The organism is Trujillonella endophytica, assembly GCF_900110555.1.
In the GTDB taxonomy this organism is placed as follows: Bacteria; Actinomycetota; Actinomycetes; order Mycobacteriales; family Geodermatophilaceae; genus Trujillonella; species Trujillonella endophytica.
On the sequence record NZ_FOEE01000004.1, the window covers coordinates 113457 to 203848 of the forward strand.

A 90392-nucleotide genomic window follows, 5' to 3' on the forward strand; every position below is an offset into this window, starting at 1 on the left:
CGCCGAACTCCGCGACGGCGTCGATGGAGAACCCCGCGAACGCGGCGCGGAAGGCGGGCCGCTTGCGCAGGATCGTCAGCCACGACAGGCCCGACTGGAAGGCCTCGAGGCAGAGCCGCTCGAAGAGGGCGTCGTCGCCGCGCAGCGGCACCCCCCACTCCTCGTCGTGGTAGGTGACGTACTCGGGTGCACTGTCGCCCCAGCCGCATCGAATGGTGTCCACGGGCAGCAAGCTAGCCCCTCCGGCCGACCGTGGCGGCGGCACTGTCCACAGCCGCCTTCTCCATCCACAGGCTCCTTGAGCTGCGGTTTCTGTTGGAGCGGACGACTATTCTTCGCACATGTGTTCGAGATTCGAGGGTGACGCCGTGCCCACCGAGGCCGCTGGATCGTCGTGCCCCGACCTGTTCGGACTGGGGTTGGACGAGTTGGCCGGGCGGGTGCGGGACGGGCTGGCGGCGGTGAACCGGGCGGCGGCGGAGTTGACCCGGCTGGTGCGGATGGCCGACGCGCGACAGCTGCCGGAGCGCGACGGCCTGCGGTCGATGACGTCCTGGCTGGTGGGGCATGCCGGGATGGCTCCGGCGGCGGCGGCGCGGGTGGTGGCGCACGGCCGGGCGCTGGCGCACCTGCCGGCGATGGACGCCGCCTACGCCGCCGGGGCGGTGACCGGTGAGCACGTGACCGAGGCGGCGAAGGCGGTCACGCCCCGGCGGCTGGGGCAGGCCGCCGACGCCGGGATCGACGTCGGCCGGATCGATGCCGCCCTGGCCACCGTCGCCACCTGCCAGCCGTTCGCGAAGCTGGGCGAGGCCGTGGAGCGGTACCTGGCGCAGCTGGATCCCGACGGGCCCGAACCCGATCCCGCCGTCGAGCGGGAGTTCACGATGACCACCCACGCCGACGGGTCGGTGTCGGGCCGCTTCCACCTCGACGCCGTGGGCGGAGCGAAGGTCAAGGCCGCGATCGAGCCGATCGCCGCCACCTCGCGCACCGCCGGCGACGACCGCACCCGCCGCCAGCGCTACGGCGACGCGCTGGTCCAGCTGTCGGATCTGGCCCTGGCCGGCGGCGAGCTGCCGGTGCTGCGGACCCGCAAGCCGCAGATCGGCGCGATCGTCGGCCTGGACGCCCTGGTCGACCCGGACGTGGGCCGCGCTGCCGGGCAGCTGGACGTCGGCGCGCTGCTCTCCGCCGCCCGGGCCCGCTGGCTGGCCTGTGACTCCGACGTGGCCCGCATCGTCCTGGGCCCCGACGGGGTGCTGCGCGATCTGGGCCGCGAACACCGGGTGGTCGACCGGCACCTGCGCCGCGCGGTCGACCTGCGCGACAACGGCTGCGTGTTCACCGGCTGCACCGCCCCGCCCTGGTGGTGCGAGGCCCACCACCTGCTGCACTGGGCCTTCGGCGGCAAGACCGAACTGGAGAACCTCGCCTCCCTCTGCGAACGCCACCACGCCAAGGTCCACCACGGCTACCGCATCGAACGCCTTCCCGACGGCACCTGGCGCACCCGGCGCCCCGACGGCACGCAGATCCACATCCCCCACCGCTTGCCGCCAGAGGACCCCCTCATCGGCCACGACGACACGTCCAGCGCGGCCCTGATCGACCCCGGCTCGCTCCTGCTCGCCGGAGTCTGACCGGCCTGCCCGTGCTGGCAGGACCGGCCCGCCGCCACACCGCGCCACCTCAGCCGCCCACCACCCCCCGGTGAGCGGCCACAGGCGCGCGCCCGCTGCACCAGCGCCCGAGCCCACGGGGTCAGGGGACCGGCGTCTCCACGGTCGGCTGCGCGGCGGTGCGGGGCTGGTTGCGGCGGGTCGCCAGCGCACAGCCCGCGATGACCAGCGGCAGCCCGATCGCCAGGCCGAGGGTGAACGGCTCGTCGAGCAGCAGCACCCCGAGCAGCACCGCGACCGCGGGGTTGAGGAACGTGATCACCAGCGCGCGCTGCGGACCGACCTCGCGGATGAGCGCGAAGAACAGCGACAACGCCAGCGCCGTGCACACCACCCCGAGCACGCCCACCGACAGCAGCGCCGACGCGGGGGCGTCGGCGACCTCGTCCAGCCGGGTCAGCGCGAACGGCGCGTACACGACGGCGGTCACCAGCAGCGCGATCGAGCTGGCCGCCACCCCTGGGACGTCGGCGAGCTTGCGGGTGACGATGAGCGGCGCCGTCCCGTACCCGACGACGACGAGCGCGACCGCGAGCAGCGGCACCCACTGCGCCCCGCCGACGTCCAACCCGAGCAGCAGCGCGATGCCCACGACGCCGAGCCCCATGCCGGCCAGCCGGACCGGGGTGAGCCGCTCCTCCCCCAGCAGCCGCCCGGCGATCGCGGCCACGAAGGGCACCGCCGCCACCAGCAGCCCGGTGAGCGAGCTCGACAGCGACTGCTCGGCGTACCCGAGCAGGAGCCACGGCCCCGTCATCTCCAGCACAGTGAACGCCAGCAGGGGCCGCCAGTGCCGCAGCGCCGGCCGCAGGTGGCCGCGCGCGATCGTCCACGGCAGCAGCAGCGCGGCCCCGATCACGCACCGGCCGAACACCACGACGACCGGCGACAGGTCCTCCACCGCCACCTTGATCAGCAGGTACGGCACGCCCCAGATGACCGACATGGCGAGGAACAGCACCCATCCCCGCCGGCTCACCGAGCACCCCCGCTGACGTTCCGCACCCGGCCATCATGACGACCCCCTGGCCGTCGCCCGCCCCGGCCCGGCAGGCTCGCCCCCATGAGCACGGCGGCCGACGGCGAGCGGCGACTCGCGGCCCTCGCCGAGGCCCTCTCCGGGGAGCCCGGCGTCGAACCGCCCGGTGCCGGCCCGCGCCGCTTCGGCTCCGCCGCGCTGAAGGTCGACGGCTCCATCGCCGCCATGGCCGTGGGCGGCTCCCTCGTGCTGAAGCTACCGAGGGCCCGGGTCGAGGCACTGCTCGCCGACGGCACCGGGACGCCGTTCCGCAGCGGCCGCGGGTCGCCGATGCGCGAGTGGGTCACCCTCGGCCCGGATGACACCACCGATGTCGAGCTCGCCCGCGAGGCACTCGCGTTCGTGCGGAAGGCCTGACCGCCACCGTGTCCGGCTACGGCTCCTTCCTCGCCTTCGCCGCGGTGCTCGTGCTCGTCCCGGGTCCCGACACCGCTGTCGTCGTCCGCAGCACGCTGACCGGCGGGCGGCGCCGCGGCACGTGGAGCGCGCTCGGCATCACCGCCTCCAACGCGGTCCAGGGCACGGCGGCCGCAGCCGGGCTCGCCGCCGTCGTCGTCCGCGCCGAGCCGCTGTTCCAGGCGATCCGCTGGGCGGGGATCGCCTACCTGACCTACCTGGGCGTGCAGTCGCTGCGCTCGGCCCTGCGCGGGCGGTACCCGGCCTCGGACGAGGGGGCGTCGGTCGCCGGCGTCGCCGTGCGCGGCTTCCGCCAGGGGTTCCTCAGCAACATCACCAACCCGAAGGTGCTGGCCTTCTACCTCGCGGTGCTCCCCCAGTTCCTCGGGGAGGCGGCCGCCGTCCCCGTGCTCCTGGCGTTCGCCCTCACCCATGCGGTCATCGGGCTGGCCTGGTCGCTGGTCCTGGTCACGGGCCTGCACCGGTCACGGGCGGTGCTCGACCGCCGATCGGTGCGGAGGTCGATGGACGCGCTCACCGGCTGCGCCCTCCTCGGCTTCGGCGCCCGGCTGGCCGTCTCCCGCGGCTGAGGCGGGCGCCCGGCTGGCCGTTCCCCGCGGCTGAGACGGGCGACCGGCCGTCTCCCGCGGCCGAGGCGGGCGGACGGCAGTCCTCAGACCCGGCCGGCGAGGTAGTCGCGGCGCCGCTCGGCCGGGAATCGCTCGATCGCGTACCGGAGCATCGTGCGCGGCATGCGGGCGTACCGCGGCCCGAGGAACGCCTCGGCCCGCGCCGGGTCCCGGTTGCCGACCTCCCGCAGCATCCAGCCGACGGCCTTGTGCACCAGATCTGCCGGGTCGGTGAGCAGCCGGTCGGCGATCCGCAGGGTCGCCTCGGGATGCCCCGCCCGCACCCCGGCGAACGTCGCCATCACCGCGATCCGCCGGTCCCAGACCGAGTCCGATCCGGCCAGCTCGTCCAGCAGCGGCCCGTCCAGCTCACCGCGGTCCAGCAGCCACGGCCCGAGGAGGTAGGGCGCCGAGGCGTCCACGAGGTCCCAGTTGTCCACGCGGTCGCGGCGGGCGAGGTACAGCTCGACGATCCGGGCGCGCTCGCCGTCGTCGGCCTTCTCGAAGCGGCGGACGAGCACGAACAGCGCCGTCAGCCGCTCCTCGTGCCACGGGCTGCCGAACAGGTCGTCGACGTCGGCGAGGGACGTCCCCGCGGCGTGCCGGCGGGCGATCGCGCGCTGCGGGGGGACGGCGATCCCGAGGAACCGGTCGCCCTCCCCGTAGCCGCCCGGCCGCACCTGGAAGTACCGGGCCATGCCCGCGGCGCGCGCGTCGTCGGCGAGCTCCGCCAGCTCGGCCCGGATCGCGGCTGCCGACACCGGCTCAGACGGGGTAGGTCCGCGCGAACTCGGCGAACCGGCGCAGGGAGCGCCGCACCCCGAGGACGACGAACGGCTTGACCAGCGGCCAGCCCGCCACGCCGAGCAGGCCGAAGGGCAGCCACAGCTGCTCGGTCCAGACGAAGGCCGACCCCCCGCCCTCGCGCGGCTCCACCTCGAAGATGCCGGGCCCGCGCACGATCCGGCCGGTGTGCTGGACGACGACCCGGCTCGGCGGCTCCCACTCGGTGATCACCATCGTGTCGAGCACGCCCACGTGGCGGCGCCGGCCGGGCAGCTTCACCCCGGTGCGCGCGGCCAACCGCCCCTTCACCCCCTGCGCCGGACCGCCGACGGTCTCGACGTCGGTGGCGAGCATCCATTCGCCCTGCCGCGTCCAGTCCGTCAGCGCGGCCCAGACCCGCTCCGGAGGGGCGTCGATGTCGATCCGCTCGGTCAGCTCACGCACGGGGAGGCGCTCCGTTCCCGCTCGGGGCGGTGTCGGCGGATGGGGCGGTGTCGGCGGATGGGGCGGCGGACGGGTCCGCCGGTGCGGGTGCCGCCGGGTCCGGGGAGGCCGGCGCGGGATCGGCCGCCCCCAGCCGGGCGCGCAGCGCGGCGAGCTCCCGGTCGCGCTCGTCGAGCGTGGTGGCCAGCTGGTCCAGCAGCCAGTCGACCTCGGTCATCCGGTAGCCGCGGGCGGTCACCGAGATCCGCAGGACCCGCACGTCGTCGCCGGTGACCGCGCGGTCGGCGGGCAGCTCGACCGGTGAGCGGTCCAGCTCCGCCGGCGGCTGCGTCTCCCCCCGGCCGAGGAGGACCGAGGCGCCGAGGAAGAGCAGCCCGCCCACCAGCAGCACGGTGACGACGAAGACGACGACGGAGAGCACGTCAGTCGTCGACCGGTCCGCTGTCGCGGGGCGCCCGCATGCCCCCGCCGTTGTCCCCCGGCTCGCGCCCCTGATCGGCGGCCCGGATGACGGCGACGACCTCGTCGACGTCGTCGGTCAGGGTGAACAGGTCCAGGTCGGCCGCGTTGATCGTGCCGGCGGGGACCATGGTCGACCGGATCCAGTCGATCAGCCCCGACCAGTAGGCCGTGCCGAACAGCACCACGGGGAAGCGCGTGACCTTGCGGGTCTGCACCAGGGTCAGCGCCTCGAACAGCTCGTCGAGCGTGCCGAAGCCGCCGGGAAGGATGACGAACGCCTGCGCGTACTTCACGAACATCGTCTTGCGGATGAAGAAGTAGCGGAAGGCGATGCCGACGTCGACCCACTCGTTGAGCTCCTGCTCGAACGGCAGCTCGATGCCGAGGCCGACCGAGAGGCCGTCCGCCTCGCACGCCCCACGGTTGGCCGCCTCCATCGCACCGGGACCACCGCCGGTGATCACCGCGTACCCGGCCCGCGCGAGCGCCGCGCCGACCTCCACGCCGGCGGCGTAGAACGGGTCGTCGGGCTTGGTCCGGGCGCTGCCGAAGACGCTGACCGCCTTGGGCAGCTCCGCGAGCAGGCCGAAGCCCTCGACGAACTCGCTCTGGATCCGCAGCACGCGCCAGGGGTCGGTGTGCACCCAGTCGGTGGGGCCGCGGCGGTCCAGCAGCCGCTGGTCGGTCGTCGTCCCGACGGTCCGGGGGTCCGGCTCGCCACCGCGCAGCATCACCGGCCCGCGGTGACGGGTCGGCCGCGGCCTGCGACCCTCGGCCGGCTCGGGCGTGGTGGTCATGGGGGGGAGGTCCTCCGGGGGATCGGGAGTCAGGCGGGCGGGGCGGAGAGGTAGGCGACCAGCGCGTCCTCGGCGGGCTGCAGCCGCTCCACCAGGACCGACTCCTCCCGGGTGTGCGCCAGCTGGGGATCGCCCGGGCCGTAGTTGACGGCGGGGATGCCGAAGGCGGCGAACCGGGCGACGTCGGTCCAGCCGAGCTTCGCGCGCGGGGGGCGGCCGACGGCAGCGACGAACGCCGCCGCCGCGGGCTCGGCGAGCCCCGGCAGCGCACCGGCGGCGTTGTCCACCACGGTGAGCGTCACGCCCGCGGCGAGCGCGTCGGCGAACACCTCGCGGACGTGGGCCTCGGCGGCGTCGGCGTCCCGGTCCGGCGCGTACCGGAAGTTCACCGTCACGCGGCACTCGTCGGGCACGACGTTGCCGGCGACCCCGCCCTCGATCCGCACGGCGTTCAGGCCCTCGCGGAACAGGCAGCCGTCGATCTCGACCTGGCGCGCGTCGTAGGCCGCGAGCGTGCCGAGGATCGGCGCCGCACCGTGGACGGCGTTCACCCCGAGCCAGCTGCGCGCACTGTGCGCCCGCCGGCCGGGCACCTCGAGCACCGCGCGCAGCGTCCCCTGGCACCCGCCCTCGATCTCGCCGTCGGTGGGCTCCAGCAGGATCGCGAGGTCGCCGTACAGCCAGCCGCGCCGCTCGCGGGCGACCCGGCCGAGGCCGTTGCGCACCGCCTCGACCTCTTCGTTGTCGTAGAGCACGAAGGTGAGGTCGTGCGCGGGCTCGGCACCGGGGACGCCGAACCGGGCGGCCAGCCGCAGGATCACGGCGTCGCCGGACTTCATGTCGCTGGTCCCGCAGCCGTGCAGCCGGTCGCCGTCGAGCCGGCTGGGCACGTTGTCCGCGATCGGGACCGTGTCCAGGTGCCCGGCCAGCACGACCCGGCTCGGGCGGCCGAGGTTGGTCCGGGCGAGCACCGAGTCCCCGACCCGCTCCACCTCCAGCCCGCCCAGCGCGCGCAGCGCCGCCTCGACCGCGTCGGCCAGCGCGCCCTCGTCGCCCGACACCGAGGGGGCGTCGACGAGTGCACGGGTGAGCGTGAGGACGTCGGCGTGGAGATCGAGGGGAGGGACGGCGCTCACGGTCGCCGAGCCTAGATGACGGGCCCCTCCGCTCCCCGCCGCTCGCACGGTCACGGCAGGCCCCTGCGCAGCGGCCGGGAACGGGCCGCTGGGTACCGTCCTGCACCGTGACTGACGCCGCACCCCGCTCCGCCGTCGCCGCCGGGCTGGCCACCGTGACCCGCTCCGGCACCGTCCTCGACGTCTGGTACCCCGAGCCCACCCTCGGTGCCCCCGCCGGCGCCGCGAACGGCACCGCCCAGCTCGGCGCCCTCGAGCTGTCCGGGGAGCTCGGCCCCGACTACGGCGGGCTGGTGCGCACCGACGACGCGCGCGGCGTGGAGGTCGTCGCCGTCCGCACGGTGATCACCGACCTGGCCGCGCCGCCGGTCGACACCTACGACGTCTGGCTGCGCCTGCACCTGCTCAGCCACCGGCTGATCCGCCCGCACGGCGCGGACCTGACCGGGATCTTCGGCCTGCTCACCAACGTGGCGTGGACCAGCGCCGGGCCCGTCGAGGCGGCCGGGTTCAACGCCCACCGGCTGCGCGCCGCGGTGGGGAACGTGACGGTGTTCGGCGTCGACAAGTTCCCGAAGATGACCGACTACGTCATCCCCTCCGGCGTCCGCATCGCCGACGCCGACCGGGTCCGGCTGGGCGCGCACCTGGCCGAGGGGACGACGGTCATGCACGAGGGCTTCGTCAACTTCAACGCCGGCACGCTGGGCCCCTCGATGGTGGAGGGCCGGATCAGCGCGGGCGTCGTCGTCGGCGCCGACAGCGACATCGGCGGCGGCGCGTCGATCATGGGGACGCTCTCCGGCGGCGGCAAGGAGGTCGTCTCCATCGGCAGCGGCTGCCTGCTGGGCGCCAACGCCGGAGTGGGCATCTCTCTCGGCGACGGGTGCGTCGTGGAGGCCGGCTGCTACGTGACGGCGGGGTCCCGGGTGACGCTGCCTGACGGCTCCACCGTCAAGGCCCGCGAGCTCTCCGGCCGCAGCGGCCTGCTCTTCCGGCGCAACAGCGTGAGCGGCGCCCTCGAGGCCCTGCCGCGCGCCGGCGAGTGGGGCGCGCTCAACGCCGACCTGCACGCGAACTAGGGCCCGGCGCCGCTTCCAGGGTTCGGCCAGGGAGCCGACCTACCCTCGGAGGCGATGTCCAGCCCCCGGCACCGCCGCCCCCGGTCGGGTGCGCGCCGCACGACCGGGCGACGGTCGGGCGGTCCGCGCCCGCGACCGCGGCCGTCGGGGGCGACGCGCGCCCGGAGGCGCCGCGGCCGCCGCCGGGTTCCCCCGGCCCTGCTGGGCTGGGGAGCCGCCCTCGTCGCCCTCGCGGTGGTCGTGGTGCTCGGGGTCCGGATGGCCGGGGACCGGACGCCGGCGTCGGCGACCGGCCGGTGCTCCGTCGCGGGCAGCGAGCTCGAGCTCGACGGGGAGCAAGCGGCGTCGGCGGCCACCATCGCGGCGGTGGCCCGCTCGCGCGGCCTGCCCGAGCGGGCCGTCGTCATCGCGCTGGCGACCGCCCAGCAGGAGTCGACGCTGCGCAACCTCGACCACGGCGACCGGGACTCCCTCGGCCTCTTCCAGCAGCGCCCCTCGCAGGGCTGGGGATCGCCCGAGCAGGTCCGGGATCCGGTGTACGCCGCGGGGAAGTTCTACGACCGGCTGGTCGAGGTGCCCGGCTGGGAAACCGGGCGCCTCACCGAGGTCTCGCAGTCCGTCCAGCGCTCGGGCTTCCCCGAGGCGTACCAGAAGCACGAGCCGATGGCGCAGACGCTCACGTCGGCGCTGCTGACCGGCGGGCTGAGCTGCTCCTGGGAGCCGCAGGAGGTCGGCGGCCGGCTGAGCGAGCGCACCTCGGCGGCCGCCGGGCGGGCCGAGCGGGAGCTCGGGGTCTCCGCGAGCGAGGAGTTCGGGGCCGTGTCCCTCGACCCGGCCGCCGGCTGGCTCGGGGCCACATGGGCGGTGGCCCACGCCGAGGGGCTGCAGGTCGAGTCGGTCGCCTACGCCGGCCGGACGTGGACGCCCGAGGGCGGCTGGGCCGACTCCGGGGCCGGCGCCGGGGCCGTCCGCCTCGAACTGCGCGCCTGAGCCCCCGGTCTCAGGCCACGCGCAGCCGCAGGGCGTAGAGCTCCGGGTGGTCGGCGAACGCCGGCTCCCCGGGCAGGCGCCGGTCGGGGATGCCGACGCTCCAGGTCTGGGCCAGGGCGAGCAGCGACACGACGGCGAGGACGGCGAGCAGGACGACGAACAGGGTCATCGGAGGACCTCCGGGTGCGGGGGCGCGGTGCCCCGGGACGGGAGCGCCGTCCCGATGTCCGCGGCGGCGCGACACGACGGTGCGCCCGGCCGCTTGCGCGGGGGTGGCGGTGCACTGGCACCGCACTGGAGGCCTGCGGACGGCGTCTGCCCGACGGGTCCCGGGTCGAGCCGGGCGGTCGCCGCCGGAGCCGCCCCACGGCGCGGCTCCACGGGCGGAGGACCGGCCCCACGTCGGCCCGGGAGGGGCCGGCGACCGCGGCCTCAGCCGGCGAGGCGCTCCACCGCGGCGTCGATCCGCTCGTCGCTCGCCGTCAGCGCCATGCGGACGTGCCGGGCGCCGGCCGGGCCGTAGAAGGAGCCCGGCGCGGCGACGATGCCCAGCCCGGCGAGCCAGTCGATCGTCGTCCAGCAGTCCTCGTCGCGGGTGACCCACAGGTAGAGCCCGGCCTCGGAGGCGTCGATGCGCGCCCCCGTGCCCCGGACCGCAGCGGCCAGCCGCTCGCGGCGGGCGCGGTAGCGCTCCCGCTGCCGGTCGACGTGCGCGTCGTCGGCCAGCGCGGCCGCCATGGCCGCCTGCACCGGCCCGGGCACGAGCAGGCCCAGGTGCCGGCGCACGTCCCAGATCCGCCGGACCAGCGCGGGGTCGCCGCAGAGCAGCCCCGCCCGGTAGCCCGCGGCCGTCGACTGCTTGGACAGCGAGTGCACGGCGAGCAGACCGGTGTGGTCGCCGCCGGCGATCTCCGGGTGCAGCAGCGAGCGGGGCTCGGCCTCCCAGCCGAACACCGCGTAGCACTCGTCGGCGACGACGGGCACACCGTGCTCGCGCCCCCACGCGGCCCAGCGGCGCAGCTCGTCGTCGGACAGCACCCGCCCGTGGGGGTTGCCCGGGGAGTTGATCCAGACGAGCACGACGTCGCCCGGCTCGGCGGGCGGCACGTCGCTGCGCAGTACGGACAGCCCCGCCACCACCGCGCCGACCTCGTAGGTCGGGTAGGCGACCTCGGGGATCACGACCGTGCCGGTGCGCAAGCCCAGCAGCGTCGGCAGCAGCGCGACGAGCTCCTTGGAGCCCACCGTCGGGATGACCGGCGGGTCGGCGGCGAGCGGGTCGACCACCCGGACGCCGAGCCGGCGCTCCAGCCACCCGGCGGCCGCCGTCCGCAGCTCCGCGGTGCCCAGCGCCGTCGGGTACCCCGGCGAGTCGCCGGCGGCGGCCAGCGCTGTCGAGAGCACCTCGGGGGTGGAGTCGACCGGGGTTCCGATGGAGAGGTCGACGACGCCCCCGGGGTGCTGTGCCGCGCGCGCCCGCGCCCCCGTCAGGGAGTCCCACGGGAAGTCCGGCAGCCCGCCGACGGGCCGCCCCGCGACCGGCGGGGTCAGTGCCCTTCGCCCTGGGGCGGCAGCGCGGCGACCAGCGGGTGGTCGTGACCGACCTTGCCGGTCTTCGCCGCACCACCGGGGCTGCCCAGGTCGGAGAAGAACTCCACGTTGGCGTTGTAGAAGTCCTTCCACTTGTCCGGGACGTCGTCCTCGTAGTAGATGGCCTCCACCGGGCAGACCGGCTCGCACGCACCGCAGTCGACGCACTCGTCGGGGTGGATGTAGAGCATCCGGTCGCCCTCGTAGATGCAGTCCACCGGACACTCGTCGATGCAGGCCTTGTCGAGCACGTCGACGCATGCCTGGGTGATCACGTAGGTCACGGTGTTGCCTCCCGAACGCGCAGCTCGACCGGGCGTCAGCCACGGTCACTCCTCGCCGCACAGTATGACGCCCCGCGGAACCGTGGGCGCGCGCGGCCGGGCGCGTCACCCGGTGGAGTCGCCGTCGGGGCCCGCATCGCAGGATCACGGGCATGGGACAGAGCCGCGCACCCCTCGACGTCGCCGGGCTGGAGCACCTCGCCGCCCGGGGCTGGCGCGGCTGGGACTGCGCCCCGCTCGGCGACTGGCTGCTGCGCGCCGGCGGCGGGTTCACCGGCCGCGCGAACTCGGCCCTGGTCGTCGGCGACCCGGGGTGCCCGCTGCCCCAGGCCGTCGAGGCGGTGGGCGGCTGGTACCGCGAGCGGGGCCTGCGCCCGGCGGTGCAGTTGCCCGGGGTCCGGTCCCGCGCGGCCGGCGCCGCCTTCGCCGCGGCCGGCTGGGAGCGCGACGAGGACGTGCTCGTGCTGACCATGCCGCTGTCCGCGCCGCCGGACGACGGCCGGGTCCCCGTCGAGCTCTCCCCCACCCCGGACGACGCCTGGCTGGCCGGCTACCGCCACCGCGGGGCGCCGCTTCCGCCGGCCGCCCGCCGGGTCCTGACCGACGCCGAGGAGGTCGTCTTCGCCTCCGTGCGCCCGGAGCCCGCCCCGGCGCCGCCGGCGGCCGTCGCCCGCGGCGTGGTGACCGACGGCTGGCTCGGCGTGGGCGCGGTGACCGTCGACGAGGCGCACCGCCGGCGGGGCCTGGCCACGGCCGTGACGACCGCGCTCTACCGCTGGGGCGCCGAGCGCGGCGCGCGCTGGGCGTACCTGCAGGTGGCGGCGTCCAACGCGGCCGCCCGGCAGCTGTACCGCCGGGACGGCTTCATCGAGCACCACCGCTACCACTACCGGCGCGCGCCGCTCCCCTGAGCGGGCGCACCGTCCGGCGGCGCCGGCGCGCCGGCCGGTGCGACCGGCCGCGGCATCGCCAGGACCCGGCCGACGGCGACGGAGGCGCCGAGCACGCCGAACAGCAGGAACGCCAGCCCCTCCCAGCCGCCGGTCAGCACCAGGTCGCCCTCGGGGCGCCGCTGACCGGCCGGCAGGACCACCACCAGCCACACCAGCGCCGGCAGGACGGCCGCCACCCGCGAGCCGGTGAGCCGGTGGGTGATCCAGACCAGCAGCAGGTTGGCGGCCAGCGCGGCCGGGATGGAGACCGGCACCGGCACGCCGCCGATCCGCAGCGGCAACCAGAGGAGCTCCACGAGGGCGGCCCAGACGGCCACCACCGTGGCGGCGAGCCCGCCGGCGACCGCCCTCACCCGCCGAGCCCGGCGAACAGGTCGTCCTCCCAGCCGTGCGGTCCCGGGCCCGCCGGACCGCGCTCCCCCCGCACCAGCCGGTAGTGCTCGACCCCGAGCACCTCCTGGCCGAAGTTGTTGGAGAGCGCGAAGAAGGGCCCGTCGACGGTGATCTGCGTGGCGTGCGCCCGCATCGCGGCGTGCTTGGCGCCGGCGGCGTCCCGGCCGTCGACGGCGGCGGTGACGACCTCGTCGGGCACGGCGAACGGGATCTCCTCGACGTCGCCCAGCTGCTCGAACGGCGAGGCCTCCCCCAGCGACGCCATGGCCTCGGCCCCCTCGCGCAGCACCGAGCGCGGCACGCAGCACCAGTAGACCTTCGCGACCGACCACGGCTCGCCCAGCTCCGGCCGGTAGCCGGGGTCCGCGGCGGCGTCGACCGCGGCCATCGCCACCCGGTGGGCCTGGATGTGGTCGGGATGGCCGTAGCCACCGTTGTCGTCGTAGGTGACCAGCACCTGCGGCCGGGTCTCCCGGACGACGGCGACGGCGTGACCCACGGCCTCGTCCAGGTCGGCGTTCCAGAAGGCGCGGGGCTTGGCGTTGGCCTCGGTGCCGATCATCCCGGAGTCGCGGTAGCGCCCGGCGCCGCCGAGGAACCGCCAGTCGGTGACCCCGAGGGCGGCCATCGCCGCGGCGAGCTCGCCGATGCGGAACCCGCCGAGCTGGTCGGCCTGGTCGGCGGCGAGCTGGGCCAGCCCCGGGACGAGGACCTCCCCCTCCTCGCCCAGCGTGCAGGTGAGCAGCGTGACCCGGGCGCCCTCGGCGACGTAGCGGGCCATCGTGGCCCCGTTGTTGATCGTCTCGTCGTCGGGGTGGGCGTGCACCAGCAGGAGGCGGCGGTCGATCACGGCGAGATCCTGCCGGATCGTGCCGCGACCGCGCGCCGTCCCCCCGTTCCGGGCCGGCACACCGTCACTCCGGGACGACGGTGCGCGCCTCGGCGAAGTGGCACGCGGACGGGTGGCCCTGCCCCCGGTCGACGAGCGCCGGCGGCTCCTCGGCGCAGATGTCCCGAGCCTTCCAGCAGCGGGTGCGGAAGCGGCACCCCGACGGCGGATCGGCGGGGCTGGGGACGTCGCCCTGCAGCAGGATGCGGTCCTTCTGGCCCCGCAGCTGCGGCTCGTGCAGCGGCACCGAGGACAGCAGCGCCTGCGTGTAAGGGTGCGACGGCGTCGTGTAGACCTGCTGCTCGGTGCCCTCCTCCACGATCGAGCCGAGGTACATGACCGCGACCCGGTCGGAGATGTGCCGCACGACCGACAGGTCGTGGGCGATGAAGAGGTAGGAGAGCCCGAACTCGTCCTGGAGGTCCTCCAGGAGGTTCACCACCTGCGCCTGGACCGAGACGTCGAGGGCCGACACGGGCTCGTCGCACACGATGATCTCCGGCTGCAGCGCCAGGGCGCGGGCGATGCCGATGCGCTGGCGCTGGCCGCCGGAGAACTGGTGCGGGTAGCGGTTGACGTAGTCGGGGTTGAGCCCGACCCGGTCGAGCAGTTCCTGGGTGCGCTGCAGCCGGCCCTTCTTGGGCGCGATGTCGGCGTGCACGGACCAGCCCTCGGCCACGATGTCCCCGACGGTCATCCGCGGGTTCAGCGAGGCGTAGGGGTCCTGGAAGATGATCTGCACCTCGCGCCGGTAGGCCTTGAGCGCCCGCCCGGACAGGCCGGTGACGTCCTCGCCCTTGTAGACGATCGACCCGGCGGTCGGCTTCTCCAGGTGGACGAGCAGCTTGGACACCGTGGACTTGCCGCAGCCGGACTCGCCCACGAGCCCGACGGTCTCCCCGCGGTGCAGCGTCAGGTCGACCCCGTCGACGGCCCGGACGTGACCGACGGTCCGCTTGAGGACGACGCCCTGGGTGAGCGGGAAGTGCTTCTTCAGCCCGCGGACCTCGAGCAGGGGCTCGCCGAGGGGGCCGCGCGGACCCGCCGGCGTGGCGGCGACGGACACCGCGGTCGCACCCGCCGGCTTCGCGAGGTCGAGCCGTGCCGTCCGGTCGGACTCCGTGCGGTCGTCAGGCACCGAGGACCTCCTCGCTGTAGTGGCAGGCCGCCTCGCGACCGGGGACGACCAGCCGCAGCGGCGGCTCGTCGGTCGCGCACTCCCGGCCGGGGGCCGCGGCCGCGCCCAGCCGCCGGCGCGCGCACCGCGGGTGGAAGGCGCACCCGCTGGGGATGGCGGCCAGGTTCGGGGGCTGCCCGACGATCGGCTGCAGCCGCCCGCCCTTGGCCTCGACCTGCGGCACCGAGTTCATCAGCCCCTCGGTGTAGGGGTGCGCGGCGTCGGTGAAGACGTCGTCCACGGTGCCGCGCTCCACGATGCGGCCGGCGTACATGACGGCGACGTCGTCGGCGACCTCGTTGACCACGCCCAGGTCGTGGGTGATGAGGATCAGCCCCATCCCCGTCTCCCGCTGCAGGTCCTTGAGCAGGTCCATGACCTGGGCCTGGACGGTGACGTCGAGCGCGGTGGTCGGCTCGTCGGCGATGAGGATCCGCGGGTCCAGGGCGATGGCCATCGCGATCATCACGCGCTGGCGCATGCCCCCGGAGAACTGGTGCGGATAGTCGTCGACCCGCTTGGCCGCCGCCGGGATGCGGACCCGCTCCATGAGCTCGATCGCCCGCCGCTTGGCCTCCTTGCGGGAGGCGCCCTGGTGCACGCGGAACATCTCGCCGATCTGCCATCCCACGCTGTACACGGGGTTCAGCGAGGACAGCGCGTCCTGGAAGATCATCGAGATGCCGGGGCCCCGGATCTTGCGCTGCTCCTCGGCCGACATCGCCAGCATGTCGCGGCCCTCGAAGCGGATGCCGCCGGTGACGACCGCGGGCGGGGTGTCGAGGATCCCCATGATCGCCTGCGCGGAGACGGACTTGCCCGACCCGGACTCGCCGAGGATCGCCAGGGTCTGGCCCTCGCCGAGGGTGTAGCTCACACCGTTGACGGCGTGCACCACCCCGGAACGCTGGCGGAACTCGACGTGCAGGTCGTCGACCTCGAGGAGGGTGGCACCGGGCACGGCCGCCCGGGCCGCCGGCGGAGAGGTCTCGGGGGCGGTCATGCGCGCTGCCTCGGGTCGAGGGCGTCGCGCAGCGCGTCGCCCATCAGGATGAACGCCATCACCGTCAGGGTCAGGATCAGGCTGGGGAACAGGACCAGGTGCGGCGCCGTCCGCAGCAGCGACTGCCCGGCCTCGATCTGCAGCCCCCACGAGTGGGTCGGGCGCTGCAGGCCGACGCCCAGGTAGGTCAGCGTCGCCTCGGCGGCGATGAGCACGCCGATGGTGATCGTCGCGTAGACGAGGACCGGCGCGACGGCGTTGGGCAGGATGTGCCGGACCAGGATCCGGCGGTGGGACGCCCCCATGGCCCGCGCCGCGGCCACGTAGTCGGCGCTCTTGACCGCGATGACCTGGGAGCGGACCAGCCGCATCGCCGTCATCCAGCCGAACAGCGCCAGCGCCAGCGCGACGGCCGCGGGCCCCGGCTTGTTGATGATCGGGATGTTCGTCGTCGGCCCCACGCGCAGCAGCACCAGCGCGCCGAGCACGAGCGGCAGCGCGTAGAAGATGTCGGTGACCCGGGAGAGCAGGCTGTCGGTGGCCCCGCCGAAGTAGCCGGCGATGGCTCCCATGACCACGCCCAGCACCAGGACGAAGAGGACGGCGAGCACGCCGATGATCAGCGAGTTGCGGGCCCCGTAGACGACGGTCGCCATGTAGTCGCAGCCCTGCTGGTCGAAGCCGAACCAGTGCTGCGCCGACGGCTTGTCCAGGGAGTTGCCGAGCGCGCAGTCGTCCGGGTCCGCGCCGCGGGCGAACAGCCCCGGGAGGAGCGCGAGGAGGATGAACAGCACGGCGAGCACCGAGCCGATCCAGAAGAGCACGTTGCGCTTCAGCGAGTCCCACGCGTCGGACCACAGGCTGTTCTGACGCCCGCTGGCGACGTCGACCGACGGGCTCGCCAGGCCGGTGGTGGTCCCCGCCTCGACCTCGTCCTTGCGCAGTTCGGCCTGCTGCCGGTCAGTCATAGCGGATCCTCGGGTCGAGGACGGCGTAGAGGACGTCCACGATCAGGTTGAAGAAGATGAAGAAGAAGACCATCAGCGTGACGATGCCGACGACGACCGCGCCCTCCTGGTTGTTGATCGCGTCGAAGACGGCGCGGCCGATGCCGGGGAGGTTGAACACCGACTCGGTGACGATCGCCCCGCCCATGAGCGCGCCGATGTCCGCGCCGATGAAGGTGACGACCGGGATCAGGCTGTTGCGCAGCGTGTGCCGGATGATCACCCGGCTGCGCGGGAGGCCCTTCGCCTTCGCCGTCCGCACGTAGTCGGCGCGCATGTTCTCGGCCACGCTCGTGCGGGTCAGCCGGGCGACGTAGGCCAGCGACCCCGCCGCGAGCACCAGGCCGGGCAGCAGGAAGCTGCCCCACCCTTCGCTGGTCCCCGAGATCGGGAACCAGCCGAGTTGGAGCCCGAAGACGAACTGGGCCACGAAGGCCAGCACCAGGATCGGGATCGAGACGATGAGCGTCGTCGAGACCAGCACCACGTTGTCCAGGAACCCGTTGCGGCGGATGCCGGCGAGCACACCGGCGACGATCCCGATGATCGCCTCGAACAGGATGGCGACGACGGCGAGCCGGACGGTGACCGGCAGTCGCTGCTCGATGGTGTCGATGACCGGCCGCTGGCTGAAGTCGATGCCGAGGTCGCCCTGCACCAGGTTGCCGACGTACTTGCCGTACTGCACGAGCAGCGGGTCGTTGAGGTTGAACTCGTCGCGGATCTGCGCCTCGACGGCGGGCGGGAGCGAGCGGTCGCCGCCGAGGGCGGCCACGGGGTCGCCCGGGAGGGCGAAGACCATCGCGAAGATCAGGAACGAGGCGCCGATGAGCACCGGGATGGTCAGCAGGAGTCGGCGCGCGATGTAGCGGCCCATGGTCCCCCTCGGGTGATGCGCCGCCGGGAGTGCCGGTGGCGCCACGGTTCATCGTGCCGCTTCCGCGGCGCACGCGCCGCCGGGGGCGGCCGTCCTGGTCGGACGAGCGCCCCCGGCGGTCGGTGTGGGTTGTCCTGTCCTGCGGGTCAGCCGGCGATCGTGACCGCGGCGGCGTCGATGCGACCGAAGGCGTCGATGATCACGTTGTCGACGCGCTCGGAGTGCGCACCCTGGTTCACCCGGTAGAACAGCGGGGCCGACGGCATGTCCCGGACCAGGATGTCCTCGGCCTGCTGGTACAGCTCGATGGCCTCGTCGTCGGTCGCCGCCGCGTTGCCCTCCTCGAGCAGCGCGTCGAACTCCGGGTTGCTGTAGAAGGTGTAGTTCGAGCCGCCGATGGCCGCGGTCGAGTACAGCGGGCCGAGGAAGTTCTCCGGCGTCGGGTAGTCCATGATCCACGCGTCCCGGAACGGGCCGGTCATGCCCTGCTCGCGCCGCAGCGGCAGGATCTGCGCCTGCGGGAGGTCGCCGCGGAGCACGTACTCGATGTCCAGGTTGTCGCGGAGCTGGTTGCCCACGGCCTGCATCCAGGCGTCGTGGCCGGCGCCGGCGTTGAACCACAGGTCGACGGGCTGGCTGCGGTCGAACCCGGCCTCGTCGAGCAGGCGGTTGGCCTCCTCGACGTTCAGCTCGCAGACGTCGCAGGCGTCCTCGCGGAACCCGTTGACCACGGGGCTGATGAAGGACGTCGCCGGGGTGCGGGTGCCCAGGAAGATCGCGTCGGAGATGGCCTGCCGGTCGATCGCCATGGAGAAGGCCTGGCGGACCCGCGGGTCGGCGTAGCGCTCGTCGTACGTCGGGAAGCTCAGCGACGTGATGTCGCCGTACGTCGTCTCGATGAACCGGTCACCGAACTCGGCCTCGGCGGACGCGAGGGCGTCCGGCGGGAGGGTGTCGATGATGTCGACCGAACCGCCCTGCAGGTCGGTGTAGGCCGTGTCGACCTCGGTGTAGACGCGGTACTCGACCGACCCGGCGTTCGCGGGCTCGTCACCGGCGTAGTCGTCGAACCGGGTCAGCGTGATGCCGCCGCCGGCGCCGGGGACGAAGGGCTCCTCGGCCTGGAACGGACCGTTGCCGATCGGCTGCTCGCCGAAGGCCGCCGGGTCGTCGAAGAACGCGGGGGGCAGCGGGAAGAAGGCGGTGTACCCGGTCGTGGTGGGCCACTGCGCGTACGGCGCGGAGAGCTCGACCTCGAAGGTCAGGTCGTCGACCACGCGCAGGCCGCTGAGCTCGCTGGCCACCGGGTCGCCGGTGATGTTGCCCTCGGCGTCGGTGGGCGCCTGCAGGTCGTCGTAGCCGGCGATGTTGGAGAAGAAGTACGAGTTCTGCTGGGCGTTGGGGCTGTAGGCCGTGTAGTTCCACGCGTCGACGAAGGACTGCGCGTCGACCGCGGAGCCGTCGTGGAACGTCCAGCCGTCGTTGAGCGTCACGGTCCAGGTCGTCGAGTCCTCGGACTCGATGGACTCGGCCACCCCGGTGAACTGGACCTGGGCGTCCGCGTCGTAGCGGACCAGCCCGGTGAACAGCGAGTCGAGCACCTGGTTGCCCTCGGACTCGGCGGTGTTGCCCGGCAGCAGGGGGTTCTGCGGCTCGCCGATGTAGATGCTGAAGGAGCCGTCGCCCGAGGCGCCCGACCCTCCGTCGTCGTCGCCGCCACAGGCGGACAGCAGCATCGCGCCGGCGAGACCGGACGCGATGAGCGCGGCAGAGCGCTGGGTGAACTTCACGTGGGAGGCCTCTCTCGTCCCGCGCGGACGCGGGGTTCGGACTGGTTCGACCAGGAGCCGGCACGAGGGTCGGCCACCTGGCGGTCAGCGGTCGGGCGGTGGACGGCCGCGAAGGCTCCGTGCACGTCCAACAACGCTAGGGAGCCACCGGGAGGGCCGCCACCTGAGTTGCCCTTTTGTGACCTCTGCTCACGATCTCATTGCCCCACCGCAAGCTCTCCGTGACCCGACCCCCCGGACAGGAGCACTTGCGGTCACATCGACGGACCCCCGTACGGATTACGGCACTCACCCTGCGTGTCGGGCGGGGTCGGCCCGGGTACGCCAACCGTGAGGTCGACGAGAGGAGCTCAACCATGAGCGCGATGGACAAGTTGTCGAACAAGGCACAGGAACTGTCCGGCAAGGGCAAGCAGGCCGCCGGCGACGCGACCGACGACCCGGACCTGAAGGCGGAGGGTCAGAAGGACCAGGCCGCCGGGAACCTCAAGCAGGCCGGCGAGAAGGTCAAGGACGCCTTCAAGTGACGCGGCCGGCGGCTGCTCGTCAGCCGCCGGCGCGAGGGGGGTGCGGGCTGCTGCCCGCACCCCCCTCGTCGTTCGCGGGTCGGCCGGACGCCGGGTCCAGCACCCGGACGACGTCGGGCAGCAACGGCCGGTCCGCGGGGATCCAGTCCAGCGCGCCGAGGTCCGCGGCCACCACCCACCGCAGCTCGGTGTGCTCGTGCGGCGTCACCTCCCCGGCCGCGACCCGGCCCCACCAGACGCGCAGCGTGGAGACGCCCGGGGCGCCGCCACCGACGACGCCGTCCAGCGGGACCTCGCCGAGGAACGCCTGGGGCGCCACCTCCACGCCCAGCTCCTCCCGGCACTCGCGGACCAGCGCCTCGAGGTCGGCCTCTCCCGGCTCGACCTTGCCGCCCGGGAACTCCCAGCAGCCGGCGAACGGGCCGTCCGCGCGCTGGGCGACCAGCACGCGGTCGCCGTCGACGAGGGCCACGCCGACGACCTGGACCACGTCGAGGGCGCGCCGCGCGGCCGCCGCGGCGTAGGCGTCCAGGTGCGCCCGCATCGCGCGCACCAGCGGTCGGCGCACCAGCAGCCGGTCGACCACACGACCCGGCGGGCCCGGCAGGGCCGGTGTCCACTCCACGCGCTCCTCGACCAGGGTGCCGGCGCCGGTCGCCGAGAAGGAGCGCGTATGGGTCGGTCCGCGCCGCCCGCCGGAGTACACGTCGCGGTAGGGCCGCTCGGACGCGACCTCCTCCAGCGGCGCCCCCCACGGCCGCCCGAGGGCCCGCGCGACGTCGAAGGCGACGGTCAGCGGGGCCTCCACCAGGGTGGTGAAACGCAGGTGGGGCACCGCGTCACCCTGCCAGAGCGGCGCGGGACGGCAAGATGAGGCGATGCGCATCACCGCCCGCGTCGACTACGCCGTCCGCGCCGCCCTCGAACTGGCCGCGGCGGCGCCCGACGCGCTCACGTGCGACAAGATCGCCACGGCCCAGGACATCCCCTCCCGCTTCCTCCAGTCGATTCTCGGCGACCTCCAGCACGCCCGGCTGGTCACCAGCCAGCGCGGCCGCGAGGGCGGGTACCGGCTCGCCCTCCCCGCCTCGGAGATCTCCATCGCCCGGGTGATGCGCGTCGAGCAGGGCTTCCTCGCCGAGGTCCACGGCCAGCGACCCGAGGACGTCTCCTACCCGGGCACCGCGGAGCCGCTGGCCGCGGTGTGGGTCGCCGCCCGCGCCGCCTACCGCCGCGTCCTGGAGGAGGTCACGCTCGCCGACGTCGTCGCGGGCAAGCTCCCGGCCGAGGTCAGCGAGCTCGCGGCGGTCGAGGACGCCTGGCGGTCGTTCAGCGACTCCCCGGGGGAGTGACCCGGCCGGGCCTGGGCGAGACTGGCGGCATGAGCAGTGCCTCCGCCGCCGGCGTCACCGTGTTCCTGACCGGGCTCTCCGGCGCCGGGAAGTCCACGATCGCCGACGCCCTGGTGGCACGGCTGGAGGCCGACGGTCGCCCGGTCACCGTTCTGGACGGCGACGTCGTCCGCACCCACCTGTCCAGCGAGCTGGACTTCAGCCGCGCCCACCGGGACCTCAACATCCGGCGCATCGGCTTCGTCGCCGGCGAGGTGGTCAAGCACGGCGGCACGGTGGTCGTCGCCGCGATCGCCCCGTACGAGGCGGCCCGGGAGGAGGCGCGCGAACTGGTCGAGCGGCACGGCCGGTTCCTGCTGGTGCACCTGTCCACCCCGCTGGAGGTGTGCGAGGGGCGCGACGTCAAGGGCCTGTACGCCAAGGCCCGCGCCGGGGAGATCCCGGGCTTCACCGGCATCGACGACCCCTACGAGGCGCCCGCCCGCCCGGACCTCGTGCTCGACACGTCGGTCACGCCCCTCGCCGAGTCCGTGGCCAGGATCCGGGCCGCGATCGACGCCGCCGCAGCCGGCGCCCCGGGCGCGGTCGCCTGAGTCACACCGCCCGGGGGCCCGGGTGTGAGACGATCGGGGCGTGACCGGTGGTGGCGTCCTCCTCGTCGCGCGCCGTCACATCGACCTCGCGCGCGTCAGCAGCGCAGCCTGTCTCGCCCCGCGCTGAGACCAGTCCTCCCCCGCAGCACCTGCTGCGCCCCCCGACCTGGCAGCGCCTCCCGCCGGGCACGACCGGCGGACGACGGCGCAGGAAGAAGTGCCCTCCGTGTCCTCCCCCACGCGAACCAGCAACCGACCCCAGCGGGGTCAGGGCCAGTGGGCGCTCGGCTACCGGGAGCCGCTGAACCCGAACGAGCGGATGAAGAAGGACTCCGACGGGCTCGAGGTCCAGCAGCGGATCATCGACATCTACGCGAAGGCCGGCTTCGACTCCATCGACCCGGGTGACCTGCGCGGCCGGATGCGGTGGATGGGGCTCTACACCCAGCGCGCCCAGGGCATCCCCGGTGGCAAGACCGCCGTCCTGGAGCCCGAGGAGCTCGAGGACTCCTACTTCATGATGCGCGTGCGCATCGACAGCGGGCAGCTGAGCAGCGACGCGCTGCGGGTCATCGGCGGCATCAGCACCGAGTTCGGGCGCGACGTCGCCGACGTCACCGACCGGCAGAACGTGCAGTACCACTGGATCCGCATCGAGGACGTCCCCGAGATCTGGCGGCGGCTGGAGACGGTCGGGCTGAGCAGCATGGAGGCCTGTGGCGACGTGCCGCGCGTCATGCTCGGCTGCCCGCTGGCCGGCATCCTCGAGGACGAGGTCATCGACGCCACCGACGTCATCCACGCGACGGTGGACAAGTACGTCGGCAACCCCGAGTTCAGCAACCTGCCGCGCAAGTGGAAGACGTCGATGTCCGGCTGCGTCGACCACTGCACCGAGCCCGAGATCGACGACGTCGCGTTCGTCGGCGTCGTGAACGAGGCGGGCGAGGCCGGCTACGACCTGTGGGTCGGCGGCGGGCTGTCGACCAACCCGATGTTCGCCCAGCGGGTCGGCGTCTTCGTCCGGCCCGAGGAGGTGACCGAGGTGTGGGCCGGCGTCACCTCCGTCTTCCGCGACTACGGCTACCGCCGGCAGCGCACCCGCGCCCGCATCAAGTTCCTGATGGCCGACTGGGGTCCGGAGAAGTTCCGCCAGGTACTGCAGGACGAGTACCTGCAGCGGCAGCTGCCCGACGGCCCCGCGCCGGCCAAGGCCAAGCACGACCAGCGCGACCACGTCGGCGTCGCCCGGCAGAAGGACGGCCTCAACGCCGTCGGCTTCGCGCTGCGCACCGGCCGGATCAGCGGCTCGCTGCTCACCACCATCGCGGACCTCGCCGACGAGTACGGCCAGGGCCGCGTCCGGACGACGACCCAGCAGAAGCTCGTCATCCTCGATGTGCCCGACGAGAAGGTGGAGGCGCTGGTCGCCGCCCTGGCCGAGCACGACCTGCTGGTCCGCCCCAGCGCGTTCCGCCGCGGCACGATGGCGTGCACCGGGCTGGAGTTCTGCAAGCTGGCGATCGTCGAGACCAAGCAGCACGCGCAGGATCTCTACGCCGAGCTGGAGAAGCGGCTGCCGGAGTTCGACGAGCCCATCGGGATCAACGTCAACGGCTGCCCGAACAGCTGCGCCCGGTTCCAGACCGCCGACATCGGCTTCAAGGGCTCGATGGTCAAGGACGACTCCGGCGAGATGGTGGAGGGCTTCCAGGTGCATCTGGGCGGCCACCTCGGCGTCGACGCGACCTTCGGCCGCAAGTTCCGCGGCCACAAGGTGACCAAGGCCGAGACCGCCGACTACTGCGAGCGCGTGCTGCGCGGCTACCTGCAGCGCCGCGAGCCGGGCGAGCGGTTCGCCGCCTACGTCGCGCGCGCCGAGGAGGACTGGCTGTTGTGAGCGAGGACGACGGCGGCGGGTCGGGAAGGCAACGCCAGCTGCCGGTGTTCCACTGCCCGTACTGCGGTGACGAGGGGCTGACCCCGCACGGGGACGGCGGCGAGTGGCACTGCGCCGCCTGCCTGCGCACCTTCACCGTCCGTCTGACCGGGACAGGAGTGCCGTCGTGACCACCGCCGTCCGTCCCACACCGGAGATCGCCGGCCCCCAGCTCGCGGCCGCCGCGGACGCCCGTTTCGACGGCATCGCCGACCCGGTCGAGCAGGCGCTCGCCGTCCTGGCCTGGGCCGGCGAGACGTTCGGCGCCGGGTTCGCCGTCACCTCGTCCATGGCCGACGGGCTGCTGGCCCACCTGGCCTCCCGGTCCGTCCCGGGCGTCAACGTCGTCTTCCTCGACACCGGCTACCACTTCGCCGAGACCATCGGCACCCGCGACTGGGTGAGCGGCGTCCTGCCGATCACGCTCGTCAACGTGACCGCGCCGCAGACCGTCGCCGAGCAGGACGCCGAGTACGGCCCGGAACTGCACCAGCGCGACCCGGACCTGTGCTGCTCGCTGCGCAAGGTCCAGCCGCTGGCGCAGGCGCTGGCCGGGTACGTCGCCTGGGGGTCCGGGGTGCGCCGCGACGAGGCCCCGACCCGCGCCGGCACCCGGCTGGTCGACTGGGACGCCAAGCGCGGCATGGTCAAGGTGAATCCCCTGGCCGCCTGGACCGACGCCGACGTCGACGCCTACATCGCCGAGCACCAGGTGCCGGTGAACCCCCTGCAGGAGATCGGCTACGCGTCCATCGGCTGCGCGCCCTGCACCCGGCCCGTCGCTCCCGGCGAGGACCCGCGCGCGGGGCGCTGGGCCGGCCGCGGCAAGACCGAGTGCGGCCTGCACACCTGACGCAGGGGGGCGAGAATCAGCGCGTGCCCCGACCCCCGCGCCTGTCCCCCGACGACGTGACGGCGGCGCTGCGCGATCTGCCGCTGTGGTCCGGCGACGCCGAGGGCCTGCGGCGCGAGGTCGAGCTGCCGTCGTTCCCCGACGCCGTCGCCGCGATCGTGCGGATCGGCTTCGTCGCCGAGCATCTCGACCACCACCCCGACGTCGACCTGCGCTGGCGGACCCTGCACCTGGCGCTGGTCAGCCACTCCGAGGGCGGCGTCACCGAGCTCGACCTGGACCTCGCCCGCCGGATCGACGCCCTCTACCCCGGCTGAGCGGGCCCGCCTCAGGTCGTCGCGACCGTCTGCGGCTCCCAGGAGAAGACCTCCGGGGTCCGCGGGTCCACGGTCAGCCGGAGCCACTCGGTGGCCGTGTCGCCGAAGGTCTCCAGCCGGGTCAGGTTGGGCACCCCCGCGTACCTCCGCTCCTCCTCGTAGCGGTGCTCGTCGCCGTGGGCCAGCAGCACCGGCCGACCGAACGCCGCGGCCTCCCGGACGATGAGGTCCCGCTCGGCCTGGAACCCCGGGGACGCCACTGGCTCGGCCTGCAGGAGGAGGACGACGCCGGCCGCGTCGGTGCGCTCGGCCTCGTCGAAGGCGGCCGCGATCCACGCGAGGTTGGCCGCGCGACGCGCCTCGAACTCGGCCACCCGTTCCGCCGGACGGTCACCGATCCCCGTCCACGGGGCGAGGCCGTTCTCGCTCCCGACGACGTGCACGGTGGCGAACACGACCCGGCTGCGCTCGAACAGCACGTTCTCGACGTACGCGGCGTGCCCGGGTTGCGCTTGCGACTGCGCAGTCACCGGCATCGCCTGCGTTCCCAGCGTGCGGCCGGGCTCCGGATAGAAGACGTCCCGCACGGCCTCGAGCCGCTCGGTCGGCACATAGCCACCCGCCGCAGGCCGGTGGCAGTCGGTCCACTCGTTGTCCCCGGGCGTCAGCACGAAGGGATCGTCGAAGGTGCCGTAGAGCGCCGCCAGGTCGGCGAACCGCGCGTCGTCGCAGGTCGTCGACCCGCTCTTGACGTCGCCCGCGTGCAGGACCAGGCGGACCCGCGGGTCCGCGTCGATGTCGTCGACCAGGGCGGGGAACTCCAGCCGCTGGGCGTCGCCGTACGGGGTGTCGCCCAGCAGGGCGATCGTCGTCGGTGCGGCACCGCGAGGTCCACCGGGAGCGGCGGCGGCTGGAGCGGCCAGCGAGAGGCAGAGGCCTGCGGTCAGCGCGGTGGCGCTCCACCGGGCCACGGATGCGGTCGTCATGACCGGAACCCTCGGGCCGGATCGCCCGGCGCGGGTGAGACGCGGGTGAAGTCCGAGCGAACCCCTGCCGGTGGCCGGCGGGACCCACCGCGCCGTGCGGTGCGGCGCGCGCGGCAGGCACGCCCGCGGGGTCGGGCGAGCGGGGAGGACCGGACCCGGTCGGACGACCGCACACGTTCACGCAATGGATGCCCGGAGGTCCCGTGGCGGTCCCTTCCGCCACCGAGTGTCGAAGCCAGACGGCGGCTCCATCCGCCGCCGCACGACCTTCGGGAGAACCTCCACATGACGATGAACCGGCGCTCGTTCCTGACCAGCGGTTCTGCCCTGGCGGTGGCGACCGCGTTCGGATCGACCCTGCTCGGCGCCACCGCCGGCCCGGCGTCCGCGGCACCGCCGGCACCCGGCGGCGGTCGTCCCGGGGCCGGCTACGGGCCGCTGCGGCCCACGGCCCCCCGCGGCGGCGGTCCCGAGTACCTCGCCGTCCCCGCCGGCTTCACCTACAGCGTCCACGGCATCACGGGTGCGCCCATGTCCGGGTACGACCACCCCCACCCGCACCAGCTCGACGGCGCCGCCGCCTTCGAGCTCGCCAACGGCAACGTGGCCTACCTGCGCAACTGCGAGGACCGGGCGCCGGCCGGCGCGCCGCAGCAGTTCTCGATCAGGGACCGCACCAACGCCTACGACGCGCGTGCGTACGGCGGGGTGACGACGCTCGAGTTCGACAGAAACCTGAACCACGTCGTCCGCGAGTCGATCGTCCTCACCGGCACGACGGTGAACTGCGCCGGCGGGATCGTCTCCGTCGACGGCGTGCAGGGGTGGATGACCTGCGAGGAGACGACGGTCGGTCCCGCCAACGGCTTCGAGCAGAAGCACGGCTACACCTACTTCGTCCCCGCTGCCGCCGAAGGTCCGGTCCGGGCCGAACCGTTCCGCCAGATGGGTCGCTTCGCCCACGAGGCCGTAGCCCAGGACGCCGCCGGCGTCGTGTACCTCACCGAGGACCAGGGCGACACGAGCGGCTTCTACCGCTACCTGCCCGACGACCGCTCCCTCCGTACCGGCCGGCTGCAGATGCTGGCGGTCGACGGCCAGCCCACCTTCACCGCGTTCACCGGACAGCAGCAGGGCGCGACCTTCCCGGTGACGTGGGTCGACATCGCCATCCCCGACCCCGAGCTGCCGGCCCAGCCGCGGACCGCTGTCCAGGGCCGCACCCTCGGAGCCGCCTACTTCAACCGGCTCGAGGGCATCTGGGCGGGCGCGGGCACGATGACCTTCGCCTCGACGTCCGGCGGCGCCGCCCGGCGCGGTCAGATCTGGCAGTACGACATCGCCCGGCAGACGCTGTCGATGATCTTCGAGTCCACCGGCAGCGACGTCCTGGACTCGCCGGACAACCTCGTGGTCACGCCGCGGGGCGGGATCATCCTGTGCGAGGACGACGCCTCGGGCGACGGCGACACCCACCCGCTGGCACCCGGGCTCACGGACGTGAACCGCCTCATCGGCCTCAGCGCCGACGCTCAGCCCTTCGAGCTCGTCGTCAACCGCTTCAACGACGCCGAGCTCGCCGGTGCAGCGTTCAGCCCCGACGGTCGGACCCTGTTCTTCAACGTCTTCGGCAACGGCGCTGCCGGACAGGGCTTCACCGTGGCCCTGCGCGGCCCGTGGAACGCGGGCCCGCTGTAGGTCACCCCGGTCCGACGACGCCCCGGCCGCCCGCCTCGCGCGGGTGGCCGGGGCGTCGTCACCCGCTGACGGGGAGGACCAGCAGGCGGAGCAGGCGGTCGGCCTCGGCGTCGGGGTCCGCGGTCAGCCCGGTGTGCACCGGCCCGGTCTGGACGACGGTGCTGCGCGGCGCCGTCAGCCACCGGAACCGCGACCCCAGCGCCTCCCGGCCGGCCGCACCGGAGGCGCCGTCCGCGGCACAGACATCGGCGACGGCCTGCAGCGCACCGGCGATCGCCTCGACGTCGGCGGTCGGGTCGAGGCCGCGGAGCCGGGCCGGGTCCAGGTGCAGGCGGCAGCCCAGGTAGTCCCGCTGCCGGCAGTAGACGATCACGCCGGCGTTCAGGAACTCCCCCCGCTCCACCCGAGGCACCACCCGCAGGACGGCGTACTCGAAGGTGTCCCTCACCGCTGGGCTCCTGCGCTCCGATTCGTCCCTCACCGCTGGGTCACCCCCTCGGGCGGCGGCGGGCCCAGCCACGCCGGCCGGTTGCGGCCGACCACCGGACGCTTCCGGCCGGCCACGCCCGCGGCCGCCGCCGCGACGAGCCCGGGAAGCCACGCGTCCCGGGCCGCCAGGCGGGCCAGCAGCTGGTCGACGTACCGCTCCCGCACCCGCCCGGGCGGCTCCGGCCCGGCCCCGGTCAGGGGCCCGCCCCGAGCCTGCGAGGGATGGGGGGACCGGGGTCCTTCCTCCTCCAGCCACGCGTCTGGCACCTGCGCGAGGACCTGCTCGAGCACCTGACGCGTCACCAGCGGCGCCAGGTCGGCGTCGGCCGCGCGCACATCGGGAGAGCACTCGACCAGCGCGTGCTGGGTCGCGTCGTAGGGGCGGGAGACCGCCGCCGCGGCGCCCGGCCAGCTGTGGTGGAAGGTCAGCGCGGCGCCGTGGTCGATCAGCTGCAGCCGGCCGTGCCAGAACAGCATGTTGGGGTTGCGCCAGGAGCGGTCCACGTTGCCGACCAGCGCGTCGAACCACAGCACCCGGCCGGCCAGTTCGGCACCGACCTCCGCCACGCCGGCCTCGAAGTCGAGCGCGCCCGGCAGGTAGTCCAGCCCCAGGTTGATCCCGGCCGAGCGCTGCAGCAGCTCCTGCACCTCCTGGTCCGGCTCGCCCACGGCGAGCTCGGGGGCGACGTCCACCGTCACCAGCGCCGGCACCGGCAGGGCCAGCGCCCGGGCCAGCTCGCCGCAGACCACCTCGGCGACCAGCACCCGGACGCCCTGCCCGGCGGCCCGCCACTTGACCACGTAGGTGCCCAGGTCGTCGGCCTCCATGAGCCCCGGCAGCGAGCCACCCTCACGCAGCGGGGTGACGTAGCGGGTGGCGGTGACGGCGGGCAGCACAGTGCCGGCCAACCTAGCCGGTGGGTTCCGGCGGGGCACCGCAGACTCGGCGACATGGGACTCCTGCGCGCCGTGACCCCGGCCGGCCTCGCCGACGTGCCGTTCACCTATCCGGAGGTGGGCGCGACCGCCGATCCGGTGCTCCCCGCCGGGTACCGGCACTCCGAGCACACGGTCGTGGTGGGCGGCGGGCGCGACGTCTTCGACCGGGTCGTGGCCGCGGTGTTCGCCTGGCGGGTGCAGCGCAGCGTCGGCCTGCGGGTGCGCGCGAGCGGTCCGCCCACCGAGCCCGGCACGGTCGTCGTCCTCACCGCGGGCCTGGACCGGCTCGGCTACGACATCCCCTGCCGCGTGGTGTGGGCACGCACCGCGGGCGACGAGCAGGGGTTCGCCTACGGCACCCTGCCCGGGCACCCGGAGAGCGGCGAGGAGGCGTTCCTCGTGCGGATCGCGGCCTCCGGAGAGGTCACCGTGCGGCTGCGGGTGTTCTCCCGGCTGGCCTCCCCCTCCGCCCGGCTGGCCGGCCCGCTCGCGTGGCGGGTACAGGCCCTGGCCACCCGGCGCTACCTCGCCGCCCTGCGCCGGGCCGCCCGCAGCTGAGCCGGCGCGTCAGGGGACGCGCCGGGCGGCGACCGCCGCGGCGATCCGCTCGACCAAATCCGCGGGGACCGGCCGGGCGTAGCGCAGGTGGACGGCGTCCTTGCCCGACCGCAGCGGCGCGACCTCGGCCTCCAGGTCGCCGTCGAACACCGGCACCGGGTACAGCGCCGCGTGGGACTTCCAGGCTGCGAAGTGCAGGCCGTACCGGTCGCCCAGCATCGCCGCCGGCATCCCGTAGCGGATCGTCTCGGTGGCGCCGGGCATCCCCCGCAGGACGGCGGCACGGACCTCGAGCAGCACCGCCTGCGCCGCGGCGGGGAGCGCGGCCAGGTACTCCTCGACGCTGGTCGGTGCGGTCACGGTGGGCTCCTCGGGATCCGGGCGTCGCCGATGAGTCCGGGCGCTCCGGCACGTCCTACCAGGGAAGCGACTCCCGAGGAGGCGGCATGGGGCTGGCGGACGACGTCCAGACGGTGGTGACCGGGGCGGTCGCCGGGGACCAGGTGCCGGGCGCGGCGTGGCTCGCCACCCGCGGCGGGGAGGTGGCGCGCGGCGCCGCGGGCGCGCACGCCCCCGGCGGGACGGACGCGGTGCGTCCCGACTCGGTCTTCCGCATCTCCTCGATGACCAAGCCGGTCGTCGCCGCCGCCGCTCTCGCGCTGGTCGACGACGGCGTCCTCGCCCTCGACGAGCCGGTCGACCGGCTGCTGCCCGAGCTCGCCGGCCGGGTGGTGCTCGCCGACCCGGCCGATGCCTCCGCCGGCACGGTCCCGGCCCGCCGGCCGATCACGGTGCGCGACGTCCTCACGTTCCGCCTCGGGCTCGGCATCGACTTCACCGCCTCCTGGCCGACCCCGACGGTCGAGGCGCTCGGGGGCATCGGGATGCCGGCGGGGCCGCCGCAGCCGCAGGCCGCGCCGCCGCCGGACGAGTGGCTGCGCCGGCTCGCCACCCTGCCGCTGGCGTACCAGCCGGGCGAGCGCTGGCTGTACCACGTGGGCGCGAGCGTGCTGGGCGTCCTCGTGGCCCGCGCCGCGCGGCGTCCGCTGCCCGAGGTGCTCGCCGAGCGGGTGCTGGACCCGCTCGGGATGTGCGACACCGGCTTCGGCGTCCCCGAGCACGCCCGCGGCCGGCTGGGCCCGCACTGGACACCGCCGGGCGACGACGGCCGGCGCGACTGCTTCGACGCCTCCGACGGGCAGTGGGCCCGGCCGCCGGCGTTCCCCGACGGCGGCGACGGGCTGGTCTCGACCGTCGACGACGTGGCCGCCTTCGCGGGGATGCTGGCGTCGGGTGGACGCGCGCCCGGCGGCGAGCGGGTCCTCGCCCCGGCGACCGTCGCGGTGATGCTCACCGAGCAGGCTGGCCCAGTCGACGACGAGGGCGGCGGCTGGGGCCTGGGCATCGGCGTCCGCCGGACCGACGAACCCGGCGGGCGGTCGGCCGGCTCCTTCGGCTGGGACGGCGGGCTGGGCAGCTCCTGGTGGACCGACCCCGTCACCGGCGCGACGGCGGTGCTGCTGACCAACCAGATGTGGGCGTCGCCGGAGCCGCCGCCGGTGTTCGACGCCTTCCGCGCGGCCGCGTTCGGCCCGCGCTGACCGCCACCCCGTGCAGTTCCGCACTTCTGCACCGGTGCAGAAGTGCGGAACTGCACGGCTCGGGGACGTCGCCGGGATCCGCTAGTCGACGATCTTCCAGTAGGAGTCCTTGCGGCGGATGCGGCCATCCGGCGCCAGGTCGAACAGGTCGCACCCGCGCACGCGCACCTTCTCCCCCGACGTCGAGGTCCCGGTCAGCAGCCAGCGGGAGACCGCGTGGTCGCCGCAGGCCCAGTGCTCGTCCTCGCCGTAGTGCACGTCGGGGATCCCGGCGAACCGCCCGGCGAACCCCTCTCGGACGGCCGCGCGACCGCTGTAGCGCGTGCCCCAGGGCTCGGTTCCCCGCGGCGTCTCCAGCACGCAGTCGTCGGTGAAGAAGGACATGATCCGGTCCAGGTCGTGCGCGTTGAACGCGTCCACGAGGCCCTGGAGCCCCTGCTCGTCGCTCACGCAGCGACCGTCCCGCGGTGTCGGCCCCCCGGGAAGGGCCCTGCGTCCCTGGGCCCGCTAGAGATCGCGCCGCTCGAGCAGCACCGCGCCGAGCGCCCAGGCCGCGAGGGCCCACCCGGCGGTGACCGCCAGGCCGACCGCCCACGTCGTCGACACGGCCAGGAAGGGGTCCTCCCCCACCCGCAGCGCCGGCAGCCCCTGCGAGGCCACGGTGGCCCACCGGCCGCCGGCCAGGGCGAGCGCCGGCGGCAGCACGAACACCAGCGCCATCCCCAGCCCGACACCGCCGGCAGTGGCTCGCAGCAGCGTTCCGAGCCCGACCCCGAGCACCGTCACGAGGACCGCACCGGCCACCTGCAGCCCGAGCGCGCGCAGCACCGCGGGGTCGGTGAGGGAGACCCCGCCCGGTACCGCCACGAGCACCCGCGCCGCCACGGCGCAGCCGACCGCCGCCACCGCGGTGAGCAGCGCGGCCCACGCCGAGACGACGGCGGTGGTGGCGGCGAGCCACGCCGTCCGGCGGGGCACCGCGACGAGGGCCGAGACCGCGCTGCCCGTGCCGAACTCCGCGCTGACGGCGAGGACCCCCAGGACGACCAGGACCAGCTGCGCGAAACCGAAGCCGGTCAGCGCCACCTCGACCGCGACGTCCGCCCGGGACGACGTCGGGGTGCCCGCCGCGGCCAGCCAGCCGAAGCCGGCCGCGACGACCAGGTGGACGGCGGTGCACCACCAGGTCGACCGCACCGAGCTCAGCCGCGTCCAGGCCGCAGCCACCAGGCCCGCCGTCACGGAAGTCCCGGGAGCCCGGCGCGGTACTCGACCTCGCCGCCGGTCAGCGCCAGGTAGGCGGCCTCCAGCGAGGCGACCACCCGGGTCAGCTCGTGCACCGGCACCCCGGCGGCGTGGGCGACGTCCCCGACGTCGGCCGGGTCCAGGCCCTCGATCCGCAGCGCCCCGTCCAGCTCCAGCACGACCGCCGCACCGGCCCGTCGCAGCGCCGAGGCCAGCAGCGGGGCCGCGGGGCTGCGCACCCGGACGGCCGCGGAGGCGCCGAGCAGCTCCGCCATCGGGACGTCGGCCAGCAGCCGCCCGCGACCGAGCACGACGAGGTGGTCGGCCGTGTCCTCCATCTCGCTCATGAGGTGGCTGGAGACGAGCACCGTGCGCCCCTCGGCCGCCAGCCCGCGGAGCAGCCCGCGGACCCAGCGGATGCCCTCGGGGTCCAGCCCGTTGACCGGCTCGTCGAGCAGCAACACCTCGGGTTCGCCCAGCAGTGCGCCCGCCATGCCCAGGCGCTGGCCCATCCCGAGGGAGTAGCCGCCGACCCGGTCGTACGCCACCGCGGCCAGGCCCACGAGGTCGATCACCTCGGCCACCCGCCGCCGCGGCAGCCCGTTGGACCGGGCCAGTGCCAGCAGGTGCGCGTGCGCCGTCCGCCCGGGGTGGCGGGCGCGCGGGTCGACGAGCGCCCCGACCCGGCGCAGGGGCCGGTCCAGCCGCCGGTAGGGGACGCCGAGCACGGTCGCCGTCCCGGCGGTGGGCCGGGCCAGGCCGAGCACGCAACGCATCGTCGTCGTCTTTCCGGAGCCGTTCGGGCCCAGGAAGCCGGTGACCCGGCCCGGCTCGATGCGGACCGTGAGGTCGTCGACGGCGACGCGGTCCCCGAAGACCTTCGTCAGCCCGACGAGCTCGATCACGCCGCGATCATGGCGATCCGGAGGCACCGAGGGGAGCAGGCGCGGCGGCGTCGTCCCATCAGCAGGGACGGTCCGTTTCCGCAACTGAGCCCAGCGGGTAGCCGCAGGGCATCGCAGTCGATGCCATTACCCCTGGAGTAGCCATGCCCCCCGAGCGCCATGCCGACCAGTCCGCCCCCGCCCCCGTCAGCCCGACCGGCGTGGGGTACGAGGGTCCGCGCACCGGTCGCGACCCGCGTGGCCAGGCCGGCGACGTCCTCACCACGCCCAACGGGGTGCCCCTTCCCGACACCGACCACTCGCTCAAGGCGGGTCCGCGCGGCCCGGTCCTCCTCGAGGACTTCCACCTGCGCGAGAAGATCATGCACTTCGACCACGAGCGCATCCCGGAGCGCGTGGTGCACGCCCGCGGCGCCGGCGCGCACGGCGTCTTCACCGCCTACGGCACCGCCGGCAAGCTGACCCGCGCCGCCGTCCTGGCCGAGAAGGGCCTGGAGACGCCGGTGTTCGTGCGCTTCAGCACGGTGCTGGGCTCGCGCGGCTCGGCCGACACCGTGCGCGACACCCGCGGGTTCGCGACGAAGTTCTACACGAAGGAGGGCACCTGGGACCTGGTCGGCAACAACATCCCGGTCTTCTTCATCCAGGACGCGATCAAGTTCCCCGACGTCATCCACGCCGGCAAGCCGCACCCCGACCGGGAGATCCCCCAGGCGCAGTCGGCCCACGACACGTTCTGGGACTTCGTCACCCTCCACACCGAGGCCACCCACCACACGATCTGGAACATGAGCGACCGCGGGATCCCGCGCAGCTTCCGGACGATGGAGGGCTTCGGCGTCCACACCTTCCGGCTGGTGAACGCCGACCGGCAGACCTGCCTGGTCAAGTTCCACTGGAAGCCCAAGCTGGGCGTCCACTCCCTCACCTGGGAGGAGGCGCAGCTGGCCGCGGGCTTCGACCCCGACTTCCACCGCCGCGACCTCTACGACTCCATCGAGAACGGCGCCTTCCCCGAGTGGGAGCTCGGCGTGCAGGTCTTCCCCGACACCCCGGAGGAGACCTTCGAGGGCATCGACCTGCTGGACCCGACCAAGATGGTTCCGGAGGAGCTCGCGCCGGTGCAGCCGATCGGCAAGCTGGTGCTCAACGCCAACCCGACGAACTTCTTCGCCGAGACCGAGCAGGTCGCGTTCCACACCGGCCACCTCGTCGCCGGCATCGAGGGGACGAACGACCCGCTCCTGCAGGGTCGCAACTTCTCCTACCTGGACACGCAGCTGACCCGTCTCGGCGGGCCGAACTTCACCCAGATCCCGATCAACCGGCCGCACGCGCCGGTCAACGACATGACGCGGGACGGCTTCCACCAGCACGCCGTCCACACCGGGCAGGCGCCCTACACGCCCAACAGCGTCGACGACGGCAGCCCGTTCCCCGCCGAGTGGGCCGACGCCGCCTACATCCAGGTGCCGCGGAAGGTCAGCGGCGAGGTCGGCCGGACCGCGCCGGCCTCGTTCGACGACCACTACTCCCAGGCGGCGCTGTTCTACGCCAGCCTGACCAGCATCGAGCAGCAGCACATCGCGGACGCGTACACGTTCGAGCTCGGCAAGTGCTATGAGCAGTCGATCAAGGAGCGCGGGCTGGCCGTGCTGGCGAAGATCGACACCGACCTCTGCGCCCAGGTGGCGGCCGGCCTCGGCCTGCCGGCTCCGGCGCCGGAGCCGGTGGAGCCCGGCGCCCTCTCCCCCGCGCTGCGGCAGATCAAGCCCGAGCCCTTCCCGATCGACGGCCGGATCGTCGGCGTGGTCGCCGGCCCGGGCGCGGACCTGAAGGGGATCGCGAAGCTGCGTACCGCGCTCGAGGCGGAGGGCGCGCTGCTGCGGGTGATCGCCCCGCACGGCGGCCAGCTCGTCGACGGCAAGGACGTGGAGATCGTCGAGCGGACGTTCGCCACCGGCCGCTCGATCGAGTTCGACGCGATCGTCGTGGCCGACGGCGCCCCCAAGGACGGCGACTTCCGCGCCGTCACGATGCTGCAGGAGGCCTTCCGCCACCTGAAGGGCATCGGCGCCTGGGGCGACGGCGTGGAGGTGCTGCGCGCAGCGGGGATCGACCCGGAGGCGCCCGGCGTGATCACCGGACCGAAGGCGACCGCGGCCATGGCGGCGGAGACGATCGCGGCCCTGGGCATGCACCGCGCCTGGGACCGCACTCCACTGGTGAGCAACAACGTGGTGCCCCCGGCGCCCACCGCCTGAGCCGCTGCCGCTGCGGTTGCCGTTGCCGCTGCCGTTGCGGTTGCCGTTGCGCGGGGATCAGGCTCCCTGATCCCCGGGTGTCCTCCCTCACCGTCCGCGGTGAGGGAGGACACCGCACGATCAGGGACCCTGATCCCGGGCGGGGCGGCCCCCCTCCCCTACAGGCGGCAGAGCAGCAGCACCTCGTCGCGGTCGTCCCCGGGGGCCACCCGGATCGCGCCGGGCATGCGGCCGAAGACCTCGTAGCCGAGCCGCTCGTAGAAGCCCTCCAGCCCGTAGCCCCCGCGCACGGTCAGGTGCAGGAACTCCAGCCCGCGAGCCCGGGCCGCGTCGTGGACGCCGGCCATCAGCACCCGCCCCAGCCCCTGCCCCTGGCGGGACGGGTGGACCTGCACCCGCAGCACGGTCGCCCAGTGCCTCCGCAGCGGGCTCACCGACGTGGACAGCACGGCGAACCCGGCCGGCTCGCCGTCGACCCGAAGCACGCACAGCGCCTGCGTCCCGCCGTGGACGCGCTCGACCAGCCCGTCGAGCACCGGCGCCACGACGTCGCGGGTGACCGGGGCGACGAAGCCGACGGCGCCGCCGGCGTTGGTCACGTCCGTCCACAGGTCGAGCAGGCAGGCGCGGAGGTCGTCGTCCACGCGGGTGGACACGGTGACCTCGACGTGCGGCATCCTTCGATTCTCCCGACGGCTGCACGAGCCGCCGCGCGCGCCCCCCTGGGCAGCGCGGCCCGGGTGGGGCAGGCTGCGCCGGGCCGTCGCCTCCGGCGGAGCACGACGACCGGGTAGGGGCACACGTGACACGCGGGCGACGAGCGCGGTCCTGGGCGGCTGCGCTCACCGGACTGGCCCTGCTGGGCGGCTGCACGACCGAGGTCGCGGGCTCCGCCGCACCGGCCGGGAGCCCCGGGGCCGACGGCTTCGGTGACCCCTACTTCCCGCTCGACGGCAACGGCGGCTACGACGTCGACAGCTACGCCCTCGATCTGCGGTTCGACCCCGGGAGCGACGAGCTGAGCGGCACGGCCACGATCGTCGCGACGGCCACCCAGAGCCTCTCGGCGTTCAACCTGGACCTGTTCGGCTTCGAGGTCTCGTCGGTCACCGTGGACGGCGAGGACGCCGGCGTGGGCCGCGACGGCGGCGAGCTCACGGTCACCCCGGCGGCCGACCTCCGGCAGGGGGCGCAGTTCACCACGGTCGTCGCCTACGAGGGCGTGCCCGAGCCGCTGGACGACGGCCTGGGCGTCGCCGGGTTCGTCCAGACCGACGACGGCGCGGTGGCCGCGGGGCAGCCCGACGTCGCCGCCAGCTGGTTCCCCGTCAACGACCACCCGGCCGACGCGGCCTCGGTGGACGTGTCGATCACCGTTCCCGAGGGGCTCGAGGGGATCTCCAACGGCGAGCTCGTCGACTCCACCACCGACGACGGCTGGACGACCTGGCAGTGGTCGGCGGCCGAGCCGATGGCGCCCTACCTGGTCACGCTCGCGGTCGGGGAGTTCGAGATCGAGGAGTACGAGCAGGACGGCATCCGCTACTGGGACGCGATCGACCCGGCCCTCGCCGAGTACGGGGCCTCGGGGTCGGCCACGGTGTTCGACCTCGCGCAGGAGTCGCTGGCGCTGGCGCCGGACGTCGTCGCCGTCCTCGAGGAGTGGTTCGGGCCGTACCCGTTCGCGGTCGCCGGCGGCATCGTCGACGACGTCCCGGAGATGCAGTTCGCCCTGGAGAACCAGACCCGCCCCGTGTACTCGCCCGTGTTCTTCACCGACGCCGACGACGGCGAGATCGTGGTGGTGCACGAGCTCGCCCACCAGTGGGCCGGCGACAGCGTCCGCCTCGCGGGCTGGCAACACATCTGGCTCAACGAGGGGTTCGCCACGTACGCCGAGTGGCTGTGGGCCGACGCCCAGGGCACGTCGACGCCGCAGGAGTTCTTCGACGACCTCGCCGCGGTGCCCGCCGACCGGAGCTTCTGGCGGGTGGCCATCGGCGACCCGGGGCCGGAGTCCGACGCCCTGTTCTCCGAGGCCGTCTACCTGCGCGGCGCCATGACGGTGCACGCGCTGCGCACGGAGCTCGGCGAGGACGCGTTCGCCGAGCTGGTGCTCGAGTGGTTCGGCAGCGAGGGCGGCCGGGCCGTCACGACCGACGACTTCGTCGCGCTCGCGGAGGAGATCTCGGGCGCCGACCTCGACGACTTCTTCGCCCAGTGGCTCGGCGCGGGCAAGCCCCCCTCGCTGGAGTGACACGACCTCTGGACCCACGCCGGGCGGCCTCCCTGCAGGGGCCCGCGGCGAGCTTGCGAGGCGTGGGGGGCAGGGAGGTCCTTCATCCGCTCGGGCCGAAGCGCTCCAGGCGGATCGTGGCGGCCGGGACGCCGAGCCCCACCAGCAGCTGGCTCGCCGCCTCGGCGAAAGGGTCCGAGCCGCAGACGTAGACGTCCTGGCCCGGCTCCCAGAGCGGAACGAGGTCCGGGCCGGTCAGCCGCCCGGCCGGGCGGATGCCGGTGGCCTCCCGCGTCGTCAGCACGACCGCGCCGTCCGCCTCGAGCTCCGCGACGTACGGCAGCTCGGCGCGCGTGCGGGTCGAGACGAGCAGCCGCAGCAGCTCGAGCCGGCCGAGCTCGCGCGCCGTCCGCAGCATCGACACGAACGGGACGACGCCGGTGCCGCCGGCCACGAGCAGCGCCGGGCGCTCCCCCTCCCAGACGAAGAACCCGCCGAGCGGACCGCGCACCTCCAGCTCGTCACCGGGCTCCACGACGTCGGCGAGGAACGTGGACACCTCGCCGTCGTCGAGCCGTTCGACGAGCAGTTCGACCAGCGGGTCCCCGGGCGCCGAGGCCACCGAGTACGACCGCTGGGCCCGGTAGCCGTCCTCCGCGGTGAGCCGGACGACGTAGTGCTGCCCCGCGAGGTGGTCGACCCGGTCGGGGACGGCCAGCCGGAGCTGGACGGTGCGGGGGGTCGGCCGGTCGACCTCGCGCACCGTCGCCGTCCGCCACCCGCCCGCCGGCGCGCGCCGGCCCCAGGCGGCTGGACCGGGCTCAGTCACCTTGGTAGCGCTGCTCGAGCCACGGGTCGCCGCGGTCGTGGTAGCCGTTCTGCTCCCAGAAGCCGGGCTGGTCGCGGTGCATCAGGGTCAGCCGGGTGACCCACTTGGCGCTCTTCCAGAAGTAGAGGTGGGGCACGAGCAGCCGCACGGGGCCGCCGTGCTCGATCGGCAGCGGCCCGCCCTCGTACTCCCAGACCACCCACGCCCTGCCGCCGGTGACGTCCGCCAGCGGCAGGTTGGTCGTGTAGCCGGTCTTGGACGTCGCCATGACGAAGTGCGCCTCGGCGGTGGGCCGGGCGGCCTCGAGGAGGCTGTCGACGCTGACCCCGGCGAACCAGGTGCCGAACTTCGACCACGTCGTCACGCAGTGGATGTCGCCGCGGTACTCCGACCGCGGCAGCGCGTGCGCCTCGTCCCAGTTCCAGGTGGTCGGCTGCTCGACGCGGCCGTCGACCGTGATGCTCCAGGTCTCCGGGCTGATCCGCGGGGTCGGCTCCGCGGTGAGCACCGGCCAGTCGGTGCCGGCGTCGTACTGGCCGGGCGGCAGCCGCGGGTCGCGCTCGCGGCGGCGGCCCAGGAAGCCGCGGGTGGGTCCAGCCACGGTTCGTCGTCCTCTCGTCGGGGGTTCCCAGCCTGCCGCAGGGTCGGCCAGGTCACGATTTGGTGACCGACCGACGATCCCACCGCGGAATCGGCCGGTTAGGCAAGCCTTACGAGAGCTGTGTCACCGCGCGTTTACTTGGCCGCAAAGAGCGGCACGACCTAGCGTTGCCCGCGTGGTGACGGTGACGACGCAGTCTGGCCAGCGCAGGGCGCCCAAGGCCGCGAAGACCAGTTCGGTCTTCAAGAAGGTGGTCATGGCGGTCAGCGGCATCATCTTGGTGCTGTATCTGATCGCGCACATGATCGGAAACCTCAAGGCCTTCTCCGGCCGCGAGGACTTCAACCACTACTCGGAGTGGCTGCGCACCATCGGCAACCCGGCCCTGCCGGGCGCGACGGTGCTGTGGATCATCCGGATCGTCCTGCTGGCGGCCGTGCTCGCGCACATCTGGGCCGCGGTCTCGCTGTGGCGCCAGGCCAAGCGGGCGCGCCCCCAGGGGTACGTGACGAGGAAGGCCGTGGCCCAGAGCTACGCCTCCCGCACGATGCGCTGGGGCGGCGTGATCATCGCCGCCTTCGTGATCTGGCACCTCCTGGACCTCACCTTCGGCGCGGTGAACAGCGAGGGCCACGACGGCTCCCCCTACGACCGCCTGCTGGCCAGCTTCCAGAACCCCGTGTCGACGATCTTCTACGCGATCGCGGTGATCCTGCTGGGCATGCACCTGCGGCACGGCGTGTGGAGCGCCACGCAGACGCTGGGCCAGAGCAACCGCCGCCGCGAGGTGACGGTGAACTACGCCGCCACCGCCTTCGCCACGGTCCTGACGCTCGGGTTCCTCCTCACGCCCTTCTCCGTCCTCTTCGGTCTGATCGACTAAGTCTCCGTGACTAAGGAAGCCACAGGCATGCCTCTCGACCTCTTCTCCGTCGGCGACCCGATCGCGGACACCAAGGCGCCCACGGACGTGCCGATCGGCGAGCGCTGGAGCGAACGACGCTTCCGCGGCCGCCTGGTCAACCCGGCCAACCGCCGCAAGATGACGGTCATCGTCGTCGGCACGGGCCTGGCCGGCGGGTCCGCCGCCGCGACGCTCGGCGAGGCCGGGTACCAGGTCAAGTCCTTCTGGTACCAGGACAGCCCCCGCCGCGCGCACAGCGTCGCGGCGCAGGGCGGTATCAACGCCGCCAAGAACTACCGCAACGACGGCGACAGCGTGCACCGGCTGTTCTACGACACGGTCAAGGGCGGGGACTTCCGCGCCCGCGAGAACAACGTGCACCGGCTCGCCGAGGTCAGCGTCAACATCATCGACCAGGCCGTGGCCCAGGGCGTGCCCTTCGCCCGCGAGTACGGCGGCCTGCTCGACAACCGCTCCTTCGGTGGCACGCAGGTCTCCCGGACCTTCTACGCCCGCGGCCAGACGGGCCAGCAGCTGCTCTACGGCGCCTACCAGGCGCTGGAGCGGCAGATGGCGGCCGGCAACGTCGAGCAGTTCGCGCGCACCGAGATGCTCGACCTGATCATCGTCGACGGCCGCGCCCGCGGCATCGTCGCCCGAGACCTGGTCACCGGTGAGCTCAGCACGCACTACGCCGACGCCGTCGTCCTGGCCACCGGCGGGTACGGCAACGTCTTCTACCTCTCCACCAACGCCAAGGGCTCCAACACCACGGCGATCTGGCGGGCGCACAAGCGGGGCGCGTACTTCGCCAACCCCTGCTACACGCAGATCCACCCGACCTGCATCCCGGTGCACGGCGAGTACCAGTCGAAGCTCACGCTGATGAGCGAGTCGCTGCGCAACGACGGCCGCGTCTGGGTGCCCAAGGAGCGCGGCGACACCCGCGACGCGCGGCAGATCCCCGAGGACGAGCGCGACTACTTCCTCGAGCGTCGGTACCCGGCGTTCGGCAACCTGGTGCCCCGCGACATCGCGTCCCGGGCGGCCAAGACCGCCTGCGACGAGGGCCGCGGCGTCGGCCCCGGCGGGCTGGGCGTGTACCTGGACTTCGCCGAGGCGATCCAGCGCCTGGGCCGCAAGGCGGTCGAGGCCAAGTACGGCAACCTCTTCGACATGTACGCCCAGATCACGGGCGAGGACCCCTACGCCACGCCCATGCGGATCTACCCCGCCGTGCACTACACGATGGGCGGCCTGTGGGTCGACTACGACCTGCAGTCGACGATCCCCGGCATGTTCGTGATCGGCGAGGCCAACTTCTCCGACCACGGCGCCAACCGGCTCGGCGCCAGCGCCCTCATGCAGGGTCTCGCCGACGGCTACTTCGTGCTGCCGTCGACGATCACCGAGTACCTCGCAGACGGTCCCTTCCCGAAGGTCGACGACAGCCACCCGGCCGCCCAGGAGGCCGTGCAGGGGGTCACCGCCCAGATCGACCAGCTGCTGTCGATCCAGGGCACCCGCAGCGTGGCCTCCTTCCACCGGGAGCTGGGCCAGCTGATGTGGGACCACTGCGGCATGGAGCGGACCGACGAGGGCCTGCGCAAGGCCATCGACCGGATCCAGGAGCTCCGCCAGGAGTTCTGGACCAACGTCAAGGTGCTGGGCACCTGGGGTTCGTTCAACCAGAACCTGGAGCAGGCCGGCCGGGTCGCCGACTTCATCGAGCTCGCCGAGCTCATGTGCATCGACGCCCTGCACCGCCGCGAGAGCTGCGGCGGGCACTTCCGCGCGGAGAGCCAGACCCCCGAGGGCGAGGCCCTGCGCGACGACGAGAACTTCGCCTACGTCGCCGCGTGGGAGTGGACGCCGCAGGGCACCGCCCCCGTGCTGCACCGCGAGGACCTCAACTACGAGTACGTCCACCTCGCCCAGCGGTCCTACAAGTGACGAACCACCGGAGCAACCTGTGACCTTGACTGAGGACGGCCCCCGGGCCGCCACGGCGCCGCACGAGAAGCCGGGCATGCGCCTGACGCTGCGGATCTGGCGCCAGCAGGACGCGTCGGCCCCCGGCAAGATGGTCGACTACCGCCTGGACGACGTCTCCCCGGACATGTCCTTCCTCGAGATGCTCGACGTGCTCAACGAGCAGCTGATCATGGAGGGGCAGGACCCGGTCGCCTTCGACCACGACTGCCGCGAGGGCATCTGCGGCATGTGCGGCGTCATGATCAACGGGCGCGCGCACGGCAACGGCCTGCACGAGGGCCACCCCCAGACGACGACCTGCCAGCTGCACATGCGGTCGTTCAAGGACGGCGACGTCATCGACATCGAGCCGTGGCGCGCCAGCGCGTTCCCGGTGATCAAGGACCTCGCCGTCGACCGGCGGTCGTTCGACCGGATCATCCAGGCCGGCGGCTACATCAGCGTGCCGACCGGGACGGCCCCGGAGGCACACGCCGTGCCGGTGCCGAAGAAGGACGCCGACTTCGCGTTCGACGCGGCCACCTGCATCGGCTGCGGCGCGTGTGTCGCGGCCTGCCCGAACGCGTCGTCGATGCTGTTCACCGCCGCGAAGATCACCCACCTCGGGCTGCTCCCCCAGGGCCAGCCCGAGCGCGACGACCGCGTGGTCAACATGGTCGCCCAGCAGGACCGCGAGGGCTTCGGCGGCTGCACCAACATCGGTGAGTGCTCGGCGTCCTGCCCCAAGGGCATCTCGATGGAGACGATCTCCCGGCTCAACCACGACCTGCTCGGCGCCCTGCGCGCAGGAGTCCGGCCGAAGAGCTGACAGCAGCACAGCACGCGCCGGCGGGCGGGGACCTCTGCGGAGGTCCCCGCCCGCCGTCGTTCCGGGCAATAGCGCGGAATTGCACCGGGCAGAAGCGCGAAGTTGCACCGCGCAGAAGCGCGGAATTGCACAGGGGGCGCCGGGGACAGGGGCGCGACAGGCCGGGCGCAGGGCGCCCGGGACTACAGGCGCTCGAGGATCGTCGCGTTGGCCAGGCCACCGGCCTCGCACATCGTCTGCAGCCCGTAGCGGGCGCCCCGCTGGTGCAGCGCGTCGACGAGCGTGGTCATGATCCGGGCCCCGCTGGCCCCCAGCGGGTGGCCGATCGAGATGCCGCCGCCGTGCACGTTCACCTTGTCGGTGGTCACGCCCGTCTCCGCCTGCCAGGCCAGGACGACGGACGCGAACGCCTCGTTGACCTCGAAGAGGTCGATGTCGCCGATCGACAGCCCCGCCCGGCGCAGCGCCTTCTCCGTCGCCGGCATCACCGCGGTCAGCATCATCAGCGGGTCGTCGCCCACCACGGTCATCGTGTGGATCCGGGCCCGCGGCCGCAGCCCGAGCTCGCGGGCCTTCTCGCTGGTCATGACGAGCAGGGCCGCCGCACCGTCGTTGAGCGGACTGCTGTTGCCGGCGGTCACCCGCCAGTCGATCTCGGGGAACCGGGCCGCCGTCGCCTCGTCGGCGAAGGCGGGGCGCAGGCGGGCCAGGGCCTCCAGGTCCGTGCCGCGCCGCACCGTCTCGTCGGTGGTGACCAGGGCGAGCGAGCCGTCGGCCTGGCGGGCCTTGACCGGCACCACCTGGTCGGCGAACAGCCCGGCGCCCCAGGCCTCGGCAGCGCGGGCGTGGCTGCGGGCCGCGTAGGAGTCCAGCTGCGACCGGGACAGGCCCCACCGCGCCGCGATGAGCTCGGCCGCGACGCCCTGGCCGACGCCGCCGTCGGGATAGCGCGCGGCGTAGCGCTCGCCGGCGAAGTCCTCGACGCCCTGGGCCGCGCTGCCCATGGGGACCCGGCTCATCGACTCGACCCCGCCGACGACGGCGACGTCGTAGGCGCCGGAGATGACGCCCTGGGCGGCGAAGTGCACCGCCTGCTGGCTGCTGCCGCACTGCCGGTCGACCGTCGTCGAGGGCACGGCCTCCGGATAGCCCGCCGCGAGCGTCGCCCGCCGGGCGATGTTGGCCGCCTGCTCCCCCGCCTGCGACACGCAGCCGACGATCACGTCGTCGATCAGCGCCGGGTCGATCCCCGCCCGCTCGACGACGCTGTCCAGCGCCCCGGCGAGCAGGTCGACCGGATGCACCCCCGACAGGGACCCGCCGGGCTTCCCCTTGCCGACCGGCGTCCGGACGGCTTCCACGATCACCGCGTCCCGCATCGCGGGCCTCCCTCGGTTCGATTATCCAACCAACGAGCGGCACGCTAGCGGGAGTCGGTTTGATGTGCAAACCTTGGGTCATGGCCGCCGACATCGACTTCCTGCCCCGGGGCGCCTGCTCGATCGCCGCCTCGCTGGAACTGGTGGGCGAACGCTGGTCGCTGCTCGTCATCCGGGAGGTCGCCTGGGGCAACCACCGGTTCAGCGACATCGTCCGCGGCACCGGCGCCCCCCGGGACCGGCTGGCCGCCCGGCTGAGCGCCCTGGTCGCGGCCGGGGTGCTGGAGAAGCGGCCCTACAGCGACTCCCCGCCGCGGTCGGGCTACCACCTCACCGCGGCCGGCCGCGACCTGCTGCCGGTGCTCCAGGCGCTCCTGCAGTGGGGCGACCGGTGGGCGCGCGACGAACCGGCGGTCCGGCTGTCGCACGCCCCCGGCGGTACCGCCGAGCACCCGATCGACGCCGAGTGGGTCTGCCGGACGTGCGGCCGGCCGGTCATGGAGTCCCGGGTCTCCCGCGAGCTCACCCCCGCCGGGCGCGCCCTGGCCGGATTGCCCATCACGGAGGAGCACGCCCATGAGCACTGATCTCACCCCCGCCGAGGCGGCCGCCGACGTCCCGGAGTCCTGGGGGGAGCCGCGGTCGCGGACCGTCACCTGGTACGACCCCCTGCGCACCGCGGCCGGCGGGCTGGAGCGCTCCGGCCTGGAGACGCTGGAGGCGTTGCGCGACGGCCTGCTGGCCCCGCCGCCGATCGTCCCGCTGATGCAGATGGACCTGATCGCCGTCGAGACCGGCCGCGTCGAGTTCTCCTGCCTGGTGGACGAGTCGGTCTACAACCCGATCGGCGTCGTGCACGGCGGGCTGGTCTGCACGCTGCTCGACACCGTCGCCGGCTGCGCCGTCCACTCCACCCTGCCGCGCGGCACCGGCTACACGTCGATCGAGCTCAAGGTGACCTACCTGCGGGCGGTCACCGCCGCCAGCGGACCGCTGCGGGCCGTGGGCCGGGTGGTCAAGCCCGGCCGCCGGGTGGCCTTCGCCGAGGGCGAGGTCTTCGACGCGGCCGGCCGCAGCGTGGCGACGGCGTCGAGCTCGCTGCTGGTCTTCCCGGTGGAGGGCTGACCCCTCACCGCTCGGTGCCGGGGAGGATCCGCGCCATCAGCTCGGCGTCGACGAGCCCCGCGACCCCGAAGCGCCGGCCGATCTCGACGAACTGCGGAGCGACGGCGGCGAGGTCGACCAGCAGCGCGCGGGCGGCGTCCTCCCGGCCGGCCAGCCCGGCCACCACGGCCCGCCACAGCACGTGGTCGGGCTCGGTGTAGGGGTCGGGTACGCGGAGCTCCTCCAGCACCCGGTCCGCGGTGACGGGGTCTCCGCCGATCGCCTGCTGGAAGGACCGGACGACGTCCTGGTAGCGGGCCAGCCGGACGACGAGCGCGTCGAGTTCCCCCACCGGGTCCTCGGAGTCGTCGACCCGCAGGTCGACGACGGTGTCGTGCCAGGGCCGGCCGGTGGGGGTGGCCCGGACGACGAAGACGGCCGCCGAGCGCCGCCCCCGCACGTCGCCGCCGGAGTCCTCCCCCGCGTGCAGGGCCAGCAGCAGCCGGTGGGCCAGGGCCCCCTGCGAGGTCTCGAACGTCGCGACCATCGACTCCCACACCTCGGGCGAGGTGACCATGTTGGCCAGGGCCACGCACCCCTCCCCCACCTGGTGGCCGGCCTCGGTCACGCAGCTGTCCCCCGTGTAGACGGCGAGGTCCCCGGACACGTGCAGGACGGCGACCTGCCGGCGCTCCGGGTGCGGGTCGACGCTGCGCAGCGCCGTCAGCACCTCCTGGGCGGTGAACCCGCCGCGCATGAGGTCCAGGCCGATCTGCCCGTACATCGGCTCGGCCATGGACTGGCTGGCGATCACACCCTGGCCCGGCAGGGCGAACGGCACGCTGCTGCCCACGGCGAACGCCTGCGACTGGGTGGCGACGCCCATCTCCCCGGTCGTGGTGTCCCGGGCGACGATCGAGTAGGTCACGCGACCGGCCTGCCCCCCGCGACCGGTCCGCCAAACACCGGCCCGGTCCTGCGGAGACCTTGCGGGCGCGGGCGGCCGGCTGCGGTTCGGGGGCGAGAGTCCTCCCTGCCGGCGGAACAGCCCGCCGGCGTCGCCGGCCTGGGCACGTTCGGCACGTTCACCGACAGCGCCGCCCCGGTCCCGGCCGACGTCTCGACCGGCACCGTCTCCATCGACGTGAGCCGGCGCGGCGCGACGGTCCCCACGACCTCGGCCGGCTTCGTGCCGGGCGACTCGATGAGCCGGGCGGTCGACCTGGTCGACGACGGTTCCGCGCCGCTGGCCCGGGTGAGCTGGCCTCGGCGGCGACCGCCGCGAGCGTCCTGACCAGCGACGCCACGGACGGCCAGCAGCTGTCCGTGCGCTCGTGCACCGACGCCTGGACGCAGGGCGGCGCCGCCGCTGCCCCGACCTACATCTGCGCCGACCGTCTCGACGCCGTACGCCGACCCCGCCACGACGCCGGCAGCGGGTGCCGGCGTCGTGGCGGGGATCAGGAGCCGTCGGTCGCGGACACCTCGGCGGCGACGTTGCGGGGCGCCGGGGCGAGGTTGCCGTCGCCGCGCTGGGCGGACGTGCGCAGCGGGGGCTGCGGCACGCCGGCCGGGTCCGCCTTGCCCCACTCGGTCTCGACGTCGCTGAGCAGCGCCTCGAGATAGGAGCGCAGCTGCGTCCTGGTCGCCCGCGCGAAGGCCTTGAGGTAGGCGACCTGCTCCTCGAGCTCGTGGGTCGTGCGCTCGCCCGCGGGGCTCTGCGCCGGGGGGCTGCCCACCAGCCGGGTCGCGGCCTCCTGCGCGGCCTGGATGATCGCGCCGGCGTTCTCGCGCGCGCGGCGCAACTGCTCCTCGGCCTGCGCCCGGGCGTCGTGCGTCATCTGCCGGCTGAACTCCTCGGCCTCCGCGACGTAGTTGTCGGCCGTCTGCTGCGCGCTGGCCAGCAGGCGCACCGCCTGCTCGCTGGGCGGCGGCGGGGTGAGCACGCCGGACACCTGGGCCTGCAGGGCGTGGACCTGGTCGCGCAGCTCCGCCTTCTCGGCGTGCAGCGCGGCCATCTCCTGGGCCACGCCCGCGAGGAAGCGGTCGACCTCGTCGTCGACGTACCCCGGGTGCACCATGGTCGCCCGGTGGAAGCGCACGTTGTGGACGTCCCCCGGGGCCAGCCGGCGGCCGGCGTCCGGACCGGGGACCTGGTCGGTGCTCATTCGGTCACCTCTCCCTCGAGAGTGGGGCTGGGTCGGCTGGGCGAGAAGACCTCCGAGCGCACCCGCTCGGCGGGGACCCCGTGGGCCAGGAGTCTGCCGACGGTGTCCTCGACCATGGGGGCGGGTCCGGCCACGTAGGCGTCCCGGTTGGTCCAGGGCCCGTGCTGGAGCGCCACGCCACCGACGTCGCCCTGCTCGAGCGGCGACTGCTTGTCCGCCGAGACGGCGAAGGTGACGGTGAGCCAGTTGTGCTCCGCGGCCAGCCGCTCGAGGTCCGCCCGGTCGTAGAGCTGCTCCTCGATGCGGGCCCCGACGAACAGATCGACCCGCCGCGGCGGGCCGGTGCGGGCGACGTGGTCGACGATCGACTTCAGCGGGGCCAGCCCCATGCCGCCGGCGACGAGCAGCACGTCCCGCTCGGACTCCGCGTCGAGGGTGAGGTGCCCCAGGGGCGGGCCCAGGCGGACCACGGTCCCGACGCCGACCCGGCGCACGAGGGCGGTGCTGACCGGGCCGCCGTCGTGGGCCTTCACGTGGATCTCCAGCAGCCCGTCCGCGCGGGGGGCGGTGGCCGGCGAGTAGTAGCGCCAGAGCTTGGGCCGGACGTCGGTCTCCACGGAGATGGACTGCCCGGGCTCGTACGGCAGCTCCTGGCTCGGCCGCAGCCGGAGGACGGCGACGTCGACGGTCCGCCGCTCGTGCTCGACGACCTCGGCCTCCCACCACGCGGGCTGGTCCACCGACTCCTCGGCCGCACCGATCATGACGTCCGCGACCAGCCCGTAGGCCGCGGTCCAGTCGCGGGCCAGCGCCTCGTTCCAGTCGTCGTCGAAGTGCTGGAGGGTGGCCAGGAGGCTGGCGCCGACGGCCGGGTAGTGGGCGGCGACCGTCCCGAACTTGCGGTGGTCGCGGCCCAGCTGCTGGAGGATCGGCACGAGCGAGTCCAGGTCGTCGACCCGGGCGACGACCTCGCCGAGCGCCGCGAACAGCCGGTCGCGCTGGTGGGCCATCGACAGCGGGAAGAGCGCCCGGGTGGCGGGGTGGCTGAGGAACAGGTGCGAGTAGAAGTACAGCGGGGCCTCGTCGCCGACCGCGGCGGCCTTGGCGAAGTTGGCCCGCATGGCGGGGATGTCCACGGGACGCTCCTCGGCGGCTCAGGCCGCCGTCTCGGAGGCGACGACCTCGTCGCGGTGCGCGGTCAGCGCCGCACCGACCGCGCCGATGTCCGCCTCGCCGACACCGAGCGCCGTGAGGGTCGCCACCAGATGCGCGACCACGCGGTCGAAGGCCTCCGGACTGATGTCCCGACCCTGGTGCGCGGCGGCCAGGTCGCGCCCGGTGTAACCGGCCGGCCCGCCGGTCACCTGCACGAGCAGGTCGGTCTGGTGGCTGTGCAGGCCGGCGAGGTCGACGCCCTCGAAGTAACCCGCCAGTTCCGGGTCGCCGAGGACCCGCCGGTAGAAGTCGTCGACCGCGGTGCGGATGCCGGCCGTCTCGCCGAGCCGTTCGTAGAGCGACACCACTATCTCCCGTTCTCCCCCGTGACGTCGTCCGTGGCGAAGCTGCCCGGACCGCATGGCGCCGGGCGTCGTCCCCGGCGACTCCGTGGCCGACGCTGCCACACCGCCCGGGCCCCCGGCAAAGTCGCGCGCCTCCACTCCGGGCCAGGGCTCGTTAACACTGCGTGACATCCTAGGCGCCGCGCGGGCGCGACGGCCACGCGCCGAAGCAGCGACTTTGACTCACAGTGATCGAATGATGACCCTGTGATAGCCGATCAGGCCGGGGGCGGTGGTGCGCCCTCCTCGAGGATCCGCAGCCGCTGCTCCACCTGCGCGAGCCGCTCGACGAGGGGGGCCTCGCCGGTCGTCGGGATACCGCGCGGCTCGGCCAGGCCGGCCAGGGCGGCGGTCAGCCGGCCGACGAGGGACGCGGCCTCCGTCGGGGTGAGGCGGACGGTGCCGGCGCAGCGGTCGTCGCGCCAGAAGCTGACCGTCAGCAGGCCCGCCTCCACGTGCGGCGAGACGCGGACGGCCCGGCTCAGGCCGCGGGCGCTCTCCCACGTCCACTTGTCGGCGGGGAACGGCACCACGGTCATGGGCCGAGGGTGATCTTCCGGCGTCGCCGCGTCAACGACGTGCTCCGCGGCCGACCTGCGGGTTCACCGGCGGGAAGCGGGGTAGGGGGCTGTCGACGCACAGGACATCGACGGCCTCGCGGCCGGAACAGGAGTCGACTCATGGGCAAGGTGTCGTTCGCGCTGGGTCTCGGCGTGGGGTACGTGCTGGGCGCCCGCGCGGGGCGTTCGCGGTTCGAGCAGATCCAGCAGGCTGCGGTGCACCTGAGCGAGCGCCCGCAGGTGCAGGAGGCCGTGGGCAAGGTCCGCGAGAGCCTGCCCCCGACGCTGCAGAACGCGGTCGGCGGCCTGACCAGGACCTCATCGGCCGGCGGCCCGTCCTCCGGCGGTTCGGCCTCCGGTGGTTCGGCCTCCGGCGGCTCGTCGAACGGGCCGGCGCCCGCCGGGTCCTACCCCCTCGAGGACGACGAGGAGGTCGTGGCCCAGTCCTACTCGGCGCTGCGGGAGCGCAGCCCCGGAGCCCCGACGACCCAGGACCCGGGCAACACCACGGGGCCGGTCCCGGTCAACGCGGCACCGGAGGACGAGGAGCCGGTGGCACAGACCCACTCGGCGTTCACGGAGCGCTCCGCCAGCGCGGCTCCCACCGAGCACGACCGCTGACGGCCCGCCCCCGGCGTCAGCTCGACGGCGGCGCCGGGGGCTGCCCGGTCGGCGGCGTGCCCTCCGGCCCGCCGGCCGGAGGCGCACCCCCGGGCGCCGCTCCCCCACCGGCCGGTGCGGTCGTGGTGTCGACGCCCACCGCCAGCCGGACGGTGTACCCGCTGCGCACGCTGCCGGTGACCGTGGCGAGCTGGAGTGCGCCGCCGTCGTCCCCGAACACGTTGTCCCCGGCCAGGCTCACCCGGGACAGCGAGGCGACCGACGCCTCGTACCCGCCGGTCGCGTAGACGGCGTCGCACACGTCCTGGGGCAGGGCGACCTGTGACGTGGCCACCGCGGCGGTCGAGTCCGCGATCGCGTCCCGATCCGGGTAGACCTCGAGGTCGATGTGCGGCCACCGCCCCTCGTAGCACGCCGGGAAGATGCTGGTGAACCGCACGAGCCCGGCGGAGTCGGCCACCTGGACGCCGCGCAGGAAGTTCTGGTCGGAAGCGCCGTCGGAGTACAGCGAGTACCCGCCCTCGCGCGTGCAGTGCCACACGTACACGGCCGCGCCCTCGAAGGGGACGCCGCCGGCCAGGTCGCCGATGGTCAGCTCCAGCGTCATGGGGACGCCCTCGGCGGCCCCGGAGTACTCGCCGAAGCTCTCGCGGATGTCGCTGCGGACGATGCCGCTCTGCTCCAGTACGTCCGGGCCGTTCGAACCGTCGCCGGGATAGGGGCCGGCGGTCTCGTCGGGGATCTCGCCGGCCGCCGCCGAGGCGCCCGCCGAGGTCGAGGACGGCGACGCGGCCGCCGTCGCGCCGTCGCCGCCGCACGCGGCCAGCCCCAGCGTGGCCGCACCGACGCCGAACATTCCGAGCAGCCGACGGCGGCTGATCAGCGTGCCCACGTCGAAGCCGAGCCCCTGGTCGACGAGCTCCTCGCCCGGCCGGGGCAGCGGGCGCCCCCCGTACGTCGGGGCGCGGTCGGGCGGGGCGGAGCTCATGCTGCGGGTCCTCTCGTCGGGGGTCGGGCCCAGCGTCGCCGCCGACCCCGCGACCGACCTGGCTGGTCGCTGTGGAGCCGCTGGGAGCGGCACGCGCGGAGCCCCTTCCCTCCGACCGACGTCCGTGGTCGACTGCGCCCCACCGCCACGCGGCGGCGCGTCAGCAACGGTGCTGGAGGCGCTCATGGACGACATGTCGTTGGAGGCCGACGCCGGGGCTCATCCCCCCCGCGTCCCCAGGGCGCAGCGGCGGACCACGCCAGGTTCCCGGCCGTGACCGCGACCGCTCCGCGCAGAACCGGGGCGGTCACCCCCGGGCGCGGCACGACGGAGACGCCTCCCCGCCGCGCCGCCATCGCGGCCCGCACCCTGCGCACCGACCGCTGGTGGCTGCAGCCCCTGGTCACCGTCGTCGTCCTGGTGCTGTTCATCGCCTACTCGACGGTGCGGGCGTTCCAGAACGCGCACTACTTCTCCGAGCCCTACATCTCGCCCTTCTACTCGCCGTGCATCACGACCGACTGCGAGGGCGACACCTTCCCGGAGCTGTTCACGGGGCCGAGCTGGATCTCCCCCGCCATCTACATCCTGGTGATCCCGCTGGGTTTCCGGCTCACCTGCTACTACTACCGGAAGGCCTACTACCGGTCGTTCTGGCAGTCCCCGCCGGCCTGCGCGGTCGCCGAGCCGCACCGCCGCTACACCGGGGAGACCCGGCTGCCCCTGCTGGGCCAGAACCTGCACCGCTACTTCTTCTACGCGGGCCTGGTCTTCAACGTAATCCTGACCTACGACGCCGTCCTCGCCTTCCGCGACGAGACCGGCGCCTGGGGCCACATGGGCCTGGGCACCCTCGTGCTGCTGGCCAACGCCGCCCTGCTGTGGCTGTACTCGGTGTCCTGCCACTCCTGCCGGCACATCGTGGGCGGCCGGCTCAACTCCTTCTCCCGGCACCCGCTGCGCTACCGCTTCTGGACCGTCGTCTCGAGGCTCAACGCCCACCACATGAAATTCGCCTGGGTGTCGCTGTTCGGCGTCGCCTTCGCCGACTTCTACGTGCTGCTGCTCGCCACCGACACGATCTCCGATCTCCGGTTCTTCTGAAATGGGGCGCAACTGATGGAGCTGGAGCGGCACGAGTACGACGTCATCGTGGTGGGGGCCGGCGGGGCCGGCCTGCGGGCCGCGATCGCGGCGCACGAGAGCGGGGCGCGCACGGCCGTCGTCTGCAAGTCCCTGCTGGGCAAGGCGCACACCGTCATGGCCGAGGGCGGCATCGCCGCGGCCATGGCGAACGCCTACCCGGAGGACAACTGGCGGGTGCACTTCCGGGACACCATGCGCGGCGGGAAGATGCTCAACCACTGGCGGATGGCCCAGTTGCACGCGCAGGAGGCCCCCGACCGGGTGCGCGAGCTCGAGGACTGGGGCGCGCTGTTCGACCGCACCCCCGACGGCCTGATCAGCCAGCGCGACTTCGGCGGCCACCGGTACGCGCGCCTGGCCCACGTCGGCGACCGCACCGGCCTCGAGCTGATCCGCACGCTGCAGCAGCGCACGGTCGCGCTCGGCATCGACGTGTACATGGAGTGCACGGTGACCCGGCTGCTGACCGGCGAGAACGGCGTCACCGGGGCGTTCGGGTACTGGCGCGAGTCGGGGCGCTTCGTCGCCTGGTCTGCCCCCTCGGTCGTGCTGGCCACCGGCGGGATCGGCAAGTCCTACAAGGTCACCTCGAACTCCTGGGAGTACACCGGCGACGGCCACTCCCTGGCGCTGCAGGCCGGCGCGACGCTGGTGAACATGGAGTTCGTCCAGTTCCACCCGACGGGGATGGTCTGGCCGCCGTCCGTCCGCGGGATCCTGGTGACCGAGAGCGTCCGCGGCGACGGCGGGATCCTGAAGAACTCCGCGGGCAACCGGTTCATGTTCGACTACATCCCGGACTTCTTCCGCAAGGAGACCGCGGAGACCGAGGCCGAGGCCGACCGCTGGTACGACGACAAGAAGAACAACCGCCGCCCGCCGGAGCTCCTCCCCCGCGACGAGGTCGCCCGGGCGATCAACAGCGAGGTCAAGGCCGGCCGCGGCACCCCGCACGGCGGGGTCTACCTCGACATCGCCTCGCGCCGGTCGGCCGAGTACATCCGCAAGCGGCTGCCGTCGATGTACCACCAGTTCAAGGAGCTGGCGGAGGTCGACATCACCGCCGAGGCGATGGAGGTCGGCCCGACCTGCCACTACGTGATGGGCGGGGTCGAGGTGGACCCGGACACCGAGGCGGCCCGCGTGCCGGGGCTGTTCGCGGCCGGCGAGGTGGCCGGTGGCATGCACGGGTCCAACCGGCTCGGTGGCAACTCGCTGTCGGACCTGCTCGTCTTCGGCCGCCGGGCCGGGCTGGCCGCGGCCGAGCACGCCCGCTCCCGCCCCGGCCCGGCCCCGCTGCCCGACGACGACCTCGCCGACGCCGCCCGGGCCGCGCTGGCGCCGTTCGAGCGGGAGGGCGGCGAGAACCCCTACGCCGTGCAGCACGACCTGCAGCAGACGATGCACGACCTGGTCGGCATCATCCGCACCGCGCCGGAGATGGAGCAGGCCCTGGAGCGCATCGCGGCGCTGCGCGAGCGGGTCGGGAACCTGTCGGTGGAGGGCCACCGGCAGTACAACCCCGGCTGGCACCTGGCGCTGGACCTGCCGCACATGCTGCTGGTCAGCGAGTGCATCGCCCGCGCCGCCCTCGAGCGGCAGGAGAGCCGGGGCGGGCACACCCGCGACGACTTCCCGGCGACGAACGACGAGTGGTCGCGCACCAACCTCATCTGCTCGCGGGCCTCGGACGGCACCGTCGCGCTGTCGCGACAACCGCTCCCGACGATGCCGGCCGAGCTGGCCGAGGTCTTCGAGGAGGTGCCGGCATGAGTTACGACGCGACGTTCCGGGTGTGGCGCGGCGACGCCGCCGGTGGGGACCTGCAGACGTTCACGGTGGAGGTGAACGAGGGCGAGGTGGTGCTCGACGTCATCCACCGCCTCCAGGCCACCCAGGTCGGCGACCTCGCCGTGCGGTGGAACTGCAAGGCCGGCAAGTGCGGATCCTGCAGCGCGGAGATCAACGGCCGGCCCCGGCTCATGTGCATGACGCGGATGAGCACCTTCGGCGAGGACGAGACGGTGACGGTGACGCCGATGCGGACCTTCCCCGTCGTCCGGGACCTGGTCACCGACGTGTCCTACAACTACGAGAAGGCCGCCCAGATCCCGGCGTTCACCCCGCGTCCCCGCGAGGCCGACGGCAGCCACCGCATGCAGCAGGTCGACGTCGAGCGCTCCCAGGAGTTCCGCAAGTGCATCGAGTGCTTCCTCTGCCAGGACACCTGCCACGTCATCCGTGACCACGAGGAGAACAAGGCCGTCTTCGCCGGCCCGCGCTTCCTGATCCGGCTGGCCGAGCTGGACATGCACCCGCTGGACGTGGTCGACCGCAAGCACGAGGCGCAGGACGAGTTCGGGCTCGGCTACTGCAACATCACCAAGTGCTGCAGCGAGGTGTGCCCGGAGGGCATCCACCTCACCGACAACGGCATCATCCCGCTGAAGGAGCGGGTGGTGGACCGCCGGTACGACCCGCTCACCTGGCTGGGGTCCAAGATCCGCCGCCGTCGCCCGGACTGACCCCGCGGGCACGGCACGCGACCGTGCCGGGGAGTTCCCGACGGTGCCGGCCCGATCCCGCCGGCACCGTCGCGAACCCACCGGCAGGGTGCGCTCGTGGCGGCGACCGGGTCAGTACATCCCGTCCCCGGCGACCATGCCGGCCGCGGGGAGCGGACGGCGGACGACGGGCCGGACCCGGCGCGCACCGGGCAGGCGGCGGGTGTAGCTCTCGGCGTTGCCGCGGATGTGCACGAGGTCGTCCTCGGTGGCCGCCCGGACGACCCGGGCCGGCACCCCGGCCACGACCGACCACGCGGGCACCCGGGTGTTCGGGGTGACGACGGCGCCCGCGGCCACGATCGACGCGGTCCCGATGTGCGCCCCGTTCATCACGACGCTCCCCATGCCGACCAGGACGTCGTCGTCGATGCGGGCCCCGTGCAGCACCACCCGGTGCCCGACCGTGACCCCGCGCCCGACGACGAGGGGGAAGCCGGGGTCCGAGTGCAGCACGCAGCCGTCCTGGACGTTGGTCTCGGGTCCGATGACGATGGCCTCCTCGTCGGCGCGGGCGACCGAGCCGTACCAGATGCTCGACCACGGACCGAGGGTCACGGCCCCGACGACCACGGCCGTCGGCGCGACGAACGCGTCGTCGTCGATCTCCGGCCTGCCGAACGGCAGCTCCGCGATGTAGTTGTCCCGGTCCATGTCGCGCTCCCGATCCCGGTCGGCGCGCGCTCCGTCCCGGCACCCTGCCGCCGCGGCCGACCTCCGCCGCGAGTGTCGTGGATCACACCGCGACGTCCCAGGGGTTGCGCCGCGGCGGCGGCGTTCAGTCCTCGTCGGTGCCGTCGGGGATGAACAGCGCGGCGGTGGCCGCCAGCAGCGCGGCGACGGCGCAGATGACGAAGAGGATCCGGTAGGCCGTCAGCGACGGGACCGCGTACGCGCCGACCGAGATGGTGATGGCCGCGAGGAGGCTCCCGCCGATCGCGCTGGCCAGCGAGCTGCCGACCGAGCGGATGAGCATGTTGAGCCCGTTGGCCGCGGCGATCTCCCCGCGCGGGGTGAACCGGTTGATCAGCGAGGGCATGGCCGCGTAGCCGATGCTCGTCCCGATGCCGACCACGGTGGCCCCGAGGATCACCTGGGTCAGCGACCCGGTGAACACGATGCGGGCGACCCAGCCGAGGGCCACGATCACGCCACCGAGGGCGAGGACCCGGGACGGCCCGCGCCGGGCGATCAGCCGCGCCGAGATGGGGGCGAACACCAGCATGCAGAGGCCGCCGGGCAGCATCGCCAGCCCGCCGACGATGATCGAGGAGCCGAAGCCGTAGCCGCTGGACTCCGGCGCCTGCACGTAGGACGCCGTCCCGATCAGCGACGCGAACAGCGCGAACCCGAAGAACAGGGTCGCCACGTTGGTCAGGACCATCGGGCCGCGGCGCAGCGTGGCGAGGTCCACCAGCGGCTGGGCGATGCGGGTCTGGGACCAACCGAAGACGCCGAGGAGCACCACGGCGAGCGCCAGCAGGCCGATCGTGCGCGCCGAGCCCCAGCCCCAGTCGGACCCCTCGGCCAGGGGCAGCAGCAGCGAGACCAGGGTGGCGGCCAGCAGGCCACCGCCGACGAGGTCCACCCGGCCCCCGGTGCGGACGGGGCTCTCCGGAACGACGACCAGGATGCCGACGAAGGCGACCACGGCGGCCGCTCCCGTGATCCAGAACAGGGCGTGGAAGTCGAAGTGCTCGGCGATGATCCCGGCGAAGGGCAGCCCCAGCGCACCCCCGACGCCGAGCATGGCGCTGATCAACGCGATCGCTCCGCCGGCCCGCTCCCGCGGCAGCAGCGCACTGAGCAGGCCGATGCCCAGCGGGACGGCCGCCGACGACAGGCCCTGGATCGCCCGGCCGGCGATGAGCACGGCGACATTCGTGCTCGTCGCGGTGACCAGCGAGCCGACGACCAGGGTGCCGAGGGCGACCAGGAGCATGCGACGGGTCCCGAACATGTCGCCCAGGCGACCGAAGAGCGGAACGGCGACCGCGGACACCAGCAGGGTCGAGGTCAGCAGCCACTGCACGGTGTCGGCGGAGGTGTCGAGCTCGGCGGGCAGCGTCGCCAGGACGGGGATGAGCAGCGACGAGGCGAGGGACACCACGAGGGCGCCGATGCCGACGAAGAGCAGCCAGGGCCACGTGCGGGCCGGCGGCTCGACGGTGCCGGTCGGTGGGGCGAGGGTCTTCGTGGTCATGGGAACTCCCTGGTGCTCGCCGGAGACGGAAGGGCGCCACGGCGTCGTTGCCGGCGGTGAGAGGCGTCACAGTCGTTGCACAATGCAACGAACTCCGCCGTAGTCAACGCCGTTGACACGACGCTGTCAACGCCGTTGACATGCGTGCGACGGTGGTGAGGTGAGCATCACGTCGACCGCCGCAGGGCCCACCACCCGCGAGGCCATCGCCGCCAGCGCGCGGACGATGTTCGCCGAGCGCGGGTTCACCGCGACGTCGGTCCGGGCCATCGCCGCGGCCGCGGGCGCCGACCCGGCCCTGGTGATCCGCCACTTCGGCTCGAAGGAACAGCTCTTCCTCGAGGTCCTGGGGCCGACCCGCGCACCGGGCCCCGAGCTGGAGGGCCCGCTGGCGGAGCTCGGCCGCACCCTGGTGGCGTACGTGCTCGACCCCGCGCGGGACGCCGAACGGCGCGCCTACGCGACCATGGTCCAGGCGTCGGACAACGAGGCGGTGCGGGCCACCCTCCGCACCGCCGCCCGCACCTCCTTCATCGACCGGCTCACCGCGCGGCTCCCCGGCGCCGACGCCGCCGTCCGCGCCGAGTTGATCGGCGCCCAGATCGGCGGGCTCATGCAGGCATGGCCCACGATCGAGCCCCTGCTCGGCGCGGTCGGCCGCGCCCGCGCCGTCGATCTCTACGGCGCTTCCGTCCAGGCCCTGGTCGACGGCAGCCACTGACCCGCGAGCCGCCGGCCGGTGCCGCGAGCGGCGGAGTCGTACCGTCGAGCGGGTGAGCATCGCCCCGCCGTCGACCGTCTCCCTCGACGACCGCTTCGCCCGCGCGCTGCCCGAGATGGCGCTGCCCTGGCACGCCGAGGAGGCACCCGAGCCGCGGCTGCTCGTGCTCAACGAGCCGCTAGCCGCCGAGCTCGGTCTCGACCCGGCCGCCCTGCGCAGCGACGAGGGGGTGCGCCTCCTCGTGGGCACCGCCGTCCCGGCCGGCGCACGGCCGGTCGCGCAGGCCTACGCCGGGCACCAGTTCGGCGGGTACAACCCGCGCCTCGGCGACGGGCGCGCGCTCCTGCTCGGCGAGCTCACCGACGCCGAGGGTCGGGTCCGCGACCTGCACCTCAAGGGCTCGGGTCCCACGCCGTTCTCCCGCGGCGGGGACGGCCTGGCCGCCGTCGGCCCGATGCTGCGCGAGTACGTCGTCAGCGAGGCGATGCACGCCCTCGGCATCCCGACCACCCGCTCGCTCGCCGTGGTCGCCACCGGCCGGCCGGTGTACCGGGAGACCCCTCTGCCCGGCGCCGTGCTCGCCCGCGTCGCCAGCAGCCACCTGCGGGTGGGCAGCTTCCAGTACGCCCGCTCCACCGGCGACCCCGACCTGCTGCGACGCCTCGCCGACCTGGCGATCGAGCGCCACCACGGCGGGGCCGCGCAGGCGGGGAACCGCTACCTGGCGCTGTTCGAGGCCGTCGTCGCCGCGCAGGCGTCGCTGGTGGCGCGGTGGATGCTCGTCGGCTTCGTCCACGGGGTGATGAACACCGACAACACCACGATCTCCGGCGAGACCATCGACTACGGCCCCTGCGCCTTCATGGAGGCCGTCGACCCCGACACGGTCTACAGCTCGATCGACGCCGGCGGGCGCTACCGCTACGGCTCCCAGCCGCTGATCGCGGAGTGGAACCTGGCCCGGTTCGCCGAGTCCCTGCTGCCGCTGATCGACGACGAGCAGGAGCGGGCCGTGGAGCTCGCCGTCGCGGCGCTGCAGGGGTTCCGGCCGGCGTACGGCGACGCGTGGTCGGCCGGCATGCGGGCCAAGCTCGGGCTGCCGGCGGGGCTGGACGACGCCGTGGCCGCGCCGCTCGTCGACGACCTGCTCCGGCTGCTGCAGGCCGGGCACGTCGACCACACGTCGTTCTTCCGCGGGCTGGGCTCCGCCGCCCGTGGGGAGGCCGGGCCGGCGCGCGACCTGTTCCTCGACCTGGCCGGCTTCGACGCGTGGGCGGAGCGCTGGCGGGCACTGGCGCCGGACGCCGAGGCCATGGACCGGGTCAACCCGGTGTACATCCCCCGCAACCACCTGGTGGAGGAGGCCCTCGACGCGGCCACCGCCGGCGACCTCGGGCCGCTGGAGCGGCTGCTGGAGGCGGTCACCCGGCCGTTCGAGGCGCGGCCCGGCCTGGAGCGGTACGCCGCCCCGGCACCGGCGGACTTCGGCGCGGCCTACCGGACGTTCTGCGGCACCTGAGGGCCGCGCTCAGCCCAGGACGTCGCGGGAGACGTCGGTGACGATCGCCCGGAACGTCGTCGTATCCACCTCGTCGTCCACGGTCACCCGGACGACGTCGGCGACCTGCTGCTCGCTGGTGGGCCGCAGGGCGGCGACGCGGGCGGCGGCCACCAGGTGCAGGTAGCGCACCCGGTGCGAGTCGGGGTCGGGCGTCGGGCCGTTCTGTCTCGCGTGCATGGACCGACGGTGACAGCCGAGCCGCCGCCCACTGGGGACCACCGCCGGTCGGAGCGGACCGATCCGTCTCCGTCGTCACACGGGCCACGCGGATCCCGTCGGGACAGAGCCTGCCGCGTCAGCCGGGGTCGGGCGTGAACGTGCGCCGGGCGATCCGCCACCCGCCGGCCACGCGGCGCAGCTCGTCGTGGACCCGCCCGGTGCTCACGACCGAGGTACCGGCCAGCACCACGATCGAGGAGCGGCAGACGGCGGTGTCGCCGTCGACGTCGATGGCGTGGTTGAGCGACAGGCGGTGCATCGATCCGGGCGCGAGCGCCGCCGCGAACGCCTCGAGCGACGGGCGGCCGACGACGTCCTCCCCGCCGGTGCCGCCGCCGACGAACACCCCGTCGTCGGTGTACAGGGCGGCGAACTCCGCCGCCGCCCCCGTGTCGAGGGACAGGACGTAGCGGGCGTAGACGTCGCGGATGGCGTCCCGGTCGTCGGCGAGGGTCGGCATCCCCGGATGCTCGCATCCCGGCAGCCGTCGCTCAGGCCCGCGCAGGGACCCCCGCGACCAGCCGGCGCTGCTCGACGACCTGGGCGGCGAAGGACTGCAGGCGCGCCCAGACCAGGTGCCGGGTCGGGGCGAAGTTGTGCATGTGGGCGCTGCGCGGGACCAGCAGCAACCCGAGGTCCGGTGCCGAGCGGAAGACGGCCAGGTCCGCCAGCGGTTCGGCGGTGACGTCCTGCTCGCCGTAGACCAGCAGCACGGGCACCCGCACCGCCGCGGCCTGGCGGGCGACGGCGAAGGGCTCCATCAGCTCGGCGGCGCACGCGGGCACCGTCGCCGAGCGCCACGGCGCCGGGTGCCCGGGGTCCATGTCGGCGGCGACGAACGCGGGCGGCTCCTCGTGCCAGTGGAAGCTGGCGACGAAGTCGACGTCGCCCATCGCCGCGTACACCTCCTCCATCGGCGCGGCCCGGAACGGATGCCGCCTGCCCGGCTGCAGCGCCAGGCGGGTCTGCGTGAAGCTGCTGCCCAGCGCGGCGACGCCGGCGAAGGTCGAGTGCGCGGCCTGCGTCCACACGACGATGTGCCCGCCCATCGACTGGCCGGCGCCGATCGGCACCGCCCCGGGGATCGCGGGCAGCTCCGGGTCGAGCGTGCCGGACCGCAGCCGGTCGAGGACGGTGCGGACGGCCGCGTCCCCGGCCGCGGCGACCTGCGCGAAGTCCAGCGGCCGCTCGGGCACGGTGCTCTCGCCGACGCCGAGGTGGTCGACGGTCACCGTGACCAGCCCGCGGTCGGCGTGCCACCGCGCCTGGCTGTGGTCGGGGTGGCCGGTCAGGTCCAGGTCGAAGTAGTGCCGGCCGTACCCGCCGCCGGGGAGGAGGAAGAGGACGGCGTCCCCGGCGATGCTCTCGGGCAGGTACGCGGTGACCGCGAGCTCCCCCACCCCGTCGACGTCGATGCGGCGGTCCACGCTCCGGCACGGCATGACCGCATGACTACACGGTCGGGATGACCTGGGGGAACGGCTGGGAGAGGATCCCGGCATGGACCTCGGTGCTCTCGGCGCATGGCTGCCCCCCTCGATGAACGGTTCCACCCCCACCGCGCTCGCCGCGACGCTGGAGGAGCAGGGCTACCCCACGGTGTGGATCGCCGGCGGCATCAGCCCGGGCATCTTCGACGTCATCGAGGAGGTGCTCGCCGGCACCGAGCGGATCACCGTGGCGATCGGGATCGTCAACGTCTGGATGGAGACGCCGGAGTCGGTGACCGCCGGCTGGCACCGGTGCGAGGAGCGGTGGCCAGGCCGGCTCCTGGTGGGGCTGGGCATCAGCCACGGCCCGATCATCGACGCGTTCACCGAGCAGACCTATCGGAGGCCGCTGGCCACGATGCGCGAGTACCTCGACGCCCTCGACGCGCAGACCGACCCGCTTCCGCCGCAGCGCCGGGTCCTGGGCGCGCTCGGCCCGAAGATGCTCGCCCTGGCGGCGGAGCGCACGGCCGGCACGCATCCGTACCACGTGACCGTGACCAACACCGCCGCCGCCCGGGCCGGGGTGGGCACCGGCCCGCTGGTCGCGCCGGAGCTGCCCGTCGTCCTCACCACCGACGTCGCCGAGGGACGCGACCAGGCCCGCTCGCAGCTCACCCACTACCTGCAGCTACCGAACTACGCGAACAACTGGTTCCGGGCGGGCTTCACCGAGTCCGACCTGGCCGACGGCGGCAGCGACCGGCTGATCGACGCGCTCGTCGCCATCGGCGACGTGGACGCGATCGCCGCGCGGGTGCGCGAGCACCACGACGCCGGCGCGGACCACGTCTGCCTGCAGGTGCTCGGCCCGCAGCCGAACGACGCGGCGGTCTACGCGGAGCTGGCGGGCCTCATCCGCTGACCGACAGCACCGCGGCCGGGCAGGTGTCGACGGCGTTGCGCGCCGCGGCCTCCTGCTCCGGCCCGGGCTCCGGCTCGAGCACGACGACGAGGCCGTCGTCGTCCTGGTCGAAGAGCTCCGGCGCGTTGAGCGCGCACATCCCGGCACCGATGCACCTACCCCGATCCGCCTCGATCCGCATGCGTCCTCCTGCTCGACCAATTTCGTGCACGTCGTGCATCTATGCACGATACGCATGACAACGCTAGCGTTCGGTCATCCCCGACGGACGGTCGTTCGTCACCCCGACGGAGAGGACGCAGCGATGAGCACCGACAGCGCGCAGACCGACAGCACGGTGGAGCCCCACCTGATCGAGATGCGCCGCCCGCTCGAGGCCGACATGGTGGAGCACCCGCCCGGCTGCCCGTTCGACCCGGCGCCGGGGCTGCTGGCCCGCCGGGGCCAGGGGGCGGTCCAGCCGATCACGCTGACCAACGGCCTGACGGTCTACCTGGTCACCGGCTTCGACGAGGGGCGCGCCGTCCTCGCCGACAGCCGGTTCAGCGCGGACAAGTTCCGCAACCGCGACGTCACCTCGATGCAGCCGGAGGAGGTCACGGCGCTGGGGACAACCGAGGCCGAGCGGGGCGTGTGCCCGGTCGTCTCCTTCGACGAGGCGCCGCCGCGCACCGACGGCTACTTCATCTTCATGGACCCGCCCGAGCACACCCGGCTGCGCCGGCTGCTCACCGGTCAGTTCACCGTGCGCCGCATGAAGCTGCTGGAGTCGCGGGTGCACGAGATCGCCGCGGAGCACATCGAGGCGATGCGGGCGGCCGGCACCGAGGCCGACCTCGTGCCGGCCTACGCGATGCCCATCCCCTCGCTGATGATCTGCGAGCTGCTCGGTGTGGACTACGCCGACCGGGACGAGTTCCAGCGGTACACGTCGGTCAGCACGAACGTGCTGGCCAGCGACGAGGAGAAGGCCGCCTCGGCCGCCGGGCAGTACGTGTTCATGGAGCGGCTGGTCCGGGAGAAGCGGGCGAACCCGGGTGACGACATCATCTCCGGGCTCATCAACGTGAGCGATCCGGCGCTGACCGACTCCGAGCTGGTCGACATCTCGCTGATGCTGCTCGGCGCAGGCCACGAGACGACGGCGAACATGCTCGGCCTGGGCGCGCTCGCGCTGCTGTCCCACCCCGACCAGCTCGCCGCACTCCGCGCGGACCCGGCGCTGTACGACAACGCCGTCGAGGAGCTGCTGCGCTACCTGAGCATCATCCAGCTCGGCGTCACCCGGATCGCCATGGAGGACGTCACCGTGGGCGGCGTCGAGATCCCCAAGGGGGCGACCGCCATGCTCGCCGCGCCGGAGGCCAACCGGGACCCGGCGCACTTCGACCACCCCGACCGGCTCGACGTGACCCGGCCGCGGCCGCCGCACCTGACCTTCGGCCACGGCGTGCACCAGTGCATCGGGCAGCAGCTGGCGCGCATCGAGATGCGGATCGGCCTGGAGGAGCTGTTCACCCGCATGCCCGAGCTGCGCCTGACCCTCCCGTTGGAGGAGGTCGACGTGAAGAACGAGATGCTGCTCTTCGGCGTGCGGTCCCTGCCGGTCACCTGGGCATGACGGCGCCGGCGACCGGTCGCATCGCCGCGTCCGCAGCCGGTCGCCGCGCCGGCCGGGCGGCCGCCGACCCGCACACCACGGGGGTGCGGGCGGCGGCCCACGGCGACCTGGATGCCGGCGGCTGACGTGGCGGCGGGTACACAGGTCCCCGTGACGGTGGACGGCGAGCCGACGACGGCCGGGCGGCGCGAGCGCAAGAAGAGCGCCACCCGGGCCGCGATCCGCGATGCCGCGCTCCGCCTGGCGGTGCGCGACGGCGTGGAGAACGTGACGCTGGACCGCATCGCGGGCGAGGCCGACATCGCCCTGCGGACGTTCTTCAACTACTTCTCCAGCAAGGAGGAGGCGGTCGTCGCCGGGGCCGCGGGCGACTTCCGCGCCTTCGTCGCCGCGTTCCGCGCCCGCCCGCGCGGCGAGTCGGTCCTCCAGGCCCTCCGCGAGGGGGTGCTGGACGTGATGGACCAGATGGTCTCCGACGAGCGCGACCACATCAGCGCGCTCGTCTCGATCCGCGGGGCGCCTTCCCTGGTCCCCCAGTTGCTCGCGGCCCTCGCCGCCCAGGAGGACGCGTTCGCCGAGGCCATCGCCGAGCGGGTGGACGCCGACACCGCGGGCTCGCTGTACCCGCGGCTGTGCGCGGCGACCGCCCTCGCGACCCTGCGGATCACCCTCGACCGATGGCTGGAGGAGTCTCCCCCGGGCGGCGTCCCCTCGTTCGCGACGCTGCGCGCGGAGATCGACCGGGGGATCGCCGAGCTCGCGGCCGGGCTGGACCGGCCGGGCGCACCGGAGTGACCCGGGGGGCGCGCCGCGCCCCCCGGGAACCGGTCAGGCGCCGAAGCGCAGGGCGCCGTCCAGCCGGATGACGTAGCCGTTGAGGTAGTCGTTCTCGGCGATCTGGTAGGCGAGCTTCGCGTACTCCGCCGGGCGGCCCATGCGCTTGGGGTTCGGCACGATCTTCCCGTACATCTCGTCGGCCTTCACCGGGTCCGGGAACGCCGGGGTGAGGAACGTGCCGGGCGCGATGCCCATGACGCGGATGCCGGCCGGGGCCAGGTCGCGCGCCGCGGCCAGGGTCAGGGCGATGACGCCGCCCTTGGCCATCGCGTAGCTGGTCTGGCCGGGCGAGGCCTCGAAGCCCGCGATGCTGGCGGTCATGATGACGACGCCGCGCTGGTTGTCCTCGAGCGGCTCGTTGCCCTGCATCGAGGCGGCCGCGCGGGACAGCACCCGGTAGGTGGCCGTGTAGTAGTACTCGGTCGTCTGGAGGAAGGCCTCCATCGGCATCGGCTTGCCGTCGCGCGAGACGATCCGCTGCGCGGCGCCGCCGCCGGGGCCGCCGTTGACGATGACGGTGACGCGGAGCGGGCCGAGGGACTGCGCCTTGGCGATCGCCGCGTCCACCGACGCGTCGCTGGTGACGTCGGTGTGCACGAACACCACGCCGTCCCCGAGCTCGGCCGCGATGGCGTTCGCCTTCTCCTCCGCGACGTCGGCGATGACCACCTTCAGGCCCTCGGCCACGTACTTGCGGACGGTCTGCTCGCCGAACCCGCCGGCGCCGCCGACGACGAGTGCTGATGCTCCAGTGAGGTCCACGGTCTCTCCAAACTCCGGGACGCGTGCCACCGACGCGTCGCGCGGGGCACTGTAAGTGGCTGCGATCACGCAGGGGACGGGAGTCCCCCGATCTCCCGGGGCCGACGCGCCAGTCTGCACGGCCCGCGCACCCGGATCGGGCGGCCCGGAGGCCCTCCGGGCGCCCGGCCGCACGCCCGGGCAGTCGGCGGGCGGGCAGGCAGGCGCTGAGCGAGGCGATCCCCCGGCGGTGCGACGGGACCGGGGACGACGACGGCGTCCGCCGGGCCGGCCGGCCGGGACGCGCGGGAGCCCCGCCCACCTGCCCTCCCCCGAGGCGGTGCGCGGGGCTCCTCGTGCGTTCCCCCTACCGCCGGTCCCCCCGTGACCCGGCGATGGGACCGACTCTGACGGTCGCGCCGCACGGTGCCCGCAACCGTTCCGCACGATTTCCGCAGGACGGCGGCGGGCGGCGCGGCCGCGGTCAGCGGCGGCGGTGCCGGTCGAGGAAGCGGCGCCGCTCGGCGATCAGCTCGCGGTCCTCCGGCGCACCGCCGAAGCCACCGTGGGGCATCGCCTCGAACACGTGCAGCTCCGCCTCGACCCCGGCCGCGCGCAGCTTCCGGTGCATCCGCACGGTGTTGGACAGGAACAGGTCGCGGGTGCCCGACTGCAGGAACGTGGGCGGGAAGTGCGCGACGTCGGCGAACAGCGGGGACAGCAGCGGATGGGCCAGGTCGTGCCCGTTCGCGTAGAGCAGGTTGACCTCGCGCAGGCTGCCGAGCACGTTGTCGAACTCGCGGTTGGTGTGGAAGGTGTCGCCGGACTCGGTCAGGTCGACCTCGGGGGTCGACAGGACCAGGGCGGCCGGCATCGGCAGGCCCTCCTCGTGCGCGCGGACCAGGAGCGCCGCGGCGAGGTTGCCGCCGGCCGACGCGCCGCCGACGAACACGTCGGCCGGGTCGCGCCGCTCCAGCAGCGCGCGGTACACGGCGACGCAGTCGTCCAGGGCCGCGGGGTACGGGTGCCGCGGCGGCATCCGGTAGTCGACGCCCCAGGTCACCATGCCGCTGGTCAGCGCGGTGCCCGCGGTCATGGCCCGGCACAGGTCGCCCCCGCCCATGATCAGCGCGCCGCCGTGGATGTCGAGGTAGACCGGGCCGCCGTCGTCGGCCGGCGCGCCCTGCGCCCGCGCGACGTAGGTGGGCACCCCGGCGATCAGCTCCTCGTCGACGTCGGCGGGCAGCTCGACCGCGAAGAACCGGTCGCGGACGAAGGCGTCCATCTGCGCGACGTGCCGCTCCCAGCCCTCGACGTCGTCGGGCGCGGGATAGCTCGCGGGCTGCCTCGGCACCGCGAGGGCCTGCTGCGCCTGCTCGCTGACGCTGGTGGGAACCGGTGCGGCCGACTGCGCTGTCTCCGTCACGGGGCGACTCCTGGGCTCGGGGATGGGCTGGTCCGGATCCTGGCCCTCCCGGCGGCCGCCGTCACCCCCTCCGACCCGACCGACGCGTGGGGCGCGCGGGACCCGAGGGACGCGAGCGGTCCGCCGTCGGCGGTGCTGCGCCGATGGGAGGGGCATGCGCGCCAGCCACGTCGCCACCGCCCTCGCCGCCTTCACCGCCGGCCTCACCACCGCCGCCGCCCTCCGCCGGAAGGCCGACCGCCGGCTCCCGGCCGCCGTCCTCCCCGGGTCGGCCGTTCCCTCGCCCGCCGCCGCTCCCGTCGCCGCTCCGGCCCCCGCTGCCGCGGCCCTGCCCGCCGGTGACGACGCCGTCGTCCTGCCCTTCGTCCGGCCGGCCGCGCCTGCGCCCGCCCCGTCGGCGACGCCGGCCCGGTGCGGCGACAGCGGCGGCCGCACCAGGGCCGGCGCGCCCTGCGCGGCGCGCGCCACCGGCGGCGGCCGCTGCCACCACCACCGCGTCGCCGCCTGATCCCGGTCGGCGGGCAGGCGCGCGGGCGTCACATGTCGCGGTAGCGGGCGGCGGCCGCCAGCAGCTCCCGCAGCAGCTCGGGCGTCGCCTGCCGGCCCGGTCCGGGGAAGTCGGTGCCCGGCGCGTGGTAGACCCCGCCGTAGGCGGCCGTGTCGCGCTGGTAGCGCCAGCCCTCGGCCAGCGGGCCGACGTCGTGGGCGTCGTAGCCGATGGCGTCGAGGAACTCGGTCACCGACCGCTTCGCCGCCGCGTCGTCGCCGGCGATCGCGATCACCGAGCGCTCCGGGTGCCCGGCCGGCCGGGCGAGCAGGCCGAGGTGGACCGACGAGATGTTGTTGAAGGCCTTCACCACGCGCGACTCCGGCAGGTGCGCCTGCAGCAGCTCGCTGACCGTCGTCGACTCGTCGTCGAGCTCGGCGATCCGCCCGTCCCGCTGCGGGTAGTAGTTGTCCGTGTCGATCACGACCTTGCCACGCAGTGGCTCGACCGGCACCTGGCGGTAGGCCTTCAGCGGCACCGAGACGACGACCAGATCGCCGGCCGCCGCGGCCTGGGCCGGCGTGGTCGCCCGCGCGCGCGGGCCGAGCTCGGCGACCAGATCGGCGAGGGTCTCCGGGCCGCGGCTGTTGCTGAGCACGACGTCGATGCCGGCATCGACCGCCAGGCGCGCGAGGGTGCCGCCGATGTTGCCGCTGCCGATCAGTCCGAGTGTCGTCATGCCCCCCGCAAGTTCGGCCCGGCGATGGCCATTCCCGCGGACCACCGGCGGCGGCGCCTCAGGGCGTCGCGGTGCCGTGGACGGCCAGCGCGTGCCTGCGGAACGCCCGGCGGGACAGCTTCGGCACGATCCACCGGACCGGCGGCGGCGCGGCCGCCAGCATCGCCGCGACGGCCTCGGGGTCGCCCTCGTACTGCAGCATGCCGAGGACCAGCGACATCTGGTCCTTGCGGTTGCTGGCGCGGGCGCGCTCGCCCACCTCGTGCCACTCCTGCGCGGTCAGCGTGCGGGCGATGATCGGCAGCACCCGCTCCTCCTCCGCGTCGAGGTGCTCGGCCAGGTGCCCGGAGAGCCGGTCGAGCAGCTCGGCCAGCCGGTCCCGGTCCGCGGCGCCGGCCGTGACGGCCCACCGGGGGCGGAGCTCGTCGATCTCGGCGACGACAGAGTCGACCCGGGCGTGCTGCTCGGCCATCAGCCGGACCAGCGGGGCGAGCTCCTCGGGGACGCGGTCCAGCAGCTTGGGCCAGATCAGCTCGTCCTCGTGCGTGTGGTGGTGGTGCAGGGTGCGGGTGAGCAGCTCGACGTGGTCGGCGACCAGCCGTGCCCGCTTCTGGTCGTCCGCGGCGACGCCGGCGACCACCCCGCCGGCGAGCCGGAACTCGCGCCGGAAGAAGCGGTGGACGGTGATCATCTGGCGGGTGTCGATCGGGCCGGTCGGCGTCGTGGTGGTGGGGCTGGCGGTCATCGCGTGCTCCTGGGGTCGGGTGCGGTCGTCGGCGGGCCCGACTCTCGGCCGCGCCCCCTGGATCCCTCTTGCAGGCGGCTTGCACCGCCGGGGAGCTCAGAGGGAGAGGACGAGTCCCCTGCGCGGGTCGACGGCGCCCTCGAGCAGCGCGGTGTAGGCGCCGGCGAGGGCGTCGGCACCGGTCGCGTGCTCGAACCGGACCAGCTGCGGCAGGCGCGCGGTCGCGAACTCGGCCCAGGCCGCACCCAGCCGGCGGGCGAACGGCAGCTCGCCGAGATCGGCGGCCCGCTCCTGCGCCACGGTCGGCGCGAAGAACATCTCCGGCTGCGGTCCGGGCAGGTCGGCGCCCTCCAGGCTCGCGCGCTCCCAGTGCGTCGCGCCGACCATGATCGAGGCCCGCAGGGCCTCCCGGGTGGTCTCGTGGACGGCCGCCCGGATGCCCGGATCACCCGCCATGTCGACCAGCACGACGCCGCGGTCGCGGGGCAGGGCGGCGACCTCGTCGTAGGGCAGGACCTCGTCGTAGAGCCCGAGCGCGGCGGTCGACGCGACGTGGCCGGCGGAGGTCAGCCCGATCACCGACGGCGGGTCGTCCCGCTCGCGGATCGCCGCGGCCGTGCACAGGGCGGTCTTGCTCGACGCGGACGCCAGGACGACGGTCCCCGCGCCGTGCCAGGCCGAGCCGGCGAGCTGGTCGGCGATCAGCCAGCCGGTCAGGAACAGCGGCCGGACCACCGCCGCGGCGTCGTCGAGCGCGGCGGGGAAGCCTGTCGCGGGCACCGCCCGCAGGTAGCGGTTGTAGACCGCGGGCAGGGCCGCTCGGGCCGGCGAGGAGTCGACGAACCCCGGTCCGCCCGCGGTGACCTGGAGGGTGACCCGGGTGGACATGGGCCAGTAGCCGTAGAAGCGGTCCCCCACCGCGATGCCCTCGACGCCGGAGGCCTCGGCCCGGCCGAACCCCCAGGCGGGGATCCGGCCCCAGCCCTCGGGCGCGGGGAAGAAGTCCCAGTAGTGCAGGGCGTCCCCGAGGACGGCGTAGGTGAGGTTGTTCGCGGTGAGACCGAAGCGCTCGACGGTGAACTGCACCGCACCCTCGGCCACGTCGCTCGCCGCCGCCTCGCCGTCGTCGAAGCGGAAGGTGCGCGGGTCGTCGCGGTGGACCAGGAAGTCGGCCATGGCGTCGCTCTCCTCTGCTGGGCCGCCCGGGCCGCCGCCGGCTCGCGGTGGGCAGCGGCGCACCCCGCGGCCACCTCTCGCGGGCGGGACCATGGTGGGGGCCGGGCGGCCGGTTCCACCAGGCTCTGCGCGTCGGCACCCGGCGACCCGGATCGGGGTGCCGACCCCGGGGCTCAACGACGAGGCGCGGGAGCGGTGGACCTCCGTCGTCGACCCGTTCCCGCGGAGCCGCTGAGGTCGCCCGCGGCTGTGGTCTCGATCCAGTCGTCGATGGTCGCCCACCACCGGAAGAGCCAGTCGGTCAGCTGGTCCTCCTCGCGCGGCACCTCGGCCGCCGGGACGAACCACCACCGCAGGTGGAGGGTCTTGTCCATCGGCAGGGCCCGCCACAGGTCCCGCACCGTGTGGAGATGGTCCAGCCCGGTGTGCGCCACGAGGACGACGTCGGCGTGCGGGGCGGCGGTCAGCGCCGCGCGCACCCCGGCCGGCCGCGGCGGCAGCAGGTGCCGCAGTTCCTCGGCCCGGCGCGCCGCCGTCGCCAGCCCGCGGTCGCGCAGCCGCTCGATGGCCCGGAACCGGCGCCGCGGGGTGAAGTTCGCGCCCTCGGGGAAGATCAGCAGCGCGTCCTCCTCGCCGAGGTCCCGGGCCAGGTCGGCGATCGCCTCCGGCGACCCCGGCCCCGCCTCGGGACGGGGGCCCACGAAGTGGTTGGGCAGCCGGTTGAGGTAGACGTCGATGAGCGGGTCCCACTGCAGCAGGTCCTTGAGCACGATCCGCGGCCGGCGCAGGTGGTCGCGGTTCATCAGCGTGTGCACGAGGAGGAACGAGTCCCCCGGGCCGGCGTGCCGGGAGAGCACCACCATGGCGTTGGTCGAGCCGGGCACCCCGTCGTCCAGGGGCGACCAGGAGTCGCCGTCGGTGACCAGCCGCAGCGCGAACAGGTGCTGCGCCACCCGCATGAGGACGTCGAGGAGCAGGCGCAGCACCGTGTAGTGGGCCGCCTGCACGGCCCGGGAGCCCAGCCCGCGGCCGAAGCCGCTGAGCACCCACAGCACGCCGGCGGCCACCTGCCCGGCGACCTCCAGCGCCAGGTACACGAGGGCGAAGCCGAGCAGCCGCAGCGCGCGCCAGCGCCCCGGCAGGAACGCCGACGCGACGGCCGCGACGACCACGAACAGGGGCAGCAGCAGCACCGCGGCGACGAGCGCGGCGACGAGCAGGGGGCCGGTGATCCGGCGCACGGGGCGGGGTGGCAGCACGTCAGGCCCCCTCGGTCCGGTCCAGGTACTCGCGGGCCGCCGCGTGCGCGCGGTCGATCCGGTCCCGGACGGCGGAGAAGTCGCGGTAGCGCAGGTTCGCCGCCCCGGGCGGCGCGGTGTCCCCGGACGGGAGCACGTGCACGGTGACACCCGGCGGCAGGGCCGCCAGGTCACCGGCGAACCGGTGCCGGCGGGCGATCTCGAAGGCGACCGTCGCGACCTCCCACGGCCGGGTCGGCGGGCGCAGCGGGCGGTCGATCCGCCCGACGTGCAGCACGTAGATCGTGCCGGCGCCCAGGGCCACCGCCCGGCCCACCGGGATGCTGTGCACCAGCCCGCCGTCCAGGAAGTGCTCGCCGTCGATCTCGACGGGGGGCAGCAGGCCGGGGACGGCGCAGGAGGCGAGGACCGCGTCGAGCAGCGAGCCGTCGCTGAACCAGTGCTCGGCCGCCCGCTCGATGCTGGCCGCGACGCACTGGAACGGGACCTGCAGCTCGGCGAACGTCTGCACGGGCAGGTGCGCGGCGAGCAGGTCCCGCAGCGGCTCCCGCGGATGGAGGTGGGTGCGGGTCCGCACCAGGGTGCCCATCCGGGCGAACATCGATCCGGCGAAGATCCCCGAGGAGGCCAGCTCCTCCCAGACCGAACGCAACTGCTCCACGGCGGCCGGCGTCGGGTCGGCGGCGACCAGCGCCCCGTTCACCGCACCGACCGAGGTGCCCACGACCAGGTCCGGACGGACGCCGTGCTCGACCAGCGCCCGGAGCATGCCGACCTCGGCTGCCCCCAGCACTCCCCCGCCCCCGAGGACGAAGGCCGTGCCGCCCGGCCCGGACGACGTCGACACCATGCGGGCATCGTGCCCGGCCACGGCGGTGGAGGCAGCGCGAGCCGCCCGCCGGCAGCGACGTCACTAGGGTCGGCGGGGTGGCCTCCGACATCGATCCCGCGGCGGCCGATCGGCTGCTGACCACCACCCGCGCGGTCCGCCGCCGGCTGGACCTCGAGCGGCCGGTCGACCGCTCCCTCCTGCTCGAGTGCATCGGGGTGGCGCAGCAGGCCCCGACCGCCGGCAACGGCCAGACCTGGTCGTTCGTCGTCGTCACCGACGCCCGGAAGCGGGCGCGGATCGCCGAGCTGTACCGCGCGGCCGCCACCACGCTCTTCGAGGCGGCCCGGGCCCGCGCGCGGGAGACCGGCGACGAGCAGACCGCGAAGGCCTACGACGGGGCCCTGCACCTCGCCGGGGTGCTCGACCGGGTGCCGGTGCACGTCCTCCCGTGCATCCGCGGCCGGATCCCCGACGGCAGCTGGTCCAACGCGGCCGCCGCCGGGATGTACGGGTCGATCCTCCCGGCGGCGTGGAGCTTCATGCTGGCCGCGCGGGCGCGCGGGCTGGGCACCGCGTGGACCTCGATCCACCTGCTGAAGGAGCGGGAGGTCGCCGAGGTGCTCGGCATCCCCGAGGGCGTGACGCAGACGGCGCTGATCCCGGTCGCCCACTACACCGGCGAGGGCTTCTCCCCCGCCGCGCGCCCGCCCGCGGAGACCGTGACCCATTGGGACGGCTGGTCGGGATGAAGGTGCGCTTCGGGGTCGGGCTGGGCCCGCTCGGGGCGGACGAGCACCTGGCCGCCGTCGTGGACCGGCTGGAGGAGCTGCGGCTGGACTCGCTGTGGTTCTCCGAGCAGGTGTCGGCGCCGCAGGTGGACCCGGTCGTGGGGCAGGCGTTCGCGGTGGCGCGGACGGCCCGGCTGAAGGTCGGCACGGGCGTCGCGGTGCTGCCCGGCCGGCACCCCGTGCTGGTCGCCAAGCAGCTCGCCTCGCTCGCCCGCCTGGCGCCGGGCCGCGTCCTGCCGGTGTTCGGCCTGCAGCCGGCGCGCGCCGCCGAGCGGGCCTGGTTCCCCGTGCCCGAGGGCCGCCGCGGCGCCGTGTTCGACGAGGCGCTGCTGCTGGTGCGCCGGCTGCTCACCGAGGAGCGGGTCACCTCCGCCGGGGAGTTCTTCCCGCTGGAGGAGGCGTCGATCGGGCCGCTGCCCGCGAAGCCGCTGGACCTGTGGCTCGGGGGGTCCGCCCCGGCCGGGCTGCCGCGCGTGGGCCGGCTGGGCGACGGCTGGCTGGGCAGCTTCCTGACGCCCGGGGAGTGCGCCGCCGCCGTCGCCACGATCCAACGGGCGGCGGCCGAGGCCGGGCGGACCGTCGACCCCGAGCACTTCGGGATCAGCGTGCCGGTCGCCGCGGGCGAGCCCGACGCGCGGCTGCTGCGCGGCCTCGCCGGGCGCCGCCCGGACGTCGACCCGCGGATGCTGGTGCCCGCGGGCTGGGCGGAGGCCCGCCGCCTGCTGCAGTCCTACGTGGACGCCGGGCTGAGCAAGTTCGTCGTCCGCCCCGCGAGCCCGGGGACGCCGTGGCTGCCGTGGCTGGACGAGTTCGCCGCGGAGCTCGTGCCGCTCCAGACCTGAGGCCCGGCACGCCCGGGGAACCAGGACCGCGCCGCGGGTTCGGACCCGCGCGAACTGGGCAGGCTGGGCGGGGTGGCCGAGCCGGCCGCCGAGGTCGATGGCGGGAGCCGCGTGGAGCATTCCGAGGTCCTGATCGTGGGCGGCGGCAACGCCGGCATCTCCCTCGCGGCGAAGCTGCTGCGCGAGGGCGCCACCAGGGTCACCGTCGTCGCCCCGCAGCCGGTGCACCGGTACAAGCCGCTGCTGAACTACGTCGGCGGCGGCGAGGCGACGATGGCCGATCTCGAGCGGCCCATGGGCGACGTCGTCCCCGAGGGGTGCGCGTGGATCCGCGACGCCGTGGCCGCGGTCGATCCGGACGCGGGGACGGTGCGCACCCGCGGCGGGCGCATCCTGCGCTGCACGACGCTCGTGCTGTGCCCCGGCCTCGTCGAGGACTGGGCGGCGACGCCCGGCCTGCAGGAGGCCTACGCCGACGGCTGGGCGGCCTCCACGTACGTGCCGGGCAGCGCACCGCGGGTCTGGCCGGCCCTGACGGCGGCGCGGGACGGCTCGGTCGTCTTCACCGTGCCGCCGGAGCCGGCGTCCTGCGGCCCGACCGCGCTGAAGCCGCTGCTCATGGCGTGCGACCACTGGCGCCGCACCGGGGTGCTGGCCGACCTCGACGTCACGCTCGTCCTGCCCGCCGCGACGGCGACCGGGGTCCCCCGCGCCGACGAGGTACTGGAGCGGGCCTTCGCCCACTACGGCATCGAGGTGCTGCGCGAGGCCCGCGTCGAGAGCGTGGACGCCGACCTGCACGCCCTCACCGTCACGACGCCGACCGGCCGCCGGGTGCTCGACGACATCACCTTCGCCCACGCCGTCCCGCGCTACCGGGCGCCGCGGTGGATCGCCGACAGCGGCCTGGCGGCCGACGCGGACCCGGGTCTCGTCGACGTCGACCCGGCCACCCTGCGCCACCGCCGGCACGGGTGGATCTGGGGCCTCGGCGACGCGGCCGACCTGCGGACGCGCCCCTCGGGTGGCGCGCTGCGCACGCAGGTCGCCGTCCTGAGCGCCAATCTGGCGGCGGTCGACCGCGGGATGCCGCTGCAGCGCTACGACGGTTACACAGTCATGCCGATCACCGTCGGCCGGCACGCGCTGATGCTCGCCGAGGTGGACCGCGACGGCCGGCTCACCCCGTCGGTGCCGTTCCTCGACCCGATCCGCCCGCGGCGCACGACGTGGTGGTTCGACCGCTACGCCCTGCCGCAGGTGTACTGGCGGCGCATCCTCCGCGGCCGGGTCTGATCGAGGGCCGCTCGCCGCCCGACCGATGAGTTCCCGCCCCCGGCGCCGTCAGTCCGGGACCACAACCGCGCGAGAGGACCACAGATGGACGCCGACCAGGACCCGGCCGAGGAGTACCGCGAGATCGGCGGTCGCTTCACCCGTCTCGTCGAGGGGGTGCCCGACGACGCGACCTGGGACCGCCCCTCCCCCGTCGCCGGCTGGACCGCGCGCGACGTCGTCCGGCACCTGGTCGAGTGGTTCCCGGGGTTCCTGCGCGGCGGCGCCGGGATCGAGCTCCCCGCGGGCCCGTCGGTCGACGACGACCCGGTCGCCGCCTGGCGCACCTTCAGCGACGGCGTGCAGACGCTGCTCGAGGACCCGGCGTCCGCGGACCTGGTGCTGCGCAACCCGCACATCGGCGACGTGCCGCTGCCCCGCGCGGTGTCGCAGTTCTTCACCGCCGACGTCTTCATGCACACCTGGGACCTGGCCCGCGCGACCGGACAGGACGAGACCCTCGACGCGGAACGCTGCGCGGTGATGCTCGCGGGCATGGAGCCCATGGACGAGATGCTCCGCGCCAGCGGCCAGTACGGCCCGCGGGTCCGGGTACCCGCGGACGCCGACCCGCAGACGAAGCTGCTGGCGTTCATCGGCCGCGACCCCGGCTGACGGCGGAACCGTCGGGACGGCTCTGGACGGCGCCCCGGCCACACGCAGGCCGAATCGACGACGAGTGGTTCGGGCAGGCGCCCTCCACCGGTCCGGCCGGGACCTGCGGCACCGGCGTCGACCGGCGCCGGACACCGTGGCGGCCTCAGCCGCCGTCCGCGACGCCCTGCCCGCCGAGAGGCAGCGGGCCGCGGGCCGCGGACGGTTCCCAGGCGGCGGAGCGTGCGTCGTCCTGGCCGGGCATCCCGGACTGCCGGTCGTGGCGGATCGTCGACACCACCCGGACCGGCGTGACGTTGCAGCCGTTGGGACAGTCGACCTCCACGGCGTTGCCGTCCAACCAGCCGACGGCGGCCAGGCGCCGGCACTCCGGGCAGGTCTCCCAGGACACTCGCTCACTCATCGCCCGCGACCAATGCGAACACGGCTTCTCCTGACGCAGGGGGAGGTCACCGGGTCCGGGGCGACGACGGGGAACGGGAATCCGCTCTTGTCCCCGTCACATACCCCGGACCGGCGATACGATTCCCCTTCGGGGACCGAAATCGCTGCGATCGAGCTCGTCGATGACGCATCACAGCCGGACAGGGTGGGCGTGCACCATGGCGGGGACGCGAGTGGCCGAGATCCTCGCGGGTCTCGCCGCAGCCGGTCCGCCCGACACCTGGCCGCAGCTCCTCGTCGACGGGTGCCGGGAGGCCACCCACATGACCGGGATCGGGATGAGCTTCGTCGACGACGCCGGCATCGGCGAGGTCGTCGCCGCGACCGGCGGCGTGCCCCGGCGGCTGGCGGCCCTGCAGTTCGCCCTGGGTGAGGGCCCGAGCCTGGAGGCGTCCCGGTTGCACCGGCCCGTGCTGTGCCCGGATCTCCCGTCGGACGCGGACGCGCGCTGGCCGGCCTTCGCTCCCGGCGCCCACGTGGAGGGGGTGGCGGCCTCCTTCGCCTTCCCGCTCGGCGTCGGGGCGATCGTGCTCGGCGTGCTCGACCTGTACCGCGACGTCGGCGGCCCGCTCACCGGCACGGAGCTCCGGGACGCCTACGCCTACGCCGACGCCGCCGTGGCCGTCCTGCTGCACCTGCACGACCGAGCCCGCGGTGTCCACCTGAACGGCGCGCATCCCGACGGGTCGGGACTGACCGACCTCGTCGACCGCCGCGCGGTGGTGCACCAGGCGGTCGGCATGCTGTCCGCGCAGCTCGACCTGGCCCTGCCCGACGCGCTGCTCCGCCTCCGGGCGCACGCCTGGTCCCGGGACCGGGCCATCTCCGACATCGCCGCCGACGTGGTGGCACGACGACTTCGGTTCGATCACAGCCAGGACGGCACGGTCGACGGCCGGGAGGACACCGGGCCGGACGGCGAGCCGGGAAGGACTCCGCCATGACCGCCCGGGAAGAACTCATCGCCGATGCCCTGGTCCAACTCGCCGACACACTCGTCGACGACTTCGACGTCATCGACTTCCTGCACCTGCTGACCGAGCGGGCGGTCGGCCTGCTGGACGCCGACGCCGCCGGCATCATGCTCGCCGATCAGCGCGGTGGGCTCGAGGTGCTCGCCGCGTCGAGCCACGAGGTCCACCTGATCGAGCTGTTCGAGCTGCAGAACCAGGAAGGTCCGTGCCTGGAGGCCTTCCGCACCGGTGCCGCGGTGACGCGGACGGACCTCGCCGAGATGCGAGCCGCCTGGCCGTCCTTCACCGAACGCCTGGAGCAGGCCGGGTTCGCGTCCGCCCAGGCCGTCCCCATGCGGTTGCGCGACGAGGTGATCGGTGCCCTGAACGTCTTCCGGGTCACCCCCGGCCCGCTGGACGGGTCCGACATGAAACTGGCGCGCGCGCTCGCCGACGTCGCCACGGTCGGCCTCCTCCAGGAACGGGCCATCCACGCGCGCGAGCGGCTCGCCGAGCAGCTGCAGGGCGCGCTGAACAGCCGCGTGCTGATCGAGCAGGCGAAGGGCGTGCTCGCCGAGCGGACGGGCCTGGAGGTCGACCGCGCCTTCGCCGTGATGCGCACGCACGCCCGGCGCAGCGGCATCCCGCTGCACGCGGTCGCCGAACGGGTGGTGCGGGGGGGAGCCGACCTCGAGCTCGACCTCGGCACGGCCTGACGCCGGGGCGCGGAGGTCAGCGGTCGCTGCCGGGGCCGTCCCGATCGACGACGTCCAGCATGTGCCAGAGCCCGGTGACCTCGAGGGGTCGCACGACCGCGCGGACGGCGCCGCAGCGGACCCGCAGCGCCACACCGGTGCTCTCCGCCAGCCGGTGCCCGACGGCCAGCACGCGCAGGCCGACCGCCCCCAGGAAGGTCACCCGGCTCAGGTCGACCTCGACGCTGACGGGAGGCCGTGAGCGGTCCAGGACGTCGAGCAGCGCCTCCTGGAGCCCGGGACCCGTGAGGCAGTCGACGTCGCCGCTCACGGTGACGGTGCAGACATCACCCACCGTGAGCGACGTGACCTGCAGGACGGGGATGTCCTGCCGGGGGGTCATGGCGACGCGGTCGTCCCAGCACTGCCGGTCCGCCGGTCGTCGGCCGCCGTCCGCGGTAGGCACCCCGGTCGGGGCGGGCTCGGCCACGGTGGGTCCGCGCGGGCCCCAGAGCGGCGGCAGGGACGGCGGAACGGGAAAGGCTTGGCTCACAGCGACCTCCGGAAGGGCTCGCCGTCGCCGGGTCCGGGGCCACGAGAGGCGGCGCATCGTCAGCACCGCGTGCCACCGTTGTAGCGCACGCCCGAGTGGGCGAGCAGCTTCCGTGCGCGGCCCGGCAAGCCCCGGACCCAGCGTGCCGCCCCGACTACGGATCGCTCGGAGAGCAGCGGCGGCCTGCCTGCGCACGGGGGCACCGGAGCGGGCTGCCTCCCCGAGGACGTCGGCGGTGTCACGAAAGCGACTCGGCGCCGCCACGATTGCGCATCGGCGCTGCTCCGAGCCCGGACGGGCGCCCTACGGTCGGTCGATGAGGCGCTCCTCGGGCATCGCAGCCGTGGCGCTGGCGCTGGCGCTGCTGGTCGGCTGCTCGGGCTCGTCCGACGAGGACTCCGGCAGCGCGGACACGGGAGGCGGGGCCGGCGGCGGGGCGTCCGTGCCCGTCGGCCCGGAGGCGCCGGGCGGCGCGCCGGCGGTCCCCGTCGACACCGGGACCGACCGCCAGGTGATCGCGACCGCCTTCGCCTCCGTGATCGTCGAGGACCCCGCCGCGGCTGCCCGACGGGTCAGCGAACTGGTGGAGTCGGTCGGCGGCCGGGTGGAGGAGCGCAGGGAACAGGCGGCAGCCGAGGAGGACGGCGGCGAGGGCGCGGTCGCCGACCTCGTGGTGCGCGTGCCGGCGACCGAGCTGACCGGTGTCCTGGCCGACCTCGAGGACCTCGGCGACGTCCGGAACGTGTCGGTGACCCGTTCGGACGTCACCGCCACCGCGGTCGACCTGGATGCGCGGATCTCGGCGCTGCGGACCTCCGTCGCGAGGCTCCAGTCCCTGATGGAGGGCGCGGCCACCACCGAGGCGCTGCTGGCCGCCGAGTCGGCTCTGTCCGGCCGCCAGGAGCAGCTGGAGGCGCTGCAGTCACAGCGTGCGCTGCTGGCCGACCAGGTGGCGCTGTCCACGCTCAGCGTGCACCTGGCGCCGGTCGGCACCCCGTCCAGCAGCGGGAGAGCCGGCTTCGTCGACGGGCTCGGCGCGGGATGGGACGCCCTGGTCTGGGTCGGCAGCGCCGTCCTCGTCGTCCTCGGCGCCCTGCTCCCCTGGGTGCCGGTCGCCCTCGTCGCGGCCGGGGCGGTCCTCGTCGCCGTCCGCCTGACCCGGCGGCGAACCGCCGTGCGGGCTGGGGCGCCCCCCGCCTCACCCCCCGCGTGACGGGACGCGGGCCGGAGACCTTCCGGAGACACCGCACCGGCGGATCGCGCACTCGACCGCATCGGCCCGCCCAGCGAGAGGATCGACCGTGGGAGTCGGCCGTGCCCTCAGCGCGCGTCCTTGGACGCCTTCTTCCCGTGCTTGTTCTTGCCCGCCTTGACGGCGGACCCATCGACCTTCCCCGCGGCCTGCTGCCGAGCCTTCTTGCCCCCCTTCTTCCTGCTTCCGTCCGCAGCCGCGTCGACCCCCGCGCTGCTGCCGGCCGAGGCGGACGAAGCAACCCGGGACTTCTTCCCCCCGGCCGTGGGGTCCGTGCCCTCGCCGGCTGCGGACGCCCGCGACGTCGGCTCCCCCCTGGCCTCGGTGAGCAGGGCCCTGAACCCCGTGCCGGCACGGAAGACCGGGACCACCGACGCGTCCAGCTGGATCGCCTCCCCGGTCCGCGGGTTCCGGCCCGTGCGAGCTGCCCGCTCGCGGCCCTCGAAGGTGCCGAAGCCCGTCAACGACACGCGCTCGCCCCGGGCAACGCTGCTCTCGATCTCCTCCAGCACTCCGTTGACGGCAGCCACGGCCGTCGTCCGGTCGCCATCGAGCCGCTCGGCCATCTTGGCGATGAGGTCGGACTTGTTCACCGGGGCACTCCTCTGGATCGTGGGGAACACGGAGCAGTCCGGGAGGAGCGGACAGCCTGTCCACCTAAGCCGCGGTGACCGCCCCGCACAACCCGTCGCAGGCCCGGGCGCGGACCCCTCGCCAGCCACGAGACGACGGCTGCCCATGCTCAGCGCAACTGACGCTCGAGGAAGGCCCCCCGTCGGACACCGACGTCGGGCCCGCAGCCGGCCAGGCCGTCATCGACCGTTCGCGGACGTCCGCCGAGGTCCGAAGCCGCGCCAGAAAGGCGCATCTCCGTCGTTCCAGGTCAGACGTTGAAGCGGAACTCCACGACGTCGCCGTCGGCCATCACGTACTCCTTGCCCTCGATGCGCACCCAGCCCTTGGACTTGGCCTCGGCCATCGAGCCGGCCTCCATGAGGTGGTCGAAGGAGACGACCTCGGCCTTGATGAAGCCGCGCTGGAAGTCGGTGTGGATGACCCCGGCCGCCTGGGGGGCGGTGGCGCCGACCGGGATCGTCCAGGCGCGCGACTCCTTGGGACCGGCGGTCAGGTAGGTCTGCAGCCCGAGGGTGCGGAAGCCGACCTTGGCGAGCTGGTCGAGGCCCGGCTCGTTCTGCCCGATCGACTCCAGCAGCTCCGCGGCCTCCTCGGCCGGCAGCTCGACGAGCTCGGACTCGGTCTTGGCGTCGAGCAGGATCGCCTCGGCCGGTGCGACCAGCTCGCGCAGCTCGGTGATCAGCGACTCGTTGGCGAGCTCGTCGGCGTCCACGTTGAACACGTAGAGGAACGGCTTGGTCGTCAGCAGCGACAGCTCGCGCAGCGGCTCGGTGTCCACGCCGGCGGCGAACAGCGTCTGGCCGGTGTTCAGCACCTCCGATGCCGCGACCGCCGCCTTGTGCAGGACGGCGCGCTCCTTGTCCTTGCGCGACTCCTTCTCCAGCCGCGGGATCGCCTTCTCCAGCGTCTGCAGGTCGGCCAGCACGAGCTCGGTGTTGATCGTCTCGATGTCGTCGCGGGGGCTGACCTTGCCCTCCACGTGCACCACGTCGGGGTCGGTGAACACCCGGATCACCTGGCAGATGGCGTCGCTCTCGCGGATGTTGGCCAGGAACTTGTTGCCCAGCCCCTGCCCCTCGCTGGCGCCGCGCACGATGCCGGCGATGTCCACGAACGACACCGTCGCCGGGATGATCTTCTGCGAGCCGAAGACGTCGGCCAGCCGCTGCAGCCGCGGGTCGGGCACGCCGACGACGCCGATGTTGGGCTCGATCGTGGCGAACGGGTAGTTCGCCGCCAGGACGTCGTTCTTCGTCAGCGCGTTGAACAGCGTGGACTTGCCGACGTTGGGGAGACCGACGATCCCGATGGTGAGACTCACGGCTCACGAGCGTACGTGGGCGCATCGGGGCCTCCGCCCGCGAGCGTCACTCCGGCGCCAGCGACCCGATCACCGCGTCGAAGGTCCCGGCCCAGTCGTCGGCCAGCGCCTCCGGTACCACGCACAGCAGCAGCACCTCGCCGCCGACGGCGACACCGACGACGGACAGCGCCGAACCGTCGTCCAGCGGCACCTCACCCCGCAGCCGCACCGCCCGCTGGCCGCCCACCGAGCCCATCGATCCCGCGTCGATCTCCGTGCCGGCCGGCAGTCCCGCGGCCACCTGCCCGGGTACGTCGGCCGGCGCCTCGTTCCCCAGTCCCGTGTCCCCCGCGACGTAGACGAGCACGAGCCGGTCGGGCTCCTCGGCGGCGATCCGCGTCGCCTCCGCCACGTCGGACTCGTCGTCGAGCGCCACGTCGGCCAGGTCGGCCGGTCCGAAGGCCATCCCGCCGTCCTCGAGCGGGAACGCCTGCCAGTCCACCGGGAGCTCCGCGGTGTAGGGCACGACCTCCAGCGACCGCGCCGCCAGGTCTCCCCCGGCCGTCCCCTTCCCGCCGTCCTCGCTCCACGGCGACCACACCAGCGCCCCCGCGACCACGGCGGCGACCAGCGCCAGCGCCGCCACGGGCCACGTCCACCGGCGCGGCCGGCGGCTTCCCGGTGCGGGCCCGTCGGGTGCGGTTCCGGCCACCGGCGCCGGCGTGTCCCTCCGGGGCGCGGCCGGAGTGGCGCTCCGCAGCGGCGGCGGCGCGGTGCCCCGACCGGCCACCGGCGGCGAGGTACCCGGACCGACCACCGTCGGCGAGGTGCTCGGACCGATCACCGTCGGAGCCGCGGACGACACCGGGACGGGCACCGTCCGGGCGGTCTCCGGGGCCCCCGCGGCGCTCCGCAGGTCGGCGACGAACGCACCGCACGAGGCCGGCCGGTCGTCGCGGTCCTTCGCCATCCCCCGCGCGAGCACCGCGGCCATGGCGGCGGGCAGCTCGGGGCGCAACTCCGTCAGCGACGGCGGCTCCACGGACATGTGCGCCCACAGCAGCGCCGCCTCCTGGTCGCGGCGGAAGGGCGGGATCCCGGTCAGCAGCTCGAACGCCACGCAGGCCAGGGCGTACAGGTCGGCCCGTCCGTCGACCTCCTCGCCGCGGATCTGCTCCGGAGCCACGTAGTGCAGGCTGCCGAGGAACTGGCCGGTGCTGGTCAGCCCGGACAGCGACGACGTCCGCTTCGTCAGGCCGAAGTCGGTCAGGTACAGGTGCGCGCCGCTCGGCACGGAGCCGGCCGCGGCACCGGTCACCAGGAGGTTCCCCGGCTTGACGTCGCGGTGCACCAGGCCGGCCTCGTGCGCGGCGTCCAGCGCGGATGCCGCCTGGGCCAGCAACGTCAGCGCGGTGTCGACCGGGAGCCGGCCGCCGCCGAGCACGGTGTGCAGGTCGGCGCCCCGCACGAACCGCATCGCGATGTAGAGCAGGCCGTGCCAGTCGTCGGCCTCGTACACCGGCACGACGTGCGGGTGGTCCAACGAGGCGGCCGTCCGGCACTCGCGCACGAACCGCAGCCGGAAGCCGTCGTCGTCCGACAGCTCGGGCGAGAGCACCTTGAGGGCGACGGGCCGGTCGAGCCGGAGGTCGCGCGCCCGGTAGACCTGCCCCATCCCGCCGCGGCCGATCAGCTCCTCGACCCGGAAGCGCGAGACCTCCGTGCCCGGCTCGAGCAGCGGCTGGGAGAGCGGCATGAGGCATCCCCCACGAGGGGCGGGGACGCCGGGGCGCCCCCGCGGGGCCGGATGGACGGCGCAGCCTACCGCCGCGGCACGGCTGCGGGACCGGTCACGAGGTCCCCGGCGCTCCCGGGTCCACGCCGTCGAGGAGACCCGCCACCGGGGCCGGCAGGAAGTTGCGCCAGCCGGCGTCGGGCCAGTTGAACCAGCCGGACGACGCGAGGGTCCCCCCGTCGGGGTGCAGCGTCGTCCCGGTCATGTAGCTGGACAACTGCGACGCCAGGAAGACGACGCACCCCGAGACCTCCTCGGGCCGGCCCGCGCGTCCCATCGGGACGCTCACCCCGAGCGCGGTCGGGCCGTGGAGGTTCGCCTCGCCGATGTGCCGCACCACGTTCGGCGTCGGCACGTAGTCGGGCGCGATGTTGTTCACCCGGATGCCGTCGGGCGCGACCTCGAGCGCCAGCGACCGGGCGAACTGCTCCACGGCCGCCTTCGTCCCGGAGTAGACGGCGTAGCCGGGAGCCGCGCGGTGCGCCTCGACGGTCGAGAGGTTGATGATGCTCCCGCCCCGGCCGCCCGCCTTCATCCGCGGGACGGCGAGCGCGCAGGCGTGCAGCACCGGCATCAGGTTCATCCGGATGAGCGCCTCCCAGCCGCGGGGCGAGGAGTCGGCGAAGTCGGCGTGGAAGGTGCCGCCGGCCACGTTCACCAGGACGTCGGTCCGGCCCCACCGCTCGTCGACCGCGGCGAACAGCCGGGCCAGCTCGTCGGGGTCCCGCGCGTCACCGGTGTGGACGACCGCCTCGACGCCCCCCGCGTCGAACGCGGCCGCCAGCTCCCGCGCGGCCGACGCGTCGATGTCGAGCACGGCCGGCCGCACCCCGTTGGCGACCAGGTCCTCCACCGACGCCCGGCCCAGCCCGCCCGCGCCCCCGACGACGACGGCCACCGAACCGGCCAGCCCGGACCGCCGGTCGAACCACGACGTCCGTTCGCCCTCCTGCACGCCCGGCCGCCGACGATCAGGCCGCGGCGGCGTCGGGCAGGAACCGCTCCGCGAAGCGCCGCAGCCCGTCCAGCGCCTCGCGGGAGTTCCGCCACGGCTGCACGAGAACGCGCGTGACGCCGGCCGCCACGTAGCGCTCGACGTCCGCCTCGTCCGCCACGTCGCCGGTCAGGGTGATCTGCACGGGCGTCGTCCGGCCCGCCGCGGCCGCCAGCTCCCCGATCCGGGCGATCGAGGCCGGGAGTTGCTCCAGCGAATGGTTCATCGGCATCCACCCGGTGCCCACCGTGGCCGCCCGGCGCAGCGCCGCCGGCCCGTCGCCACCGATGTGGAGGGCGAGCGGCTGCTGCACGGGCTTGGGCTCGAAGGCGGTCGGCGGGAGGTCGAAGAACTCGCCGTGGTGCTCGACGACGTCCTCGGTCCACAGCCGGCGGCAGACCTCGATGGACTCGTCCACGCGCCGGCCCCGGGTGTCGAAGTCCAGGCCCAGCGCCTCCCACTCCGACCGGAGCCAGCTGGCGCCGATCCCCAGGTCGAGCCGCCCGCCCGAGAGGAAGTCCACGGTGGCCGCGCCGCGGGCGGTGAGGACCGGGTGGCGCAGGCCGATGTTGTAGACGTGGGTCCCGAGGCGGACCCGCGACGTGCGGGCGGCGAGGTGGCCCAGGACCGCCATCGCGTCGAGGACCGGGATGTTCGACGGGATCGGCGAGTGCTCCGCCCCCTGGTGGGGGCTCCCGGTCGCATCCAGCGGCACGATCACGTGCTCCGGCATCCAGACCGACTCGAACCCGAGCCGGTCGGCCAGTTCGGCCGCCTCGCCCCAGAACCGGGCGTTGATCGACGAGAGGTGGATCCCGTAGGCCAGGGGCGCAGCGCTCATGCCTGCGAACCTAGCGGCAGCCGACCCGTCGGAGGGCCGACCGCCGTGGACCCGGGGCGGCGCCCCGGGCCCACGGGCGTCAGCCGGCGAGCGCGGTCTCGATGTCGCTGCGGATCTGGTCGGGCGTGACGCTGGGCTCGTAGCGGCGGACGACCTCGCCGTCGCGGCCGATGAGGAACTTGGTGAAGTTCCACTTGACCTCGTCGGTGCCGAGCGCGTCCGGCTTGATCTTGGCGATGTGGTCGTACAGGCCGGGGGCGGTCTCGGCCGTGAAGTCACCCGGGTCGGCGGCACGCAGGTAGGACCACAGCGGGTGCGCGTCCGGACCGTTCACGTCGACCTTGGCGAACACCGGGAAGGTGACGCCGTACTGGGTCGAGCAGAACTCCTGGATCTCCTCGTCCGTGCCCGGCTCCTGGCCCATGAACTGGTTGGACGGGAAACCGAGCACCTCCAGCCCCTGCTCGCCGAACTCGCGGTAGAGCTTCTCCAGGCCCTCGTACTGAGGGGTCAGGCCGCACTTGCTCGCCGTGTTGACGACCAGCAGCACCTTTCCCGCGTAGTCGCTCAGGCGCTGGGTCGAGCCGTCGGCGGTGTCGACGGTGAAGTCGTGGGTCTTCATGCGGTGTCCTCTCGCGCGGTGGTCGGGCTGCAACCGCAAGCCTTACCAGAACGCGGGGTATTCCCGATCACGCTCCCGGCTGCGGCAGGAGCCCGCGCTCGACCGCGACCATCACCGCGCGGGTGCGGTCGTCGACGCCGAGCTTGGCGAACAGCCGCAGCAGGTGCGTCTTCACCGTCGCCTCGCCGATGAACAGCTCCCGGCCGATCTCGGCGTTGGTCAGCCCGCGGGCGACCCCGGCCAGCACCTCCAGCTCCCGCACCGTCGGCGCCTCCGCCGCCGGCGCGCGCATCCGCGACACCAGCCGGGCGGCCACCGGCGGCGCCAGCACCGTCTCCCCGCGCGCCGCGGCGCGGACGGCGTCGGCCAGTTGCGGCAGCGGCGCGTCCTTGAGCAGGTAGCCCGTGGCCCCCGCGGCGACGGCCCGGACGATGTCCGCGTCGGTGTCGTAGGTGGTGAGGACCAGCACCCGGACGGCGGGGTGCGAGCCGGCCAGCTTCTCGATGGCGGTGACGCCGTCCATCCGCGGCATGCGCAGGTCCATGAGGACGACGTCGGGCGCCAGCTCGGCGACCCGCGCCAGCGCCTCCAGCCCGTCGGCGGCCTCGCCCACCACCGTCAGGTCGGGCTGGGCGTCCAGCCAGCCGACCAGCCCGCCGCGCACCACGGGGTGGTCGTCGACCACCAGCACCCGGATCCCGCTCACGGCCCCGGCACCCGGACCGTCACCCGGGTCCCCTCCCCCGGCACCGAGGCCACGTCGACCGCGCCACCGACCTGCTCGACCCGCCCGCGCAGCCCCTCCAGCCCGGCGCCGCCGACCGCGCCCGGGTCGAAGCCGACGCCGTCGTCCTCCACGTGCACCGAGACCTGACCCGCGACCCGTGACACCCGGACGACCACCGCGCTGGCGCCGGCGTGCCGGCGCACGTTGGTCAGCGCCTCCTGCGCGCCGCGCAGCAGCACGACCTCCTCGTCGCGGCGCAGCGCCACCCCGTCGCCGAGCGCCGCGGTGTCGACCCGCACCGCCAGGCCGGTCTCCCGGGCGAAGCGCCCGGCCAACCGCTCCAGGGCCTCCACGAGGGTCGAGCCGTCCAGCGCCACCGGCCGGAACGCGGCGACCACCGCCCGCGCCTCGGCGAGGTTGTCGCGGGCGACCTCCTCGATGAGCCGCAGCCGCTCGCGCGCCGTCGCCGGGTCGGTCGCCACCTGCTCGGCCGCGCTCTGCGCCAGGACGACGATGCTCGTGTAGCCCTGCGCGAGGGTGTCGTGCACCTCGCGGGCCAGCCGCTCGCGCTCCTCCATCACCCCGCGCTCGCGCTCCACGGTGGCCAGCTCCGAGCGCGTGCTCTCCAGCGAGGCGATGAGGCCGGCCCGCTCCGCACTCTGGGCCAGGACCCGGCTGATCCACATGCCCAGCGCCAGGCTGAACACCAGACCGACCAGCGACTCCTGCAGGACCTCGGCGGTGGTCCGCCCCGACGGGCCGCCGAGCACCGGGCCGAGCGCACTGCTCACCGCCAGCAGCACCGTCCAGACGATGCCGACCAGCGTGCCCTGCACGACGAACCAGACCTGCGGATAGGCCAGGAAGAGCAGGTACAGCAGGGACGGGGCCAGCCAGCCGAGCATCCCGAACGCGGCGACCAGCACGACCAGGTACAGCAGCCCCCGCAGCGGCCGCCCGCCGCCGACGGCCGGGCCGCCGGCGAGCAGGTAGGCGACGGCGAGGACCGCGAGCACCACCAGGACCGGGCCGCGGGAGTCGGCGTCCACGGCGTCCCCGACCAGCGTCGAGACGACCGCCAGCACCCAGACCAGCCCCGAGATGACGTGCAGCCCGGTGACCGTCGTCCGCCACCCGGACGCGCTCAGCGGCTCGCCGCCGGGGTCCTCCCCGCACGGGGGGACCACGGCGGCGGCCGCGGCGCGGAACAGGCTCATGCCGGACGGCGCCAGCGGAAGGCGCGGGCACAGATCACAGCCCCGATGATCACCCATGCGGCCAGCACGAGGGCGGTCGTGCCGTGCTCCCAGTTCCCGGCGGGCTCCACCGCGGCCGCGCCGTCGGGCAGGAAGACCGACCGCATGCCCTGCACCATCCACTTCAGCGGCAGCAGCGACGACACCTGCTGCATCCACGGAGGCAGCTCGGAGTAGACGAAGAAGACGCCGGAGAAGAACTGCAGGACGACGGCGAAGGCGGTGATCCCGTTGCCGACCGCGCGCGAGCTCCCGCCCAGCGACGAGACGGCGATGCCCAGCACCGTGCCGGCGGTGGCGCCCAGCAGCACCACCCAGGCGAAGGTCGCCCAGTGCGCCGGCCCGGTCGGCAGCGAGACGTCGAAGGCCGTCGCGGCGACGAGCAGCAGCACCGCCATCTGCGCCACGGTGGTGACCAGCACCTGCCCGGCCTTGCCGGCGAAGTAGCCGAGGGCGGGGGTGCCGAGCGTCTGCAGCCGGGCCAGGTCGCCGCGCTCGCGCTCCTCGGCGATGCCCATGCCGACGGCCTGGAAGCTGGTCAGCATGATCCCGGTCGCCGCGATGCCGGCCAGGAAGTACTGCGCGAACGGGGCACCGCTGGGCGTCTCCTCGTCGGCGAACACCGAGGCGAAGATCAGCAGCATCACGACCGGATAGGCGAAGGAGAACAGCACCTGCGCCGGGTCGCGGAGGAACAGCCGCAGCTCCAGGCCGGTGCGGGCCAGGCCGATGGCGGCGGCCGACGGGGGCGCGGGGCGGGCGGGCGTGGGCCCCGGCGTCGGATGCTGTGTCGGGCTCGGCGACTGCGCCGTGGTCATCGGAGGGCTCCCTCGGCGGTCCGGCCCGTGGGCTCGCAAGCCGGGCCGGGCACGGACGCCGGATCGGGATCCGGGCCGACGAGCCGCAGGTAGACCTCCTCGAGGCCGGGGCGGGTCACGGCCAGCCCGGGCACCTCGCCGGCCGGATGGGCGGCGAGCAGGTCGCGCAGCAGCGCCGAGGGCTCGGCCGTGGCGACCTCCCGGGTGCCGCCGGCCTCGGTCCACGACACGGTGGCGGTCCGCCGCAGGTCCCCGCCCAGCTCGTCCGGCGGCGCCACCTCGACCAGCCGTCCCCCGGCGAGGACGCCGACCCGATCGGCCAGGTGCGCGGCCTCGTCGAGGTAGTGCGTCGTGAGCAGCACCGTCGTCCCGTCCTCGCGCATGCCCTCGACCAGCGCCCAGAACTGCCGGCGCGCAACCGGGTCCATGCCCGTCGTCGGCTCGTCGAGGAACACCAGCTCCGGGCGGCCCTGCACGCCGAGGGCCACCTCCAGGCGCCGGCGCTGGCCGCCGGACAGCCGGTCGACGCGCCGGCCCGCGGCCTCGGGAAGACCGACGGCGTCCAGCAGCTCCGCCGTCCTTCGCGGGTCGCCGTGGTAGCGGGCGTAGTGGTCCAGCGTCTCGCGCACGGTGAGCGCGTTGCCGGCGCCGGTGGTCTGCGCGACGACGCCGACGCGGTCGCGCCAGGCCCGCCCGGCCGTGGCCGGGTCCTGCCCGAGCACGGTCACCTCGCCGGCGTCGCGGCGCCGGACGCCCTCGAGGATCTCCACGGCGGTGGTCTTCCCCGCGCCGTTGGGGCCCAGCAGGGCGAAGCACTCGCCGCGGTGCACGTCGAGGTCGAGGCCCTCGACCACCGGCCGCCCGCCGTACCGCTTGAGGAGGCCGCGCACCCGCACGGCCGGTTCGCTGCCGCTGTCCGGCGGGCCGGCCGGGCGGGCCGCCGTCGTCGTCATCGCTGTCATGGCACGAGACTCCCGGCGGGCGCCGCCCGCCGGGACCGCCGAGCCGCTGGTCACGCGTCCACCGGTCGGTGGACGCCGACCCGGTCAGTACAGCGTGGCGTTGCTCTGCTCGGTGAGGTCGTCGAACAGCTCCTCGACCTCGGGTCGCGCCAGCGCCTCGGCGTAGATCCGTCCGAAGGAGACGCGGGTCGGCTCGTCCCAGGTGTCGGGCTGCCACAGCCCCGCGCGTGCCGCCGACCGGACGCAGTGGAAGGCCGCCCGGTCGATCTCCACGCGGATCACCAGCTTCGCCGGGCGGCCACCGGCCGACAGCCGGGCGCACACGTCGGCGTCGTCGATCAGGGTCGCCCGGCCCGAGATGCGGAGGACCTCGGAGGTCGCCGGCCGGATCGCGAGGATCGCCACCCGCGGGTCGGCCAGGATGTTGGCGAGGCTGAGCGCGAACTGGTTGCCCTTGCGCTCGGGGACCAGCAGCGTCCGGTCGTCGACGACCTCGACGAAGCCGGGGTGGTCGCCCTTCGGGCTCAGCTCGAGGCCCCAGTCGCCGACCGTGCCGAGCACCAGGAACGGGCTGCGGGCGAGAAACTCCCGCCCCTGGTCGCACAGCCGGTCACGGATCTTCGCGAAGGCGGTCGGGCTCGGCTCGGGAACGATCTCCCGCAACTGCTCGATCGTGCTGATCCGACCCATGACGACCTCCCGCAGCGTCTGAACAGTGGTTCAGCGTGGCAGAAGATCGGTTCAGCCGGCCAGCCCCTCATCGCGCGGCGCGAGCCGCTGGGCCAGGTGCTGCCCGGTGGGCGTGCCCGCCGTCGCCAGCCGCGCGGGCGCCCCTCGAACACCAACCGACCGGGCAATTCCGCGCTTCTGCCTCGGGGCAACTTCGCGCTTCCGCCCCGGGGCAA

The 90392-nt window shown here is 74.3% G+C and carries 103 protein-coding genes (1 of these 103 only partly in view); 42 read left to right on the plus strand and 61 right to left on the minus strand.

Going from position 1 to position 90392, the window contains the following annotated elements:
- Positions 1-223, minus strand: the 5' portion of a protein-coding gene (locus BMY88_RS07880) for a DNA-3-methyladenine glycosylase I (protein ID WP_244524531.1). Its footprint begins 326 nt before the window's first position; the window shows 223 of its 549 coding nt (coding positions 1-223); the start codon lies at positions 221-223; the stop codon falls past the left edge of the window.
- A 118-nt stretch (positions 224-341) separates the two neighbouring features.
- On the opposite strand from BMY88_RS07880, the gene BMY88_RS07885 reads away from it, so the two are divergent.
- Entirely contained in the window at positions 342-1643 is a 1302-nt protein-coding gene (locus tag BMY88_RS07885; protein ID WP_091941914.1) for an HNH endonuclease, read from the plus strand.
- A 121-nt stretch (positions 1644-1764) separates the two neighbouring features.
- Here BMY88_RS07885 and BMY88_RS07890 read toward each other — a convergent pair whose 3' ends face one another.
- Entirely contained in the window at positions 1765-2661 is an 897-nt protein-coding gene (locus BMY88_RS07890) for a DMT family transporter (RefSeq protein ID WP_091941916.1), read from the minus strand.
- Between the two features lie 84 nt (positions 2662-2745).
- Here BMY88_RS07890 and BMY88_RS07895 point away from each other — a divergent pair, with 84 nt between their 5' ends.
- Both BMY88_RS07895 and BMY88_RS07900 read left to right on the plus strand, forming a co-directional pair.
- Positions 2746-3078 carry a luciferase domain-containing protein gene (locus BMY88_RS07895; RefSeq protein ID WP_211435550.1) on the plus strand — a complete coding sequence of 111 codons (333 nt, stop codon included), beginning with the start codon at positions 2746-2748 and terminating at the stop codon, positions 3076-3078.
- A gap of 8 nt (positions 3079-3086) precedes the next feature.
- Positions 3087-3707, plus strand: a complete 621-nt coding sequence (locus tag BMY88_RS07900; RefSeq protein WP_244524532.1) for a LysE family translocator — start codon at positions 3087-3089, stop codon at positions 3705-3707.
- A gap of 83 nt (positions 3708-3790) precedes the next feature.
- Here BMY88_RS07900 and BMY88_RS07905 read toward each other — a convergent pair whose 3' ends face one another.
- From BMY88_RS07905 to dapE, 5 genes are read right to left on the minus strand one after another with little or no spacing between them, the layout of a single operon-like run.
- Positions 3791-4507 carry a DNA alkylation repair protein gene (locus BMY88_RS07905; RefSeq protein WP_091941920.1) on the minus strand — a complete coding sequence of 239 codons (717 nt, stop codon included), beginning with the start codon at positions 4505-4507 and terminating at the stop codon, positions 3791-3793.
- A 4-nt stretch (positions 4508-4511) separates the two neighbouring features.
- Positions 4512-4976: an SRPBCC family protein gene (locus BMY88_RS07910; protein WP_091941922.1), complete on the minus strand. Its 465-nt coding sequence runs from the start codon at positions 4974-4976 to the stop codon at positions 4512-4514.
- A complete protein-coding gene (locus BMY88_RS07915) occupies positions 4969-5397 on the minus strand; it encodes a DivIVA domain-containing protein (protein WP_091941924.1) in 429 nt (142 codons plus the stop codon). The genes BMY88_RS07910 and BMY88_RS07915 overlap by 8 nt, the downstream gene beginning before the upstream one ends.
- A 1-nt stretch (position 5398) precedes the next feature.
- A complete protein-coding gene (locus BMY88_RS07920) occupies positions 5399-6235 on the minus strand; it encodes an LOG family protein (protein WP_091941926.1) in 837 nt (278 codons plus the stop codon).
- Positions 6236-6264: 29 nt separating this feature from the next.
- Positions 6265-7371 (minus strand): succinyl-diaminopimelate desuccinylase, encoded by a 1107-nt coding sequence (dapE, locus tag BMY88_RS07925; protein ID WP_091941928.1) that lies wholly within the window; start codon positions 7369-7371, stop codon positions 6265-6267.
- Positions 7372-7478: 107 nt separating this feature from the next.
- Here dapE and dapD point away from each other — a divergent pair, with 107 nt between their 5' ends.
- Together dapD and BMY88_RS24615 are read left to right on the plus strand one after the other, a co-directional pair.
- Positions 7479-8453, plus strand: coding sequence for a 2,3,4,5-tetrahydropyridine-2,6-dicarboxylate N-succinyltransferase (dapD, locus tag BMY88_RS07930; protein ID WP_091941930.1), 975 nt, complete (start codon positions 7479-7481; stop codon positions 8451-8453).
- A 54-nt stretch (positions 8454-8507) separates the two neighbouring features.
- Entirely contained in the window at positions 8508-9443 is a 936-nt protein-coding gene (locus BMY88_RS24615; protein WP_139220431.1) for a hypothetical protein, read from the plus strand.
- Positions 9444-9453: 10 nt separating this feature from the next.
- Here BMY88_RS24615 and BMY88_RS23770 read toward each other — a convergent pair whose 3' ends face one another.
- The 3 genes from BMY88_RS23770 to fdxA form a co-directional block, all read right to left on the minus strand.
- Positions 9454-9612 carry a hypothetical protein gene (locus BMY88_RS23770; RefSeq protein WP_170861008.1) on the minus strand — a complete coding sequence of 53 codons (159 nt, stop codon included), beginning with the start codon at positions 9610-9612 and terminating at the stop codon, positions 9454-9456.
- Between the two features lie 263 nt (positions 9613-9875).
- The gene (dapC, locus tag BMY88_RS07940; RefSeq protein ID WP_211435569.1) at positions 9876-10994 is read right to left on the minus strand and encodes a succinyldiaminopimelate transaminase; all 1119 of its coding nucleotides are present in this window, start codon (positions 10992-10994) and stop codon (positions 9876-9878) included.
- On the minus strand, positions 10991-11317 hold the full coding sequence (gene fdxA / locus BMY88_RS24130; RefSeq protein WP_073418760.1) for a ferredoxin: 327 nt from the start codon (positions 11315-11317) through the stop codon (positions 10991-10993). Before fdxA ends, dapC begins: the two co-directional genes overlap by 4 nt.
- A gap of 152 nt (positions 11318-11469) precedes the next feature.
- On the opposite strand from fdxA, the gene BMY88_RS07950 reads away from it, so the two are divergent.
- Positions 11470-12228 (plus strand): GNAT family N-acetyltransferase, encoded by a 759-nt coding sequence (locus BMY88_RS07950; protein WP_091941936.1) that lies wholly within the window; start codon positions 11470-11472, stop codon positions 12226-12228.
- Here BMY88_RS07950 and BMY88_RS07955 read toward each other — a convergent pair.
- The 7 genes from BMY88_RS07955 to BMY88_RS07985 form a co-directional block, all read right to left on the minus strand.
- Positions 12204-12623, minus strand: coding sequence for a hypothetical protein (locus BMY88_RS07955; RefSeq protein ID WP_211435551.1), 420 nt, complete (start codon positions 12621-12623; stop codon positions 12204-12206). The two genes, BMY88_RS07950 and BMY88_RS07955, sit on opposite strands and share 25 nt — an antisense overlap.
- Positions 12620-13513: an N-acetyl-1-D-myo-inositol-2-amino-2-deoxy-alpha-D-glucopyranoside deacetylase gene (mshB, locus tag BMY88_RS07960; RefSeq protein ID WP_244524533.1), complete on the minus strand. Its 894-nt coding sequence runs from the start codon at positions 13511-13513 to the stop codon at positions 12620-12622. Before mshB ends, BMY88_RS07955 begins: the two co-directional genes overlap by 4 nt.
- A gap of 64 nt (positions 13514-13577) precedes the next feature.
- A complete protein-coding gene (locus BMY88_RS07965) occupies positions 13578-14690 on the minus strand; it encodes an ABC transporter ATP-binding protein (protein ID WP_280138704.1) in 1113 nt (370 codons plus the stop codon).
- A complete protein-coding gene (locus BMY88_RS07970) occupies positions 14683-15732 on the minus strand; it encodes an ABC transporter ATP-binding protein (protein WP_091941938.1) in 1050 nt (349 codons plus the stop codon). Before BMY88_RS07970 ends, BMY88_RS07965 begins: the two co-directional genes overlap by 8 nt.
- Entirely contained in the window at positions 15729-16700 is a 972-nt protein-coding gene (locus tag BMY88_RS07975; RefSeq protein WP_091941940.1) for an ABC transporter permease, read from the minus strand. The genes BMY88_RS07970 and BMY88_RS07975 overlap by 4 nt, the downstream gene beginning before the upstream one ends.
- A complete protein-coding gene (locus tag BMY88_RS07980; protein ID WP_091941942.1) occupies positions 16693-17616 on the minus strand; it encodes an ABC transporter permease in 924 nt (307 codons plus the stop codon). Before BMY88_RS07980 ends, BMY88_RS07975 begins: the two co-directional genes overlap by 8 nt.
- A gap of 146 nt (positions 17617-17762) precedes the next feature.
- Positions 17763-19406 carry a peptide ABC transporter substrate-binding protein gene (locus BMY88_RS07985; protein ID WP_211435552.1) on the minus strand — a complete coding sequence of 548 codons (1644 nt, stop codon included), beginning with the start codon at positions 19404-19406 and terminating at the stop codon, positions 17763-17765.
- 356 nt (positions 19407-19762) lie between these two features.
- Between BMY88_RS07985 and BMY88_RS07990 the strand changes: the two genes are divergently transcribed.
- A complete protein-coding gene (locus BMY88_RS07990) occupies positions 19763-19933 on the plus strand; it encodes a CsbD family protein (protein ID WP_091941944.1) in 171 nt (56 codons plus the stop codon).
- A 19-nt stretch (positions 19934-19952) separates the two neighbouring features.
- Here the strand turns inward: BMY88_RS07990 and BMY88_RS24620 are convergent, their stop codons facing one another.
- Positions 19953-20768 carry an NUDIX domain-containing protein gene (locus BMY88_RS24620; RefSeq protein WP_091941946.1) on the minus strand — a complete coding sequence of 272 codons (816 nt, stop codon included), beginning with the start codon at positions 20766-20768 and terminating at the stop codon, positions 19953-19955.
- 43 nt (positions 20769-20811) lie between these two features.
- Here BMY88_RS24620 and BMY88_RS08000 point away from each other — a divergent pair, with 43 nt between their 5' ends.
- The 7 genes from BMY88_RS08000 (at position 20812) to BMY88_RS08020 (ending at position 24987) form a co-directional block, all read left to right on the plus strand.
- Positions 20812-21285, plus strand: coding sequence for an RrF2 family transcriptional regulator (locus BMY88_RS08000; RefSeq protein WP_091941948.1), 474 nt, complete (start codon positions 20812-20814; stop codon positions 21283-21285).
- A gap of 29 nt (positions 21286-21314) precedes the next feature.
- A complete protein-coding gene (gene cysC / locus BMY88_RS08005) occupies positions 21315-21878 on the plus strand; it encodes an adenylyl-sulfate kinase (RefSeq protein WP_091942354.1) in 564 nt (187 codons plus the stop codon).
- A 40-nt stretch (positions 21879-21918) separates the two neighbouring features.
- Complete coding sequence (locus tag BMY88_RS24845) at positions 21919-22005, plus strand: putative leader peptide (RefSeq protein ID WP_428978313.1); 87 nt, start codon at positions 21919-21921, stop codon at positions 22003-22005.
- A gap of 99 nt (positions 22006-22104) precedes the next feature.
- Positions 22105-23778 (plus strand): nitrite/sulfite reductase, encoded by a 1674-nt coding sequence (locus BMY88_RS08010; RefSeq protein WP_091942355.1) that lies wholly within the window; start codon positions 22105-22107, stop codon positions 23776-23778.
- Complete coding sequence (locus BMY88_RS23330; protein WP_139220432.1) at positions 23775-23948, plus strand: Insertion element protein; 174 nt, start codon at positions 23775-23777, stop codon at positions 23946-23948. The genes BMY88_RS08010 and BMY88_RS23330 overlap by 4 nt, the downstream gene beginning before the upstream one ends.
- Complete coding sequence (locus BMY88_RS08015; protein WP_170861009.1) at positions 23945-24670, plus strand: phosphoadenylyl-sulfate reductase; 726 nt, start codon at positions 23945-23947, stop codon at positions 24668-24670. Before BMY88_RS23330 ends, BMY88_RS08015 begins: the two co-directional genes overlap by 4 nt.
- 23 nt (positions 24671-24693) lie before the next feature.
- Positions 24694-24987 carry a 4a-hydroxytetrahydrobiopterin dehydratase gene (locus tag BMY88_RS08020; RefSeq protein ID WP_091941950.1) on the plus strand — a complete coding sequence of 98 codons (294 nt, stop codon included), beginning with the start codon at positions 24694-24696 and terminating at the stop codon, positions 24985-24987.
- A gap of 11 nt (positions 24988-24998) precedes the next feature.
- On the opposite strand, the gene BMY88_RS08025 is transcribed toward BMY88_RS08020, so the two are convergent.
- Entirely contained in the window at positions 24999-25973 is a 975-nt protein-coding gene (locus BMY88_RS08025) for a metallophosphoesterase (protein WP_139220433.1), read from the minus strand.
- Between the two features lie 285 nt (positions 25974-26258).
- Here BMY88_RS08025 and BMY88_RS08030 point away from each other — a divergent pair, with 285 nt between their 5' ends.
- Positions 26259-27671 carry an alkaline phosphatase PhoX gene (locus BMY88_RS08030; protein ID WP_091941954.1) on the plus strand — a complete coding sequence of 471 codons (1413 nt, stop codon included), beginning with the start codon at positions 26259-26261 and terminating at the stop codon, positions 27669-27671.
- Positions 27672-27729: 58 nt separating this feature from the next.
- Here the strand turns inward: BMY88_RS08030 and BMY88_RS08035 are convergent, their stop codons facing one another.
- Together BMY88_RS08035 and BMY88_RS08040 are read right to left on the minus strand one after the other, a co-directional pair.
- Complete coding sequence (locus BMY88_RS08035; RefSeq protein WP_211435553.1) at positions 27730-28119, minus strand: DUF3037 domain-containing protein; 390 nt, start codon at positions 28117-28119, stop codon at positions 27730-27732.
- Positions 28120-28148: 29 nt separating this feature from the next.
- The gene (locus BMY88_RS08040; protein WP_091941958.1) at positions 28149-29057 is read right to left on the minus strand and encodes a HipA family kinase; all 909 of its coding nucleotides are present in this window, start codon (positions 29055-29057) and stop codon (positions 28149-28151) included.
- 54 nt (positions 29058-29111) lie between these two features.
- Between BMY88_RS08040 and BMY88_RS08045 the strand changes: the two genes are divergently transcribed.
- The gene (locus BMY88_RS08045; protein WP_091941960.1) at positions 29112-29657 is read left to right on the plus strand and encodes a DUF1990 domain-containing protein; all 546 of its coding nucleotides are present in this window, start codon (positions 29112-29114) and stop codon (positions 29655-29657) included.
- A gap of 9 nt (positions 29658-29666) precedes the next feature.
- Here BMY88_RS08045 and BMY88_RS08050 read toward each other — a convergent pair whose 3' ends face one another.
- On the minus strand, positions 29667-30017 hold the full coding sequence (locus BMY88_RS08050; protein WP_211435554.1) for an iron chaperone: 351 nt from the start codon (positions 30015-30017) through the stop codon (positions 29667-29669).
- A gap of 86 nt (positions 30018-30103) precedes the next feature.
- Here BMY88_RS08050 and BMY88_RS08055 point away from each other — a divergent pair, with 86 nt between their 5' ends.
- A complete protein-coding gene (locus tag BMY88_RS08055) occupies positions 30104-31258 on the plus strand; it encodes a serine hydrolase domain-containing protein (RefSeq protein ID WP_091941962.1) in 1155 nt (384 codons plus the stop codon).
- An 81-nt stretch (positions 31259-31339) separates the two neighbouring features.
- Here the strand turns inward: BMY88_RS08055 and BMY88_RS08060 are convergent, their stop codons facing one another.
- From BMY88_RS08060 to BMY88_RS08070, 3 genes are read right to left on the minus strand one after another with little or no spacing between them, the layout of a single operon-like run.
- A complete protein-coding gene (locus BMY88_RS08060; protein WP_139220434.1) occupies positions 31340-31708 on the minus strand; it encodes a nuclear transport factor 2 family protein in 369 nt (122 codons plus the stop codon).
- Between the two features lie 57 nt (positions 31709-31765).
- Positions 31766-32500, minus strand: coding sequence for a hypothetical protein (locus BMY88_RS08065; protein WP_091941964.1), 735 nt, complete (start codon positions 32498-32500; stop codon positions 31766-31768).
- Positions 32497-33408 (minus strand): ABC transporter ATP-binding protein, encoded by a 912-nt coding sequence (locus BMY88_RS08070; RefSeq protein ID WP_091941966.1) that lies wholly within the window; start codon positions 33406-33408, stop codon positions 32497-32499. The genes BMY88_RS08065 and BMY88_RS08070 overlap by 4 nt, the downstream gene beginning before the upstream one ends.
- A gap of 143 nt (positions 33409-33551) precedes the next feature.
- On the opposite strand from BMY88_RS08070, the gene BMY88_RS08075 reads away from it, so the two are divergent.
- Complete coding sequence (locus tag BMY88_RS08075; RefSeq protein ID WP_091941968.1) at positions 33552-35672, plus strand: catalase; 2121 nt, start codon at positions 33552-33554, stop codon at positions 35670-35672.
- Between the two features lie 158 nt (positions 35673-35830).
- Here the strand turns inward: BMY88_RS08075 and BMY88_RS08080 are convergent, their stop codons facing one another.
- On the minus strand, positions 35831-36481 hold the full coding sequence (locus tag BMY88_RS08080; RefSeq protein ID WP_342008292.1) for a GNAT family N-acetyltransferase: 651 nt from the start codon (positions 36479-36481) through the stop codon (positions 35831-35833).
- On the opposite strand from BMY88_RS08080, the gene BMY88_RS08085 reads away from it, so the two are divergent.
- A complete protein-coding gene (locus BMY88_RS08085; protein ID WP_091941972.1) occupies positions 36475-37929 on the plus strand; it encodes a M1 family metallopeptidase in 1455 nt (484 codons plus the stop codon). The two genes, BMY88_RS08080 and BMY88_RS08085, sit on opposite strands and share 7 nt — an antisense overlap.
- Positions 37930-38011: 82 nt before the next feature.
- On the opposite strand, the gene BMY88_RS08090 is transcribed toward BMY88_RS08085, so the two are convergent.
- Both BMY88_RS08090 and BMY88_RS08095 read right to left on the minus strand, forming a co-directional pair.
- Positions 38012-38671: an FAD-binding oxidoreductase gene (locus tag BMY88_RS08090; RefSeq protein ID WP_244524534.1), complete on the minus strand. Its 660-nt coding sequence runs from the start codon at positions 38669-38671 to the stop codon at positions 38012-38014.
- A 58-nt stretch (positions 38672-38729) separates the two neighbouring features.
- The gene (locus BMY88_RS08095) at positions 38730-39338 is read right to left on the minus strand and encodes a sulfite oxidase-like oxidoreductase (RefSeq protein WP_091941977.1); all 609 of its coding nucleotides are present in this window, start codon (positions 39336-39338) and stop codon (positions 38730-38732) included.
- Positions 39339-39522: 184 nt separating this feature from the next.
- On the opposite strand from BMY88_RS08095, the gene BMY88_RS08100 reads away from it, so the two are divergent.
- The 3 genes from BMY88_RS08100 to BMY88_RS08110 are packed head-to-tail and all read left to right on the plus strand — an operon-like array spanning position 39523 to position 43045.
- The gene (locus BMY88_RS08100) at positions 39523-40221 is read left to right on the plus strand and encodes a succinate dehydrogenase cytochrome b subunit (RefSeq protein WP_091942359.1); all 699 of its coding nucleotides are present in this window, start codon (positions 39523-39525) and stop codon (positions 40219-40221) included.
- A 27-nt stretch (positions 40222-40248) separates the two neighbouring features.
- Positions 40249-42195 (plus strand): fumarate reductase/succinate dehydrogenase flavoprotein subunit, encoded by a 1947-nt coding sequence (locus BMY88_RS08105; protein ID WP_091941979.1) that lies wholly within the window; start codon positions 40249-40251, stop codon positions 42193-42195.
- A gap of 19 nt (positions 42196-42214) precedes the next feature.
- Positions 42215-43045, plus strand: coding sequence for a succinate dehydrogenase/fumarate reductase iron-sulfur subunit (locus BMY88_RS08110; RefSeq protein WP_244524535.1), 831 nt, complete (start codon positions 42215-42217; stop codon positions 43043-43045).
- A 182-nt stretch (positions 43046-43227) separates the two neighbouring features.
- Here BMY88_RS08110 and BMY88_RS08115 read toward each other — a convergent pair whose 3' ends face one another.
- Positions 43228-44424, minus strand: coding sequence for a thiolase family protein (locus BMY88_RS08115; protein ID WP_091941981.1), 1197 nt, complete (start codon positions 44422-44424; stop codon positions 43228-43230).
- An 80-nt stretch (positions 44425-44504) separates the two neighbouring features.
- On the opposite strand from BMY88_RS08115, the gene BMY88_RS08120 reads away from it, so the two are divergent.
- Both BMY88_RS08120 and BMY88_RS08125 read left to right on the plus strand, forming a co-directional pair.
- Positions 44505-45011: a winged helix-turn-helix transcriptional regulator gene (locus BMY88_RS08120; RefSeq protein ID WP_091941983.1), complete on the plus strand. Its 507-nt coding sequence runs from the start codon at positions 44505-44507 to the stop codon at positions 45009-45011.
- Entirely contained in the window at positions 45001-45549 is a 549-nt protein-coding gene (locus tag BMY88_RS08125; RefSeq protein ID WP_091941985.1) for a PaaI family thioesterase, read from the plus strand. Before BMY88_RS08120 ends, BMY88_RS08125 begins: the two co-directional genes overlap by 11 nt.
- Positions 45550-45553: 4 nt before the next feature.
- On the opposite strand, the gene BMY88_RS08130 is transcribed toward BMY88_RS08125, so the two are convergent.
- The 5 genes from BMY88_RS08130 to BMY88_RS08150 form a co-directional block, all read right to left on the minus strand.
- Entirely contained in the window at positions 45554-46456 is a 903-nt protein-coding gene (locus BMY88_RS08130; RefSeq protein WP_091941987.1) for a DUF1028 domain-containing protein, read from the minus strand.
- Positions 46457-46988: 532 nt separating this feature from the next.
- Positions 46989-47696 carry a DivIVA domain-containing protein gene (locus BMY88_RS08135; RefSeq protein ID WP_091941989.1) on the minus strand — a complete coding sequence of 236 codons (708 nt, stop codon included), beginning with the start codon at positions 47694-47696 and terminating at the stop codon, positions 46989-46991.
- The gene (locus tag BMY88_RS08140; RefSeq protein WP_091941991.1) at positions 47693-48832 is read right to left on the minus strand and encodes a globin domain-containing protein; all 1140 of its coding nucleotides are present in this window, start codon (positions 48830-48832) and stop codon (positions 47693-47695) included. Before BMY88_RS08140 ends, BMY88_RS08135 begins: the two co-directional genes overlap by 4 nt.
- Before the next feature lie 18 nt (positions 48833-48850).
- Positions 48851-49216, minus strand: coding sequence for a group I truncated hemoglobin (locus BMY88_RS08145; RefSeq protein ID WP_170861011.1), 366 nt, complete (start codon positions 49214-49216; stop codon positions 48851-48853).
- A gap of 257 nt (positions 49217-49473) precedes the next feature.
- Positions 49474-49794 carry a hypothetical protein gene (locus BMY88_RS08150; protein WP_091941995.1) on the minus strand — a complete coding sequence of 107 codons (321 nt, stop codon included), beginning with the start codon at positions 49792-49794 and terminating at the stop codon, positions 49474-49476.
- 141 nt (positions 49795-49935) lie between these two features.
- On the opposite strand from BMY88_RS08150, the gene BMY88_RS08155 reads away from it, so the two are divergent.
- Complete coding sequence (locus BMY88_RS08155; protein ID WP_091941997.1) at positions 49936-50436, plus strand: hypothetical protein; 501 nt, start codon at positions 49936-49938, stop codon at positions 50434-50436.
- Positions 50437-50452: 16 nt separating this feature from the next.
- Here BMY88_RS08155 and BMY88_RS08160 read toward each other — a convergent pair whose 3' ends face one another.
- Positions 50453-51424 (minus strand): dioxygenase family protein, encoded by a 972-nt coding sequence (locus BMY88_RS08160; RefSeq protein WP_091941999.1) that lies wholly within the window; start codon positions 51422-51424, stop codon positions 50453-50455.
- Between the two features lie 273 nt (positions 51425-51697).
- Between BMY88_RS08160 and BMY88_RS08165 the strand changes: the two genes are divergently transcribed.
- The 3 genes from BMY88_RS08165 to BMY88_RS08175 are packed head-to-tail and all read left to right on the plus strand — an operon-like array spanning position 51698 to position 55095.
- Positions 51698-52528 (plus strand): hypothetical protein, encoded by an 831-nt coding sequence (locus tag BMY88_RS08165; RefSeq protein WP_091942001.1) that lies wholly within the window; start codon positions 51698-51700, stop codon positions 52526-52528.
- Positions 52529-52543: 15 nt separating this feature from the next.
- The gene (locus BMY88_RS08170) at positions 52544-54343 is read left to right on the plus strand and encodes a fumarate reductase/succinate dehydrogenase flavoprotein subunit (protein WP_170861012.1); all 1800 of its coding nucleotides are present in this window, start codon (positions 52544-52546) and stop codon (positions 54341-54343) included.
- Positions 54340-55095, plus strand: a complete 756-nt coding sequence (locus BMY88_RS08175) for a succinate dehydrogenase/fumarate reductase iron-sulfur subunit (protein WP_091942005.1) — start codon at positions 54340-54342, stop codon at positions 55093-55095. The genes BMY88_RS08170 and BMY88_RS08175 overlap by 4 nt, the downstream gene beginning before the upstream one ends.
- Before the next feature lie 111 nt (positions 55096-55206).
- On the opposite strand, the gene BMY88_RS08180 is transcribed toward BMY88_RS08175, so the two are convergent.
- Positions 55207-55788, minus strand: a complete 582-nt coding sequence (locus BMY88_RS08180) for a gamma carbonic anhydrase family protein (protein WP_091942007.1) — start codon at positions 55786-55788, stop codon at positions 55207-55209.
- 124 nt (positions 55789-55912) lie between these two features.
- Complete coding sequence (locus BMY88_RS08185; protein ID WP_091942009.1) at positions 55913-57337, minus strand: MFS transporter; 1425 nt, start codon at positions 57335-57337, stop codon at positions 55913-55915.
- Positions 57338-57497: 160 nt separating this feature from the next.
- On the opposite strand from BMY88_RS08185, the gene BMY88_RS08190 reads away from it, so the two are divergent.
- Together BMY88_RS08190 and BMY88_RS08195 are read left to right on the plus strand one after the other, a co-directional pair.
- Complete coding sequence (locus tag BMY88_RS08190) at positions 57498-58058, plus strand: TetR/AcrR family transcriptional regulator (RefSeq protein WP_091942011.1); 561 nt, start codon at positions 57498-57500, stop codon at positions 58056-58058.
- 52 nt (positions 58059-58110) lie between these two features.
- Positions 58111-59577: a protein adenylyltransferase SelO gene (locus BMY88_RS08195; RefSeq protein WP_091942013.1), complete on the plus strand. Its 1467-nt coding sequence runs from the start codon at positions 58111-58113 to the stop codon at positions 59575-59577.
- 9 nt (positions 59578-59586) lie between these two features.
- Here the strand turns inward: BMY88_RS08195 and BMY88_RS08200 are convergent, their stop codons facing one another.
- The 3 genes from BMY88_RS08200 to BMY88_RS08210 all read right to left on the minus strand — a co-directional run bounded on the left by BMY88_RS08200 (position 59587) and on the right by BMY88_RS08210 (position 61265).
- Entirely contained in the window at positions 59587-59796 is a 210-nt protein-coding gene (locus tag BMY88_RS08200) for a hypothetical protein (RefSeq protein WP_091942015.1), read from the minus strand.
- 118 nt (positions 59797-59914) lie between these two features.
- Complete coding sequence (locus BMY88_RS08205; protein WP_091942017.1) at positions 59915-60298, minus strand: nuclear transport factor 2 family protein; 384 nt, start codon at positions 60296-60298, stop codon at positions 59915-59917.
- 31 nt (positions 60299-60329) lie between these two features.
- The gene (locus BMY88_RS08210; RefSeq protein ID WP_091942019.1) at positions 60330-61265 is read right to left on the minus strand and encodes an alpha/beta fold hydrolase; all 936 of its coding nucleotides are present in this window, start codon (positions 61263-61265) and stop codon (positions 60330-60332) included.
- 73 nt (positions 61266-61338) lie between these two features.
- Here BMY88_RS08210 and BMY88_RS08215 point away from each other — a divergent pair, with 73 nt between their 5' ends.
- A complete protein-coding gene (locus tag BMY88_RS08215; RefSeq protein WP_091942021.1) occupies positions 61339-62193 on the plus strand; it encodes a TIGR03620 family F420-dependent LLM class oxidoreductase in 855 nt (284 codons plus the stop codon).
- Here the strand turns inward: BMY88_RS08215 and BMY88_RS08220 are convergent.
- A complete protein-coding gene (locus BMY88_RS08220) occupies positions 62183-62374 on the minus strand; it encodes a ferredoxin (RefSeq protein ID WP_091942022.1) in 192 nt (63 codons plus the stop codon). The two genes, BMY88_RS08215 and BMY88_RS08220, sit on opposite strands and share 11 nt — an antisense overlap.
- Positions 62375-62497: 123 nt before the next feature.
- Here BMY88_RS08220 and BMY88_RS08225 point away from each other — a divergent pair, with 123 nt between their 5' ends.
- From BMY88_RS08225 to BMY88_RS08230, 3 genes are read left to right on the plus strand one after another with little or no spacing between them, the layout of a single operon-like run.
- Positions 62498-63814, plus strand: coding sequence for a cytochrome P450 (locus tag BMY88_RS08225; protein ID WP_211435555.1), 1317 nt, complete (start codon positions 62498-62500; stop codon positions 63812-63814).
- Complete coding sequence (locus tag BMY88_RS24625) at positions 63811-63939, plus strand: hypothetical protein (RefSeq protein ID WP_280138705.1); 129 nt, start codon at positions 63811-63813, stop codon at positions 63937-63939. The genes BMY88_RS08225 and BMY88_RS24625 overlap by 4 nt, the downstream gene beginning before the upstream one ends.
- 25 nt (positions 63940-63964) lie before the next feature.
- Complete coding sequence (locus BMY88_RS08230; protein WP_170861013.1) at positions 63965-64609, plus strand: TetR/AcrR family transcriptional regulator; 645 nt, start codon at positions 63965-63967, stop codon at positions 64607-64609.
- Between the two features lie 33 nt (positions 64610-64642).
- On the opposite strand, the gene BMY88_RS08235 is transcribed toward BMY88_RS08230, so the two are convergent.
- Entirely contained in the window at positions 64643-65413 is a 771-nt protein-coding gene (locus BMY88_RS08235; protein WP_091942026.1) for an SDR family NAD(P)-dependent oxidoreductase, read from the minus strand.
- Positions 65414-65876: 463 nt separating this feature from the next.
- A complete protein-coding gene (locus tag BMY88_RS08240; RefSeq protein WP_211435556.1) occupies positions 65877-66818 on the minus strand; it encodes an alpha/beta hydrolase in 942 nt (313 codons plus the stop codon).
- Positions 66819-66972: 154 nt separating this feature from the next.
- Between BMY88_RS08240 and BMY88_RS23335 the strand changes: the two genes are divergently transcribed.
- Positions 66973-67326 (plus strand): hypothetical protein, encoded by a 354-nt coding sequence (locus BMY88_RS23335; RefSeq protein WP_139220435.1) that lies wholly within the window; start codon positions 66973-66975, stop codon positions 67324-67326.
- A 28-nt stretch (positions 67327-67354) separates the two neighbouring features.
- On the opposite strand, the gene BMY88_RS08250 is transcribed toward BMY88_RS23335, so the two are convergent.
- The 5 genes from BMY88_RS08250 to BMY88_RS08270 all read right to left on the minus strand — a co-directional run bounded on the left by BMY88_RS08250 (position 67355) and on the right by BMY88_RS08270 (position 72074).
- Positions 67355-68044, minus strand: a complete 690-nt coding sequence (locus BMY88_RS08250) for an NADPH-dependent F420 reductase (RefSeq protein WP_091942028.1) — start codon at positions 68042-68044, stop codon at positions 67355-67357.
- Positions 68045-68102: 58 nt separating this feature from the next.
- The gene (locus BMY88_RS08255) at positions 68103-68789 is read right to left on the minus strand and encodes a hemerythrin domain-containing protein (protein WP_091942030.1); all 687 of its coding nucleotides are present in this window, start codon (positions 68787-68789) and stop codon (positions 68103-68105) included.
- Between the two features lie 96 nt (positions 68790-68885).
- A complete protein-coding gene (locus tag BMY88_RS08260) occupies positions 68886-69965 on the minus strand; it encodes a DUF2855 family protein (protein ID WP_170861014.1) in 1080 nt (359 codons plus the stop codon).
- Positions 69966-70138: 173 nt separating this feature from the next.
- On the minus strand, positions 70139-71224 hold the full coding sequence (locus BMY88_RS08265) for a lysophospholipid acyltransferase family protein (RefSeq protein ID WP_091942033.1): 1086 nt from the start codon (positions 71222-71224) through the stop codon (positions 70139-70141).
- A 1-nt stretch (position 71225) separates the two neighbouring features.
- Positions 71226-72074 (minus strand): patatin-like phospholipase family protein, encoded by an 849-nt coding sequence (locus BMY88_RS08270; protein WP_091942035.1) that lies wholly within the window; start codon positions 72072-72074, stop codon positions 71226-71228.
- Between the two features lie 77 nt (positions 72075-72151).
- Between BMY88_RS08270 and BMY88_RS08275 the strand changes: the two genes are divergently transcribed.
- From BMY88_RS08275 to BMY88_RS08290, 4 genes are all read left to right on the plus strand, one after another.
- Positions 72152-72805 (plus strand): nitroreductase family protein, encoded by a 654-nt coding sequence (locus BMY88_RS08275; RefSeq protein ID WP_211435557.1) that lies wholly within the window; start codon positions 72152-72154, stop codon positions 72803-72805.
- Entirely contained in the window at positions 72784-73686 is a 903-nt protein-coding gene (locus tag BMY88_RS08280) for a TIGR03854 family LLM class F420-dependent oxidoreductase (RefSeq protein ID WP_211435558.1), read from the plus strand. The genes BMY88_RS08275 and BMY88_RS08280 overlap by 22 nt, the downstream gene beginning before the upstream one ends.
- Positions 73687-73758: 72 nt before the next feature.
- The gene (locus BMY88_RS08285) at positions 73759-74982 is read left to right on the plus strand and encodes an NAD(P)/FAD-dependent oxidoreductase (protein WP_244524536.1); all 1224 of its coding nucleotides are present in this window, start codon (positions 73759-73761) and stop codon (positions 74980-74982) included.
- Positions 74983-75066: 84 nt separating this feature from the next.
- A complete protein-coding gene (locus BMY88_RS08290; RefSeq protein WP_091942039.1) occupies positions 75067-75636 on the plus strand; it encodes a TIGR03086 family metal-binding protein in 570 nt (189 codons plus the stop codon).
- 145 nt (positions 75637-75781) lie between these two features.
- Here the strand turns inward: BMY88_RS08290 and BMY88_RS08295 are convergent, their stop codons facing one another.
- Positions 75782-76039, minus strand: a complete 258-nt coding sequence (locus BMY88_RS08295) for a hypothetical protein (protein ID WP_139220436.1) — start codon at positions 76037-76039, stop codon at positions 75782-75784.
- A 199-nt stretch (positions 76040-76238) separates the two neighbouring features.
- Between BMY88_RS08295 and BMY88_RS08300 the strand changes: the two genes are divergently transcribed.
- Positions 76239-77024 (plus strand): GAF and ANTAR domain-containing protein, encoded by a 786-nt coding sequence (locus BMY88_RS08300; protein ID WP_139220437.1) that lies wholly within the window; start codon positions 76239-76241, stop codon positions 77022-77024.
- Entirely contained in the window at positions 77021-77749 is a 729-nt protein-coding gene (locus BMY88_RS08305) for a GAF and ANTAR domain-containing protein (RefSeq protein WP_091942043.1), read from the plus strand. The genes BMY88_RS08300 and BMY88_RS08305 overlap by 4 nt, the downstream gene beginning before the upstream one ends.
- Before the next feature lie 16 nt (positions 77750-77765).
- Here the strand turns inward: BMY88_RS08305 and BMY88_RS08310 are convergent, their stop codons facing one another.
- Entirely contained in the window at positions 77766-78131 is a 366-nt protein-coding gene (locus BMY88_RS08310) for an STAS domain-containing protein (RefSeq protein ID WP_091942045.1), read from the minus strand.
- A 466-nt stretch (positions 78132-78597) separates the two neighbouring features.
- Between BMY88_RS08310 and BMY88_RS23780 the strand changes: the two genes are divergently transcribed.
- Positions 78598-79494 (plus strand): DUF4349 domain-containing protein, encoded by an 897-nt coding sequence (locus tag BMY88_RS23780; protein ID WP_170861015.1) that lies wholly within the window; start codon positions 78598-78600, stop codon positions 79492-79494.
- 107 nt (positions 79495-79601) lie between these two features.
- On the opposite strand, the gene BMY88_RS24850 is transcribed toward BMY88_RS23780, so the two are convergent.
- The 11 genes from BMY88_RS24850 to BMY88_RS08370 form a co-directional block, all read right to left on the minus strand.
- Positions 79602-80126: an HU family DNA-binding protein gene (locus BMY88_RS24850; RefSeq protein ID WP_170861016.1), complete on the minus strand. Its 525-nt coding sequence runs from the start codon at positions 80124-80126 to the stop codon at positions 79602-79604.
- A gap of 290 nt (positions 80127-80416) precedes the next feature.
- On the minus strand, positions 80417-81490 hold the full coding sequence (gene ychF, locus BMY88_RS08325) for a redox-regulated ATPase YchF (RefSeq protein WP_091942052.1): 1074 nt from the start codon (positions 81488-81490) through the stop codon (positions 80417-80419).
- A gap of 46 nt (positions 81491-81536) precedes the next feature.
- Positions 81537-83228, minus strand: a complete 1692-nt coding sequence (locus BMY88_RS08330) for a serine/threonine-protein kinase (RefSeq protein WP_091942054.1) — start codon at positions 83226-83228, stop codon at positions 81537-81539.
- 94 nt (positions 83229-83322) lie between these two features.
- Positions 83323-84222: an SDR family NAD(P)-dependent oxidoreductase gene (locus BMY88_RS08335; protein WP_091942056.1), complete on the minus strand. Its 900-nt coding sequence runs from the start codon at positions 84220-84222 to the stop codon at positions 83323-83325.
- A gap of 16 nt (positions 84223-84238) precedes the next feature.
- Positions 84239-85102, minus strand: coding sequence for an LLM class F420-dependent oxidoreductase (locus tag BMY88_RS08340; protein ID WP_211435559.1), 864 nt, complete (start codon positions 85100-85102; stop codon positions 84239-84241).
- Positions 85103-85181: 79 nt separating this feature from the next.
- The gene (locus tag BMY88_RS08345) at positions 85182-85724 is read right to left on the minus strand and encodes a glutathione peroxidase (RefSeq protein WP_091942058.1); all 543 of its coding nucleotides are present in this window, start codon (positions 85722-85724) and stop codon (positions 85182-85184) included.
- A 67-nt stretch (positions 85725-85791) separates the two neighbouring features.
- Positions 85792-86430 carry a response regulator gene (locus BMY88_RS08350; protein ID WP_244524537.1) on the minus strand — a complete coding sequence of 213 codons (639 nt, stop codon included), beginning with the start codon at positions 86428-86430 and terminating at the stop codon, positions 85792-85794.
- Positions 86427-87668 (minus strand): sensor histidine kinase, encoded by a 1242-nt coding sequence (locus BMY88_RS08355; protein WP_091942060.1) that lies wholly within the window; start codon positions 87666-87668, stop codon positions 86427-86429. Before BMY88_RS08355 ends, BMY88_RS08350 begins: the two co-directional genes overlap by 4 nt.
- Positions 87665-88525, minus strand: coding sequence for an ABC transporter permease (locus tag BMY88_RS08360; RefSeq protein ID WP_091942062.1), 861 nt, complete (start codon positions 88523-88525; stop codon positions 87665-87667). The genes BMY88_RS08355 and BMY88_RS08360 overlap by 4 nt, the downstream gene beginning before the upstream one ends.
- A complete protein-coding gene (locus BMY88_RS08365; RefSeq protein WP_428978311.1) occupies positions 88522-89487 on the minus strand; it encodes an ABC transporter ATP-binding protein in 966 nt (321 codons plus the stop codon). Before BMY88_RS08365 ends, BMY88_RS08360 begins: the two co-directional genes overlap by 4 nt.
- Before the next feature lie 84 nt (positions 89488-89571).
- On the minus strand, positions 89572-90177 hold the full coding sequence (locus BMY88_RS08370; RefSeq protein ID WP_091942066.1) for an MSMEG_1061 family FMN-dependent PPOX-type flavoprotein: 606 nt from the start codon (positions 90175-90177) through the stop codon (positions 89572-89574).
- Between the last annotated feature and the right edge of the window lie 215 nt (positions 90178-90392).

Excerpts from the sequence above, each read along its gene's own strand:
- BMY88_RS08310 (WP_091942045.1), bottom strand. The coding sequence starts at position 78,131 with ATGACCCCCCGGCAGGACATCCCCGTCCTGCAGGTCACGTCGCTCACG.
- BMY88_RS08250 (WP_091942028.1), bottom strand. The coding sequence starts at position 68,044 with ATGACGACACTCGGACTGATCGGCAGCGGCAACATCGGCGGCACCCTC.
- BMY88_RS08355 (WP_091942060.1), bottom strand. The coding sequence starts at position 87,668 with ATGAGCCTGTTCCGCGCCGCGGCCGCCGCCGTGGTCCCCCCGTGCGGG.
- BMY88_RS08340 (WP_211435559.1), bottom strand. The coding sequence starts at position 85,102 with ATGAGCGCTGCGCCCCTGGCCTACGGGATCCACCTCTCGTCGATCAAC.
- BMY88_RS08045 (WP_091941960.1), top strand. The coding sequence starts at position 29,112 with ATGGGACTCCTGCGCGCCGTGACCCCGGCCGGCCTCGCCGACGTGCCG.
- BMY88_RS07950 (WP_091941936.1), top strand. The coding sequence starts at position 11,470 with ATGGGACAGAGCCGCGCACCCCTCGACGTCGCCGGGCTGGAGCACCTC.
- BMY88_RS08360 (WP_091942062.1), bottom strand. The coding sequence starts at position 88,525 with ATGACCACGGCGCAGTCGCCGAGCCCGACACAGCATCCGACGCCGGGG.
- cysC (WP_091942354.1), top strand. The coding sequence starts at position 21,315 with ATGAGCAGTGCCTCCGCCGCCGGCGTCACCGTGTTCCTGACCGGGCTC.
- BMY88_RS08225 (WP_211435555.1), top strand. The coding sequence starts at position 62,498 with ATGAGCACCGACAGCGCGCAGACCGACAGCACGGTGGAGCCCCACCTG.
- BMY88_RS08305 (WP_091942043.1), top strand. The coding sequence starts at position 77,021 with ATGACCGCCCGGGAAGAACTCATCGCCGATGCCCTGGTCCAACTCGCC.
- BMY88_RS08345 (WP_091942058.1), bottom strand. The coding sequence starts at position 85,724 with ATGAAGACCCACGACTTCACCGTCGACACCGCCGACGGCTCGACCCAG.
- BMY88_RS08270 (WP_091942035.1), bottom strand. The coding sequence starts at position 72,074 with ATGGTGTCGACGTCGTCCGGGCCGGGCGGCACGGCCTTCGTCCTCGGG.
- BMY88_RS08255 (WP_091942030.1), bottom strand. The coding sequence starts at position 68,789 with ATGACCGCCAGCCCCACCACCACGACGCCGACCGGCCCGATCGACACC.
- BMY88_RS08295 (WP_139220436.1), bottom strand. The coding sequence starts at position 76,039 with ATGAGTGAGCGAGTGTCCTGGGAGACCTGCCCGGAGTGCCGGCGCCTG.
- BMY88_RS08055 (WP_091941962.1), top strand. The coding sequence starts at position 30,104 with ATGGGGCTGGCGGACGACGTCCAGACGGTGGTGACCGGGGCGGTCGCC.
- BMY88_RS08025 (WP_139220433.1), bottom strand. The coding sequence starts at position 25,973 with ATGACGACCGCATCCGTGGCCCGGTGGAGCGCCACCGCGCTGACCGCA.
- BMY88_RS08365 (WP_428978311.1), bottom strand. The coding sequence starts at position 89,487 with ATGACAGCGATGACGACGACGGCGGCCCGCCCGGCCGGCCCGCCGGAC.
- BMY88_RS08330 (WP_091942054.1), bottom strand. The coding sequence starts at position 83,228 with ATGCCGCTCTCCCAGCCGCTGCTCGAGCCGGGCACGGAGGTCTCGCGC.
- BMY88_RS08135 (WP_091941989.1), bottom strand. The coding sequence starts at position 47,696 with ATGAGCACCGACCAGGTCCCCGGTCCGGACGCCGGCCGCCGGCTGGCC.
- BMY88_RS07920 (WP_091941926.1), bottom strand. The coding sequence starts at position 6,235 with ATGACCACCACGCCCGAGCCGGCCGAGGGTCGCAGGCCGCGGCCGACC.
- BMY88_RS07990 (WP_091941944.1), top strand. The coding sequence starts at position 19,763 with ATGAGCGCGATGGACAAGTTGTCGAACAAGGCACAGGAACTGTCCGGC.
- BMY88_RS07980 (WP_091941942.1), bottom strand. The coding sequence starts at position 17,616 with ATGGGCCGCTACATCGCGCGCCGACTCCTGCTGACCATCCCGGTGCTC.
- BMY88_RS07895 (WP_211435550.1), top strand. The coding sequence starts at position 2,746 with ATGAGCACGGCGGCCGACGGCGAGCGGCGACTCGCGGCCCTCGCCGAG.
- BMY88_RS08125 (WP_091941985.1), top strand. The coding sequence starts at position 45,001 with ATGAGCACTGATCTCACCCCCGCCGAGGCGGCCGCCGACGTCCCGGAG.
- BMY88_RS08160 (WP_091941999.1), bottom strand. The coding sequence starts at position 51,424 with ATGAGCTCCGCCCCGCCCGACCGCGCCCCGACGTACGGGGGGCGCCCG.
- BMY88_RS08215 (WP_091942021.1), top strand. The coding sequence starts at position 61,339 with ATGGACCTCGGTGCTCTCGGCGCATGGCTGCCCCCCTCGATGAACGGT.
- BMY88_RS08220 (WP_091942022.1), bottom strand. The coding sequence starts at position 62,374 with ATGCGGATCGAGGCGGATCGGGGTAGGTGCATCGGTGCCGGGATGTGC.
- BMY88_RS08150 (WP_091941995.1), bottom strand. The coding sequence starts at position 49,794 with ATGACCGTGGTGCCGTTCCCCGCCGACAAGTGGACGTGGGAGAGCGCC.
- BMY88_RS08260 (WP_170861014.1), bottom strand. The coding sequence starts at position 69,965 with ATGGCCGACTTCCTGGTCCACCGCGACGACCCGCGCACCTTCCGCTTC.
- BMY88_RS07975 (WP_091941940.1), bottom strand. The coding sequence starts at position 16,700 with ATGACTGACCGGCAGCAGGCCGAACTGCGCAAGGACGAGGTCGAGGCG.
- BMY88_RS08075 (WP_091941968.1), top strand. The coding sequence starts at position 33,552 with ATGCCCCCCGAGCGCCATGCCGACCAGTCCGCCCCCGCCCCCGTCAGC.
- BMY88_RS23335 (WP_139220435.1), top strand. The coding sequence starts at position 66,973 with ATGCGCGCCAGCCACGTCGCCACCGCCCTCGCCGCCTTCACCGCCGGC.
- BMY88_RS08180 (WP_091942007.1), bottom strand. The coding sequence starts at position 55,788 with ATGGACCGGGACAACTACATCGCGGAGCTGCCGTTCGGCAGGCCGGAG.
- BMY88_RS08370 (WP_091942066.1), bottom strand. The coding sequence starts at position 90,177 with ATGGGTCGGATCAGCACGATCGAGCAGTTGCGGGAGATCGTTCCCGAG.
- BMY88_RS08200 (WP_091942015.1), bottom strand. The coding sequence starts at position 59,796 with ATGCACGCGAGACAGAACGGCCCGACGCCCGACCCCGACTCGCACCGG.
- BMY88_RS07970 (WP_091941938.1), bottom strand. The coding sequence starts at position 15,732 with ATGACCGCCCCCGAGACCTCTCCGCCGGCGGCCCGGGCGGCCGTGCCC.
- BMY88_RS23770 (WP_170861008.1), bottom strand. The coding sequence starts at position 9,612 with ATGACCCTGTTCGTCGTCCTGCTCGCCGTCCTCGCCGTCGTGTCGCTG.
- BMY88_RS24615 (WP_139220431.1), top strand. The coding sequence starts at position 8,508 with ATGTCCAGCCCCCGGCACCGCCGCCCCCGGTCGGGTGCGCGCCGCACG.
- BMY88_RS08115 (WP_091941981.1), bottom strand. The coding sequence starts at position 44,424 with ATGCGGGACGCGGTGATCGTGGAAGCCGTCCGGACGCCGGTCGGCAAG.
- BMY88_RS08300 (WP_139220437.1), top strand. The coding sequence starts at position 76,239 with ATGGCGGGGACGCGAGTGGCCGAGATCCTCGCGGGTCTCGCCGCAGCC.
- BMY88_RS08155 (WP_091941997.1), top strand. The coding sequence starts at position 49,936 with ATGGGCAAGGTGTCGTTCGCGCTGGGTCTCGGCGTGGGGTACGTGCTG.
- BMY88_RS23780 (WP_170861015.1), top strand. The coding sequence starts at position 78,598 with ATGAGGCGCTCCTCGGGCATCGCAGCCGTGGCGCTGGCGCTGGCGCTG.
- BMY88_RS08120 (WP_091941983.1), top strand. The coding sequence starts at position 44,505 with ATGGCCGCCGACATCGACTTCCTGCCCCGGGGCGCCTGCTCGATCGCC.
- BMY88_RS24625 (WP_280138705.1), top strand. The coding sequence starts at position 63,811 with ATGACGGCGCCGGCGACCGGTCGCATCGCCGCGTCCGCAGCCGGTCGC.
- BMY88_RS08030 (WP_091941954.1), top strand. The coding sequence starts at position 26,259 with ATGACGATGAACCGGCGCTCGTTCCTGACCAGCGGTTCTGCCCTGGCG.
- BMY88_RS08175 (WP_091942005.1), top strand. The coding sequence starts at position 54,340 with ATGAGTTACGACGCGACGTTCCGGGTGTGGCGCGGCGACGCCGCCGGT.
- BMY88_RS08290 (WP_091942039.1), top strand. The coding sequence starts at position 75,067 with ATGGACGCCGACCAGGACCCGGCCGAGGAGTACCGCGAGATCGGCGGT.
- BMY88_RS07885 (WP_091941914.1), top strand. The coding sequence starts at position 342 with ATGTGTTCGAGATTCGAGGGTGACGCCGTGCCCACCGAGGCCGCTGGA.
- BMY88_RS08185 (WP_091942009.1), bottom strand. The coding sequence starts at position 57,337 with ATGACCACGAAGACCCTCGCCCCACCGACCGGCACCGTCGAGCCGCCG.
- BMY88_RS08105 (WP_091941979.1), top strand. The coding sequence starts at position 40,249 with ATGCCTCTCGACCTCTTCTCCGTCGGCGACCCGATCGCGGACACCAAG.
- BMY88_RS08170 (WP_170861012.1), top strand. The coding sequence starts at position 52,544 with ATGGAGCTGGAGCGGCACGAGTACGACGTCATCGTGGTGGGGGCCGGC.
- BMY88_RS08000 (WP_091941948.1), top strand. The coding sequence starts at position 20,812 with ATGCGCATCACCGCCCGCGTCGACTACGCCGTCCGCGCCGCCCTCGAA.
- BMY88_RS08205 (WP_091942017.1), bottom strand. The coding sequence starts at position 60,298 with ATGCCGACCCTCGCCGACGACCGGGACGCCATCCGCGACGTCTACGCC.